The 112,970-nt window shown below is 61.7% G+C and carries 107 protein-coding genes (2 of these 107 cut by a window edge); 55 read left to right on the top strand and 52 right to left on the bottom strand.

Features of this window, described 5'->3' with window-relative positions; all coding sequences use genetic code 11:
• The 4 genes in view from dnaA to gyrB are tightly spaced (at most 49 nt apart) and all read left to right on the top strand, a layout consistent with a single transcriptional unit that may run on beyond the window.
• On the top strand, positions 1–192 hold the end of the coding sequence (gene dnaA, locus BM267_RS07425; protein WP_074779023.1) for a chromosomal replication initiator protein DnaA. Its footprint begins 1,302 nt before the window's first position; only the last 192 of its 1,494 coding nucleotides appear in the window; its start codon lies off the left edge, out of view; its stop codon occupies positions 190–192.
• 49 nt (positions 193–241) lie between these two features.
• Positions 242–1,345 (top strand): DNA polymerase III subunit beta, encoded by a 1,104-nt coding sequence (gene dnaN / locus BM267_RS07420; protein ID WP_036991598.1) that lies wholly within the window; start codon positions 242–244, stop codon positions 1,343–1,345.
• Positions 1,346–1,350: 5 nt separating this feature from the next.
• Positions 1,351–2,445 (top strand): DNA replication/repair protein RecF, encoded by a 1,095-nt coding sequence (recF, locus tag BM267_RS07415; RefSeq protein ID WP_074779025.1) that lies wholly within the window; start codon positions 1,351–1,353, stop codon positions 2,443–2,445.
• A gap of 19 nt (positions 2,446–2,464) precedes the next feature.
• Positions 2,465–4,879: a DNA topoisomerase (ATP-hydrolyzing) subunit B gene (gene gyrB, locus BM267_RS07410; RefSeq protein WP_074779027.1), complete on the top strand. Its 2,415-nt coding sequence runs from the start codon at positions 2,465–2,467 to the stop codon at positions 4,877–4,879.
• A 248-nt stretch (positions 4,880–5,127) separates the two neighbouring features.
• Here the strand turns inward: gyrB and BM267_RS07405 are convergent, their stop codons facing one another.
• From BM267_RS07405 to ppnN, 5 genes are all read right to left on the bottom strand, one after another.
• Positions 5,128–5,862 (bottom strand): lysophospholipid acyltransferase family protein, encoded by a 735-nt coding sequence (locus BM267_RS07405; RefSeq protein ID WP_036991595.1) that lies wholly within the window; start codon positions 5,860–5,862, stop codon positions 5,128–5,130.
• 4 nt (positions 5,863–5,866) lie between these two features.
• Complete coding sequence (gene gmhB, locus BM267_RS07400) at positions 5,867–6,400, bottom strand: D-glycero-beta-D-manno-heptose 1,7-bisphosphate 7-phosphatase (RefSeq protein WP_036991593.1); 534 nt, start codon at positions 6,398–6,400, stop codon at positions 5,867–5,869.
• Positions 6,397–8,451: a glycine--tRNA ligase subunit beta gene (gene glyS, locus BM267_RS07395; protein WP_074779273.1), complete on the bottom strand. Its 2,055-nt coding sequence runs from the start codon at positions 8,449–8,451 to the stop codon at positions 6,397–6,399. The genes gmhB and glyS overlap by 4 nt, the downstream gene beginning before the upstream one ends.
• The gene (gene glyQ / locus BM267_RS07390) at positions 8,451–9,398 is read right to left on the bottom strand and encodes a glycine--tRNA ligase subunit alpha (protein WP_036991591.1); all 948 of its coding nucleotides are present in this window, start codon (positions 9,396–9,398) and stop codon (positions 8,451–8,453) included. The genes glyS and glyQ overlap by 1 nt, the downstream gene beginning before the upstream one ends.
• Positions 9,399–9,643: 245 nt before the next feature.
• A complete protein-coding gene (ppnN, locus tag BM267_RS07385) occupies positions 9,644–11,014 on the bottom strand; it encodes a nucleotide 5'-monophosphate nucleosidase PpnN (RefSeq protein WP_074779029.1) in 1,371 nt (456 codons plus the stop codon).
• Positions 11,015–11,142: 128 nt separating this feature from the next.
• On the opposite strand from ppnN, the gene BM267_RS07380 reads away from it, so the two are divergent.
• From BM267_RS07380 to BM267_RS07355, 6 genes are read left to right on the top strand one after another with little or no spacing between them, the layout of a single operon-like run.
• Positions 11,143–11,727 carry a DNA-3-methyladenine glycosylase I gene (locus tag BM267_RS07380; RefSeq protein WP_074779275.1) on the top strand — a complete coding sequence of 195 codons (585 nt, stop codon included), beginning with the start codon at positions 11,143–11,145 and terminating at the stop codon, positions 11,725–11,727.
• Between the two features lie 15 nt (positions 11,728–11,742).
• Entirely contained in the window at positions 11,743–12,696 is a 954-nt protein-coding gene (locus BM267_RS07375) for a TAXI family TRAP transporter solute-binding subunit (protein WP_074779031.1), read from the top strand.
• A gap of 17 nt (positions 12,697–12,713) precedes the next feature.
• On the top strand, positions 12,714–14,735 hold the full coding sequence (locus tag BM267_RS07370) for a TRAP transporter permease (protein ID WP_074779033.1): 2,022 nt from the start codon (positions 12,714–12,716) through the stop codon (positions 14,733–14,735).
• Entirely contained in the window at positions 14,732–15,130 is a 399-nt protein-coding gene (locus BM267_RS07365; protein WP_074779036.1) for a DUF1850 domain-containing protein, read from the top strand. Before BM267_RS07370 ends, BM267_RS07365 begins: the two co-directional genes overlap by 4 nt.
• A 49-nt stretch (positions 15,131–15,179) precedes the next feature.
• Positions 15,180–16,067, top strand: coding sequence for a lysophospholipid acyltransferase (locus BM267_RS07360; protein ID WP_036991583.1), 888 nt, complete (start codon positions 15,180–15,182; stop codon positions 16,065–16,067).
• A gap of 35 nt (positions 16,068–16,102) precedes the next feature.
• Positions 16,103–16,372: a PilZ domain-containing protein gene (locus tag BM267_RS07355; RefSeq protein WP_036991581.1), complete on the top strand. Its 270-nt coding sequence runs from the start codon at positions 16,103–16,105 to the stop codon at positions 16,370–16,372.
• On the opposite strand, the gene BM267_RS07350 is transcribed toward BM267_RS07355, so the two are convergent.
• The 5 genes from BM267_RS07350 to def all read right to left on the bottom strand — a co-directional run bounded on the left by BM267_RS07350 (position 16,373) and on the right by def (position 22,116).
• Complete coding sequence (locus tag BM267_RS07350) at positions 16,373–17,821, bottom strand: TrkH family potassium uptake protein (RefSeq protein ID WP_074779039.1); 1,449 nt, start codon at positions 17,819–17,821, stop codon at positions 16,373–16,375.
• Positions 17,822–17,843: 22 nt separating this feature from the next.
• Complete coding sequence (trkA, locus tag BM267_RS07345) at positions 17,844–19,217, bottom strand: Trk system potassium transporter TrkA (protein WP_036991578.1); 1,374 nt, start codon at positions 19,215–19,217, stop codon at positions 17,844–17,846.
• A 2-nt stretch (positions 19,218–19,219) separates the two neighbouring features.
• Positions 19,220–20,563 carry a 16S rRNA (cytosine(967)-C(5))-methyltransferase RsmB gene (gene rsmB / locus BM267_RS07340; protein ID WP_074779041.1) on the bottom strand — a complete coding sequence of 448 codons (1,344 nt, stop codon included), beginning with the start codon at positions 20,561–20,563 and terminating at the stop codon, positions 19,220–19,222.
• Positions 20,560–21,513: a methionyl-tRNA formyltransferase gene (fmt, locus tag BM267_RS07335; RefSeq protein WP_074779043.1), complete on the bottom strand. Its 954-nt coding sequence runs from the start codon at positions 21,511–21,513 to the stop codon at positions 20,560–20,562. The genes rsmB and fmt overlap by 4 nt, the downstream gene beginning before the upstream one ends.
• A 90-nt stretch (positions 21,514–21,603) precedes the next feature.
• Positions 21,604–22,116 (bottom strand): peptide deformylase, encoded by a 513-nt coding sequence (def, locus tag BM267_RS07330; protein WP_083392444.1) that lies wholly within the window; start codon positions 22,114–22,116, stop codon positions 21,604–21,606.
• Positions 22,117–22,255: 139 nt separating this feature from the next.
• Between def and BM267_RS07325 the strand changes: the two genes are divergently transcribed.
• From BM267_RS07325 to aroE, 5 genes are all read left to right on the top strand, one after another.
• On the top strand, positions 22,256–23,281 hold the full coding sequence (locus tag BM267_RS07325; protein WP_036992081.1) for a LysM peptidoglycan-binding domain-containing protein: 1,026 nt from the start codon (positions 22,256–22,258) through the stop codon (positions 23,279–23,281).
• 79 nt (positions 23,282–23,360) lie between these two features.
• Complete coding sequence (dprA, locus tag BM267_RS07320) at positions 23,361–24,488, top strand: DNA-processing protein DprA (RefSeq protein WP_074779047.1); 1,128 nt, start codon at positions 23,361–23,363, stop codon at positions 24,486–24,488.
• A gap of 70 nt (positions 24,489–24,558) precedes the next feature.
• A complete protein-coding gene (locus tag BM267_RS07315; RefSeq protein ID WP_074779049.1) occupies positions 24,559–25,116 on the top strand; it encodes an L-threonylcarbamoyladenylate synthase type 1 TsaC in 558 nt (185 codons plus the stop codon).
• Between the two features lie 11 nt (positions 25,117–25,127).
• On the top strand, positions 25,128–26,060 hold the full coding sequence (gene hemF / locus BM267_RS07310; protein WP_074779051.1) for an oxygen-dependent coproporphyrinogen oxidase: 933 nt from the start codon (positions 25,128–25,130) through the stop codon (positions 26,058–26,060).
• Positions 26,060–26,875, top strand: a complete 816-nt coding sequence (gene aroE / locus BM267_RS07305) for a shikimate dehydrogenase (protein ID WP_074779053.1) — start codon at positions 26,060–26,062, stop codon at positions 26,873–26,875. The genes hemF and aroE overlap by 1 nt, the downstream gene beginning before the upstream one ends.
• A 14-nt stretch (positions 26,876–26,889) precedes the next feature.
• On the opposite strand, the gene znuB is transcribed toward aroE, so the two are convergent.
• From znuB to BM267_RS07290, 3 genes are read right to left on the bottom strand one after another with little or no spacing between them, the layout of a single operon-like run.
• Positions 26,890–27,675: a zinc ABC transporter permease subunit ZnuB gene (gene znuB / locus BM267_RS07300; protein ID WP_036991568.1), complete on the bottom strand. Its 786-nt coding sequence runs from the start codon at positions 27,673–27,675 to the stop codon at positions 26,890–26,892.
• A complete protein-coding gene (gene znuC, locus BM267_RS07295) occupies positions 27,668–28,444 on the bottom strand; it encodes a zinc ABC transporter ATP-binding protein ZnuC (protein WP_036991567.1) in 777 nt (258 codons plus the stop codon). Before znuC ends, znuB begins: the two co-directional genes overlap by 8 nt.
• Positions 28,441–28,935: a Fur family transcriptional regulator gene (locus BM267_RS07290; protein ID WP_036991566.1), complete on the bottom strand. Its 495-nt coding sequence runs from the start codon at positions 28,933–28,935 to the stop codon at positions 28,441–28,443. The genes znuC and BM267_RS07290 overlap by 4 nt, the downstream gene beginning before the upstream one ends.
• A 67-nt stretch (positions 28,936–29,002) precedes the next feature.
• Here BM267_RS07290 and BM267_RS07285 point away from each other — a divergent pair, with 67 nt between their 5' ends.
• A complete protein-coding gene (locus tag BM267_RS07285; protein WP_074779055.1) occupies positions 29,003–29,920 on the top strand; it encodes a zinc ABC transporter substrate-binding protein ZnuA in 918 nt (305 codons plus the stop codon).
• 146 nt (positions 29,921–30,066) lie between these two features.
• A complete protein-coding gene (locus BM267_RS07280; RefSeq protein ID WP_235818249.1) occupies positions 30,067–31,695 on the top strand; it encodes a methyl-accepting chemotaxis protein in 1,629 nt (542 codons plus the stop codon).
• 48 nt (positions 31,696–31,743) lie between these two features.
• On the opposite strand, the gene BM267_RS07275 is transcribed toward BM267_RS07280, so the two are convergent.
• Positions 31,744–32,049 carry an ArsR/SmtB family transcription factor gene (locus BM267_RS07275; protein WP_036991565.1) on the bottom strand — a complete coding sequence of 102 codons (306 nt, stop codon included), beginning with the start codon at positions 32,047–32,049 and terminating at the stop codon, positions 31,744–31,746.
• Between the two features lie 83 nt (positions 32,050–32,132).
• On the opposite strand from BM267_RS07275, the gene BM267_RS07270 reads away from it, so the two are divergent.
• Complete coding sequence (locus BM267_RS07270) at positions 32,133–33,224, top strand: NADH:flavin oxidoreductase/NADH oxidase (protein WP_074779057.1); 1,092 nt, start codon at positions 32,133–32,135, stop codon at positions 33,222–33,224.
• A gap of 55 nt (positions 33,225–33,279) precedes the next feature.
• Here the strand turns inward: BM267_RS07270 and BM267_RS07265 are convergent, their stop codons facing one another.
• Positions 33,280–34,233 (bottom strand): homoserine kinase, encoded by a 954-nt coding sequence (locus BM267_RS07265; protein WP_074779059.1) that lies wholly within the window; start codon positions 34,231–34,233, stop codon positions 33,280–33,282.
• A gap of 9 nt (positions 34,234–34,242) precedes the next feature.
• The gene (locus tag BM267_RS07260) at positions 34,243–34,530 is read right to left on the bottom strand and encodes a DUF2782 domain-containing protein (protein ID WP_036991562.1); all 288 of its coding nucleotides are present in this window, start codon (positions 34,528–34,530) and stop codon (positions 34,243–34,245) included.
• A 75-nt stretch (positions 34,531–34,605) separates the two neighbouring features.
• Between BM267_RS07260 and polA the strand changes: the two genes are divergently transcribed.
• The gene (gene polA, locus BM267_RS07255) at positions 34,606–37,350 is read left to right on the top strand and encodes a DNA polymerase I (protein ID WP_074779061.1); all 2,745 of its coding nucleotides are present in this window, start codon (positions 34,606–34,608) and stop codon (positions 37,348–37,350) included.
• A gap of 202 nt (positions 37,351–37,552) precedes the next feature.
• On the opposite strand, the gene yihA is transcribed toward polA, so the two are convergent.
• Positions 37,553–38,212 (bottom strand): ribosome biogenesis GTP-binding protein YihA/YsxC, encoded by a 660-nt coding sequence (gene yihA / locus BM267_RS07250; RefSeq protein WP_036991558.1) that lies wholly within the window; start codon positions 38,210–38,212, stop codon positions 37,553–37,555.
• Positions 38,213–38,497: 285 nt separating this feature from the next.
• Between yihA and BM267_RS07245 the strand changes: the two genes are divergently transcribed.
• The 6 genes from BM267_RS07245 to BM267_RS07220 all read left to right on the top strand — a co-directional run bounded on the left by BM267_RS07245 (position 38,498) and on the right by BM267_RS07220 (position 44,283).
• The gene (locus tag BM267_RS07245) at positions 38,498–39,106 is read left to right on the top strand and encodes a c-type cytochrome (protein ID WP_036991556.1); all 609 of its coding nucleotides are present in this window, start codon (positions 38,498–38,500) and stop codon (positions 39,104–39,106) included.
• Between the two features lie 161 nt (positions 39,107–39,267).
• Positions 39,268–39,894 carry a thiol:disulfide interchange protein DsbA/DsbL gene (locus BM267_RS07240; RefSeq protein WP_036991554.1) on the top strand — a complete coding sequence of 209 codons (627 nt, stop codon included), beginning with the start codon at positions 39,268–39,270 and terminating at the stop codon, positions 39,892–39,894.
• A 14-nt stretch (positions 39,895–39,908) separates the two neighbouring features.
• Positions 39,909–40,790: an endonuclease/exonuclease/phosphatase family protein gene (locus BM267_RS07235; protein WP_074779063.1), complete on the top strand. Its 882-nt coding sequence runs from the start codon at positions 39,909–39,911 to the stop codon at positions 40,788–40,790.
• Positions 40,790–41,656, top strand: coding sequence for an N-acetylmuramoyl-L-alanine amidase (locus BM267_RS07230; protein ID WP_074779064.1), 867 nt, complete (start codon positions 40,790–40,792; stop codon positions 41,654–41,656). Before BM267_RS07235 ends, BM267_RS07230 begins: the two co-directional genes overlap by 1 nt.
• 18 nt (positions 41,657–41,674) lie before the next feature.
• The gene (locus BM267_RS07225; RefSeq protein ID WP_074779066.1) at positions 41,675–42,904 is read left to right on the top strand and encodes a nucleoside recognition domain-containing protein; all 1,230 of its coding nucleotides are present in this window, start codon (positions 41,675–41,677) and stop codon (positions 42,902–42,904) included.
• 44 nt (positions 42,905–42,948) lie between these two features.
• A complete protein-coding gene (locus BM267_RS07220; protein WP_074779068.1) occupies positions 42,949–44,283 on the top strand; it encodes a ribonuclease J in 1,335 nt (444 codons plus the stop codon).
• A 14-nt stretch (positions 44,284–44,297) separates the two neighbouring features.
• Here the strand turns inward: BM267_RS07220 and BM267_RS07215 are convergent, their stop codons facing one another.
• Positions 44,298–45,605, bottom strand: a complete 1,308-nt coding sequence (locus BM267_RS07215) for an NAD(P)/FAD-dependent oxidoreductase (protein WP_074779070.1) — start codon at positions 45,603–45,605, stop codon at positions 44,298–44,300.
• A gap of 195 nt (positions 45,606–45,800) precedes the next feature.
• On the opposite strand from BM267_RS07215, the gene alr reads away from it, so the two are divergent.
• Both alr and BM267_RS07205 read left to right on the top strand, forming a co-directional pair.
• Positions 45,801–46,871 carry an alanine racemase gene (gene alr, locus BM267_RS07210; protein WP_036991545.1) on the top strand — a complete coding sequence of 357 codons (1,071 nt, stop codon included), beginning with the start codon at positions 45,801–45,803 and terminating at the stop codon, positions 46,869–46,871.
• Positions 46,872–46,962: 91 nt separating this feature from the next.
• Complete coding sequence (locus tag BM267_RS07205) at positions 46,963–47,511, top strand: cupin domain-containing protein (protein WP_036991542.1); 549 nt, start codon at positions 46,963–46,965, stop codon at positions 47,509–47,511.
• Between the two features lie 3 nt (positions 47,512–47,514).
• Here BM267_RS07205 and BM267_RS07200 read toward each other — a convergent pair whose 3' ends face one another.
• The 3 genes from BM267_RS07200 to algB all read right to left on the bottom strand — a co-directional run bounded on the left by BM267_RS07200 (position 47,515) and on the right by algB (position 51,258).
• Positions 47,515–48,069: a DUF4136 domain-containing protein gene (locus BM267_RS07200; RefSeq protein WP_074779072.1), complete on the bottom strand. Its 555-nt coding sequence runs from the start codon at positions 48,067–48,069 to the stop codon at positions 47,515–47,517.
• Positions 48,070–48,139: 70 nt separating this feature from the next.
• Positions 48,140–49,918 carry an ATP-binding protein gene (locus BM267_RS07195; RefSeq protein ID WP_074779074.1) on the bottom strand — a complete coding sequence of 593 codons (1,779 nt, stop codon included), beginning with the start codon at positions 49,916–49,918 and terminating at the stop codon, positions 48,140–48,142.
• Entirely contained in the window at positions 49,915–51,258 is a 1,344-nt protein-coding gene (algB, locus tag BM267_RS07190; RefSeq protein ID WP_083392445.1) for a sigma-54-dependent response regulator transcription factor AlgB, read from the bottom strand. The genes BM267_RS07195 and algB overlap by 4 nt, the downstream gene beginning before the upstream one ends.
• 222 nt (positions 51,259–51,480) lie before the next feature.
• Between algB and BM267_RS07185 the strand changes: the two genes are divergently transcribed.
• Both BM267_RS07185 and BM267_RS07180 read left to right on the top strand, forming a co-directional pair.
• Entirely contained in the window at positions 51,481–52,332 is an 852-nt protein-coding gene (locus tag BM267_RS07185) for a BON domain-containing protein (protein ID WP_074779077.1), read from the top strand.
• A gap of 33 nt (positions 52,333–52,365) precedes the next feature.
• Positions 52,366–52,530: a DUF1328 domain-containing protein gene (locus BM267_RS07180; RefSeq protein WP_036991535.1), complete on the top strand. Its 165-nt coding sequence runs from the start codon at positions 52,366–52,368 to the stop codon at positions 52,528–52,530.
• Positions 52,531–52,562: 32 nt separating this feature from the next.
• Here the strand turns inward: BM267_RS07180 and BM267_RS07175 are convergent, their stop codons facing one another.
• Positions 52,563–53,975 carry a sensor histidine kinase gene (locus BM267_RS07175; RefSeq protein ID WP_074779079.1) on the bottom strand — a complete coding sequence of 471 codons (1,413 nt, stop codon included), beginning with the start codon at positions 53,973–53,975 and terminating at the stop codon, positions 52,563–52,565.
• Entirely contained in the window at positions 53,972–54,640 is a 669-nt protein-coding gene (locus BM267_RS07170) for a response regulator (RefSeq protein ID WP_036992074.1), read from the bottom strand. Before BM267_RS07170 ends, BM267_RS07175 begins: the two co-directional genes overlap by 4 nt.
• A gap of 191 nt (positions 54,641–54,831) precedes the next feature.
• On the opposite strand from BM267_RS07170, the gene BM267_RS07165 reads away from it, so the two are divergent.
• The 6 genes from BM267_RS07165 (at position 54,832) to BM267_RS07140 (ending at position 60,934) form a co-directional block, all read left to right on the top strand.
• Positions 54,832–56,088: an OprD family porin gene (locus BM267_RS07165; RefSeq protein ID WP_407920270.1), complete on the top strand. Its 1,257-nt coding sequence runs from the start codon at positions 54,832–54,834 to the stop codon at positions 56,086–56,088.
• Positions 56,089–56,136: 48 nt separating this feature from the next.
• The gene (locus BM267_RS07160; RefSeq protein ID WP_036991531.1) at positions 56,137–57,117 is read left to right on the top strand and encodes a Bug family tripartite tricarboxylate transporter substrate binding protein; all 981 of its coding nucleotides are present in this window, start codon (positions 56,137–56,139) and stop codon (positions 57,115–57,117) included.
• Between the two features lie 68 nt (positions 57,118–57,185).
• Entirely contained in the window at positions 57,186–57,641 is a 456-nt protein-coding gene (locus tag BM267_RS07155; protein ID WP_036991528.1) for a tripartite tricarboxylate transporter TctB family protein, read from the top strand.
• Between the two features lies 1 nt (position 57,642).
• Positions 57,643–59,157, top strand: a complete 1,515-nt coding sequence (locus BM267_RS07150; protein ID WP_074779083.1) for a tripartite tricarboxylate transporter permease — start codon at positions 57,643–57,645, stop codon at positions 59,155–59,157.
• Positions 59,150–60,193, top strand: coding sequence for an AbrB family transcriptional regulator (locus BM267_RS07145; protein WP_036991526.1), 1,044 nt, complete (start codon positions 59,150–59,152; stop codon positions 60,191–60,193). Before BM267_RS07150 ends, BM267_RS07145 begins: the two co-directional genes overlap by 8 nt.
• Before the next feature lie 93 nt (positions 60,194–60,286).
• Positions 60,287–60,934 (top strand): cytochrome b/b6 domain-containing protein, encoded by a 648-nt coding sequence (locus BM267_RS07140; RefSeq protein WP_074779085.1) that lies wholly within the window; start codon positions 60,287–60,289, stop codon positions 60,932–60,934.
• On the opposite strand, the gene BM267_RS07135 is transcribed toward BM267_RS07140, so the two are convergent.
• The gene (locus tag BM267_RS07135; protein WP_074779087.1) at positions 60,925–62,679 is read right to left on the bottom strand and encodes a SulP family inorganic anion transporter; all 1,755 of its coding nucleotides are present in this window, start codon (positions 62,677–62,679) and stop codon (positions 60,925–60,927) included. The two genes, BM267_RS07140 and BM267_RS07135, sit on opposite strands and share 10 nt — an antisense overlap.
• A 225-nt stretch (positions 62,680–62,904) precedes the next feature.
• Between BM267_RS07135 and BM267_RS07130 the strand changes: the two genes are divergently transcribed.
• The gene (locus tag BM267_RS07130; RefSeq protein ID WP_074779089.1) at positions 62,905–63,678 is read left to right on the top strand and encodes an SDR family NAD(P)-dependent oxidoreductase; all 774 of its coding nucleotides are present in this window, start codon (positions 62,905–62,907) and stop codon (positions 63,676–63,678) included.
• A gap of 6 nt (positions 63,679–63,684) precedes the next feature.
• Here BM267_RS07130 and BM267_RS07125 read toward each other — a convergent pair whose 3' ends face one another.
• The 5 genes from BM267_RS07125 to BM267_RS07105 all read right to left on the bottom strand — a co-directional run bounded on the left by BM267_RS07125 (position 63,685) and on the right by BM267_RS07105 (position 67,699).
• Positions 63,685–64,317 (bottom strand): SCO family protein, encoded by a 633-nt coding sequence (locus BM267_RS07125; protein ID WP_235818250.1) that lies wholly within the window; start codon positions 64,315–64,317, stop codon positions 63,685–63,687.
• The gene (gene cyoE / locus BM267_RS07120) at positions 64,308–65,213 is read right to left on the bottom strand and encodes a heme o synthase (RefSeq protein WP_036991522.1); all 906 of its coding nucleotides are present in this window, start codon (positions 65,211–65,213) and stop codon (positions 64,308–64,310) included. The genes BM267_RS07125 and cyoE overlap by 10 nt, the downstream gene beginning before the upstream one ends.
• A 104-nt stretch (positions 65,214–65,317) precedes the next feature.
• Positions 65,318–66,349, bottom strand: coding sequence for a COX15/CtaA family protein (locus BM267_RS07115; RefSeq protein ID WP_051611243.1), 1,032 nt, complete (start codon positions 66,347–66,349; stop codon positions 65,318–65,320).
• A 5-nt stretch (positions 66,350–66,354) separates the two neighbouring features.
• A complete protein-coding gene (locus BM267_RS07110) occupies positions 66,355–66,948 on the bottom strand; it encodes a hypothetical protein (protein ID WP_235818251.1) in 594 nt (197 codons plus the stop codon).
• Positions 66,941–67,699, bottom strand: a complete 759-nt coding sequence (locus tag BM267_RS07105; protein WP_074779094.1) for an SURF1 family protein — start codon at positions 67,697–67,699, stop codon at positions 66,941–66,943. Before BM267_RS07105 ends, BM267_RS07110 begins: the two co-directional genes overlap by 8 nt.
• A 61-nt stretch (positions 67,700–67,760) precedes the next feature.
• Between BM267_RS07105 and BM267_RS07100 the strand changes: the two genes are divergently transcribed.
• Positions 67,761–67,970, top strand: a complete 210-nt coding sequence (locus tag BM267_RS07100; RefSeq protein ID WP_036991520.1) for a DUF2909 domain-containing protein — start codon at positions 67,761–67,763, stop codon at positions 67,968–67,970.
• Positions 67,971–67,986: 16 nt separating this feature from the next.
• On the opposite strand, the gene BM267_RS07095 is transcribed toward BM267_RS07100, so the two are convergent.
• Genes BM267_RS07095 through coxB form a run of 4 tightly spaced genes read right to left on the bottom strand, consistent with a single transcriptional unit; the run spans position 67,987 to position 72,207 of the window.
• Positions 67,987–68,883 (bottom strand): cytochrome c oxidase subunit 3, encoded by an 897-nt coding sequence (locus BM267_RS07095; protein ID WP_036991519.1) that lies wholly within the window; start codon positions 68,881–68,883, stop codon positions 67,987–67,989.
• A 29-nt stretch (positions 68,884–68,912) separates the two neighbouring features.
• Positions 68,913–69,479, bottom strand: coding sequence for a cytochrome c oxidase assembly protein (locus BM267_RS07090; protein WP_036991517.1), 567 nt, complete (start codon positions 69,477–69,479; stop codon positions 68,913–68,915).
• A gap of 9 nt (positions 69,480–69,488) precedes the next feature.
• Positions 69,489–71,072 (bottom strand): cytochrome c oxidase subunit I, encoded by a 1,584-nt coding sequence (gene ctaD, locus BM267_RS07085; protein ID WP_036991515.1) that lies wholly within the window; start codon positions 71,070–71,072, stop codon positions 69,489–69,491.
• 10 nt (positions 71,073–71,082) lie between these two features.
• The gene (coxB, locus tag BM267_RS07080) at positions 71,083–72,207 is read right to left on the bottom strand and encodes a cytochrome c oxidase subunit II (RefSeq protein ID WP_074779096.1); all 1,125 of its coding nucleotides are present in this window, start codon (positions 72,205–72,207) and stop codon (positions 71,083–71,085) included.
• 335 nt (positions 72,208–72,542) lie between these two features.
• Between coxB and BM267_RS07075 the strand changes: the two genes are divergently transcribed.
• Positions 72,543–73,199 (top strand): hypothetical protein, encoded by a 657-nt coding sequence (locus tag BM267_RS07075; protein ID WP_074779098.1) that lies wholly within the window; start codon positions 72,543–72,545, stop codon positions 73,197–73,199.
• 163 nt (positions 73,200–73,362) lie between these two features.
• On the opposite strand, the gene BM267_RS07070 is transcribed toward BM267_RS07075, so the two are convergent.
• Positions 73,363–73,635, bottom strand: coding sequence for a YheV family putative zinc ribbon protein (locus BM267_RS07070; RefSeq protein ID WP_036991511.1), 273 nt, complete (start codon positions 73,633–73,635; stop codon positions 73,363–73,365).
• A complete protein-coding gene (gene prlC / locus BM267_RS07065) occupies positions 73,632–75,692 on the bottom strand; it encodes an oligopeptidase A (protein ID WP_074779100.1) in 2,061 nt (686 codons plus the stop codon). Before prlC ends, BM267_RS07070 begins: the two co-directional genes overlap by 4 nt.
• 137 nt (positions 75,693–75,829) lie before the next feature.
• Between prlC and BM267_RS07060 the strand changes: the two genes are divergently transcribed.
• Positions 75,830–76,366, top strand: a complete 537-nt coding sequence (locus BM267_RS07060) for a gamma carbonic anhydrase family protein (RefSeq protein ID WP_074779102.1) — start codon at positions 75,830–75,832, stop codon at positions 76,364–76,366.
• Between the two features lie 176 nt (positions 76,367–76,542).
• A complete protein-coding gene (locus BM267_RS07055) occupies positions 76,543–77,568 on the top strand; it encodes an NADP-dependent oxidoreductase (RefSeq protein WP_074779281.1) in 1,026 nt (341 codons plus the stop codon).
• Between the two features lie 246 nt (positions 77,569–77,814).
• Here BM267_RS07055 and BM267_RS07050 read toward each other — a convergent pair whose 3' ends face one another.
• From BM267_RS07050 to BM267_RS07040, 3 genes are all read right to left on the bottom strand, one after another.
• Positions 77,815–79,473 carry a long-chain-fatty-acid--CoA ligase gene (locus tag BM267_RS07050; RefSeq protein WP_074779104.1) on the bottom strand — a complete coding sequence of 553 codons (1,659 nt, stop codon included), beginning with the start codon at positions 79,471–79,473 and terminating at the stop codon, positions 77,815–77,817.
• Positions 79,474–79,591: 118 nt separating this feature from the next.
• Complete coding sequence (locus BM267_RS07045) at positions 79,592–80,287, bottom strand: sensor histidine kinase (RefSeq protein WP_074779106.1); 696 nt, start codon at positions 80,285–80,287, stop codon at positions 79,592–79,594.
• Complete coding sequence (locus tag BM267_RS07040) at positions 80,284–81,888, bottom strand: tetratricopeptide repeat-containing response regulator (RefSeq protein WP_074779108.1); 1,605 nt, start codon at positions 81,886–81,888, stop codon at positions 80,284–80,286. Before BM267_RS07040 ends, BM267_RS07045 begins: the two co-directional genes overlap by 4 nt.
• Before the next feature lie 483 nt (positions 81,889–82,371).
• On the opposite strand from BM267_RS07040, the gene BM267_RS07035 reads away from it, so the two are divergent.
• On the top strand, positions 82,372–82,755 hold the full coding sequence (locus BM267_RS07035; RefSeq protein ID WP_235818252.1) for a response regulator: 384 nt from the start codon (positions 82,372–82,374) through the stop codon (positions 82,753–82,755).
• A 47-nt stretch (positions 82,756–82,802) separates the two neighbouring features.
• Here the strand turns inward: BM267_RS07035 and BM267_RS07030 are convergent, their stop codons facing one another.
• The gene (locus BM267_RS07030; protein WP_074779111.1) at positions 82,803–83,351 is read right to left on the bottom strand and encodes a DUF2780 domain-containing protein; all 549 of its coding nucleotides are present in this window, start codon (positions 83,349–83,351) and stop codon (positions 82,803–82,805) included.
• A gap of 163 nt (positions 83,352–83,514) precedes the next feature.
• Between BM267_RS07030 and BM267_RS07025 the strand changes: the two genes are divergently transcribed.
• Complete coding sequence (locus BM267_RS07025) at positions 83,515–84,396, top strand: alpha/beta fold hydrolase (RefSeq protein WP_074779113.1); 882 nt, start codon at positions 83,515–83,517, stop codon at positions 84,394–84,396.
• A 33-nt stretch (positions 84,397–84,429) separates the two neighbouring features.
• Here the strand turns inward: BM267_RS07025 and BM267_RS07020 are convergent, their stop codons facing one another.
• From BM267_RS07020 to BM267_RS06980, 9 genes are read right to left on the bottom strand one after another with little or no spacing between them, the layout of a single operon-like run.
• Complete coding sequence (locus BM267_RS07020) at positions 84,430–85,923, bottom strand: nitrite reductase (RefSeq protein ID WP_074779115.1); 1,494 nt, start codon at positions 85,921–85,923, stop codon at positions 84,430–84,432.
• Entirely contained in the window at positions 85,914–86,753 is an 840-nt protein-coding gene (gene cobA / locus BM267_RS07015) for a uroporphyrinogen-III C-methyltransferase (protein ID WP_036991486.1), read from the bottom strand. Before cobA ends, BM267_RS07020 begins: the two co-directional genes overlap by 10 nt.
• A gap of 25 nt (positions 86,754–86,778) precedes the next feature.
• Positions 86,779–87,972: a heme d1 biosynthesis radical SAM protein NirJ gene (gene nirJ, locus BM267_RS07010; RefSeq protein WP_036991483.1), complete on the bottom strand. Its 1,194-nt coding sequence runs from the start codon at positions 87,970–87,972 to the stop codon at positions 86,779–86,781.
• Positions 87,960–88,511: a siroheme decarboxylase subunit beta gene (gene ahbB, locus BM267_RS07005; protein ID WP_051611177.1), complete on the bottom strand. Its 552-nt coding sequence runs from the start codon at positions 88,509–88,511 to the stop codon at positions 87,960–87,962. Before ahbB (BM267_RS07005) ends, nirJ begins: the two co-directional genes overlap by 13 nt.
• Positions 88,486–88,929 (bottom strand): Lrp/AsnC family transcriptional regulator, encoded by a 444-nt coding sequence (locus tag BM267_RS07000; protein WP_036991479.1) that lies wholly within the window; start codon positions 88,927–88,929, stop codon positions 88,486–88,488. Before BM267_RS07000 ends, ahbB (BM267_RS07005) begins: the two co-directional genes overlap by 26 nt.
• Positions 88,922–89,434, bottom strand: a complete 513-nt coding sequence (gene ahbB / locus BM267_RS06995; protein WP_074779117.1) for a siroheme decarboxylase subunit beta — start codon at positions 89,432–89,434, stop codon at positions 88,922–88,924. The genes BM267_RS07000 and ahbB (BM267_RS06995) overlap by 8 nt, the downstream gene beginning before the upstream one ends.
• Positions 89,431–89,889 (bottom strand): Lrp/AsnC family transcriptional regulator, encoded by a 459-nt coding sequence (locus tag BM267_RS06990; RefSeq protein ID WP_036991475.1) that lies wholly within the window; start codon positions 89,887–89,889, stop codon positions 89,431–89,433. Before BM267_RS06990 ends, ahbB (BM267_RS06995) begins: the two co-directional genes overlap by 4 nt.
• 56 nt (positions 89,890–89,945) lie before the next feature.
• Complete coding sequence (locus BM267_RS06985; RefSeq protein ID WP_036991473.1) at positions 89,946–91,136, bottom strand: cytochrome D1 domain-containing protein; 1,191 nt, start codon at positions 91,134–91,136, stop codon at positions 89,946–89,948.
• Entirely contained in the window at positions 91,133–91,474 is a 342-nt protein-coding gene (locus tag BM267_RS06980; protein WP_036992046.1) for a c-type cytochrome, read from the bottom strand. Before BM267_RS06980 ends, BM267_RS06985 begins: the two co-directional genes overlap by 4 nt.
• Before the next feature lie 197 nt (positions 91,475–91,671).
• Between BM267_RS06980 and BM267_RS06975 the strand changes: the two genes are divergently transcribed.
• Complete coding sequence (locus tag BM267_RS06975) at positions 91,672–92,682, top strand: zinc-binding alcohol dehydrogenase family protein (protein ID WP_074779118.1); 1,011 nt, start codon at positions 91,672–91,674, stop codon at positions 92,680–92,682.
• Between the two features lie 22 nt (positions 92,683–92,704).
• Here the strand turns inward: BM267_RS06975 and BM267_RS06970 are convergent, their stop codons facing one another.
• Both BM267_RS06970 and BM267_RS06965 read right to left on the bottom strand, forming a co-directional pair.
• Positions 92,705–93,613 (bottom strand): alpha/beta hydrolase family protein, encoded by a 909-nt coding sequence (locus tag BM267_RS06970; protein ID WP_074779120.1) that lies wholly within the window; start codon positions 93,611–93,613, stop codon positions 92,705–92,707.
• Between the two features lie 95 nt (positions 93,614–93,708).
• Complete coding sequence (locus BM267_RS06965) at positions 93,709–95,916, bottom strand: TonB-dependent hemoglobin/transferrin/lactoferrin family receptor (RefSeq protein WP_074779122.1); 2,208 nt, start codon at positions 95,914–95,916, stop codon at positions 93,709–93,711.
• 115 nt (positions 95,917–96,031) lie between these two features.
• Here BM267_RS06965 and BM267_RS06960 point away from each other — a divergent pair, with 115 nt between their 5' ends.
• The 12 genes from BM267_RS06960 to BM267_RS06905 all read left to right on the top strand — a co-directional run bounded on the left by BM267_RS06960 (position 96,032) and on the right by BM267_RS06905 (position 110,377).
• Entirely contained in the window at positions 96,032–96,751 is a 720-nt protein-coding gene (locus tag BM267_RS06960) for an energy transducer TonB (protein ID WP_074779124.1), read from the top strand.
• A 20-nt stretch (positions 96,752–96,771) separates the two neighbouring features.
• Positions 96,772–97,842 (top strand): hemin-degrading factor, encoded by a 1,071-nt coding sequence (locus tag BM267_RS06955; RefSeq protein WP_074779126.1) that lies wholly within the window; start codon positions 96,772–96,774, stop codon positions 97,840–97,842.
• 3 nt (positions 97,843–97,845) lie between these two features.
• Positions 97,846–98,493: a MotA/TolQ/ExbB proton channel family protein gene (locus BM267_RS06950; RefSeq protein ID WP_074779128.1), complete on the top strand. Its 648-nt coding sequence runs from the start codon at positions 97,846–97,848 to the stop codon at positions 98,491–98,493.
• Complete coding sequence (locus tag BM267_RS06945; protein ID WP_143063040.1) at positions 98,490–98,906, top strand: ExbD/TolR family protein; 417 nt, start codon at positions 98,490–98,492, stop codon at positions 98,904–98,906. The genes BM267_RS06950 and BM267_RS06945 overlap by 4 nt, the downstream gene beginning before the upstream one ends.
• Complete coding sequence (locus BM267_RS06940) at positions 98,896–99,786, top strand: heme/hemin ABC transporter substrate-binding protein (protein ID WP_074779132.1); 891 nt, start codon at positions 98,896–98,898, stop codon at positions 99,784–99,786. The genes BM267_RS06945 and BM267_RS06940 overlap by 11 nt, the downstream gene beginning before the upstream one ends.
• The gene (locus BM267_RS06935) at positions 99,783–100,817 is read left to right on the top strand and encodes a FecCD family ABC transporter permease (protein WP_074779134.1); all 1,035 of its coding nucleotides are present in this window, start codon (positions 99,783–99,785) and stop codon (positions 100,815–100,817) included. Before BM267_RS06940 ends, BM267_RS06935 begins: the two co-directional genes overlap by 4 nt.
• Complete coding sequence (locus BM267_RS06930) at positions 100,817–101,584, top strand: heme ABC transporter ATP-binding protein (protein WP_036991459.1); 768 nt, start codon at positions 100,817–100,819, stop codon at positions 101,582–101,584. The genes BM267_RS06935 and BM267_RS06930 overlap by 1 nt, the downstream gene beginning before the upstream one ends.
• Positions 101,585–101,655: 71 nt before the next feature.
• Complete coding sequence (locus BM267_RS06925) at positions 101,656–102,429, top strand: class I SAM-dependent methyltransferase (protein ID WP_074779136.1); 774 nt, start codon at positions 101,656–101,658, stop codon at positions 102,427–102,429.
• 169 nt (positions 102,430–102,598) lie between these two features.
• Complete coding sequence (gene hsdR, locus BM267_RS06920; protein ID WP_074779138.1) at positions 102,599–106,114, top strand: type I restriction-modification system endonuclease; 3,516 nt, start codon at positions 102,599–102,601, stop codon at positions 106,112–106,114.
• Between the two features lie 155 nt (positions 106,115–106,269).
• Complete coding sequence (fic, locus tag BM267_RS06915) at positions 106,270–107,397, top strand: protein adenylyltransferase Fic (RefSeq protein WP_074779140.1); 1,128 nt, start codon at positions 106,270–106,272, stop codon at positions 107,395–107,397.
• Positions 107,394–108,959, top strand: a complete 1,566-nt coding sequence (locus BM267_RS06910; RefSeq protein WP_074779142.1) for a class I SAM-dependent DNA methyltransferase — start codon at positions 107,394–107,396, stop codon at positions 108,957–108,959. The genes fic and BM267_RS06910 overlap by 4 nt, the downstream gene beginning before the upstream one ends.
• Complete coding sequence (locus tag BM267_RS06905) at positions 108,956–110,377, top strand: restriction endonuclease subunit S (protein WP_083392448.1); 1,422 nt, start codon at positions 108,956–108,958, stop codon at positions 110,375–110,377. The genes BM267_RS06910 and BM267_RS06905 overlap by 4 nt, the downstream gene beginning before the upstream one ends.
• Positions 110,378–110,475: 98 nt before the next feature.
• Here BM267_RS06905 and BM267_RS06900 read toward each other — a convergent pair whose 3' ends face one another.
• Together BM267_RS06900 and BM267_RS06895 are read right to left on the bottom strand one after the other, a co-directional pair.
• Positions 110,476–112,683, bottom strand: coding sequence for a DEAD/DEAH box helicase (locus BM267_RS06900; protein WP_218144714.1), 2,208 nt, complete (start codon positions 112,681–112,683; stop codon positions 110,476–110,478).
• Positions 112,683–112,970, bottom strand: partial view of an ATP-binding protein gene (locus BM267_RS06895; protein WP_218144716.1) — the 3' portion only. Its footprint extends 1,038 nt past the window's final position; 288 of the gene's 1,326 nt are visible here — the last part of the coding sequence; the start codon falls outside the window, past its right edge; it ends in the stop codon at positions 112,683–112,685. Before BM267_RS06895 ends, BM267_RS06900 begins: the two co-directional genes overlap by 1 nt.

Genomic DNA, 112,970 nt, shown 5'->3' with positions numbered 1-112,970 from the left:
CGGCCCCGTCAGGTCGCCATGGCACTGTCCAAGGAGCTGACCAACCACAGCTTGCCGGAGATCGGCGATGCCTTTGGCGGACGGGATCACACAACTGTGCTGCACGCCACAAGAAAGATCGCGGAATTACGTGAAATTGATGCGGATATCCGCGAAGATTACAAAAACCTGCTACGGACGCTGACCACCTGAGCGTATGTACCAGGCAAACAGCCAACCTGCACGAGGTCGAAGGAAGACAATGCAATTTACCATCCAGCGCGAAGCCCTGTTGAAACCACTGCAACTGGTGGCTGGTGTCGTCGAACGTCGGCAGACATTGCCAGTGCTGTCCAACGTTCTAGTGGTCGTTGATGGGAATACACTGTCGCTGACCGGCACCGATCTTGAAGTCGAGCTGATCGGCCGAATCCCCCTGGAAGAACAGGCTGAGCCCGGCGAGATTACCGTACCTGCGCGCAAGCTGATGGATATCTGCAAATCCCTGCCAGACGATTCGACGATCAATTTTCGTGTTGAAGAAGGCAAGGCTATCCTCAAGGCCGGGCGTAGCCGCTTCACCTTGACTACCCTGCCCGCTGCGGATTTCCCGAATGTGGAAGACGGCGAGAGCGCGATGAATTTCGCGGTCAGCCAGAACAAGCTGCGCCGCCTGATTGAGCGCACCGGTTTCGCCATGGCGCAGCAGGATGTTCGTTATTACCTCAACGGCATGCTGCTGGAAATCAATGCCGGCCAGCTGCGCGCTGTTGCCACCGACGGGCACCGCATGGCGATGTGCACTGTCGATGCCAATATCGACTATCAGGAAAAGTACCAGCTGATCGTTCCGCGCAAAGGGATTCTCGAACTTGCCCGCCTGCTGGGTGAAGCGGATGACCTGATCAATATCACGCTTGGTACCCACCACATCCGCGCGACCACAGGCGACTTCACCTTCACTTCCAAGCTGGTCGATGGCAAGTTTCCTGATTACGAACGGGTATTGCCGCGTGGCGGTGACAAGGTGGTACTGGCTGATCGGCAATCCCTGCGTAACGCCTTCAGCCGCACGGCCATTCTGTCCAACGAGAAGTACCGCGGCATTCGGCTGATGCTCAGCGACGCAATGCTCAAGATCCAGGCTAACAACCCGGAGCAGGAAGAAGCTGAGGAAGATACTGTAGTCGATTATTCCGGCGCGCCGCTGGAGATCGGGTTCAACGTCAGTTACCTGCTCGATGTAATGAACGTGCTGAGCAATGAGCAAATCAAGATGACGCTGTCTGATGCCAACAGCAGTGCCCTGGTTCAAGAGTCCGAATCGGACGACAGCCTCTACGTCGTCATGCCTATGCGTCTCTGAGCTGCATGCCGCTCAAGCGACTCACCGTCACCGCGGTGCGCAATCTGCACCCGGTGACGCTTCACCCTTCCCCCCGCATCAACATCATTTCCGGCGCCAACGGTAGTGGCAAGACCAGCCTATTAGAAGCCATCCATATTCTTGGCCTGGCGCGCTCCTTTCGCAGCACCCGCTTGCAGCCCGTAATTCAACATGGTCAGGATGCCTGCACCGTTTTTGCCGAACTCGTTCTGAGCAATGGTCTGGCTTGTTCCATAGGCATTACCCGCGGCAAACAGGCCGATTACCAGATACGGATTGATGGGCAGACGGTGCGGAGCACGGCACAACTGGCCGAAACGCTACCCTTACAACTGATCAACCCAGACAGTTTCCGCTTGCTTGAAGGCGCGCCGAAACAGCGCCGTCAGTATCTGGATTGGGGAGTGTTCCACGTGGAACATCAGTTCCTCCCGGTATGGCAGCGTTTGCAAAAAAGTCTGAAACAGCGTAATAGCCTGCTGCGACGTGGTAGAATACAACGTTCGATGCTGGTCCCCTGGGAAACGGAGTTGGTTTCTGCCGGGGAGCGGATAGACGATTTCAGACGATCCTACCTGCTGCGGTTGAAGCCGGTGTTTGAGGAAATCCTGGCTCGATTGCTACCGCTCGATGATCTGACCCTTAGCTACTATCGCGGTTGGGATAAGGAGCGGGGTTTGGCTCAAGTGCTCGACGACCAGTTCGAACGCGATAGTCAGCTGGGGTATACCCAGTCGGGGCCTCAGCGAGCAGATTTGCGGCTACGCGTGAAAGGCATGAACGCGGTGGATATTTTATCGCGGGGGCAGCAGAAGTTGGTTGTTTGTGCGTTGAAAATCGCGCAAGGCTATCTTTTACGCCAGTTGGGAGCATCCCAGGAATCAGTGTTTCTGGTGGATGACCTGCCGTCCGAATTGGATGAACGACATCGCCGGGCGCTCTGCAGCCTGCTGGAAGATCTGCAGTGTCAGGTCTTTATCAGTTGTGTTGATGACCAGCAAATGCAGGATTGTTGGAAAAACGATACACCATTGTCGATGTTCCACGTGGAACATGGACGCATTGTGCAGACTGAATAATGTCTGGGAGTGATTATAAATGACCGAAGAAAGAGCTTACGATTCATCAAGTATCAAGGTCCTCAAAGGCCTTGATGCGGTGCGTAAACGCCCCGGCATGTATATCGGTGACACGGACGACGGAACCGGTCTGCATCACATGGTGTTCGAGGTGGTGGACAACTCCATTGACGAGGCGCTGGCCGGCCACTGTTCGGATATCACCATCATCATCCATACCGATGAATCCATTACCGTACAGGATGATGGCCGGGGTATCCCGGTTGATATCCACGAAGAAGGCGTATCGGCTGCCGAGGTCATCATGACCGTACTGCACGCCGGCGGTAAATTCGATGACAATAGCTACAAGGTATCCGGCGGGCTGCACGGCGTAGGGGTTTCGGTGGTCAACGCGCTCTCTGAAGAGCTGATCATGACCATTCGGCGGTCGGGTAAGGTATGGGAGCAAACTTACCGTCACGGCGTCCCTCAGGCCCCTCTGGAGGCCATAGGTGACACTGAGGGCAGCGGCACCCAGATTCACTTCAAACCCTCGGCGGAAACCTTCACCAGCATCAGTTTCAGCTGGGACATTCTGGCCAAGCGCCTGCGGGAACTGTCCTTCCTCAACTCGGGTGTGGGTATCCACCTGATTGACGAGCGTACCGGCAAGCGCGAGCTGTTCCGCTATGAAGGCGGTCTGCGTGCCTTCGTTGAATACCTCAACGTCAACAAGTCCACCATCAACTCCGTATTCCACTTCAATATACAGCGGGACGACGGCATCGGTGTGGAAGTGGCGATGCAGTGGAACGACAGTTTCAACGAAAGCCTGCTGTGCTTCACCAACAATATTCCCCAGCGCGATGGTGGTACTCACCTGGCGGGCTTCCGCAGTGCATTGACCCGCTCGCTGAACAGCTACATCGAACAGGAAGGCCTGCTGAAGAAGCTGAAGGTCAGCACCTCCGGCGATGATGCCCGTGAAGGTCTCACCGCCATCATTTCGGTGAAAGTGCCGGATCCCAAGTTCTCTTCCCAGACCAAGGACAAACTGGTTTCCTCCGAGGTGAAAACCGCGGTTGAACAGGAAATGAACAGGTTCTTCAGTGACTATCTGCTGGAAAAGCCCAACGAAGCCAAGTCCGTGGTTGGCAAGATGATCGATGCCGCCCGGGCCCGCGAAGCTGCGCGCAAGGCGCGGGAAATGACCCGCCGCAAGGGTGCGCTGGATATCGCCGGCCTGCCCGGCAAACTGGCCGACTGCCAGGAAAAGGATCCCGCGCTGTCCGAACTCTACATTGTGGAAGGAGACTCCGCGGGCGGTTCTGCGAAGCAGGGCCGTAACCGCAAGACGCAGGCAATCCTGCCGCTCAAGGGCAAGATCCTCAACGTGGAGAAGGCCCGCTTCGATCGCATGCTGTCATCCCAGGAAGTCGGCACACTGATCACCGCACTGGGCTGTGGTATTGGCCGTGACGAGTTCAATATCGAAAAGCTGCGTTACCACAACATCATCATCATGACCGATGCCGATGTTGACGGCGCGCACATCCGTACTCTGCTGCTGACCTTCTTCTTCCGTCAGATGCCCGAGCTGATCGAGAAAGGCTACATCTACATCGCCCAGCCGCCGCTGTACAAGATCAAGAAAGGTAAGCAGGAACAGTACCTCAAGGATGATGAGGCGCTGGAGGATTATCTGACCCAATCGGCACTCGAGGATTCCTACCTGTACGTTAACGAGCACGCCCCGGGCATTACCGGCGAAGGCCTCGAGCGTCTGGTCAATGAATACCGTGGTGTAATGAAGACCCTCAATCGCCTGGGCCGTCTCTATCCCCAGGTATTGATGGAACAGCTGATCTATGTGCCGCGCCTGACGAAAGAAAATCTGGCAGACAAGGTGTTCATGGATAACTGGTTGATTCCATTTGAAAAATTGGTAAAAGAAGAAGAGAGCTCCGGACAGGAATACCGGGTCAGCTTGCGCGAGGATAAGGAACGTCAGCTCTGGTTGCCCGAGGTTGAAAGTATCAGCCACGGCCATACCAGCTATGTGACCTTCAACCGCGATCTGTTTGCCAGTAACGACTACGGTGCCATCGCGGATCTGGGCGAGAAGCTGCAGAGCCTGCTGGAAGACGGCGCCTATATTCAGCGTGGTGAGAAGAAGAAGCCGATCCGCTACTTCAAGGAAGCCATCGAATGGATGATGAACGAAACCGCTCGCCGTCACACCATTCAGCGCTATAAGGGACTGGGCGAAATGAACGCTGACCAGCTGTGGGAAACCACCATGGACCCGGACAACCGGCGCATGCTGCAGGTCACCATCGAAGACGCCATCGGCGCCGACCAGATCTTCAACACCCTGATGGGTGACCACGTGGAACCGCGCCGCGAGTTTATCGAGCGCAATGCATTGGCGGTATCCAACCTGGATGTGTGATTCCAGGTGAATAAAAAATCCCCGGCTGGAGCGATCCGCTGGGGATTTTTTTGGGGGTGGCGGAAGTCTTACTGCAAGGAAGAGGCTAGTCGGCAGGGCTGTGCCGACACGCCGTAAACACATCCATGTGGGCTCGCGGTTGCCATCCGTGGCAACCGACGGTCGGCCCAACCCTGCCGACCAACCTCTTCCACTCGCTCTCACGTTGCTGTTGGTTGGAAACCGCCTGACAACAAATGTCAGCCAACTCAGCCAGCCTGCATTTCCCGCATAGCCTGATTCACCCACGCCTCGGCCTGCTTGTTGACCTCTACGATGGAGCGCGGGTCCTGGCCTTTGGGATAGATAGCCGGCCCGATTCTCACCTGCACAGTACCCGGGCGCTTGCCCCAGCCGTTGCGCGGCCAGAACTCACCGGCGTTATGGGCTACCGGGATCACCGGAGCGTTGTTGGCGCAGGCCAGGGCGCTACCGCCGCGGGTGAACTTGATCGGGTTGCCGGGCAGCACGCGGGTGCCTTCGGGGAATACCAGCACCCAGACGCCCGCTCGCAGGCGCTGGCCGCCGATGCGGCTGAGCTGCTGCAGGGAGTTGCGCGCCTTGCTGCGGTCGATGGCGATGGGCTTGAGCAGAGCGAAGGCCCAGCCGAAGAAAGGCACGTAGAGCAGTTCCTTCTTGATCAGCTGGGTCTGTGGACGGAAGATCTGCTGCAGGAAGAAGGTTTCCCAGGTGCTTTGGTGATTGGAGAGAATCACGCCGGGCTGATCGGGAATGTTTTCCTGGCCGACCACTTCATAGCGAATACCGACCAGCCATTTGGTCAGCCAGATGGCAAACCGGCACCAGCACTCCAGAATCAACTTGAAGCGGGTGCGGTAAGGCAGCAAGGGACCGATGATCAGCATCGGCACCGCCCACAAGATTGCACTGGCGGACAACAGCAGATAGAACAGGGTGACGCGCAAGGCCATGAGTACGGACATGGAGTCAGGTTTCCAGCAGGTAACTGGCCACTGCGGCCAGATCATCGAACACACGGGTACCGGCAGGCAGTGACTTGCCTTCAGTAGCCCGACCTTTACCGGTACGCACCAGATAGGGCTGACACCCTACTGCCGCACCCGCCTGCAGATCCCGCAGGCTATCGCCGACCGTGGGCACACCATCGAGCGTGACGGCGTAATGCTCGGCGATCTGCCGGAACAGTCCTGACAGCGGCTTGCGGCAGTCGCAGCCATCATCCGGACCATGTGGGCAATGCCGGATCAGGTCCACGTGCCCGCCCTGTGCCGCGACCAGCTCACGCAGGCGCTGATGCATGGCTTCCAGCGTCTGGGCAGTGAAATAGCCGCGGGCCAGACCGGACTGGTTGGTAGCCACGGCTACTGTCCAGCCCGCCTTGCTCAGCCGTGCGATCGCCTCGATGGACCCCGGTAACGGATGCCACTCAGCTACGGATTTGACGAAGGCGTCGGAGTCTTCGTTGATGACTCCGTCGCGGTCGAGAATAATCAGCTTCATCCGAGCAGCGAGATATCGGCAACACCCAGGAACAGGCCGCGCAGGCGAGCCAGCAGCGCGTACCGGTTGGCTTTGATCTGCGGATCCTCGGCGTTGACCAGCACCTGGTCGAAGAAGCTGTCCACCGGCTCGCGCAGCGACGCCAGGCGCTCCAGGCTGGCCTGGTACTGCCGATCGGCTGCCAGCGGCCCGACATCGCTCTCAGCGGCTTGTACCGCTTGTGCCAGTGTCTGCTCGGCAGCTTCGTTCAGCAGTGCCGGGTCGATAACCTCAGGTACCGGGTCTTCGGACTTGGCCAGGATATTGGATACCCGCTTGTTGGCTGCGGCCAACGCTTCGGCTTCAGGCAACCGGCGGAAAGCCTGCACGGCCTGTACCCGCTGATCGAAATCAAGCGGCGAATGGGGGTGCACGGCCCGCACCGACTGGTACACGGCCACGTCGATGCCTTCGTCCTCATAGCGGGCGCGCAGGCGATCGAAGATGAACTCCTGCACCTGATCGACCAAGCCTTCGCCCTTCACGGCGGCGCCGTATTGATTGACGGCGGTCTGCAAGGCGGCATGCAAATCCAGCTCCAGTCGCTTCTCGATCAGGATCCGCAACACACCCAGGGCGGCGCGGCGCAGGGCATAGGGGTCCTTGCTGCCGGTGGGCAGCATGCCGATACCGAAGATGCCGACCAGGGTATCGAGCTTGTCGGCCAGCGCTACCGCGGCGCCGGTCAGGGTACTCGGCAATTCGGCGCCGGCGCCGCGTGGCATGTACTGCTCGTTCAGTGCCAGGGCCACGTCTTCAGCTTCGCCATCATGCTGGGCATAGTAATACCCGGCAATGCCCTGCAGCTCGGGGAACTCGCCAACCATTTCGCTGGCCAGATCGCATTTGCTCAGCAACCCGGCGCGGGTGGCGTTGGCCGGGTCGCCGCCGATGCGCTCGGCGATGAAGGCAGCCAGGTTGGACACCCGTACGGCCTTGTCGTAGACGCTGCCCAGTTGGGCCTGGAATACGACGCTGGCCAGCCGCTGGTTGTTGTGTTCCAGCGGATGTTTCTTGTCCTGCTGGAAGAAGAACTCGGCATCGGTCAGCCGCGGGCGCACGACCTTCTCGTTGCCGGCAATGATCTGCGCCGGATCGGTGCTTTCGATGTTGGCCACGGTGATGAAGCGCGGCAGCAGGCGGCCGTTGGCATCCAGCAGGCAGAAGTACTTCTGGTTGTCCTGCATGGTGGAAATCAGCGCTTCCTGGGGCACGTCGAGGAACCGTTCTTCGAAGCTGCACACCAGCGGCACCGGCCACTCGACCAGGGCGGTAACTTCGTCCAGCAGGTCGTCGGGGATGATCGCGGTGCCCTGCTGTTCGGCGGCCAGTTGTTCCACGCGCTGGCGGATCAGTTCGCGGCGTTCGGCGAAGTCGGCAATGACGTGGGCCTGGCGCAGGGCATCGGCATAGCTGGCCGGTGTGCTGATGCGCACCTCGCCAGGATGGTGGAAGCGGTGACCGAGGGAGGTACGGCCGGCCTGCTGGGACAGGATCTCGCCGGGAATCATGCTGTCGCCCTGCAACATCACCAGCCACTGGGTGGGACGCACGAACTCGGTCTTGCCGGCACCCCAGCGCATGCGCTTGGGAATCGGCAGCGCCGCCAAGGCGTTATCCACAATCTGTGGCAGCAGTTCAGCAGCGGGCTGACCGGCGATGGTCTGCACATGGCGCAGGCGCGGGCCGCTCTGATCCAGTTCGCTCAACTCCACGCCGCATTTGCGGGCGAAGCCCAAAGCGGCCTGGGTCGGCTGGCCCTCGGCATCGAAGGCCGCCTTGACTGGCGGGCCGTCCATCTGACTGGTGCGGTCGGGCTGCTGGGTCGCCAGTTGCTCGACGAACACTGCCAGGCGCCGCGGGGCGGCATAGTAGCGGGTGGACTCATAGGCCAGACCGGCTTCGTTCAAACCTTTTTCCACACCCTCGAGGAAAGCTTCGGCCAGGCGCTTCAGCGCCTTGGGTGGCAGCTCTTCGGTGCCCAGTTCAACCAGAAAATCGAGTGCCAGCATCATTCGGCCTCCTTCAGTTTGGCCAGTACTTCATCACGCAGTTCGGGGTTGGCCATGGGGAAGCCGAGCTTGGCGCGGGCATGCAGATAGCTCTGGGCAATCGACCGGGCCAGGGAGCGCACGCGCAGGATGTAGCGCTGGCGTTCGGTTACCGATATCGCCCGGCGCGCATCCAGCAGGTTGAAGGTATGGGAGGCCTTCATCACCATTTCATAGGCTGGCAGCGGCAGTTCGGCTGCGGTCAGGCGGTTGGCTTCGCCTTCGTAGAAGTCGAACAGATCGAACAGTTTGTCGATATTGGCGTGTTCGAAATTGTAGGTCGACTGCTCTACCTCGTTCTGGTGGAACACGTCGCCATAGGTGACTTTGCCGAACGGGCCATCGGAATAGACCAGGTCGTAGACCGAGTCGACGCCCTGCAGGTACATGGCCAGGCGCTCCAGCCCGTAGGTGATTTCGCCGGTGACCGGATAGCACTCAACGCCACCCACCTGCTGGAAGTAGGTGAACTGGGTGACTTCCATGCCGTTCAGCCAGACCTCCCAGCCCAGCCCCCAGGCGCCCAGGGTTGGCGATTCCCAATTGTCTTCGACGAAGCGGATGTCATGCACCAGCGGGTCGATGCCGATGTGGCGCAGCGAATCCAGGTACAGTTCCTGGATGTTGTCCGGGTTCGGCTTGAGCACTACCTGGAACTGGTAGTAATGCTGCAGACGGTTGGGGTTCTCGCCATAGCGGCCATCCGCCGGGCGGCGGCTGGGCTGGACATAGGCGGCGTTCCAGTTTTCCGGGCCGATGGAGCGCAGGAAGGTCGCGGTGTGGAAGGTACCGGCACCGACTTCCATGTCATAGGGCTGGAGTAATACACAGCCCTGCTGCGCCCAGAAGTTCTGCAGCGCGAGGATCAGGCCCTGGAAGGTCTGGGCGGCGGGATTGGTCTGAGTCACGTTTTTCACCGGTCAACTGTGAAGAAAGGGCGAAGTATACAATCCCCGCGGGACGGCATACAGCATGGCGGGATATTTGTCGCCTGGTTGGCGGCGCAGATGTCGAGCACCCGTTGCAATGCTAAGCCCCTGGGGGGCGTCGAGCACCAGCTCGATGAGCGGAGTCAGCCGGCAACACCATGGCTGCCGGCCAGTCCTGGTACGAGCTGGTGCTCGAACCTCCCAGGGGGGCTCTCCTGATCCACTCAGCTGACGACCCGGTAGGACGGCTGATAGGCGCTACCGTTGGGTAGCTTCATCCGCTGCTGTTCGACGAAGGCGGTCAACAGTGCCTCCAGTGGCTGCATGATCTCCGGATCACCATGGATCTCGTAGGGCCCGTATTGCTCGATCAAGCGGATGCCCTTGTCCTTGACGTTGCCGGCGACGATGCCGGAGAACGCTCGACGCAAGTTGGCCGCCAGTTCATGGGGCGGGGTGCTGCGGCGCAGCTCCAGGTTGGCCATGTTTTCGTGGGTCGGATCGAAGGGCCGCTGGAAGCCCTCTTCAATCTTCAGCAACCAGTTGAAATGGAAGGCATCACTGCGTTCGCGGCGGAAGCGCTCCACCTCTGCCAGGCCCTGCTTCATCTTGCGCGCCACCAGCACCGGATCCTCGATGATGATCTCGTAGCGCGCCTGGGCCTGCGAGCCGAGCGTGGCACCGACAAATTCATGCAATTGCTGCAGGTAGCCAGCCGACTCCTGCGGTCCGGTCAGGATCAGCGGGAATGGCAGTTCGCTGTTGTCCGGGTGCAGCAGAATACCCAGCAGATAGAGGAACTCTTCGGCGGTGCCGACGCCGCCGGGGAAGATGATGATACCGTGGCCGACCCGAACGAAGGCTTCCAGGCGCTTTTCGATATCCGGCAGGATCACCAACTCGTTGACGATGGGGTTGGGCGCCTCGGCGGCAATGATGCCCGGTTCGGTCAGGCCCAGGTAACGGCCATCGATGACGCGCTGCTTGGCATGGGCAATGGTTGCGCCCTTCATCGGTCCCTTCATCACGCCCGGGCCGCAACCGGTGCAGATATCCATATTGCGCAGGCCCAGCTCGTGGCCGACCTTCTTGGTGTATTTGTATTCCTCGGTATTGATCGAGTGCCCGCCCCAGCACACCACCATCCTGGGCTCCACGCCGGGCGTCAGCGTGCGGGCGTTGCGCAGCAGGTGAAAGACGTAATCGGTGATGCCATTGGAGGTACTCAGGTCCACCCGCTGGTTGCGCAATTCACTCTCGGTGTAGACGATATCGCGCAGGGCGCTGAACAGCATTTCCCGGGTACTGGAAATCATCTGGCCATCGACAAAGGCATCGGCTGGCGCGTTGCGTAATTCCAGGCTGACGCCGCGATCGAGCTGGTGGATATGCACCTCGAAATCGGCATAGGCTTCGAGGATGGTCTTGGCGTTATCGACCCGGGCACCGGTATTGAGGATGGCCAACGCACACTGGCGGAACAACTGATAGGTGCTGCCGGAACCGGCTTCACTCAACTGCTGGACTTCACGCTGGGACAGGATTTCCATACTGCCCCGGGGAGTAACTGAAACATTGACGACGTGTCTAGGCATTATCGCTTCCGCGTTGAAAATGGATACCCCATCTTACGCTACAGCTACCCGGCCGATACAACGGGAGCTGGTATAAACTGTTTCGACCGGTAATCAGGAGCACCGCCTTGAAATCATCCCGCAACGACCTGTCCCGCTGCCATTGGTGTTCCGCGGACCCGATCTACCAGGCTTATCACGACCAGGAATGGGGCGTGCCCGAATACGATGCCCAGCGGCTGTTCGAGAAGCTCCTGCTTGATGGCTTTCAGGCGGGCCTGTCCTGGATCACCATTCTGAAGAAGCGCGAGCGTTACCGGCAGGTCTATCAGGGGTTCGATGCGCAGTTCATGGCGGCGCAGACCGATGCCGATCTGCAGGAGTTGATGTTGGACCCCGGTATCATCCGCAATCGCCTCAAGGTGCATGCGGCGCGACAGAATGCCCGGGCCTGGCTGGCCCTGGCCGAGCAGACGGACCCCGCTGCCTGGCTCTGGCAGTTCGTCGGCGGCCAGCCGCTGATCAACCATTTTGCTGTCCATGCCGAGGTGCCAGCCATCACCACCGAGGCCCAGGCCATGAGCAAGGCATTGAAGCAGGCCGGCTTCAGTTTTGTCGGACCGACCATCTGTTATGCGTTCATGCAGGCGACCGGCATGGTTATGGACCATACTCTGGATTGTTTCCGCCATGCCGAACTGGCTGGCGGAGCTGCTACTGTCAAACAACAATAATGATGGAGAACATCCATGCAATTGACCAAACGACTGAGTCTGCTGGCCGCTGCCGCGGCGCTGACCGCCACCACCGCGGTATTCGCCGCACCCACCTATATCAATGTGCTCACGGGCGGCACCAGCGGGGTGTATTACCCGATCGGTGTGGCCATCTCCCAGCTGTACGGGCAGATCGACGGCGCCCGGCCCTCGGTGCAGGCCACCAAGGCCTCGGTGGAGAACCTCAACCTGCTGCAGTCCGGCCGCGGTGAACTCGCCTTCGCCCTCGGCGACTCGGTCGCCGATGCCTGGAATGGTGTCGAGGACGCGGGCTTCAAGGCGCCACTCAAGCGGCTGCGGGCGATTGCCGGAACCTACAATAACTATATTCAGGTGGTCGCCAGTGCAGAGTCCGGCATCAAGACCCTGGAAGACCTCAAGGGCAAGCGTATTTCGGTCGGTGCGCCCAAGTCCGGTACCGAACTCAATGCCCGGGCGATCTTCGCTGCCGCCGGGCTGAGCTACGAGGATATGCGTCGGGTCGAATTCCTGCCCTATGCCGAATCCGTCGAGTTGATCAAGAATCGCCAGCTGGACGCCACCCTTCAGTCCTCCGGTCTGGGCATGGCGGCCATTCGTGACCTGGCCAGCACCATGCCGGTGAATTTCGTCGCCATTCCCGGCGATGTAGTGGAGAAGATCAACAATCCGGCCTATCAACCGGGCGTGATTCCGGCCGGTACCTATGATGGTCAGGACGAGGACGTACCCACTGTGGGCATCACCAATATCCTGGTCAGCCACGAAAAGGTCGACGAAGAAGTCGCCTATCAGATGACCAAGCTGATCTTCGACAACCTGGATGCCCTGGGCAACGCCCATGCTGCCGCCAAGGCAATCAAGCTGGAGAGTGCGGCGCAGAACCTGCCGATTCCCCTGCATCCTGGCGCCGAGCGGTTCTACCGGGAAGCGGGTGTTCTGGAATAGGTAGCAGGGAGTAGTCTATGAGTGAATACCAGGGGCTCCACGCGAGCCCCGCCGAGTGGCCCAAGGCGCTGTTCTATGTGGCGTTGTTGTTTTCCTGCTACCAGATCATCACCGCCGCTTTTCACCCCGTGTCCACCCAGGTGTTGCGGGCGGGGCACGTCGGCTTTCTGCTGATGTTGGTGTATCTGAGCTATCCGCTGCGCGGCAAGGCGCGCCCCTGGCAGCCGCTCGCCTGGGTGCTGGCGCTGGCGGGCATGGCGACCTTTTTCTATCAGTGGTATTTCGAAGCGGATCTGATCCAGCGATCGGGTGACCTGACCAGCCTGGACATGGTGGTTGGCCTGGTGCTGATCGTGCTGGTCTTCGAGGCGGCGCGGCGCGTGATGGGGATTGCCCTGCCGATCATCTGTGGGCTGTTCCTGGCCTATGGACTGTTCGGCAACCATCTGCCCGGCGATCTGGCGCACCGGGGATACGGGCTGGATCAGGTGGTCAACCAGCTGTCCTTCGGCACCGAAGGGCTGTACGGCACGCCCACCTACGTCTCGGCCACCTATATCTTCCTGTTCATCCTGTTCGGTTCGTTCCTGGAGCAGGCCGGGATGATCCGCCTGTTTACCGATTTCGCCATGGGCCTGTTCGGCCACCGGGCCGGTGGACCGGCCAAGGTATCGGTGGTCTCGTCGGCGCTGATGGGCACTATCACTGGCTCCGGGGTAGCCAACGTGGTGACCACCGGCCAGTTCACCATTCCACTGATGAAGCGTTTCGGTTATCGGGCGGCCTTTGCCGGCGGTGTCGAGTCCACGTCCAGCATGGGCAGCCAGATCATGCCGCCGGTCATGGGGGCGGTGGCTTTCATCATGGCCGAGACCATCAACGTGCCCTATGTCGAGGTAGCCAAGGCGGCGTTGATACCGGCCCTGCTGTATTTCGGCTCGGTATTCTGGATGGTCCATCTGGAAGCCAGACGCTCGAAACTCAATGGCTTGCCGAAGGATGAATGCCCCAGTGCCTGGGATGCGGTCCGTCAGCGCTGGTTTCTGCTGATTCCGCTGATCATATTGATCTGGCTGCTGTTCTCCGGGCGCACGCCCATGTTTGCCGGAACCGTGGGGCTGGCGCTGACCGCTATCGTGATTCTTGGCTCGGCATTGATTCTGCGATTGTCATCCACCGCACTGCGGGTGGTGTTCTGGATTGTGCTGGGGATTCTCTGCGCCGGTTTCTTCCAGTTGGGGATCGGTGTCATCTTCGGGGTCATTGGTGCGCTGGTAGTGGCTTGCTGGTTCATCAAGGGGGGGCGCGACACCCTGCTGATCTGTTTGCACGCGCTGGTTGAAGGGGCGCGCCATGCGGTGCCGGTGGGCATTGCCTGTGTGCTGGTGGGGGTGATCATCGGCATCGTCTCGCTGACCGGGGTGGCCTCGACCTTTGCCGGTTACATTCTCGCCGTGGGTCAGGACAGTCTGTTCCTGTCGCTGCTGCTGACCATGCTCACCTGTCTGGTGTTGGGCATGGGCATTCCGACGATCCCCAATTACATCATCACCAGTTCCATTGCCGCGCCGGCGTTGCTGGATCTGGGCGTGCCGCTGATCGTCTCGCACATGTTCGTGTTCTATTTCGGCATCATGGCTGACCTGACCCCACCGGTGGCGCTGGCCTGCTTTGCCGCAGCGCCGATCGCCCGGGAGAACGGTTTGAAAATCAGCCTGTGGGCGGTGCGCATCGCCGTCGCCGGCTTCGTCGTGCCGTTCATGGCAGTCTACAGCCCGGCGCTGATGATGCAGGGCGGGGACTGGTCGGCGGTGCTGTACATGCTGGTCAAGGCGGGCTTCGCCATCGGCCTGTGGGGTATCGTCTTCACCGGCTATTGCCTGCGCCCGCTGGTCTGGTGGGAAAAACTGCTGGGCTTCGCTGCTGGCGCGTTGATGGTCCTGGCTTTGCCGATTACCGATGAACTGGGTTTCGCCCTGGGTCTGCTCTTTCTTGCGCAGCACTGGTGGCGGTCACGGCGCGTGCGCAGTCCGGCATGAATGCGCTGTGTCTCGGCTTGGCCGGGGTGATCTGGGCGCAGCTGCCGCTGGCCGAGTTCACCCTGGCCTGGCAGCACAGTGTGGAGAAGATCCGGTGGGAGGAGGACTATCAGCTCGACCCGGCTGGCCTGCTGCTGCGCGAGGCGCGAATCCGCGGCAGTGGCGCCGGGATGGATATTCCGCAGGACGCCATATTGCGTGATGGCAGCTGGCATTATCGGCCGCAGCTACCGGCATTGCAGCCGCTGCGGCTGGGGCGCAGCGATGCCCCGGCGGTGGGCGATTACCAGTTATGCAGCGAAGCTGGCTGTCGGCCCCTGGCCGATTGGCTGGGGCCACCGAGCCCGCAGCGACCGGTGGTGGAATTGTGGAGTTGTCAGCCGTCGGTGGGCTGATGCCAGTGCGCAGGCTACAATGGCGTTTTTTCAGGTTGGAGAGTGGTGAGTGAAAAGGCTCAAGGGCGCTATCACGGTGGGGTTTCTCAAACTGTTCGCGTTACTGCCCTTCGGCGTGGCGCAGCGCCTCGGAGCGGCGGTGGGCTGGCTGATGTGGAAGCTGCCGAACCGGTCGCGTGACGTGGTACGCATCAACTTCGCCCATTGCCTGCCGGAACTGCCACCCGCCGAGCGGGAACGGCTGGTCGGCGAGACGCTGGTCAATATCGGTCGCAGCTTCGCCGAAAGTGCCTGTGCCTGGATGTGGAGTCCGCAGAAAACCGTGGCCCTGATCAAGGAAGTGGAAGGCGAGCAGCTGCTCGATGAAGCGCTGGCCGAGGGCAAGGGGCTGGTCGGCATCACCAGTCATCTGGGCAACTGGGAAGTGCTCAACCACTGGTATTGCCTGAAATGCTCACCGATCATCTTCTATCGCCCACCCAAGCAGAAGGCGGTGGATGAGTTGTTGCAGAAACAGCGCACCCAGTTGGGTAACAAGGTGGCGGCGTCCACCCGCGAAGGCATCATCAGCGTCATGCGCGAGGTGCGTCGGGGTGGCGCGGTTGGTATTCCCGCCGACCCGGAGCCGGCGCTGAAGAGCGGCCTGTTCGTGCCCTTCTTCGGTATCCAGGCGTTGACCAGCAAATTCGTGCCTGGCCTGCTCAAGGGCGGTGCGGCCAACGGCGTGTTCCTGCATTGCGTACGCCTGCCTGATCACAGCGGCTTCAAGGTGATCGTCGAGCGTGCCCCCGCGGCGCTCTACAGCGAGGATGAAACCGAGGCGGTGGCGGCGATGAGCGCCTGCATCGAGAGCTACGTGCGGCGCTGGCCCAGCCAGTACATGTGGAGCATGAAACGCTTCAAGAAACGCCCCGCCGGCGAAAAGAAATGGTATTGAACTGAACCGGTAGCAAATGACAAGGACAGCACTCCATGAGCAACCAACGGCAATATCCACGGACGATGATGAAGTGCCGGATCAAGATCACCCATCCGGCGATCGGCTCGCTGACCGCCCAGACCCGGGACCTGTCCGATGGCGGCGTCTTCGTCGAACATCCTGACCTGGCCGCGCTGGCCGTCGGCGATGAGGTTACCGGGCAGGTGCAGGACATGCCGATCGAGGCGCCGGTCCTGCGTATGGTGATCCAGCGGGTGGTGCCAGGCCAAGGTGTAGGCCTGGCCTTTCTCGACGAGGCCTGATCAGCGCCGCCAGAACATCGGCGTCAGCAACACCAGCAGGGTGAAGACTTCCAGACGGCCCAGCAGCATGGCGAAGCTGAGAATCCATTTGACCGTCGCCGTCATGTCGCCGTAGTGCGCGGCCACGTCGCCCAGCCCCGGACCCAGGTTGTTCATGCAGGCGGTCAGCGCCGAGAAAGCGGTAACAAAGTCCAGGCCGGTGCCGAGCAGCAGCAGGAACAGCAGGGCGAAGGTGAACACATACACCGAGCAGAATCCCCATACCGCTTCCACTACCCGATCGCCCACCGGCTTGCTGCCCAGCTTGACCGGAAATACCCCGTTGGTATGCAGCAGCCGCTTGATCTCCCGCACGCCCTGCTTGAATACCAGCACCACGCGGATCACCTTCATGCCGCCACCGGTGGAACCGGCACAGGCGCCGACGAAGCTGGCATACAGCAGCATGAACGGCAGCACCGAGGGCCAGGAGGCGAAGTCGGTGACGGTGAAACCGGTGGTAGTGGCAATGGACACCGTCTGGAAAGCGGCAAAGCGCAGTGACGAAGCGACATCGTAGTATTGGGAGTAGCTCAGCAGCGCGGCGCTGATGACGAACAGTCCCAGCAGGATCAGCAGATAGGTCCGGCACTCGGGATCCTGCCAGTAGCTGCGGATCGAGCGAAAACGCCAGGCGGTGAAGTGCAGGGCGAAATTGATCCCCGAGATGACCATAAACAGCACGCAGATCAGCTCGATGAGCGGACTATCGTAATAACCGATACTGGCATCGTGGGTAGAGAAGCCGCCGATGGCCACTGTCGAAAAGCTGTGGCCAATAGCATCGAACAACGACATTCCGGCCAACCAGTAGGCGCCGGCACAGGCCAGCGTCAGACCGGTGTAGATGAACCAGAGCACCTTGGCGGTTTCGGCTATGCGCGGGGTCAGCTTGTTTTCCTTCAGCGGGCCAGGCATTTCGGCGCGATACAGCTGCATGCCGCCGACGCCCAGCAGCGGCAGGATGGCGACCGCCAGCACGATGATGCCCATGCCGCCGAACCATTGCAGCTGCTGTCGATAGAACAGCAAGGAGCGTGGCAGGGTATCCAGCCCGGTAATCACCGTGGCGCCGGTGGTGGTCAGCCCGGAAAAGGATTCGAACACCGCATCGGCTACCGTCAGATCGGGCAACTCCAGCAGGTACAGCGGCACCGCCCCGAACAACCCCAGTACCAGCCAGAACAGCACGGTGATCAGGTAGCCATCGCGGGTACGCAATTCGTTGCGCCGGTGGCGCACTGGCAACCACACCAGCAGGCCGATGACCAGAGTGATGGCAAAGCCAACCAGGAACGCCTCCCGCGCATGCTCGCCATAATGGAAGCCGACCGCGGCGGCCGGCAGCATGCTGGTGGAAAACAGCATCAGCAGGATGCCGAGGATGCGCTGGATCTGGGAATACTGCATGCGCTCGCTTACCTGTGCCGAGTCAGAGGAAGGTCAGCCCGACCTGGAACAACCGCTCGACATCGCGGATGTGCTTCTTGTCGATAACGAACAGGATCACATGATCCTCGGATTCGATCACCGTGGCGTCGTGGGCAATCAGTACCTCCTCCTTGCGCACCACCGCGCCGATGGTGGTGCCCGGCGGCAATCTGATCTCGCTGATTGCCTTGCCCACCACCTTGGAGGAGCGGGCGTCACCATGGGCGACCACTTCGATGGCTTCCGCTGCGCCGCGGCGCAGCGAGTAGACATTGACGATATCGCCGCGACGAACGTGCGTCAGCAATGTGCCGATGGTGGTCTGCGAAGGTGAGATGGCGATATCGATCTGGCCGCCCTGCACCAGATCCACATAAGCCGGATTGTTGATCAGCGCCATCACCTTGCGTGCCCCGAGCCGCTTGGCCAGCATCGAAGACATGATGTTGGCCTCATCGTCGTTGGTCACCGCACAGAAGATATCGACTTCCTCGATATTCTCCTCCACCAGCAGCTCCTGGTCTGAGGCGCTGCCATACAGCACGATAGCCTTTTCCAGGTTTTGCGACAGGTAATCGGCGCGGGCCCGGTTGTTCTCGATGATTTTCACCCGGTAACGGGTTTCGATGGCCTCGGCCAGGCGTTCGCCGATGTTGCCGCCACCTGCGATCATGATGGTCTTGTGGCTCTTTTCAACTCGGCGCAGTTCACTCATCACCGCGCGGATATCCTGCGAGGCGGCAAGGAAGAACACCTCGTCATCGGCTTCGATGACGGTATCCCCCTGGGGGGTGATTGGCCGGTCGCGGCGAAAGATGGCCGCCACCCGGGTATCCACATTGGGCATGTGCTGGCGCAGATAGCGCAGCTCCTGGCCCACCAAAGGGCCGCCGTAATAGGCCCGCACTGCCACCAGCTGCACCTTGCCGCCGGCAAAATCCAGTACCTGCAGCGCGCCGGGATTCTGAATCAGCCGCTTGATATAAGTGGTGACGGCCTGCTCGGGACTGATCAGCACGTCGATGGGAATGGCTTCGTTCTGGAACAGCTCACCGCGGATGAGGTACGCCGACTCGCGGATGCGGGCAATCTTGGTCGGGGTACGAAACAGGGTGTAGGCCACCTGGCAGGCAATCATGTTGGTTTCGTCACTGCTGGTGACGGCGATCAGCATGTCCGCATCATCAGCCCCCGCCTGGCGCATGACGGTCGGCAGCGAGCCGCGTCCCTGCACCGTGCGGATATCCAGGCGATCGCCCAGAGCGCGCAGACGTACCGTGTCGGTATCCACCACCGTGATGTCGTTGGCTTCGCTGGCCAGTTCAGCGGCCAGGCTGCTGCCGACCTGACCCGCACCGAGAATGATGATCTTCATGGCTAGTCCCTGCTGTCGGGCCCAGTGTAGCTGCTGGCCGGTGCGTTATTGGCGATTTTCAACAATTTGGCCAGATAGAAACCATCGTGGCCATCCGGCTGGGGCAGCAACTGCCGTCCGCAGGGCTGCTCGAGACCGTAAGGGCCCGCAATGGGAAGTTGGCGGGCGCCTGATTGGCGGGCCAGAAAGGCGTCGATCACCTGGGTATTCTCCTGTGGCAATACCGAGCAGGTGGCATAGACCAGAATGCCGCCGACCGCCAGGGTGCGCCATACCTGATCGAGCAGTTCGCCCTGCAGCGCGGCCAGTGCGGCGATGTCGTCCGGCTGGCGGGTCAGCTTGATATCGGGATGGCGACGGATCACGCCGGTGGCCGAGCAGGGCGCATCCAGCAGAATGCGATCGAAGGGCTGCCCGTCCCACCAGGCGTTCAGATCGCGCCCATCGGCCGCCTTGAGAGTTGCACTCAGGCCCAGGCGCTGCAGATTGTCTCGCACCCGTTCGAGCCGGGCCGGCTCCAGATCCAGCGCTACGACTTCCTGCAGCCCGGGCTGCAATTCGAGAATATGGCAGGTCTTGCCACCGGGGGCGCAGCAGGCGTCCAGTACCCGCTGGCCGGGCAGCAGCTCCAGCAGCGGCGCCGCCAGTTGGGCCGCCTCGTCCTGCACGCTGGCCGCGCCGGTGGCAAAACCGGGCAGCTGCTGCACATCACAGGCCTGAGCCAGAGTTACCCCGTCGGCGCTGAATGGGCAGGGCGTGGCCGCGATGGCGGCCTGCTGCAACTCTTGCAAATAGGCATCGCGGCTGGTCTGCCGCCGATTGACCCGTAGGGTCATCGGTGGGTGCAGATTATTGGCCGCACAGAGCGCTTCCCAGTGCTGTGGCCAGACCTGCTTGAAGGTCTTCTGCAGCCACCGCGGATGGGAGACGCGAATCACCGGGTCGTGCTCCAGTTCTGTCAGCAGGGCGACACCCTCGCGCTGGGTACGACGCAGTACGGCATTGAGCATGCCCTTGGCCCAGGTTTTCTTCAGGGTGACGGCCAGCTGCACGGTCTCGGCAATGGCTGCATGGGGTGGCACCCGGGTGTACAGCAACTGGTACATGCCGATCAGCAGCAGGGCATGCAGGTCGCGGTCGGCGGCTTTCAGCGGTTTCTGCAACAGATGACCGGCCAGGCCGTCGAGGCGCTGAAACCAGCGCGCGGTACCCAGCGCCAGTTCCCGGGCCAGGGCATGGTCACGCGGCACTACCTGCTTGAGCTGTGCCGGCAGGCTGCTGCCCAGTGATGCCTTGCCGGCCATCACGGTAGCCAGCGCATTGGCCGCGGCCAGGCGCGGACTCATTGACCGTTGGCCAGCAACTGGCCTGGGGCGAACTGCTCGCGCCGGGCGTTGTACAGATCGGCAAAGGCCAGCGGCTTGCCACCGGGCAGTTGCAGCCGGGTCAGGCGCAGGGCACCGTCACCGCAGGCGACCAACAGGCCCTGCTTGCTGCAATCGAGAATTTCGCCGGGCTGGCCGGTACCGGCTTCCGGCTGGGCCGCCCAGACTTTCAGCGGCTGATCCTGCCAGCGGGCATGGGCCAGCGGCCAGGGATTGAAGGCGCGGATCAGGCGATCCAGTTCGGTCGCCGGGCGGGCCCAGTCGATGCGCGCATCGGTCTTGCCGAGCTTGTGTGCGTAGGTAGCGAGGTCATCATCCTGCACCTCGCCGTCCAGCGTCCCGGCGGCCAGGCCATCGATGGCCTGCAATACCGCCTGTGGCCCCAGCTCGGCGAGGCGGTCGTGCAGACTGCCGCCGGTATCCGCGGCGCTGATTGGTGTGTTCACCTTAAGCAGCATCGGCCCGGTATCCAGCCCCGCCTCCATGCGCATCACGGTTACGCCGCTGGTGTTGTCACCGGCTTCGATGGCCCGCTGAATGGGCGCGGCACCGCGCCAGCGTGGCAGCAGCGAAGCATGGCTGTTGATGCAGCCCAGCCGCGGGATGTCCAGTACCGCCTGGGGCAGGATCAAGCCGTAGGCGACGACGATCAGCAGATCCGGCTGCAGCGCGGCCAGTTCGGCCTGGGCCTCGGGCGCACGCAGGGAAACCGGCTGGTACACCGGCAGCTCATGTTTGAGCGCCAGCGTTTTGACTGCGCTCATGGCCAGCTTCTGACCGCGCCCGGCCGGCCGATCCGGCTGGCTGTAGACGGCGATGATATTCAGGCCGGCTTGCAGCAGTGCCTGCAGATGGGCGGCGGCAAATTCCGGGGTGCCGGCGAAAACGATGCGAAGATCAGAGCTGTTCATGAAATGGCCTTGTTGGCTCGGCAAGCGCTACCGAGGGATCATCCGGGTAAAGAAAAGGCTTGCCGGAGCAAGCCTTCTGACCTGAAGGGCTCAGGCGTTGGCCTGCGCCTTGTGCAGCTTCTCCAGTTTCTTGCGGATGCGGTCACGCTTGAGGTTGGACAGATAATCCACGAACAGCTTGCCATTCAGGTGATCGCATTCATGCTGGATGCAGACCGCCAGCAGGCCTTCACAAACGATGTCGAAGGCTTGGCCGTCACGGTCCAGCGCCTTGACCCGGACGCGCTCGGGGCGGGTGACCGTCTCGTAGAAACCGGGTACCGAGAGGCAACCTTCCTGCATCTCTTCGAGATCCTCGGTCAGTGGCTCCAGCTCCGGATTGATGAAAACCCGCGGTTCGCTGCGGTCTTCCGAGAGATCGATGACGATGACGCGTTCATGCACGTTGACCTGTGTCGCAGCCAGTCCAATCCCTGGGGCTTCATACATGGTTTCAAACATGTCATCGACCAGTTGCCGGATGCGCTCATCAACAACGTCGACCGGCTTGGCGATGGTACGCAGCCGGGGATCGGGAAATTCTAAAATATTCAATATGGCCATGTCGGTTTGTGATGCACGTTGTAGAACTGTTTCGTAAGGTGCTGCTAATATGCACGCAGCTTGGAAGTATAGCTGGTTCACGTGCCGGAGAAGGCGCGGGACCTTGGGTGCTGGCCTCTATAATAAAGGGATTCATGTCATGAGGAAAACATTACTCGGCCTGTTGCTGCTCTCGATGAGCATTCTGGTGCAGGCCCAGGAGTCGGTGTTCAGGGAAAACCACCCCGAGCGTTACCAGGTAGTCAGAGGCGATACCCTATGGGATATTGCTGGTCGGTTTCTCAATCTGCCCTGGAAGTGGCCGGAAATCTGGCACGCCAACCCGCAGATCAACAACCCCCACCTCATCTACCCCGGCGACATCATATCGCTGGTGTACATTGATGGCCAGCCACGGCTGATGGTTGACCGCGGCCAGGGTGGTACCATCAAGCTGTCGCCTACCGTGCGGTCCTCGGCTGTGGCCGAAGCCATTCCGACCATTCCGCTGGAAGCCATCAACGCGTTCCTGAATGCCGGACGCATCATGGATGACGCCGAGCAGCTGGAAGCCGCGCCCTATGTCATCGGCGGTGAAGCGGAAAGCGTGGTAGCCGGTGCCGGCAATCGCGTCTATGCCCGTGGTGATATAGATGAAACCATCCCCGCCTTCGGCCTTTATCGCCGTGGCAAGGCCTATACCGATCCGCAGAGTGGCGACTTCCTCGGCATCCACGCCCAGGAAATCGGTAACGCCGACGTGCTCGCCACCGAGCGCGACATCACCACGCTGATGGTTACCCGCAGCCGCCAGGAAGTGCGCATCGGTGACCGCCTGCTGGAGACCGAAGAGCGGGCTGTGGCCTCCACCTTCTTCCCCAGCGACCCGGAAGATGAAATCGATGGCCTGATTCTCGACGTGCCCAACGGTGTGACCCAGATTGGCCAGTATGACGTGGTCATTCTCAACAAGGGTGCCCGCGACAATCTGCAGGAAGGCAACGTATTGGCGATCTACAAGACCGGCGAAGTGGTTCGCGACCGGGTGCAGAACGAGCGGGTGCAACTGCCCGACGAGCGCGCCGGCCTGTTGATGGTATTCCGCGTCTATGACCGCATGAGCTACGGCATCGTGCTCAACGCCCAGCGCCAGCTGGCAATCATGGACAAGATCCGCAATCCCTGATGATCACCCCCCCGCCCGTTTTCGGGCGGGGGGGTGTGCCGTTCTCAGCCCTTCATTCGTTCCGCAGAAGGCTGATTCCATGCCCCTCGATCTGACCGACCGCCGGCAAGCCTGGCTGGCCCTGAGCATGCTCGGGCTGGGCCCTGCCGCGCGGCGCGAGTTGCTCGACCAGAATCCCGACCCCATCCGGATATTCGGCGCTGATGTGCTGACCCTCGGTAGCCTGGGGCTGAATCGGCGCACCCAGAACGCCATCCTGCAATGCCAGCAGGGCGATAGTCCGATACTGGAGCGTGTTGAGCAGAGCCTGCAGTGGCTAGAGCAACCGGGCTGCCATCTGCTGACCTTCGACGACCCGGCTTACCCGCCGCTACTGCGGGAAATCACCGATCCGCCGCTGGTGCTGTTCGTGCAGGGCGAGCCGGCGCTGCTGGCGGACCCGCAACTGGCCATGGTCGGCACCCGCCATCCCGGCCCGCAGGGTGCCGCCACCGCCCGGGCTTTTGCCCACAGCCTCGCCGACAGCGGCCTGGTCATCACCAGCGGCATGGCGCTGGGCATCGACGGCGCAGCTCACCAGGGCGCGCTGGATGCCGGTGGGCAGACTATCGCGGTATGGGGCACGGGGCTGGATAATTGCTATCCACGGCGACATCGCCGGCTGGCCGATGCGATTGTCGCCGCCGGCGGCGCGCTGGTTTCCGAACAGCCCCCGCGCACCGCCCCGCATGCCGGTCTGTTTCCTCTGCGCAACCGCATTATCAGTGGCCTGAGTATGGGCACTCTGGTGGTCGAGGCCAGCCTCAACAGCGGCTCACTGATCACTGCCCGGCTGGCCATGGAGCAGAATCGCGAGGTGTTCGCCATGCCGGGCTCGATCCACAATCCGCAGGCCCGCGGTTGCCATCGCCTGCTGCGCGATGGTGCCACCCTGGTGGAAACCACCGCTGATATCCTCAGCGTGTTGCACCTGCCGCTGCGCGACGCCATTGCCGCAGCGGACGAACCGCCCGTCACCGAGCACATCCGGCATCCCTTGTGGCGCTGGATCGGCCATGATCCGGTAACGGCTGATTGGCTGGCCGGACAAAGCAACCTGCCGGTTCACCAGGTGCTGCAGGGGCTGATGGAGCTTGAATTGAGCGGCCATGTGCAACACACGCCCCACGGTTATTCCCGCAGTGGCCAGCTGACCGGCACTCGCTGAGTGCAATACTTCCTTGAGCCCGGCCGCTGGCTCGGCTAATGTCGCCTCTCGCAAATCAAAGAGGTGGACTATGCTGGCGGGTTGGCGGTTGGGGCAGATACGAAGGGTGCTGCAGGCTGGAGGGGTGATCGCCTATCCAACCGAGGCGGTCTGGGGGTTGGGCTGCAATCCGTGGAAAGCCGAGGCGGTGGAGCGGTTGCTGTGGCTCAAGCAGCGGCCGGTGGAAAAGGGCCTGATTCTGGTCGCCGGCAGTGCCGAGCAGTTCGAATTCCTGCTGTGGGATCTGCCGCACAGTCAGTTGGCCAAACTGCAATTGTCCTGGCCCGGACCGAATACCTGGCTGGTTCCGCACCAGGGCCGTCTGCCGCCATGGATTACCGGTAACCATGCCACCGTCGCCCTGCGCGTCAGCGACCATCCGCTGATTCGTCAGCTGACGGCCGCGGCCGGCCCGCTGGTCTCCACCTCAGCCAATCCCGCCGGCCGGCCGGCGGCCCGCACACGCCTGCGCGTAGAGCAGTATTTCCATGATCGCCTGGACGATATCGTGCCTGGTGCTTTGGGTGCGCAGCGCAATCCCAGTATCATCAGGGATCTGCAAACCGATACCGTCATCCGCTCAGCCTGAGAGAGTCACTGATGAATACGATTCCCGATGCTACCGATGTGGCTGCCGTCAAAGATTATCTGATGAACCTGCAGGATCGCATCTGCGCGGCACTGGAGCAGGCTGACAGCCGTGGCCGGTTCGTCGAGGACAGCTGGGAGCGCCCCGGTGGCGGCGGTGGCCGTTCGCGGATTATGGAAAACGGCGCGCTGCTGGAAAAGGGCGGCGTCGGTTTCTCCCATGTTTTTGGCGACGGCATGCCGCCATCGGCCACGGCCCATCGGCCGGAGCTGGCTGGGCGCAGCTTCCAGGCCATGGGCGTATCCCTGGTGATGCACCCAGACAACCCCCATGTGCCCACGTCCCACGCCAACGTGCGCTTTTTCATTGCCGAGAAGGAAGGCGCCGAGCCGGTCTGGTGGTTCGGCGGCGGTTTCGATCTGACGCCCTATTACGCCAGCGAGGAAGACTGCATCCATTGGCATCGCATCGCCCGCGATGCCTGCGCGCCCTTCGGTGATGAGGTCTATCCGCGTTACAAGAAGTGGTGCGATGACTACTTTTATCTGCGCCACCGCAACGAAGCCCGGGGCATCGGCGGGTTATTCTTCGATGACCTCAACGAATGGGGGTTCGAGCGCTGCTTTGAGTTCATGCGCGCCATCGGCGATGCCTATCTCGAAGCCTACCTGCCGATCATCGAGCGCCGTCGTCATACCGCCTGGACCGAACAGCAGAAGGCCTTCCAGGAATATCGTCGCGGCCGTTACGTCGAATTCAACCTGGTCTGGGACCGGGGCACGCTGTTCGGCCTGCAGTCGGGTGGGCGCACCGAGTCGATTCTCATGTCGCTGCCGCCAACCGTGCGCTGGGGCTATAACTGGGAGCCCGAGCCGGGCAGTGCCGAAGCGCGCCTGCTGACCGAGTTTCTGCCGCCGCGCGACTGGCTGAAGGGGGCGAACTGATGGACCGCTATGCCGTGATCGGCAACCCGATCGCCCACAGTAAGTCGCCGCCGATCCACGGCCTGTTCGCCCGGCAGACCGGCGAGCAGCTGCAGTACGAGGCGCTGTTGGCGCCGCTGGATGATTTCGCCGGCACTCTGCGGGATTTTCTGCAAGAGGGTCGTGGCGTCAATGTGACCGTCCCCTTCAAGGAACAGGCCTGGGCGCTGGTCGATAGCCGCACGCCGGCAGCCGAACGGGCCGGTGCGGTGAATACCATTCAGCGTCTGGACGACGGCAGCCTGCTGGGCGACAACACCGATGGCAAGGGTCTGGTGCGGGATATTCAGCATAACGCCGGGTTGCCGCTGGCCGGCAAGCGGATCTTGCTGATTGGCGCCGGTGGTGCCGCGCGGGGCGTTATCCAGCCGCTGCTCGAAGCCGGGCCGGCGCAGCTGTGCGTGGTCAACCGTACGGTGGAGAAGGCCGAACAGCTGGCCATGCTATTCAAGGACCAGGGTCCGATCAGCGCGGCCGGCTTCGACTGGCTGGAGGAATCGGTGGACCTGATCATAAATGCCACCTCCGCCAGCCTGGATGGCCAGCTACCGCCGCTGCCCCCCAGCCTGATCCGTCCGGGGCACACCTGGTGCTACGACATGATGTATGCCAGTGAGGCGACGGTCTTCAATCGCTGGGCCGACGAGCAGGGTGCAGCGCGCTGCATCGACGGCCTGGGCATGCTGGTGGAACAGGCCGCAGAAGCCTTTTTCCTGTGGCGCGGTGTGCGCCCTGACACCGCCCCGGTGCTGGCCTCGCTGCGGCAGCGCGGCTGAGCATCAACTGTTGCTTACGCCCGGCGCGGTATCAGCAGTGACAGCATGAACAGCCCTGCTGCGCTTACCACGATCGACGGCCCGGCCGGCGTATCCAGGTTCCACGACAACGCCAGCCCGCCGAGCACTGCAACACAACCCAGACAACTGGCACCAACCGCCATCTGTTCCGGCGTGCGTGCGTGGCGCTGAGCGGCGGCCGGCGGGATGATCAACAACGAAGTGATCAACAGCACGCCCACCACCTTCATCGCCACCGCGATGACGATGGCGATCAACAGCATCAATGCCAGGCGAATGCCGCTGACCGGCAGGCCTTCGACCCGCGCCAGCTCCTCGTGTACGGTTACCGACAGCAATGGCCGCCACAACCAGGCCAGCAACACCATGACGACCACCAGCCCGCCGAGCATCCAGTTCAGATCCGCCGAGGTGATCGCCAACAAGTCGCCAAACAGGTAGGCCAGCAGGTCTACTCGCACATTGTCGGTCAGCGCCAGCACCACGATACCCAGTGACAGGGTGCTGTGGGCCAGGATCCCCAGCAGGGTGTCACTGGCCAGCCATTTGCGGTTCTGCATGGCCACCAGCAATACTGCCAGCAATACGCATCCGGCCGTTACCGCCAGGGTCAGGTTGAGCTGCAGCAGTATGCCCAGCGCCACACCAAGCAAGGCGGAATGGGCCAGGGTGTCGCCGAAATAGGCCATGCGCCGCCACACCACGAAGGAGCCCAGCGGGCCCGCCACCAGCGCCAACCCGAGCCCCGCCAATAATGCATAGAAAAGAAAGTCAGGCATGTTTGCAGGTAGATCCGTCCGGATGATGATGGGGAGCGTCGATGACTTCGCCATGCATGTCATGGCTGTGGTCGTGGTGATGGTTGTAGACGGCCAGAGCGCTGGCCTGTTCGCCGAACAGGGCGACGAAGGCCGGGTCGGTACTGACCTGTTCCGGCCGGCCGGAACAGCAGACATGGCGGTTCAGGCACACCACCGTATTGGTTGTCGCCATCACCAGATGTAGATCATGGGAGACCATCAGCACCCCGCAGCCGTAACGATCGCGCAGTCGGGTGATCAACTGATACAGCTCGATCTGGCCATTTACATCCACTCCCTGCACCGGCTCATCCAGTACCAGCAGGTCAGGTTGGCGCAGCAGCGCACGGGCCAGCAGAATGCGTTGCTGCTCACCGCCAGATACCTGCTGCAGCGGGCGTTGCGCCAGGTGAGCTGCACCGACTTCTTCCAGCGCGGTCAGCGCAGCGGCGCGCTTGACGCCGGGCGCCAGCAACAGAAAGCGCAGCACCGTCAGCGGCAGGGTGGCATCGATCTGCAATTTCTGCGGCATATAGCCGATACGCAGACGCGGCTGACGCTGGAGCTTGCCACTGTCGGCCTTGAGCAGGCCGAGCACGATACGCACCAGGCTGGTCTTGCCGGCCCCATTGGGGCCAATCAGCGTGACGATCTCGCCACGACGTACCTGCAGGGAAATGTCTTCGAGAATGGCATTGCCATGCCGTTGCAGACCGATTCGGCTGAGACTGAGCAGCGTCTCGCTCATGCCGCCTCCCGGCACTGGCTGCACAGGCCGGCGATTTCCACGGTTTCCGCTTCCACAGAAAAATCCATCTGGTCTGCGACCTTGGCAATGGCCGGATGGATCAGCGACTGGTCCAGCTCGATGGCGACCCGACAATTGCGGCAAATGAGGAAGTGGCCCTGGTGGGTGTGTTCCGGGCTGGCGCAGCCGATAAAGGCGTTCAGTGACGCGATGCGGTGCACCAGTCCCTGCTCCTGCAGGAAGTCCAGGGCGCGGTAAACCGTTGGCGGTGCCGGGCGGCGGTCGTCCTCGCGCGCCAGGGTTTCCAGCAGATCATAGGCGCCCAGCGGTCGATGGCTTTGCCAGACCAGTTCCAGTACGCGCTTGCGCAGCGCGGTCAGTCTTGCCCCGGCCCGCTCGCAGACCTGCTCGGCGGCGCTCAGCGCATCGCTGACGCACTGGCTGTGGTCATGGGGACAGTGGGGGTGTTCCGGCAAAACGAATTTGTTCATGCGGGCCCTATAGCGAATTTGACGATGACTGTTATTATATAACAATTCTACGTCCGAGGTATGTCCGATGATCCTGCGTTTCCTGCTTGCCCTGGCCTGCGGGCTGAGCCTGTCTTTTCCCGTGACGGCTGCTACACCCAGCGTGCTTACCAGCGTCAAGCCGTTACAACTGATAGCCGCCGCTGTGCTGGACGGTATCGCCGAGCCTGAAGTGCTGCTGCCGCCAACGGCCTCGCCGCACAATTATGCTCTGCGTCCATCCGACCGACGGCAGATCGCCGCGGCCGACCGCCTTTACTGGGTGGGCCCGGAACTGGAGCGCTTTCTGCAGAATCTGCTCGACACTCAGTCCGCCGCCCGCCGGCTGGACCAGGTTCCCGGTCTGACCCTGCGCAGCTTTGATGGAGCGCAGCACGCCGACAACAATCATGACCATGACCATGGGGATCACCAACACGCGCCGGGGAGCCTGGACCCGCATATCTGGCTGTCCGCCGCTAACGCCAGCCAGATTGCCCGCTGGATGGCTGTCGATCTGGCGCAATTGTATCCTGAGCATGCCGATCGAATGCAGCGTAACGCAGCTGAGTTCAGCCAGCGGCTCGATCAGTTGCAGGCGCAGCTGCAACAACGCCTGCAGCCTCTGGCTGGCAAGCCCTATTTCGTTTTTCATGATGCCTATGGTTATCTGGAAGACAGCGTCGGTCTGCGGCCGCTCGGCGTATTCACCCTGTCGATGGAGCTGCAGCCCGGTGCTCGGCATCTGCATGAGCTGCGCCAACAGCTGGCCGCTGCCGGTCCGAGCTGTGTCTTCCGGGAACCGCAGTTCCCCGCCGAGCGTCTCGCCACCCTGAGCGCCGGCATGCCGGTACATGAGGCTGAACTGGACCCGATGGGGACCACTATTTCTGCGAGCTCCGGCAGCTACGAGCAACTGCTTGAATCCCTGGGCAATGCCCTGGCCGACTGTCTCGAAGCACTCTGATCCTGTTCCGGTCCTCCTGTCGCTCCGTTCTGCGCCCGGCTCAAGCTTCAGGCTAGCCGGGCCGATATAGAGGTATCCAAAGCACCCATGCTGAAAGCGAAGCATGGGGTGTTTTTCCGTATACACCTGCTGACAGGAAAAGGTGCATGATCAATTTGCGCAATATCTCGATTGCCGCCCGGTTGACTGGCGGCTTCGTTGCCATGGCTGTCGTCGTTCTGTTGTTGGGTTTCATGGCACTTCGCGAGACCAGCAGTATTCACGACCAGACGATAGAAATAGAGCAGGTATGGCTGCCCAACCTGCAGGAGCTGAACAGTCTCAACCAGAACTTCATGCGGTATCGGATATATGCCCTGCGCTCGCTGTTGTCCACCGACCCGCAGGACATCCGCCAACAACGCCAGCGTATGAGCACGCTGGAGCAGAACCTGATGGAGGCGGAGGCTGCTCTCGATCAGGCCATCACCTCACCTCATCCGCAGCGCATTTTCGATGATTATCATCAACAGCGGCTGAACTACATGACCGTGGCGGGTGAGATGGCCGTTGAGTTGGATGCCGGCAATCGCGAGCGGGCATTGCAGATACTCGACCAGCAACTCAACCCCATTGCCGATGCCGCCACCGCCCAACTGATTCAGCTGGAGACGTTGATTATTGCCGGCGCCAATACCGCCGCGGCGCAGTCTGAGCACAGTTATCAGTCCGCGATCCGTCAGGTCATCCTGGCCATTGTGATAGCCACGGCGTTGACGCTGCTGCTGGCCTGGCTGCTGACCCGCAGCATCATTGCGCCGATCCGGCAGGCGCTGCAAGTCAGTGAGGTGATAGCCACCGGCAACCTGACCCAGCAGATTCACGTGACCGGCCGTGACGAAGCGGCTCGACTGCTAAGGGCGCTGGCAGATATGCAGGGCAAGTTGCGCAACACCATCCAGGGTATCGCCAACTCTTCCTCGCAACTGGCCTCGGCCGCCGAGGAACTGAATGCGGTCACCGAAGATGCGACCCGCAGCCTGCAGCGACAAAATGATGAAATTCAGCAGGCAGCCACCGCAGTCAATGAAATGAGCGCAGCGGTGGAAGAAGTCGCCGGCAACGCCGTGCAGACCTCCGAGCAATCCCAGAGCACTGCGGCGAGCGCCAATCAGGGTGGTGAACAGATCGCCCAGACCCAGATCAGCATGCAGCAGCTGTCGGACAATATTCACTCCACGGCCAAGGAGGTCGAGGCGCTGGCCAGCCATGCGCAGCATATCAGCGGCGTGCTGGATGTGATTCGCGCCGTGGCCGAGCAGACCAATCTGCTGGCGCTGAATGCCGCCATCGAGGCGGCTCGCGCAGGTGAACATGGGCGGGGATTTGCGGTGGTGGCCGACGAGGTGCGTGCGCTGGCCCATCGTACTCAGCAGTCGACCGCAGAAATCGAGACGATGATCGGCAATATCCAGCAGGGCAGCGAGCGCACCGTGGCGGCCATGCAGATCAGCGATACCATGGCCGCCAGTACCCGGCAACAGTCGCAGCAGGCCGGTGATGCCTTCGCGCTGGTATCTGCTGCCGTCAGCCAGATCAATGAGCGCAACCTGGTTATTGCCAGCGCTGCCGAAGAGCAGGCCCAGGTGGCCAATGAGGTCGATCGCAATCTGGTGAATATCCGGGATCTGTCGACCCAGACAGCCGCTGGCGCTGAGCAGACCAGCGCTGCCAGTCGCGAGCTGTCACGCCTGGCAGTGGAACTCAACGAGCTGGTGACCCGCTTTCAGACCTGAGCGGCGGCTGGCGAAAGGCAAGCCGGGCGGCGCAAGCCCGCCCCGGCTTCAGGTCCCCTTGTTACCCAGAATGGCGGTGAGCAACCCGGGGAAGCGGCTGTCCATCTCTTCCCGGCGCAGGGAATTCATATGGCTGGTGCCTACGCCATAGGTGCAGACCAGGCCCGCGTCGCGAAGCACCCGGAAGTGGTGGGACATGCTCGATTTGGGCCGGCCACCGTCCAGTTCGCCGCAACTGGCCTCGGCTACCTGGGCCAGACGTTGCACGACTTCCAGACGCACCGGATCACTCAGCGCATAGAGCACACGCTCGAGTACGAACTGATCGGGAGCAGGATGTTTGAAAGGTCTCATGACAATAATTCTACCTTGGGGTTTGTCTTTGATCCATTGTTCGAATAAAATCGAACAACTCATCCCCATCACAGGAATTCTTCATGTCCGCGTTATTCCAGCCCTTCACCCTGAAGGACATCACCCTGCGCAATCGGATTGCCGTACCTCCCATGTGTCAGTACCGCGCCGTCGACGGACTGGTGAACGACTGGCATCTGCAGAACTATGCCGGCATGGCCCGCGGTGGCGCCGGCCTGGTCATTGTCGAAGCCACTGCCGTGGCGCCGGAAGGGCGCATCACTCCCGACTGCGCCGGCATCTGGAACGATGAATTGGCCCAGGCGTTCATTCCGACCGTCCGGGCAATCAAGCAGCACGGAGGCGTGCCGGGCATCCAGATCGCCCACGCCGGTCGCAAGGCCAGTGCCAACAATCCCTGGGAAGGGGACGACCACATCGCCAACGACGACCCGCGCGGCTGGCAGACCATCGCGCCCTCCCCCATTGCCTTTGGCGCAAACCTGAGCAAGCAGCCGCAGGAAATGACCCTGGACGATATCGCCCGGGTACGTGATGACTTCGTCGCTGCTGCCCGGCGCGCGCTGGAAGTCGGTTTCGAGTGGCTTGAGCTGCACTTTGCCCATGGCTATCTGGCGCAGAGCTTCTTCTCCGAGCATTCCAATCAGCGCACCGATGCCTATGGCGGCAACTACGAGAACCGCAGTCGTTTCCTGCGTGAAACCTTCGCTGCGGTGCGCGAGGTATGGCCAGCGCATCTGCCACTGACCATGCGCTTTGGCGTGCTGGAATTCGATGGCAACGACGAGCAGACCCTGACCGAGTCCATCGACCTGACCCGCCGCTTCAAGGAAGGTGGACTGGATCTGCTGAGCGTCAGCATCGGCTTCAACATTCCCGAGGCACGGATTCCCTGGGCGCCAGCCTTTATGGGCCCCATCGCCGAGCGGGTACGCCGCGAAGCGGGGATCCCGGTTGCCTCGGCCTGGGGCTTCGGTGAGCCGCATATTGCGGAAAAGGCGGTACAGGATGGCCAACTGGACCTGGTCATGGTCGGCAAGGCACATCTGGCCAACCCGCACTGGGCCTACTACGCCGCCCGGGAATTGAAGATCGAAAAGGCCTCCTGGGCAACCTTGCCCGCGCCCTATGCCCATTGGCTGGCGCGATACTGAGCCGCTGACCGGTGTCGAGATGGAACTCGACACCCTATGGTTTCAGAAGGCGTGGTTACAGCGCCAATGGCAACCCCACCGCAATAGTCCCATGCGCCTCCAGCAGCCGCTGGAAATGCGCCGGCTCCTTGATCAGCACACCGCTGTGTTCGGCATGGTGGTCGGCGGCCAGCTGCCGTGATAGCCAGAAGCGCAGCGCCGCCAGGCGTAGCAGGTCAGGCCAGTGTTCCGCTTCCAAGGGGGTAAAGCGTCGGTGGCTGGCATAACCGGCCAGTAGCGCTTCGGTGCGCCGTTCGTCCAGGCCGCCCTCGTCTGCCAGGCACCAGTCATTCACGCAGATGGCGACGTCATACAGCGTCCAGCCGCTGAAGGCATTGTAGAAATCGATGATGCCGGTCAGGTGATGGCCATCGAACAGCACGTTATCGCGGAACAGGTCCCCATGCAGTACCGCCTCGGGCAGTATCGGTCGTTGCTGACGCAGCCGGTCCAATACCGGCAGCATGGCATGCAGCGTGGCGCGGGCCCGCGGCTCGCAGCGCTCAAGCAGCGCCCGGGTCTCGGTGGTCATCCACGCCAGTCCCCGATCGCTTGGGCGCAGCAGACCGCTGGTCGCCGTGGCATCATGCAGTCGCGCCAGCGTCTGGCCGACCGCCTGGCAATGGCTGGCATCCGGGGTATCGATATGCCGCCCCGGCAACCTTGGCTGCAACAATGCCGGTCGATCATTGAGACGATGCAGGGCGATAGCGCTGCGGTCGCGCAGGGCATAGGGCACCGGCAAGCCAGCCTGCTGCAGGCGGTCGAGCAACTGGATGAAAAACGGCAGTTCGGCGATCGGGCCACGTTCGACCAGGGTCAACACGTATTCGCCCCGCTCGGTGGCGACGAAGAAGTTGCTGTTCTCGGTGCCGCCGGCGATGCCGCTGTAATCGATCAGCCGGCCGAGCTCGAAGCGCTGCAGAAAGTCTTCCAGCTCAGGTCGCTCGACCGGAGTGAATACCGACATGTCAGCGCCTTACCACTCGAAGATCTTCCATGAGGGAATGCGCAGGCCGTTGGGGTTGTCGGCCCGGGTGAAGTTGCCATCATCGTCCACGGCGACCAGAAAATAGGGCGCACCGTTCTTCGGCGTGATCTTGATCGCATAGAGGAAGCCGTTCATGCGGTACTCCTCGATGGTCTTGTCGCCCTCCTGACGAATGGTCACATCCGGCTCGCCGGTGAGCGGCGGTTCTTGTGCCATTACGGCGAAACTGGCGATCAATGTCAGTGCAGCCAACCCGCGGCCAATCATGCGTGTCATGTTAACCTTGTCCTTTAGTGGAATGACGTTAAGGTCATTCTAGCCCCTTTTTCTTCTGGAACGCTGACCTGACGCATGACTGACTCCATTGCCCCGCTGATTCTCGTTGACGGCTCCTCCTATCTGTATCGGGCCTTCCACGCGTTGCCGCCGTTGACCACCTCCACCGGCAAGCCCACTGGCGCGGTCAAGGGCGTGCTCAATATGCTCAAGAGCCTGCGCAAACAGTACCCGGACAGCCCTTTTGCGGTGGTTTTCGATGCCAAGGGGCCGACCTTCCGTGATGCCTTGTTCGAGAATTACAAATCCCATCGCCCACCCATGCCCGACGATCTGCGCCTGCAGGTCGAGCCGCTGCATGCCAGCGTCAAGGCGCTCGGCCTGCCGCTGCTGTGTATCGATGGCGTCGAGGCCGACGATGTGATCGGTACCCTGGCCCGGCAGAGCGCCGCGCTGGGCTGTCCGGTAGTGATTTCCACGGGTGACAAGGACATGGCGCAGCTGGTCGACGACCACATCACCCTGGTCAATACCATGACCGGCACGGTGATGGATGCGGATGGCGTGCGTGAGAAGTTTGGTATCGGCCCCGAGCTGATCATCGATTACCTGGCGCTGATGGGCGACAAGGTAGACAACATCCCCGGCGTACCGGGGGTGGGCGAGAAAACCGCGTTGGGTCTGCTGACCGGCCTGGGCGGCGGCATGGATGTGATCTACGCCAACCTGGACAAAATTGCCGAGCTGCCGATCCGCGGTGCCAAGAAGCTGGCGGAGAAGATGCTCGAACATAAGGACATGGCCTATCTGTCCCACCAGTTGGCGACCATCAAGGTGGATGTGGAGCTGGACGTGCGGGTCGACGCCCTGCATCCGACCGAGCCCAACCGCGAAGCGCTGATCGAGCTGTATCGCAAGCTGGAATTCAAGAACTGGCTCGACGATCTGCTGCGCGAGGCGAAAGCTGCCGGCGAGGCGGTGGAGGCGCCGAACCAGGCGGAGGCGGTCGAGCCGGAATACGAGACCATTCTCGACCAGGCGCGCTTCGATATCTGGCTCAACCGGCTGCAGAACGCCACGCTGATCGCCTTCGATACCGAAACCACCAGCATCCATGCCCAGCAGGCGGACCTGGTCGGCATCTCCTTTGCGGTCAGCCCCCACGAAGCGGCTTATGTGCCACTGGCCCACAATTACATGGGTGTGCCTGACCAACTCGACCGCGACCAGGTGCTGGCGGCGCTCAAGCCCGTGCTGGAAGATCCGGGCAAGCGCAAGGTCGCGCAACATGCCAAGTACGACATGAACGTGCTGGCGCATTACGGTATCCAGGTGCAGGGCGTGGCGTTCGATACCATGCTCGAATCCTACGTGCTGGACTCCACGGCCACCCGCCACGATCTGGACAGCCTGGCGCTGAAATACCTGGGCACCGGCACCGTGCGGTTTGAGGATATTGCCGGCAAGGGCGCAAAACAGCTGACCTTCGACCAGATCGCGCTGGAACAGGCCGGCCCCTACGCCGCCGAAGACGCCGACCTGACCCTGCGCCTGCACCAGACCCTGTGGCAGAAGCTGCAGGGCATCACCTCCCTGGCCAAGGTACTGGAACAGATCGAGATGCCGTTGGTGCCGGTGCTGGCCCGCATCGAGCGCAGCGGCGCATTGGTCGATGCCAAGCTGCTGGGTATCCAGAGCCGCGAGCTGGGCGACAAGATGGTCGCGCTGGAGCGCCAGGCCTTCGAACTGGCCGGCGAGGAATTCAACCTCGGCTCGCCGAAGCAGCTATGTGCCATTCTTTACGAGAAGCAAGGCCTGCCGGTGATCTCCAAGACCGCCAAAGGCCAGCCATCCACTGCTGAATCGGTACTCGCCGAGCTGGCCGACCAGGGCTACGAGCTGCCCCAGGTGATCATGCAATACCGCACGGTGAGCAAGCTCAAGAGCACCTACACCGACCGCCTGCCGGAACAGATCAACCCGCGCACCGGGCGCATCCATACCAGTTATCACCAGGCGGTCACCGCGACCGGCCGGTTGTCCTCCTCCGACCCGAACCTGCAGAACATTCCGATCCGCAGCGCCGAGGGCCGGCGCATCCGCCAGGCCTTCATCGCACCGCCCGGCTACAAGATCATGGCCGCGGACTATTCGCAGATCGAGTTGCGCATCATGGCGCATCTGGCCCAGGACGAAGGCCTGCTGGATGCCTTTCGCAAGGGCCTGGACGTGCACCGGGCCACCGCGGCCGAAGTCTTCGGCGTGGCTCTGGATGAGGTCAGCAACGACCAGCGGCGCAGCGCCAAGGCGATCAACTTCGGACTGATCTACGGCATGAGCGCCTTCGGCCTGGCCAAGCAGATCGGTGTCGACCGCAAGCAGTCCCAGGATTATATCGACCGCTACTTCACCCGCTATCCCGGGGTGTTGCGCTACATGGAAGACACCCGCGCCCAGGCGGCGGAGAAGGGCTTCGTCGAAACCCTGTTCGGTCGGCGCCTGTACCTGCCGGAGATCCACTCGAAGAACCAGGCCATGCGCAAGGGTGCCGAGCGTACCGCGATCAACGCACCGATGCAGGGCACCGCCGCCGATATCATCAAACGCGCGATGATCGAGGTTGACCGCTGGTTGCAGAGCTCGGGGCTGGACGCCCGGGTGGTCATGCAGGTGCACGATGAACTGGTGCTGGAGGTCCGCGAGGATCTGCTCGACCAGGTCAGCGCCGGCCTGTGTGAACGGATGAGCGCCGCGGCTGAGCTGGACGTGCCGCTGCTGGTTGAAACCGGCATCGGCGACAACTGGGACGAGGCCCATTGACCGGCACGAAATAATTTTCAGCGGCCGGGGAACTTCCCCGGAAACCGCCCGGTCAGAGACTATGAATGGCCAGTCAAGCCCTTCATGCTCCTTAGATGTGATTTAGTGTTGGCAGAATACCGGGCATCCCTTTCCTAGCACAGCCCGGTTGTTGAACCCCGAACCTTCCCTCCCCATAGAAGTTCGGGGTTTTTTTTGCCTGTTATTCGGTGGCTGCCGGCTGGTCTTCGTCCTGCTCGGTATCTTCGGCGGGGTACAGCCAGCTCTCCAGCACCGCATGGGCCTCGTCGATACCCTGGCGTTTGGGCGAGGAGAACAGCTGCACGCTGGCGCGGTTGCCGAATTCCTTGCGTACCGTGCTCTGCACCTTGAGCAACACGCCCTTGGCCGCGCCGAAGGACAGTTTGTCGGTCTTGCTCAGCAGGATATGCGCCGGCAGGCCGGCAACATTCGCCCAATCCAGCATCATGCGGTCGAAGGCCGACAGTGGATGGCGGATATCCATCACCAGCACCACGCCGGCCAACGAATCCCGTTGGGTAAGATAGGCGTCCAGGTGTTTTTTCCAGTGCTCCTTCAACTCCAGCGGCACCTTGGCGTAGCCGTAGCCGGGCAAGTCGACCAGGCGATGGGTATCATCGAGGGCGAAGAAGTTGATCAACTGGGTGCGCCCCGGGGTTTTCGAGGTCCGTGCCAAGCGTGCGTGGGTCAGGGTATTCAGTGCACTGGACTTGCCGGCGTTGGAGCGCCCGGCAAAGGCGACTTCGTAACCCTGGTCCGGCGGGCATTGATCGACCTGGCTGGCGCTTTTGATGAAGCTGGCTTGTTGGCAGAGAATGGGGAGCGGTGTGGCTGGGGGCATGGAATATCCGGTTTGTGTGGTAGGGTCGAACGGGAACAGACCCTAGATGCATTCACGTCAGCGGCTAGCTTAGTATATAATGCCGCGGTTTAATATCGTGGCAGGCACTGCGACAGTATGGCCATTGCGCTGCTTCCGAGGGGCGGCTAGCATGGGCGCTTATTCGAGCCGGCCTGTATTTGTATTACTGTTGCCAGGCGTCGAGGCTGTCTGCACATAACGCGGTCATCGAGACCGGACGCGGACCAGGCCTGATTTTTCTTTTAGCCGTAATTGGATTAGCCGATGAATAAATTACTTGTAAGTCTGGTGTTATCCCTCGGTGTGGCCGGTTCGGCCCATGCGCTGCAGGGTGATGCCGAAGCCGGCCAGGGCAAGGTGGCCGTCTGTGCAGCCTGTCACGGTAACGATGGTAACAGCATCATGCCGAACTGGCCGAACCTGGCCGGTCAGGGCGAGCGCTATCTGCTCAAGCAGCTGGTCGAGATCAAGGAAGGCGTACGAGTGGTGCCGGAAATGACCGCCATCGTGGCTAACATGAGTGATCAGGACCTGGCTGACGCCGCAGCTTTTTATGCAGCGCAAACGCCGGCTCGCGGCGTTGCCGATCCCGAGCTGGCGGCACGTGGTGAAGCCATCTACCGTGGCGGCGACCTTGCCACAGGTCTGCCGGCCTGCACTGGTTGCCATTCACCGACTGGCCAGGGCAACGACCCGGCGGCCTACCCGCAGCTGGCTGGGCAGCATGCCACCTACACTGCCAAGCAGCTGACCGACTTCCGTGAAGGCGACCGGGTCAACGATGGCGATGCCATGATCATGCAGACCATCGCTTCGCGTTTGAGCAACAAGGATATCGAGGCTGTCTCGAACTATATCCAGGGTCTGCGTTGATCCCAGTTGCGCTGCAATAGCTGGTGTTAAAAAAAGGGTGGCTGCGGCTGCCCTTTTTTGCGACTGTAGAAAACCCAACCGGCTTGCGGAATAGCGCACCGGGGAACCTTTTTGCCATCATGATGGCCTGAATGTCACAGAAAGATTGTCTGGAGAGATACATGCGCAAGTTGTTGACTGTTGGATTGGTATGGCTGCTGGGCAGCCTGGCAATGGTTCAGGCTCAGGAAACCCAGTACAAGGCCGGTGTGCATTACGTCGAGCTGCCCGCCGTGGCGCCGACCCAGGAGCCGGGCAAGATCGAAGTGGCCGAACTGTTCTGGTACGGCTGTGGTCATTGCTTTACCTTCGAGCCGATCATCGGCGAGTGGAAGAAAACCCTGCCCGAGGACGTACACTTCCGTCCCGTCCCCGCTTTCTTCGGCGGCGCCTGGGACACCCATGGCCAGCTGTTCTACACTCTGGAAAGCATGAACCAGCTGGGTGACGCCCACGCAGCGGTATTCCAGGCTATCCACAACCAGGGCAACCGCCTGGCTGACACCGATGCCATGGTCAAGTTGCTGGCACAATACGGCGTCGATGAAGATGAGTTCCGCAAGACCTGGGCGTCCGCCGGCGTGAACCTCAAGATGAGCCAGGCCAAGCGACTGGCCAAGGCCTATCGCGCCACTGGCGTACCCACGCTGATCGTCAACGGCAAATATCGAATCGAAGGCGGCATGGCCGGCAGCTTCGAGGAAATGCTGAAAATCGCAGAATACCTGGTGGATCAGGAACGTTCCTGACCAAGGATGCTTTGATGATTGCAACGGGCAATATTCCATGGCGACGCGCTACTCAGGGTTCCATGGCGCCCGCCTGCCTGCAGACCAATCCGAACTGGGCCTGCGGTGATACTGAACAGCCGCTGCCCGATGTATTGCGGCTGCTCAGCTTCAACATCCAGGTGGGTATCAACACCCAGCGCTACCATCATTATCTGACCCGTGGCTGGCAGCATGTGCTGCCCCACGCGCGGCGCCAACACACCCTCGGGCAGATCGCCCAGCTGCTCAACGACTTCGACGTCGTTGCGCTGCAGGAGGTCGATGGTGGCAGCCTGCGTTCGGGCTTCGTCAATCAGGTGGAGCACCTGGCGAAGGAAAGCCAGTTCCCCTTCTGGTATCAGCAGCTCAATCGCAATCTCGGGCGCTTCGCCCAGCACTCCAACGGGTTTCTCAGCCGCTACCAGCCGAAACTGCTGGAAGACCACAAGCTGCCCGGCATGTTGCCCGGTCGTGGTGCGATTCTCACCAGCTTCGGCCAGGGCCCGGACAGCCTGTTGGTAGTGATGATGCACTTGGCGCTGAGCACCCGTACCCGCGCCAATCAGTTGGCTTACATCCGCGAGCGCATCGCCGATCATGCCCATGTGGTATTGATGGGGGACATGAATACCCATGCCGAAGACCTGTTGGAGCGCTCACCGCTGAGCGGCAGCAATCTGCACACTGCCAGCCTGCCCGGCACCTACCCGAGCTGGAAACCGGCCCGCGTGCTGGATCACATCCTGCTCAGCCCCAGCCTCAACATCGAGCAGGTGGACGTGTTGCCGCAGCCGATCTCCGATCACCTGCCGGTGTCCATGCACATCCGCCTGCCGCCCAGCCTCTGCCATCTCCCTGCGCCAGCGGTAGATTGATGCGCTGGCGTTGGTCGCGCCCGGTTCATACGCTCTCCGGGCTGTTGCTGATCTGTCTGGCACTGGCCGGCTGCAGTCGTGGCCTGGTGATCGACACCAGCCATACCGCCCGTGGTCAGGATAGCCGCGTGCAGTATGTGATCCTGCACTACACCTCCTCGAACTCGGCCCGGGCGCTGAATACCCTGACCCTGGGTGAGGTCAGCAGCCATTACCTGATCGATGCCAATCCGCCGACCATCTACCGCCTGGTGGACGAGAACCGCCGTGCCTGGCACGCCGGTGAAAGTAGCTGGCAGGGCCGCACCTGGCTCAATGCCAGTTCCATCGGCATCGAGATCGTGCACCCCGGCTACCATGACACCTCCGAAGGGCGTCAGTGGCAGCCCTGGGATCAGGCGCAGATCGACCGGCTGATTCCGCTGTTGCAGGACATTCTGCAGCGGCACGGCCTGCCGCCGGAGCGGGTAATTGGCCATAGCGATATAGCACCGCAGCGCAAGCTTGATCCCGGGCCGCTGTTCCCCTGGCAGCAACTGGCCGAGGCGGGCGTAGCCATCTGGCCTGATGCGGCGCGGGTAACGCAGTATCAGCATCTGCTGGGCGGCCAGACGCCGCCCCTGGCCTGGTTCGAGATGGCCCTGGAGCGCTTTGGTTACAGCCTGGCGGCGCGTCCCGGACAGACCAATGCGACCCGCAATGTGATCGCCGCCTTCCAGATGCGTTTTCGTCCGGCCCGCCATGATGGTCTGCCGGACGCAGAGACCGCTGCCATACTGGCGGCACTGGTTCCCGACAGTTTTGCCGAGATCAGCCGCTTTAGCGAATTCACTGTACCGCCCGCCCCCACGATCACCCTACCCTGACCAAGGAACACCCCACCCATGCTCAATGGAATCTGGCTGAGCTTCTTCCTTGCTGCCTTCGCTGCCGCGCTCTGGCAATGGCTTGGGATGGGCGACAGCGAGGTATTCAGCCGGTTGGTGGCGGCGCTGTTCGATATGGCCCGGCTCAGTGTCGAGATCGTGCTGGTATTGGTCGGCACCATGACCTTGTGGCTGGGCTTTCTGGCGGTCGCTGAGAAGGCTGGACTGATCCGTCTGCTGGCGCGCGTGCTGGACCCGCTGTTCCGCCGGCTGATGCCGGAGGTACCCAGTGGGCATCCGGCGTTGGGGCATATCAGTATGAACTTCGCCGCCAATATCCTCGGTCTGGACAACGCCGCCACGCCCATCGGCATCAAGGCTATGCACTCGCTGCAGGAACTCAATCCGCAGAAGGATACCGCCACCAACGCGCAGATCCTGTTCCTGGTGCTCAACAGTTCATCGCTGACCCTGTTGCCGGTGACCATTTTCATGTATCGCGCGCAGCAGGGAGCGACCGACCCGACCCTGGTGTTCTTGCCGATTCTGCTGGCGACCACCGTTTCCAGCCTGGTCGGCCTGCTGACCGTGGCCTTCATGCAGCGCCTGCGCCTGCATGATCCGGTGGTGCTGGCCTATCTGCTCGGCGGGGCAGCCGCGCTGGGCCTGTTACTCACCACCCTCGCCGGTATGTCCGCCCAGGCGCTGGCTGCCACCTCGTCGCTGGTCGGTAACCTGACCCTGTTCGGCATCATCATCCTGTTTCTGGGCGTGGCGGCCCTGCGCAAGGTCAAGGTCTATGACACCTTCATCGAGGGCGCCAAGGAGGGCTTCAGCTTCACCATCTCGCTGCTGCCGTTTCTCATCGCCATGCTGGTGGCCATCGGCGCACTTCGTGCCAGTGGCGTGCTGGACGCCGGGCTGGAAGGCATCCGCTGGCTGGCGGAAGGGTTCGGCTGGGATACCCGCTTCATCGATGCCCTGCCCACCGCCTTCATGAAACCGCTGTCGGGCAGTGGCGCGAGGGCAATGATGATCGAGACCATGGACACCTTCGGCGTCGACAGCTTCCCGGCGCTATTGTCGGCGACCTTCCAGGGCAGCACGGAAACCACTTTCTACGTAATCGCGGTGTATTTCGGCGCGGTCGGTATCACCCGCATCCGCCACGGCCTGGGCTGCGCACTGACTGCCGATCTGGCCGGTATGCTTACCGCCATCGGGGTGTGTTACTGGTTCTTCGGCTGAGGCGCCCTGCTAAGCTGTAGAGCAGAACCCTGATTGGAGGCCCCATGCCCGCACCGCGTTTTGACCAGTTGCACCGCCAGCCCGGCCCGTATTTCGTGGCCTTGGGCGGTGCGGGGATGTTTGGGGCGAACCTGTATCTGTACGGCTCCGGTGGCGAGTGGATCGCCATCGACTGTGGCTTCGCTCTGGAGTCCACGCCCAGCGGGGACAGCCGTGTGGCCGTTCCGCTCATCGAGGCGCTGGAAAAGCACGATATCAAGCTCAGTGCGCTGTTGATCACCCATGGCCATGAGGACCATATCGGTGCCATTCCCTACCTGTGGCGCGAGCTCGGCTGTCCGCTGTATGCCAGTCCCTTTACTGCCCGGCTGATCCGCAACAAGCTGGCGCAGAATCTGGAATGGCCGCCATTGCATGAGATCCGGCCGCTGGAGCCTATCGGGCTCGGTGCCTTCCAGGCTGAATGGATACCCGTCACCCACTCGATTCCCGAATCCCACGGCATTCTCCTGCAGGTAGCCGGCAAGCGCATCTACCACAGCGGCGACTGGAAGCTCGATGCTCAGCCGCTGGTGGGTGAATTGACCGCCGAGGGACGACTGCGTGCCATCGGCCGTGAAGGCGTGGACGTGGTGATCGGCGATTCGACCAATGCTCCGGGCAGTGGCGCCAGCCGATCCGAAGCGGCGGTGCAGGACGGCCTGTCGGATGCGATTCGCCCCTGCACCCAGCGGGTGGTGGTTACCTGTTTTGCCAGCAACCTGGCACGGCTGCACAGCCTGGCGGAAATCGCCTTCGATACCGGCCGCTACGCCGGCCTGCTCGGCCGCAGCCTGGTCAGCATGCACAGTTTTGGCAGGGCACATGGTTATCTGCGGGCCCGTCCGGGGTTTATCGCCCCCTGGGAGTTGGGTTTTCTGCCGCGCGATCAGCAGTTATGGATCTGTACCGGCAGCCAGGGCGAGCCGGCTGCCGCGCTGGGCCGGTTGGCGGCGGGCAGTCATCCGCACCTCACCCTGGCGCCCGGCGATACCGTGGTGTTCTCCTCACGGCTGATTCCCGGTAACGAGGAAGCGCTGGAGCGCATCAAGCACAACCTGCTCAGGCAGGACGTGCACATCATCGATGACGACATGGCCCCCATCCACGCGTCCGGCCACCCACCCCAGGAAGATCTGCGCCAGCTATATGGTTGGCTGCGGCCGCGCTATCTGCTGCCGGTGCATGGCGAGCCTTACCATCAGCAGGCCCACATGGAGTTTGCCCGCGGTCTGGGTATCGGTGGGCTGGTACCGGGTAACGGCGATCTGATCGACCTGAGTGGTCAGCCTTGTCGGGTGGCTGAGGTGCCGTGGGGGTTGATCGAGGTGCAGCGGTAGATCCCCCGCCCCCCTCAGAAACTCTGTTCCTTGATCTTCTGCCACAACATCCCCAACGCCAGCAATGGCGAGCGGAACAGTTCGCCCCCGGGAAAGGCCATATGCGGCACCTGGCTGAACAGGTCGAACCCGCGACTGGCCTGGCCGGTCATGGCCTCGCCGAGGATGCGGGCGGCCAGGTGGGTCGCGTTGACGCCGTGGCCGGAGTAGGCCTGGGCGTAGAACACGTTGGGCTGATCGGGCAGGCGGCCGATCTGTGGCAGGCGATTGGCGCCGATGCCGATCATGCCGCCCCACTGGTAATCGATACGGGTGGCCTCCAGCTGCGGGAAGACCTTGAGCATCTTCGGTCGCATGTAGGCGGCAATGTCCGCCGGGTCACGCCCCGAGTAATGGCAGGCACCGCCGAACAGCAGACGCCGATCGGCAGACAGCCGGTAGTAATCCAGCGCCACGCGCTGATCACAGAGCGCCATGTTCTGGGGAATCAGCTCGGCGGCCAGTTCGGGTGACAGCGGTTCGGTGGCGATCAGGTAGCTGCCGGCGGCAATGACCTGGCTATCGAGGCGACGCTGCAGGCCGCTGTGGTAAGCGTTGCAGGCGAGCACCAACTGGGCGGCGCGTACCCGTCCTCGGTCGGTGTGCACGGTGATGGTCGAGCCATGATCAATGGCGGTCACCGCCGAGCGCTCGAACAACCGCACGCCCAGCGACTGGGCCGCTGCTGCTTCGCCCAGGGCCAGGTTCAGCGGATGCAGGTGCCCCGAGCCCATGTCGATCAGCCCACCGACATACCGATCAGAGCCGACCACGCTGCGCATCTGGTCGGGCTCGACGATTTTCAGTTCATGCTGATAGCCCAGCGACAACAACTCGTCCCGATCAGCGCGAAAGGCGTCGAGATGGCGCGGCTTGTTTGCCAGGTCGCAATAGCCCCAGGTGAGATCGCAATCGATGGCGAACTCGGCCACGCGCTCGCGGACGATGTCGACCGCTTCGATACCCATCAGCTTGAGATCGCGCACGCCCTCCGCGCCGATGACACCGGCAAACTGATCGACGTCATGGCCGACGCCGCGGATCAACTGGCCACCGTTGCGGCCGCTGGCACCCCAGCCAATCCGCCGCGCTTCCAGCAGCACCACCGAGAGCCCGCGTTGGGCCAGTTCGATGGCGGTATTCAGCCCGGTAAAGCCGCCGCCGATGATGCACACATCGGCCTGTTCCTCGCCTTCCAGTATCGGCAAGAGCGTCTCGCGGTTGCGTGAGGCAAGGTACCAGGAGTTGGGGTAATCGGCGGAATGGATGGTGTGGCGTGACATGGAAGCTCCGTCGCACAGCGGAAATACAGACCGGCAGGATAACGGCAATTGTCCTGCCACAGAAGCCCTGGCATGCCGTGGCGCCGGAGCAGCGGACATTGCTCGCGGCTTTTGTCGGGATAATTTGCTATTCTTGCCGCCAGCGACCTCCCGCCGCACCCATCGTTTCAGTACTTACTTGCCTGTGGACCTGCCATGCGCCCAGCCTATGCCCTGATCGACTTATCGGCCCTGCGCCATAATTACCGTCTGGCCAAACGCCTGACCGGCTGTAACGCCCTGGCGGTGGTCAAGGCCAACGCCTATGGCCACGGGGCGCTGGAGTGCGCCGCCGCCCTGAACGAGGATGCTGATGGGTTCGCGGTCGCGGCGATCGAGGAGGCACTGGCCCTGCGCGAAGCGGGTCACCGGCAACCCATAGTGCTGCTCGAAGGCTGGTTCGAGGCCGCCGAGCTGGAGCTGATCTGCCGCCATGATCTATGGCCAGTGGTGCATCACCACGGACAGTTGGCTGACCTGCGCGAAGCGAACCTGAGTCGGCCGCTGCAGGTCTGGTTGAAGCTCGACAGCGGTATGCATCGTACCGGCTTCTCTCCAGTTGAGTATCCGCAGATCTGGCGTGAATTGCAGGCCAGCAACAAGGTCGCCAGCCTGACCAAGATCACCCACTTTGCCCGGGCCGATGAACCGGAAACCGGCCGTACCGAGGAGCAGCTGGAGACCTTCGCGCAAGCGACCGCAGGGCTCGACGGCCCTGCCAGCCTGAGCAATTCCGCCGGCGTGCTGGCCTGGCCCAGCGCCTATGGCGATTGGGTCCGGCCCGGCATCATGCTGTACGGTTCCAGCCCCTTCGACTTTGCCCAGGAGCAGGCCGCGCAGCTGCGGCCGGTGATGCAGCTGGATTCGAGGGTGATCGCGGTACACAACATTGCGGCGGGTGAACCCATCGGCTACGGCTCGCGGTTCGTCACCCGCCGGGCGAGCCGCATCGGGGTGGTCGCCATGGGGTATGCCGATGGTTATCCGCGTCATGCGCCGGACGGCACACCGGTACTGGTGGACGGCCAGCGCACCTGCATCAGCGGGCGGGTCTCCATGGACATGCTGACGGTGGATCTGACCGGGCTGCCGGGCAGCGGGCTGGGCAGCCACGTACGGCTTTGGGGCGATGGGCTGGATGCCGGCGAGGTGGCCAGCCATGCCGGGACCATTTCCTACCAGTTGTTTTGCAATCTGAACCGGGTACCGCGGCGCTATCAGGTCTGATTTCGGCAGGGTGCTGCGTTGAAAATAATGCACAGCCGTGCAATCATGCGGCCCACCTGATCCCATCTGTATTGCCCAGAGGATTCCGACCTTGGATGTTGGCGCCCGACTGAAAACCATCCGCAAACTCAAGGGCCTGTCCCAGCGCGAGCTGGCCAAGCGCGCCGGAGTCACCAACAGCACCATTTCGATGATCGAGAAGAACAGCGTCAGCCCCTCGGTCAGTTCCTTGAAAAAGGTACTGGCGGGGATCCCCATGTCGCTGGTTGAATTCTTTGCCGTCGAAGCGCCCGCCGATCAGCCGCGCAAGGTGGTCTATCGCACCGGTGAGCTGTTGGACATCGGCAGTAATGAGGTGATCATGCAGCTGGTCGGCAAGGATCACCCCGACCGCAGCCTGTCTTTCCTGCGCGAAACCTACCCGCCCGCCGCCGACACCGGGCCGGATATGCTCAGTCATCAGGGCGAGGAAGCAGGCATTGTGGTGCAGGGCCGGTTGGAGCTGACCGTGGGCGCGGAGATTCATGTTCTCGACACCGGGGATAGCTACTACTTCGAGAGCAGCCAGCCGCACCGCTTCAACAACCCCTTCGACGAACCCTGCGTATTGATCAGCGCCACTACCCCGGCGAATTTCTGAGACTCAATTCGGCGGGAAGGTGCTCAATAGCTTGGCGGCCCGCTCGTGCATTTCCTGATTGCGTTCCAGGGGTGTCTGGCGCTCGCGCACCGTCTGGCTGTCGCTGCCACGCCAGACCAGCCGCCCATCGTTGGCGTCAAGCATGTCAATCTGCAGCGTCATGACCTGATAGTCCACGGTGCGGGTCTGGCTGTATCCGGGGCCGCCCCAGTAAGGCCCCCAGTAGCCCCAGCCGCCACCATAGTGCGTGGTGACGTTATCCCGACGGGTTTCCAGCACCACCGAGGCGCGGACCTTCAGGTCAGCGGTATCCGCTGGCTGGGCTGGTCGCAGGCCGCGTACATCCAGCTGGGCGGCGACCGCTTCGAGGACGCGCTGGCTGGTGAGATCACTGGTCAGGCGCGGATCATTGGCTGGTGCGTAGCTCACCGGCGGATCGGCCCAGCTCCAGGTCTGGTACTGGCTGAAATCCCGGCTCAGATCATAATCTGCACGGGGTCCGGTGGCCTGGCAGGCCCCCAGCATCAGCAGCGACAGCAGGATCATAAAGCGCAACATGGGAAACCTCGGCTGCGTCAGTAGTATATGGAATCAGACTGCCAGAGCAGGTGATGGTTCTGTACCCAAGCTACACCAGCGGCAGCAGCAATTGGAAGCGTGCGCCCTCTCCCGGATGCGATTGCAGAGTAATCTGACCGCCATGCAGTTGCACTATCTCCCGGCACAACGCCAGGCCCAGACCGGCGCCGCCCCGGCTGGCGCCGATCTGTACGAAAGGCTCGAAGATGCGTGCTTGCTGGCCATAGGGGATACCCTCGCCATCGTCTTCGACCGCCAGTAGCAAGCGCTCATCCTGCACCGCGGCGTGCAACCGCACTGCGCCGCCCGGGTGGCTGTGGCGGATGGCGTTGGCCAGCAGATTGTCCAGCACCCGCTCGATCTGCAAGTGATCCAGTTGTACCTCCGGTAGATCGGTCGCGCCCTGCACCTCCAGCGTCAGCCCTTTCGCCTCGGCCTGCCCCAGGAACCGCTCGCGGGCACTGGTCAGCAGCGCATCGATTGCGCACGGGCTGCGTTCGAGTTTCTGCAGACCGTTCTGGTAGCGAGAGAAGTCCAGCAACTCGTTGATCAACCGCACCAGGCGGTGCATTTCCTCATCCACGGTCCGTAACAGTTCACCCTCCCGTGACCCGGCCGGAAACTGCAGGCGTTCCAGCAGCAGGGCAAAGGCCATGTGCATGCCGGCCACCGGGGTGCGCAGCTCATGAGAAGCGCGCAACACAAATTCGCTGCGGATACGCTCGAAAGCGCGCTGTTCGGTGACGTCATGCAGCACCATCACCATACCCAGCAGCCGCCCGCCGGTATGGCTGACCGGCGTGATGCTGTAGGTCAACAACCGCGATTCGGCATGCACCTGCACCTGCAGATCACCCAACACCCCGCTTTGGGTGGAGCCGCGGGCTACCTGCCACAGTTGCTCGTCCAGTTCCGGGCGCTGCAGGGCCTGGCTGGCGCTGAGGCCGAGCTGGCGGGTATCGCAACCCAGCTGGCGCCCGGCCACTGGGTTGAAATGCTCCAGGCGGCCGCTGCGATCGAAAATCAGCAAGCCATCGTCGATGCTGTCGAGTACTGCCTGTAACCGCCGCTGCTCGGCCAGCAGCGCTTCCACATCACTGTGACGAAACTGCTGTAGCGCCGCCGCCATCAGACCGAAGCGCCGGCTCAGAGTGGCCAGCTCAGCGACCGGGGTGACGGGTAGGGTGACGCTGAAGTCGCCCTTGCCAATCAGGTTGGCCGCGTCGGCCAGCGCCTCGATTGGCCGGCCGAAGCGTTGCGCGATGCTGTGGGCGGTTACCAGGCCCAGCACCAGTACCGCCACGCCAACCAGACCGAGCAACCCGGCGATCAACCAGGCGCGTTCACGGGCGTTCTGCTCCCCGGCGCGCAGTTCCACCAGATAGTGCATGAGCATCCGGTCGATGTGGTTGTGAATGGTACTGAAGTGGCGGCTGAACTCGTCGCTGCCGAGAATCTGCTGGCGCACTGTCAGCGGCTCGGCGAGCAGGTTCTCGAATACCGCGTAAGCCTCGGTCAGCTCTGTCAGCGTCTGGTGTTCGGTCTCATGCCGGGCTTCCTTCCGGGCCTCCGCCAGCCACTCTTCGAAGCGGGCGTCGGCGGTGCGGATGGCGGTCAGATCCGGTTCGTCGACCAACAGCAAGGCCAATTGCCGGTTCAGCTCCTGGCTCAGGCCGGTGGCGGCCTCGATACTGCCCAGGGTGCTGGTCATGGCCTGACTCTGGGCGCGGGTGAGATGCAGCACACTGAAGATACCCAGCAGCAGCCCGATCAGCGCCACCGTAAGCAGTGCGCCATTGCTGAGAAACAGCCGGCTGCGCAGTTTCACAGGCCGAGTTGCTTGCGTTTGCGATAGAGCGTGGACGCGTCGATGCCCAGTGTGCGTGCCGCCTGATCCAGCGTCTCGCTATTGCCAAGCACGGCAGTGATGTGAGCGCGTTCCAGCTCTTCCAGGCTGAGTTCCGCGCCGGCCCGGGGCACGCTGTCGAGTGGCGGAGCATCGAAACCCAGGTGCGTGAGATCGACCAGCTCTTCGGTGCAGATGATGCTGGCGCGCTCGATCATGTTGCGCAGCTCGCGGATATTGCCTGGCCAGGAATGCTGTTGCAGTGCCGTCAGGGCCGCGTCGCTGAAACCGCGGGCGGGGCGGCCATAATCACTGACGAAGCGTGCGAGAAAGCGCTCGGCCAGCTCGGGAATATCCTCGACGCGTTCGCGCAGCGGCGGCAGTGTCAGGGTGATGACATTGAGACGGTACATCAGGTCCTCGCGGAACGCGCCGGCAGCAGCCATCTCCGCGAGGTTGCGATTGGTCGCCGATAGAATGCGCACGTCTGCATGGCGGGTCTGGGGATCGCCGACGCGCTCATACTCACGGTCCTGAATAAAGCGCAGCAATTTTGGCTGCAGGGCCAGGGGAAAGTCGCCGATCTCGTCCAGGAACAGGGTGCCACCGTCGGCCTGACTGACTCGGCCCAGGGTATTTTCCGTGGCGCCGGTGAAGGCGCCACGGGCATGGCCGAACAGTTCGCTTTCCATCAACTCGGCGTTCAGTGAGGGGCAGTTGACCGTGACGCAGTCATGCTTGCTGCGCTTGCTCCAGCCATGAATGGCCCGCGCCAGTTCGCCCTTGCCCGTGCCGGATTCGCCGAGAATCAGGATATTGGCATCGGTATCAGCCACCTGGCGCGCGGTATCCAGTACCGAGCGCATGCCTGGGCAGTGGGAGTCGAGATCGGCCCCGGCAGCGGCGGTTTCCTGCTCCAGCGTCTGTAAACGGGCCGCCATGCGGCTGGTTTCCAGTTGCCGTGCGGCGGCCAGGCGCAACTGCTCGGGACTGCAGGGTTTGACCAGATAATCCGCCGCACCCGCCTGCATGGCATTGACCGCGGTATCGATTGCCGAGTGGGCGGTTACGATCACCACCCGCATCCAGGGAGCCAGCACTCGCAGCCGGGACAGCACCGTCAGGCCGTCATCGGCACCCAGCCGCAGATCGAGAAAACAGAGATCGAATACCTGCCCCTGGACCAGCGCCTGCGCCTGATCGCCAGAGCTGGCTGTGGCAATGGCGTACCCCTCGTCCTCAAGACAATAGCGAAAGGTGCGCAAGATCGCCGGTTCGTCATCGACCAGCAGAATGCGGCCTTCTTTATCGGGTGTTTGCATGATCCGCTCCATAGGCTGCCCCTGTGTGGTTAGTCACCGCTGCGTCATGCAAGTTGCACGATATTCTCTGGCCCTTCCTGCAATTTGCACGGCTTCGAAATCGTGGTGAATTCGATAACTTATTGATTTTCAATTAATTAGCGTAAAGCCAAAAGCTGGCATGACTGCTGCAACGGTATAAGGGAAAGGCCTTTACGGCCGCTGAAAGAGGAAGTCACTATCATGCATGCCTTGAAAAAACTCGCCATTGCCACCGCCACCGTCGGTGTCATCGCCCTGAGCCCGATGGCAGCGTATGCAGAGGATGGCGATATGAGCCGTCAGCTGACCGAAGCGCGTCAGGAAGGCTCGGTCTGGACCGCCTTCGCTCTGAACCGCCACCTCAGCCCCTTCAGCATTGATGTTGAGATCGAGAACGGCGTTGCCGTGCTTACCGGTGAGGTCGAGTCGGAGGTTGACCGCGATCTGGCCGAGCAGGTAGCCCTGGGTGTGGAAGGCATCCGCGAAGTGGACAACCAGCTCAAGGTCGAAGGCGAGACCGCCGATCGCAGCACTGCCGATGATAGCGGGGCCGCCTTTTCCACGCGTTTCAACGATGCCACCACCACGGCAACCGTGAAGTCGAAACTCTTGTGGAATCGCAACACCGAAGGGCTGGACATCAATGTTGGCACTCGTAACGGGGTGGTGACCCTGCAGGGCAACACCGACTCAGCGGAATCGAAGGAACTGGCCGAGCGGCTGGCGCGCAATACCGAAGGTGTTCGCCAGGTCGACAATCAGCTGGAGGTCAATGCCGAAGCGGGCACGGCCGACAAGGCGCGGGACAAGGCGGATCAGGCTGGTGCAGCCATCAGCGATGCCTGGATCAGCAGCAAGGTGAAATCCAGTTTCCTGTTCAACAACAGTCTGGATGGGCTGGATATCTCCGTGGATACCAAAGGCGGCCAGGTGACCCTGGGCGGTCAGGTGGCCACATCGGCAGAGAAGGATCTGGCCATTGAAATCGCGGAAGACATCCGCGGCGTGCAAGGCGTCAATGCCGATTCACTGCAAGTCGGGAATGAAGGCTGAATCCGGCATATCAACTAATTGAGGAGAACTGCCATGTTAAGTTGGGCTATTACTTTTCTGATCATCGCCATCATCGCTGCGGTTTTGGGTTTTGGTGGTATCGCAGGCACTGCTACCGGGATTGCCAAGATTCTATTCGTGGTCTTTCTGGTGCTCTTCGTCGTGTCCTTCATCATGGGTCGTCGACCCAAGCTATAGGGCACAACAACTGAAGCGCAAACTCGAACCGGTCACTTTGTGGCCGGTTTTGCGTTGGCGTCATCTGGAAAACGTACGCGCACCAACAGACCGCCCAGTGCCCCCTGCTCCAGGCTGATCTGCGCCCGATGTGCACGGCAGATTTCGCCGACGATGGACAGCCCCAGGCCGCTGCCAGTACCGCCTTGTCGATAGAAGCGCTCGAAAACCCGGTTGCGCTCGGTTTCCGGAATACCCGGCCCGGTATCTTCGACCTCCAGGCAGGCGCCAGCGGTGAGTCGCAGAATGATCTGCCCACCCGCCGGGGTATGCACCAGCGCATTATCGATCAGGTTACCCAGCAGTTCCTGCAGCAGCGTCGGCTCGCCCCATACGGTAAAGGGCTGCTCGACTTCCAGCGCCAGTTCGACCTGGCGCCCGTAGGCAAGCGGAACCATGGCCATGGCCACATCCTGCACCAGCGGCGGCATATCCACATGTTCGGCGCTGCCATCGGCTACCGCCCGGGCGCCGCGTTCAATGCGGGCCATGGATAACAGGCGGTTGGCCAGGGCGATGGTGCGATCGGTACTGACCTCCGCATCCTGCAAGGCCTGGCGCCAACTCTCGGGTTCGGTCGCGCGCAGGCCAAATTCGATGCGTGCCTTGAGCGCCGCCAGCGGCGTGCGCAATTCATGGGCGGCCTCGGCGATAAAGTCGCGCTGGCGTTCGAAGTTTTCCCTGAGCCGGCCGGTAAAATGGTTGATCGCATCCACCAGCGGGGTGATCTCCCGTTGCAGCCCCTCGGTACTGATCGGACTGAGATCATCACTGCGGCGCTGGGCCACTTCTTCTTTCACGCGCCGCAACGGACCCAGGGCCGCATTGACCGTCAGGTAGGCCAGCAGCAATGCGCTCACGCTCAGTACGCTCAGATTGATCAGCGAGCGCTGCAGCAGATGACGTGCCATGCCCTCGCGGGCGTTCAGCGTTTCGGCGACCCGGATTTCCGCCATGCCTTGCAGCTCGCCGCCGCTGACCGGCTGCAGCAGGCTGACCACCCGCACGCCGGCGCCGTGATATTCCGCATCGTAGAAGCGGGCCAGGGCGGGATAGTTCTGGGTCATGGCAACGCCGGCGGGCGGCGCGGGCAGGTCGTCATAGCCGGAAATGGGCTGGCCATTCAGATCCAGCACCTCGTAATACAGGCGGCCGGTGATGTCGTAGGCAAAATTGTCCAGGGCAATGTAGGGCACATCCACCTGCAGCTTCCCGTCAATATCGAACAGGCGCTCGGCAATGGCCCGGGCGGACGACAACAGGGAGCGGTCATAGGCGGTATCAGCGGCCTTGCGCGCGTTCCAGTAAGAGGCGGAGGCGGCCAGGATCAGCAGCACACTGAGCATCAGCACCAGCCGCACCATCAGCCGGCGGCGGAGGCTGCCGGTACCGCGGCTGCGCTTCATTCCGTGGCTTCCAGCAGATAGCCCAGCCCGCGGAAGGTAACGATGCGTACATGGCTGCCGTCGAGCTTGCGGCGCAGCCGCGAGATATAGATTTCAATGGCTTCGGGGCTGGCGTCCTGATCCAGACCGAAGACCTTGCTGGCCAGTTGTTCCTTGTTCAGCATCCGGCCTGGCCGGGTGATCAGATTTTCCAGGACCGCATGTTCGCGCGAGGGTAGCTGCAGCGGGGCACCGTCAAGAGTGAAGCGCCGATCGGTCAGGTCATAGACCAGCGGTCCGCAGCATTGCTGGCGCTCGCCACCCATCAGGCTGCGCCGCAGCAGGGCATTGACGCGGGCTTCCAGTTCGCTGAGCTCGAAGGGTTTGGCCAGGTAGTCATCCGCGCCCAGGTTCAATCCGCGAACCCGGTCGCCCACCTCGCCCCGCGCAGTCAGGATCAATACCGCCAGGGTCTGGCGCCGCTCGCGCAACTGGCGCAAGACCTCGAAGCCGTCCAGGCGCGGCAGGCCGACATCGAGAATGGCCAGGGCATAATCCTCACTGCGCAGCGCCAGATCGGCGGCCACGCCATCGTGCAGGGTGTCCACCGTCAATCCGCCAGCCTTGAGCGCGCGGGTCAGACTGTCAGCCAGTTCCGGATCATCTTCCACCAGCAGAATGCGCACCCACTTCCCTCCTTCGATCATTTTGACGAGTGTACACCTCCCGTCGGCGGCGACGAAGGTTGCACCCTTGATCAGGTGGGGATGACAGGTTGATGAAAGGTTGCGGCATTAGGCTTCTGGGCGTTAGTCGAATATCACCCTGATTAAAACGAGCGCACAGCGCTTCTACAAAAAAAATAATGGAGAAGCTGATGACCGTCAGTATCAATACCTGTTTGCTGCGTGCCGCCCCGCTGGCCCTGCTGGTCAGCCTGCCCATGGCGCAGGCGGCAGATGAGGGCTTCCTGGACGGCAGCAAAGCCAGCCTGGAAATGCGCAATATCTACTACAACCGCGATTACCGCGAAGGTACCGGCCAATCCAAGCGCGAGGAATGGGCGCAGGGCTTTCTGCTGAACCTGCAGTCGGGCTATACCCGGGGCCGGATCGGCTTCGGTCTGGATGCCCAGGGGCTGCTCGGCGTCAAGCTGGACTCCAGCCCGGACCGCACCCGCACCGGCCTGCTGCCACGCCATGATGATGGCCGCGCCGCCGATGAGTACAGCAAGCTCGGGCTGACGGCCAAGGCGCGGGTATCCCAATCGGAGTTGCGTCTGGGCACGCTGATGCCGACGCTGCCTACCTTGAAGCCGAACAACAGTCGCATCCTGCCGCAGACCTTCGAGGGCGGCATACTGGAGATCGGTGAATTCGACGACCTGTCCATGTCCCTGGGTCGACTGACCAAGACCAAACTGCGCGACTCCTCGGATGCCGAAGATATCGTACTCAACAGCAAGAACGGCCGTTTTGTCGGCGTTACTGCTGATCACTTTGATTGGGCCGGGGTGGATTATCAGTTCACGCCTGGTCTGGCGGGCAGTTATCACCTGGCACAACTGGATGATATCTACCGCCAACAGGTCATGAGCCTGAGCCACCGCGGCGCTCTGGGTGCGGGCAATCTGCGCGCCGAGCTGCGCGTGGCGCTGTCCGATGACCAGGGCGCCGCGCGCGCCGGGTCGATTGACAACCAGGCCTGGCAGGGCGTGCTGGGTTACCGCCAGGCCGGTCACGGATTGGCGCTGTCGTTGCAGAAAATGCGTGGCGACAATGCTTTCCCGTATATCAACGGCAGCAACCCGAATCTGGTCAACTTCGTGCAGGTCAACGATTTTGCCGAAGCGGGGCAACGCTCCTGGCAGGTACGTTACGACTACGACTTCGCCAGTTTGGATATTCCGGGACTGACCTTCATGACCCGCTATACCAGCGGCGACAAGGCTGAACTGGCCGCCGGTGGTCATGGCAAGGACTGGGAGCGCAATATCGAGCTGCAGTACATCGTCCAGCGCGGTGCGCTGAAGAACGTCGGCCTGCGCTGGCGCAATGCGACCTACCGCTCGAGTTATGCGCGTGATCTGGATGAAAACCGTTTGATCGTCAGCTACACCCTGCCGATCCGCTAGAAAACTGCCTGATTACAACACTTATAACCTCTGAAGAGGAATTGCGACATGAAAGCTTCTCTGCGCACAGTACTGCTCGCCATGGCCTGCCTGGGTCTGGCGGCGCCGACTCTGGCCGATGAACCAAGACGCCCCGAATGCATCGCCCCGGCCTCCCCGGGTGGCGGTTTCGACCTGACCTGCAAGTTGGCCCAGAGCGGCCTGCTGGAAGGTAAATACATCAGCAAGCCCATGCGCGTGACCTACATGCCCGGCGGTATCGGTGCGGTGGCCTACAACGCTGTGGTCGCTCAACGGGCGGACGAGGGCGGTACCATTACCGCCTTCTCCAGCGGCTCGCTGCTGAACCTGGCCCAGGGCAAGTTCGGCCGTTATGACGAAACCGCGGTGAAATGGCTGGCTGCCTTCGGCACCAGCTATGGCGCCATTGCGGTGCGCGCCGACTCGGAATTCCAGACCCTGGATGATCTGGTCAAGGCGCTCAATACCGACCCGAGCAAAGTGGTGATCGGCTCCGGTGGCACGGTTGGCAGCCAGGACTGGATGCAGACCGCCTTGATTGCCCGCGCTGCGGGTGTTGATCCGCGCAAACTGCGCTACGTGGCGATGGAAGGCGGTGGTGAACTGGCCACCTCGCTGCTGGGTGGTCATATCCACGTTGCCAGCACCGATATCTCCGACTCCATGCCGCATATCGAAAGTGGTGATCTGCGCATTCTGGCGATCATGGCCGATGAGCGTCTGCCCGGTGCGATCACCGAGCAGATCCCTACGGCCAAGGAGCAGGGTTATGACGTCAGCTGGCCGGTGGTACGCGGTTTCTACATGGGACCGGAAGTGAGCGATGAAGAGTTCGCCTGGTGGAAGAATACCTTCGACCAGATGATGGCTTCGGAGGACTTCGCCAAGCTGCGCGAGAGTCGCGAGCTGTTCCCCTTCGCCTTGAGTGGCGATGAGCTGGACGCCTATGTGAAAAAAGAGGTGGCCAGTTACAAGGAGCTGGCTGCTGAATTCGGACTGATCCGCTGATCCGCTGATCCGCTGATTGGCTAGTACGGGCGGACGTCCTGTCCGCCCGCTTCTTGAGGACTCCTGTCATGTATCAACGCCTGTTTGCCGGCTTTCTGCTGGCGGTCTGTGCTGTCCTCGGCTGGATGGCCTGGGGGCTGGAAGCCCCCTTCTCCTACGAGCCGGTTGGTCCCCGCGCCTACCCGCTGTTGCTGCTGGGCCTGCTGGCCGCCGGCGCACTGGTGCTGGTCATCAAGCCGGCCCTGGAAAGTGGCAGCAACGAAGAGGCGCCGCTGTCGCCGGTCATGGTGCCGAAGCTGCTGCTGTGCCTGGCGTTGCTGCTGGCGCTGGCCGCCCTGTTCGAGCGTCTGGGTTTTGTCCTGACCAGCGTCGCCTTCGCCTATGGCATGAGCCGGCTGTTCGGTGGGCGCAACCTGCCGAGCATCGCCGTCGCACTGGTATTGGGGCTGGGCCTGTACTTCCTTTTCGATCGCATTCTGGATGTGCCGCTGCCGCTGGGTGTGCTGGCTGCCCTGGAGAACTGATATGGATACGTTGCAATATCTCGGCCAGGGCTTTGGTGTTGCCCTCAGCCCGAATAACCTGATCACCGCCCTGGCCGGTACCACCATTGGCACCATCGTCGGGCTGCTGCCGGGCCTGGGGCCGATCAATGGCGTGGCGCTGTTGATTCCGGTCGCTTTCGCCCTCGGCCTGCCGCCGGATACGGCGCTGATTCTGCTCGCAGCGGTCTACCTGGGTTGTGAGTATGGCGGACGGATTTCCTCGATTCTGCTGAACATCCCCGGCGAAGCCTCGGCGGTCATGACCACCTTGGATGGTTATCCGCTGGCGCGGCAGGGCAAGGCGGGTATCGCCCTGTCGATTTCCGCCTGGAGTTCGTTTATCGGTGGCTTCATCGCCACCATCGGCGTGGTGATCTTTGCCCCCTTGCTGGCGAGCTGGGCGGTTTCCTTCGGGCCAGCCGAATACTTCATGCTGATGATCTTCGCAGTGGTCTGTCTGGCTGGCATGGCCGGTGACAAACCGGTGAAGACCGGGGTCGCGGTACTGATTGGCCTGCTGTTGTCCTGCGTGGGCATCGACGCCAACAGTGGCGTCTACCGTTTCACCTTCGGTGCGCTGGGATTGTCTGACGGCATCCAGTTCGTGGTGCTGGTGCTGGGCCTGTTCAGCATCAGTGAGATCCTCACCCTGCTGGAACGCACCGAGCATGGCCAGACGGCACTCAAGGCCAGCGGCCGCATGCTGTTCAATGTGAAGGAAGGCGCCTCGGTATTCGCCACCAACATCCGCAGCGGCGTCATGGGCTTCGTTTTCGGCATTCTGCCCGGGGCGGGGGCGACCCTGGCCAGCGCGATGTCCTATATGACCGAGAAACGTCTGGCCGGCAAGGAAGGTCGCTTCGGCAACGGTGATCTGCGCGGCCTGGCGGCGCCGGAAACTGCCAACAGTGCCTCGGCGTGCGGCTCCATGGTACCGATGCTGACATTGGGTATTCCCGGCTCCGGTACCACCGCGGTGATGATGGGTGCGCTGACGCTGTACAACATCACCCCCGGCCCGCTGCTGTTCCAGAACCAGCCGGATCTGGTCTGGGGTCTGATTGCGTCGCTGTTCATCGCCAACATCATCCTGATCGTGATGAACGTACCGATGATCAAGATATTTACCCGCATTCTGTCCGTACCGAACTGGACCCTGGTCCCGGCCATTGCCATCATCACCTCGATCGGCGTTTACGCGGTGCATGCCACCACCTTCGATCTGTTCCTGATGATCGGCATCGGTGTGTTCGGTTATATCCTGCGCAAGCTGGACTTCCCGCTCTCCGGGGTACTGCTGGGCTTCATTCTCGGCGGGCTGATGGAAAGCAATCTGCGCCGGGCGCTGTCGATTTCCAACGGTGATCTGAGCGTGCTGTGGAGCAGCCCGATCAGCCAGGCGCTCTGGGCGCTGGTCGTGCTTATCGCCCTGCTGCCGTTCTGGCGTGCCTGGCGCGCAAAAAGACGGGCCCCAGCGCTGCAGCCGGATGTCTGACCGCTACCCACTGAAACACCTGGCAGCCCCGTTCGCGGGGCTGCTTGGCGGCTGGCTCGCCAGTTTGATCCACCTGCCACTGCCGTGGATGACCGGTTCCCTGCTGGCGGTGATTCTGGTGCGCTGCAGCGGCTGGCTGATCACCGAGCTGCCCGGCGGTCGGCGGGTGGGGCAGTGGCTGGTCGCCAGCGCCATCGGTCTGCATTTCACGGCGCCGGTGCTTGAGCAGGTGCTGGGTCATCTGTGGCTGATCCTGCTCGGCTCGCTGGGTACTTGCCTGCTCAGCGTGCTGGGTATTGCGATACTGCGCCGCAACGGCGTGGACCGGGCCACAGCCTTCTTCTCCAGCATGCCCGGCGGCGCCAGCGAGATGGTGGTCTTTGCCCTGCGTCACGGCGCCGATCCGGCGCGGGTGGCCGCCGCGCACAGCCTGCGCCTGCTGCTGGTGGTGCTGACCATTCCGGCGATCTTCATCTGGACGCTGCCGGCCAATGCGCCGCCGACCCTGGTTCAGCCCGACTGGGGTTGGCTGTTGATCCTGATGCCCCTGGGGCTGCTGGCCGCCCTGATCTGGCGGCGGCTGGGTCAACCCAATCCGTGGATGCTCGGCCCGCTGCTGTGTTGCGCCGCCGCCAGCGCGATATTCGATCTCAACATCGCCCTGCCGGCAGCAGGCAGTGCCATCGGCCAATGGCTGATCGGCAGTGCGCTGGGTTGCCATTTCGATCGAAAGTTCTTCCGCAGCGCGCCGGCGTTCCTGCTGCGTGTGCTGCTGTTTGCCGTGACAGCCATGCTGGCTGCGGCCGCTGGCGCCTGGCTGCTCGGGCGTTTTACCGAGATGGAGGTTGCCGGGTTGACCCTGGGGCTGATGCCGGGTGGGATTACCGAGCTCAGCCTCACTGCCGAGGCGCTGCATCTGTCGGTGGCGCTGGTAACTGCGCTGCAGGTGGCGCGGCTGTTGCTGGTGATGTTCTTTGCCGAGCCGGTGTTTCGCCTATGGCAGCGCCGAGCGCCGGAGCTTGATGCCTCGCAATGATGGGCCACACCTTTGTAACTGCGACCTTCGAGCCCCTTGCCCGGCCTTGCGCCCAGCGTTTAGCCTTACCGCCTTGTTTCCATCAGGAGCGTCATGTCCGTGCGGATTACTGTCTGGGATTTGCCCCTGCGGCTGTTTCATTGGTTGTTGGTACTGGCGGTGACCGGTGCGCTGGTTACCATCAATCTCGGCGATAGCTGGATGGAATGGCATGGCCGCTTCGGTCTGGCGGTGGTCGGGTTGATCGTCTTCCGGCTGGCCTGGGGCGTGCTGGGCTCGACCCATTCGCGGTTCGCCAGCTTCTTCCCGTCACCGGCAGCGATCGCTCGCTACTGCCGAGGTCAGTGGCGGGGCGTGGGCCACAATCCGTTGGGGGCGCTGTCGGTCTATGCCCTGCTCGGGCTGTTTACCTTTCAGGCGTTCAGCGGCCTGTTTGCCAGCGATGAGATCGCCTTCAGTGGCCCGCTCAGTCAGGCCGTCTCCTACAACGCGGTCAATACCCTGAGCCGTTGGCACCGGCAGACCGAGCTGTGGCTGTATCTACTGATCGGGCTGCATCTGCTGGCGATCATCGCCTACCGCCTGCGCGGCCGGCAGCTGCTGGGGCCGATGCTGCATGGCAAGGTGGAGACCACCGAGGCGACCGAGCCGCGCGGTGGCGGAGCGGGTGCCTTCACTGTGGCGCTGATAGTCGCCCTGGCCGCGGTCTGGCTGGCCAATGGCGGCTGGCTTCAGCCCTGAGCTGAAGCGGCCGCCTCATCGGTGGGCCGCTTTAGCCCGCTCAGGGTATTGAAGGCGATGTGGGTGCTGGGGAATATCTCGCTGACCTGCTCCTGAATCCAGTCGGTCTGCTCCAACTGGTCCATTACCGGCCCCTTCACCTCCGCCAGATGAACCTGGATATCCCGCTCGCGTAACCCCAGGCTCAGCTCGCACAGCATGTCCAGGCCGGTGCTGTCGATATGGTTGACCGCCGAGAGGATCAGCAGCAGCTCGCGGGTGTCGGGATAGTCGCGCAACGCCCGCAGGATGGCCCGCTCGATGGCCTTGGTGTTGGCGAAGAAGATATTTTCATCGATGCGCATGGCCAGCAGCTGCGGCTCGGTTTCCACCAGGTGGCGCTGGGTGTTGCGGAAATAGTGGGTGCCGGGCACTCGGCCCACGACCGCCACATGGGGGCGGCTGCCGCGCCACAGCTGAGTGACGACGGAGAGCCCGACGCCCAACACGATGCCGCCTTCGATTCCAAGCAGTACAACCCCGGCGGCGGTGCAGATCAGCGTCAGGCCCTCGCGCCGGTCATAACGCCAGGCGCGTTGCAGGCTGGCCAGATCGATCAGCGGTGCTACCGCGACCAGAATCACTACCGCCAGCATGACCAGCGGCAGCCAGGCGAACAGCGGAGCGATGGTCAGTAGAATCAGACCGATCACCACCGCCGATATCACGCCGGCCAGCGGGGTATTGGCGCCGGCCTCGACGTTCACGCCCGAGCGGGAGAAACCGCCACACACGGCGAAGCCGCCGGTCAGTGCCGAGCCTGCGTTGGCCGCGCCCAGTGCGAGTAGCTCGCGGTCGGGATTGATGCTCTGGCGTTTGCGCCGCGCCAGGGATTGGGCAATGGAGACACTCTCGACGAAGCTGACCAGACTGATCAGCGCGGCGGGCAACAGCAGCGCCTGCAGGGTGACAACATCCGGTGTGGACCAGACCAGTGCTGGCAGTCCGGCCGGCAGACTGCCCACCACCGGCACGCCACGGGCACCCAGATCCCAGGCGATGGTGACCAGTAGTCCGATCAGCACCACCAGAATCGGCGCCAGCCGCGCCAGCAACCGGGCAGCTCCTGCGCTGATGCCCAGCCGCTGGAGATGGCCAGCCAGTCGGCTACGGGCATAGAGCAGCCAGGCCAGGGCCAGCAGCCCCATAGTCAGCACCAGCGTATTGACCGGCTGCCAGGCGGTCAGCAGCTGCGCCGGCGAGCTTGGCCACTCACTCAAGCCGAGCAGGTGGGGCAACTGACTGAGCACGATGAGAATGGAGGCGCCGCTGATGAAACCGCTGATCACCGGATGACTGAGAAAGTTGGCAAGAAACCCCATGCGCAACAAACCCAGCACGAACAGCAGCACACCGGACATCAGCGCCAGCCAGATAGCCAACTGGTAATACTGCTCGCTGCCGACCGTGGCCAGCGGTGCCAGCAGGGCGGCGGTCATCAGCGCGGTCACCGCGACTGGCCCGACCGACATGCTCATGCTGGTGCCGAACAGGGCGTAGCCAAGCAGCGGCAGCAGGCTGGCATACAGCCCGATCTGCACCGGCAGGCCGGCGAGCATGGCATAGGCCATGCTCTGGGGAATGATCATGATCGCCGTGACCAGGCCGGCAACCAGATCGCCGCTGAGCCAGGGCAAGCGATAATGGCGCAGCCACGCCAACAGCTCCTCGCCGCCAGGCGGCTGCAATCGCGGATTGTCACGCATCAATCAATCACCTGCCCACTTCTCCCGCTCGTCTGGATCAGCGCCGTTACGCCAACTGTGACGTACAGTGTAGCGCCAGCGGTCGGGCGCTGCACCGGTAGGGATCAGCCCGCCGCAGTGGCAACAGGTATATTGATCATCCGTTATTCAGTCATGGCCGAGGGCTGGAGGCGCGCCGGCGGATACTCGATACTCCAGTGATAAAAACCAACAGGGGAGAATGGCATGAACCAGCAACGCTTTGATCTGACGGGCAAGACGGCCCTGATAACCGGCGCCTCGGGTGGCCTGGGCGCGCATTTTGCGCGGGTGCTGGCCGGTGCAGGTGCCCGGGTGGTGGTCACTGCACGACGCATCGAGCGTTTGCAGGCGCTGGTGGCCGAGCTGCAGGCGCAGGGGCACGAGGCGCTGGCGGTGCCCATGGATGTGACCGATGCGGATAGCGTCAATCGCGGTTTCGAGCAGGCCGAGCAACATTGGCAACTGGTGGACGTGGTCGTCAATAACGCCGGCATCGCCGATCCGGTGATGTTCCTCAACATGACCGAGGGTAACTGGCGCAGCATGATGGACACCAATCTGGATGGCGCCTGGCGCGTCGCCCACCGCGCCAGCCTGGCCATGGCCAAGGCGCAGCGCGGCGGATGCGTGATCAATATCGCCTCCATTCTCGGCCTGCGGGTCGGCACCGCGCTGAGCCATTACGCGGTGGCCAAGGCGGGCATCGTGCAGTTGACCAAGGCCATGGCGCTGGAGCTGGCGCGCAACGACATCCGGGTCAACGCTATCGCGCCGGGTTATTTCCGTACCGAGATGAACAGTGATTATTTCGCGACGGATCAGGGGCAGGACTATATTCGCAGCAAGGTACCGATGCGGCGTCTGGGCCAGCTCGATGAGCTGGATGGCCCGCTGTTGCTGCTGGCCAGCGATGCCGGCTCCTTCATCACCGGGACCACCATCAACGTCGATGGCGGCCATCTGAGCAATAGCCTCTGACCGGAGCTATTGATTCATGATCCGTGGCAGCGATTGGCTCAGTTGCTGCGGATTCAGCGGGGGACGTAGAAACCCGACGTAGCGGCCCTCGGGATCGACCATGACCACCTGGCCGCTGTGGTCGACCAGATAATCGGGCTTGCTGGTATCAGGCTCGATGTAGGCGATGGACAACGCCTGGGCCAGCCTGGCCAACTGCTCCGGCTCACCAGTGGCGCCATGGAAGCCGGCCTTGAAGAAATCCAGATACTGGCGCATCTGTTCCGGCGTATCGCGCTGCGGATCGACGCTGACCATGGTGACGCGCAGGTTGTCCGCCTGCTCCGGTGGCAGGCTGGCAGTCAATTGCCGCAGCTCCGCCATGATGGTGGGGCAGATGTCGGGGCAGAAGGTGTAGCCGAAGAACAACAGATCCCATTGCCCTTGCAGCGCCGCCGGGGTCCACTCGCCGCCATCGGCCGATTGCAGGTTCACCTCGGGCAGCGGGCGTGGACTGTCGAACAGGAAGACGCCACTTTGCGATAGCTGCTCGCGGTCCAGCGGTGCCGGGCGTACTACCTTGTTGACCACCGCGCCGATGACCAGGGCGATTGCCGCCACCGTGATCAGTACGGTCTTCTGCACTCCACTCAGAGCCATCCGGCTACTCCTGCGTAATGGTCCACCAGCAGGGCAACGAATAGCCACAGCAGGTACCACAATGAAAATTTGAAGGTCTTGATCGCGGCATGGGCGCGACTGTCACGGTACAGCGCCCAGGCCCAGTCGATGAAGCGCAGGCCCAGCCCTACGGCGACAAGCAGGTACAGCGGGCCGCTCATGTGAATCACATAGGGCAGCAGGCTGACGGCAAACAGCATGAAGGTATACAGCAGGATATGCAGCTTGGTGTATTGCTCGCCGTGGGTGACCGGCAGCATGGGAATATCCACTTTGGCGTATTCGGCCTTGCGGTGAATCGCCAGCGCCCAGAAATGCGGCGGCGTCCAGGCGAAGATGATCAGTACCAGCAGCAGTGCCTCGGCGCTGATCTGGCCGGTCACAGCGGTCCAGCCCAGCAGCGGCGGAGCCGCTCCGGCCAACCCGCCGATGACGATATTCTGCGGTGTCGCCCGCTTCAGGAAGGAGGTGTAGATCACTGCGTAGCCGAGCAGCGAGCCGAGGGTCAGCCAGGCGGTCAAGGCATTAATCCAGAGCAGCAGAATGGCCATGCCGGCCACACCCAGCGCCAGCGCGAACAGCAGGGCGTGGAGCGGGCTCACGCGCCCCTGGGCCAGTGGCCGCCGTTGGGTGCGGGCCATATGCAGATCGATGCGCCGATCCACGACATGATTGATGGCCGCCGCCGAGCCGGCGCACAGGGCAATGCCCAGATTACCCAGCAGCAGTACCTGCCAGGCCACCGCCCCCGGTGTGGATAGCAGCATGCCAATGGCCGAGGTGATGATCATCAGCGCGACTACCTTGGGCTTGGTCAGCTCCAGGTAGTCGCGCCAGCCGGCAACGGCTCGTGCGGTTCTGGTCATGGTCGTCATGGTATTCCCCCGCGCCTTGGGCGCTTATTGTTATTGCTTTGACCCAGTATGTGTCATGACCTGCCGGCTGGCCAGCCGGCAGGTCGATTACCTCGCTACCGATCTCAGGCCGGTGTCCAATGTCCGACAGCGCCGGTGCCCTTTCTGTTCACCCGTATCACTACCGGGCGTAGCTGATAGTTCACCAGCACCAGGCTCAATAGCAGTACCGCACCGACTGCGTTATGCGCCACAGCCACCGCCAGTGGCAGGTGTGCGAGGATATTGGTGATGCCGAGGCTGATCTGGGTCAGCAGCACCAGGGTCAACCAGGCTGCGGTGCCGGTCAGGCCGGCGCGGTACAGCCGCCAGGCCAGCAGCAGGGTAACCAGCAAGGTGATCACGGCGCCTACTCGATGGGTGAAATGGATGGCGGTGCGACCTTCGCCGTAGAGCATGCCGCCCAGATAATTGGGGCCGATTTCCTGGAAGATATTGAAGCCGGCGGCAAAATCCATCTCCGGCCACCATTCCCCATGGCAGGTTGGCAGATCGATGCAGGCGACCGCCGCATAGTTGCTGCTGGTCCAGCCACCGAGGGTGATCTGCAGGATCACCACCACCAGCACGGCACGGGCCAGCGGGCGCAGAGCGGTCAGGCCGACATCGGCGGGGAAGCGCCCGGACAGCCGCAGGGCAAGCAGGAACAGCAGGCTGAGGGTGGCGAAACCACCCAGCAGATGGGCCGTCACCACTTGCGGCCATAGCTTCAGGGTGACCGTCCACATACCGAACAGAGCCTGGCAGATCACCAGCGCCAGTAGCCCCAGCGGCAGTTTCAGCGGGTAGCCGTCGCGACCACGTTGTTTCAGGGCAAACAGCGCCAGCCCGAGAATAGCCAGCCCCAACAGGCCGGCGGCATAGCGATGGATCATTTCAGCCCAGGCCTTGAAGGCCTCCACCGGATCATCCGGAAAACGCAGCTGCGCCAATTCCAGCGCCGCATCGCTGCGCGGCACACTGAGAAAACCATAGCAGCCGGGCCAGTCAGGGCAACCCAGGCCGGCATGCACCAGCCGGGTATAAGCACCGAGAATGACCACCACAAAGCCCAGCAGCAGGGCCGCGATAGTGAAGATAAAGCCGGGTTTACGCATGCTCATCAGCCCACCTTCGACACTTTCAACAGATGCCGCAGATCCTCCAGCAGGGCCTTGCCGGGATTGGCCGGATCGCGGTGCAGCACCACGCGGCCCAGGGGGTCGACAACCCACAGCTGCGGACCCTGCTGCCAGGCCTCCGGGTGGGCGCTGAGACTATCCCGGTAGGCTGCCGGCGAGAGCGGGATCTGCTGCAGCTGGGGATAGTCCCTCGCCAACTGAGCATTCAACTCGGCAGAGGCCGCTTGGCCGAGCGCCAGTACATGCTCCACCCGATCGGCTTCCCGGCCAGTAGCGACGTTGATCTGCCGTGCTTCATGAACGAGCGCCAGACAAGCCTCGGTGCATTCGCCCGGTGCGGTGACCAACAGGCGCCAGGGCGCACCATAGCCCACCTGCTCCAGCTCCAGTTGCCAGTCCTGCACGGTCAGCTGCGGTTCGACCAGCGCGGAGTGGTTGGTCTGGGTATGCGGAATGCCTACCCCGGTAGTTGCCATCAGCCAGGCGGCCAGGATTGGGCCCAGCACCACTGCGATAATGGCCAGCAGCTTCAGCTGGCCGCGTGGTCGGCGGGTATCGGGTGTCTGTTCAGTCATGCTCATCATTGTCGTTCCCCCGGGAGTCGGGCCGCAGGCCGGCCCAGATAAACAGTATCAGCAGAGCGGCGGCCAGGGCGAACCACTGGACCGCATATCCGGTATGTTTGCTGGCAGTCATCGGCAGCCCCGGCCAGTTCAACTGGAAGCCGCCCTGGCTGCCGGCCCGCAGCCGGGCCATCCACGGTAGCAGCGGCGCGCCGGTATGCGCGGCGAAGGCGGGCAGGTCAATGCGCCCGACCACTTTCGGCCAGCCGGCCGTGGGTGCACTGTGCAGCGTGAAGCCCTGCTCTGGCGCGGGCAGCGCTTCGACCTGCAATTGCAGATTGCCTTGTGGTGTGGGTACGGCGGGCAACTGTCGGCGGTCTGGCCAGGGCAGCCAGCCACGGTTGACCAGCAGCCGTCGATCGCTGGCGTGGTCATGGAATACTTGCAGTACCTCGACGCCCGGCCGGCCATCACGGGTGCGGTTGTCGAGCAACCAGATGTAGCGGGTGTCCAGGGCGCCGGTCAGCAGCAAGGGGCGCCAGGCGGCGATGGTTGTCGCGTCGAGTTCGGCAAGGGGCGTGGCGGGCAGGCTGCGTTGTTGATCAATCTGCGCTTGCAGTTCGCGTTTCTCTTCGGCCCGCTCCAATTGCCAGAAGCCAAGTCCGATGAGTACCGGCAGCAGCGCCAGGGTGAACACCCATAGCGGCCAGCCGGGCGCAAAACGATGCTGGCGCGGCATCGCGTCAATCTGGCTGTGGGACATGGGCCGGCGTCCTTGCGCGGTCTATACTGCGGAACACTTTCTTGAACATGGACCATCGCTTATGTGGTTGAAGATCATTATCGTGCTGTTGCTGGCCGCCATTGTCATCAGTCTGTTCAGTGGGGCGCTGTTTCTCCGCGACGCCGACTCCGGTGATCGTCTGCTCAGTGCCCTGACCGTGCGTATCAGCCTGACGGTGGTGGTGATGTTGCTGATTGCCTGGGGGCTCTGGTCAGGGCAGTTGCAGTGGGGCGCGCCGTGGCTGCACTGACCACGGCACGCTCTGGTCACAACACGTAGACGAAGATGAACAGCGCGACCCAGACCACATCGACGAAGTGCCAGTACCAGCTGGCGGCCTCGAAGCCGAAGTGATTATCCGGTGTGAAATGCCCCTTGTGCACGCGCACCAGCATCACCGTCAGGATGATCGCCCCCATGGTCACGTGGAAGCCGTGGAAGCCGGTGAGCATGAAAAAGGTCGAACCATAGATGCCCGAACTCAGGGTCAACCCCAGGTCCTGATAGGCGTGGACGTATTCGGCCAGTTGCAGGCCAAGGAAGATCACCCCCAGCACCACAGTCAACAGCAGCCAGTTCTTCAGTGCCTTGCGTTTGTCGGCGCGCAGGGCGTGGTGGGCAAAGGTCAGAGTGACGCTGGAAGCGATCAGCAGCAGGGTGTTGATGAGCGGCAGCTGCCAGGGGCTGATGGTCTCCTGTGGCCCCGGAAAGGCGGTGGGGTCGGGATTATTGATCAGCGGCCAGGAAAAGTTGAATTCCGGCCACAGCATGCTGCTTGAGCCCTTTTCGCCGACGCCGTCCAGCCAGGGGCCGGTAAGCACGCGCACATAGAACAGCGCACCGAAGAAGGCGGCGAAGAACATCACCTCGGAAAAGATGAACCAGGTCATGCCCATGCGGAACGAGCGGTCCATCTGCTTGCTGTACAGACCCTGACGGCTTTCCTCGATGACATTGCCGAACCAGCCGAAGAACATCCACACCAGAATCAGCAGTCCGGCATAGAGGATGTATTGGCCCGGCGAGGCGCCTGAGCCGCTGCTCAGGCCATTCATCAGCATACCGGCGCCGAAGACAGAGACCAGCAGGCCGATGGACCCGACTATCGGCCATTTGCTCTGATCCGGGACGTAATAGACTTCATGTTCTTCGTGACTTGCCATCTGTTGTTCTCCTTATCGGCAGCCGGAATTCAGTTGGTATGTACTGCAGCCAGATCGAGGCTGGCCGCCATGCGTTCGGTCACATCAAACAGGGTATAGGCCAGCGTCAGTCGTCGCACATCGTTGGGCAGAGCCGGGTCGACCACGAAACGCACCGGCATTTCGATGCTTTCACCCGGTTGCAGCACCTGCTGGGTGAAGCAGAAGCATTCGGTCTTGTGAAAGAACGCCGCCGCCCGCGAGGGGGCGACGCTGGGAATGGCCTGGGCCACCATCACCCGGTCGGTGGGGTTGTGAGCGAGGAAGTTGACGGTGCGGGCCTCGCCCGGATGCAGCATGATTTCATTATCCTCGGGGCCGAACGACCAGCGCATGCCCTCGGCATTGCTGGAGACGAACTGCACCCGCACCTCACGCTGCATATCCACCTGCTCCTGGCCCTGCCAGACGGACCCCGCGGTCTTGCCATTGATACCGAAGGCCTGACACATCACGTCATAGATCGGCACCAGCAGAAAACCGAAGGCGAACATGCCGACCACCAGCAGCAGCAGGCGTTTGACCAGACTTGCGGTACTTAGACCTTCGGTTTTCATGACAGTCTCCTATTTCACTTCTGGCGGGGTGCTGAAGGTGTGGTACGGCGCGGGTGATGGCACCGTCCATTCCAGCCCTTCGGCACCGTCCCATGGCTTGGCCGGGGCGGGTTTGCCGCCGCGGACGCACTTGATGACGATGAACAGGAACAGTAACTGGGTGGCGCCGAACATGAAGGCACCGACCGAGGACACCATGTTGAAATTGGCGAACATCATGTTGTAGTCGGGGATACGCCGCGGCATGCCCGCCAGTCCGACAAAGTGCATCGGGAAGAACGCCAGATTCATGCCGACGAAGGACATCCAGAAATGGGTCTTGGCCAGCACCTCGTCATACATGTAACCGGTCCATTTCGGCAGCCAGTAGTAGGCCGAGGCGAAGATGCCGAAGATCGCTCCAGGCACCAGCACATAGTGGAAGTGCGCGACCACGAAGTAGGTGTCGTGGTACTGGAAGTCTGCCGGCGCGATGGCCAGCATCAGCCCGGAGAAGCCGCCGATGGTAAACAGGATGACGAAGGCGATGGCGAACAGCATCGGTGCCTCGAAGGTCAGCGAGCCGCGGAACATGGTGGTCGCCCAGTTGAATACCTTCACCCCGGTGGGTACCGCAATCAGCATGGTGGCGTACATGAAGAACAGCTCGCCGGTCAGCGGGATGCCGACGGTGAACATGTGATGCGCCCATACCGAGAAGGACAGGAAGGCAATCGCGCCGGTGGCGTAGACCATGGAGGTGTAGCCGAACAGCGGCTTGCGGCTGAACGCCGGGATGATCATGCTCACCGCGCCGAAGGCCGGCAGGATCATGATGTACACCTCGGGATGACCGAAAAACCAGAATATGTGCTGGAACAGCACCGGATCGCCACCGCCGGCAGCGTTGAAGAAGCTGGTGCCGAAATGGATATCCATCAGCATCATGGTCACCACCCCGGCCAGCACCGGCATCACCGCGATCAGCAGGAAAGCGGTGATCAGCCAGGTCCAGACAAACAGCGGCATCTTCATCAGGGTCATGCCGGGTGCGCGCAGGTTGAGAATGGTGGCGATGATGTTGATCGCGCCCATGATCGAGCTGATGCCCGCCAGGTGGATGGCGAAGATGAAGAAAGTGGTGCTGTCTGGCCCGTAGGTGGTGGACAGCGGCGCGTAGAAGGTCCAACCGAAGTTGGGCGCGCCGCCTTCCATGAACAGCGTCGAGATCAGTAACCCGAAGGCCGCCGGCAGTAGCCAGAAGCTGAAGTTGTTCATCCGCGGCAGAGCCATGTCCGGCGCGCCGATCATCAGCGGCACCATCCAGTTGGCCAGGCCGACGAAGGCCGGCATCACCGCGCCGAACACCATGATCAGGCCATGCATGGTGGTCATCTGGTTGAAGAATTCCGGCTGCACCAGTTGCAGGCCGGGCTGGAACAGTTCGGCGCGGATGACCATGGCCAGGGTTCCACCGAGCAGGAACATGGCGAAGCTGAACCACAGGTACATCGAGCCGATATCCTTGTGGTTGGTGGTCAGTATCCAGCGCATCGGACCTTTGGCCGGACCGTGGGCATGGTCGGCGTGATGATTGTCGATCACTGCACTCATGACAGGTCTCCTATTGGCCATTCTTGAAGTTGAGGATATCGATGGGCGCGACTACTTCACCGGTGTCGTTGCCCCAGGCGTTGCGCTCGTACGTGACGACCGCAGCGATATCCACTTCAGACAGCTGCTTGCCGAAGGCGGCCATGGCAGTCCCCGGCACGCCGTTGACCACCACATCGATATGCGCGGCAACATCGTTGAGCACCATGTCGCTGTCCTTGAGTCCCGGGAACATCGGCGGCAGGCCTTCACCGTTGGCCTGGTGACAAGCCACACAGGTACTGGTGTAGACGCGCTCGCCGCGCTCCATCAGCTCCTCCAGGGTCCATTCCTTGCTGGTCAGTTCGGCCTCGGCGGCAGCGGCGGCCTTCTTCTCGGCCAGCCAGGCGGCATAGTCTTCCGGCGTGCGGGCATCCACCACGATGGGCATGAAGGCATGGTCACGGCCGCACAGCTCGGTGCACTGGCCACGGTAAATTCCGGGTTCGTCGATGCGAGTCCAGGCCTCGTTGATGAAGCCGGGGATGGCGTCCTTCTTCACCGCCAGCGCCGGTACCCACCAGGAGTGGATGACATCGGCGGCGGTGATCAGCAGGCGGACCTTCTGCCCGGTGGGCACCACCATGGGCTCATCCACCTCCAGCAGATAATGCTCGCCCTTGGCGGCCTGGTTGGCGATCTGGTCGCGCGGCGTCGCCAGATTGCTCATGAAACTGACATCTTCGCCCAGATAGTTGTACTGCCAGCGCCACTGGTAGCCAGTGATCACGATGTCGATATCGGCGTCGTCGGTGTCGTAGATCTCGATCAGGGTCTTGGTCGCGGGAATGGCCATGCCGACCAGGATCAGCAGCGGAATGACTGTCCAGAGAATCTCGACGGTGAGGTTCTCATGGAACTTGGCCGGCACCGCACCCCGGGAGCGGCGGTGCATGAACATGGACCAGAACATGACGCCGAAGACGATGGCGCCGATCACCACCGAAATCCAGAAGATGGTCATGTGCAGATTGAAAACCGAGCGGCTGACTTCCGTCACCCCCGGTGTCATGTTGACTTCCCAGCTGGCGCTGGTATTGGCGCTGAGTGCCATCAGGAACAGCACACCCAGCCAGGTACGTGCATGTCGCAACATCCCGGTTTCCCCTTATCTTATTGTTCTTATCACTCCCCTGGTGACGCCTGAAGGTGTAACCAGATAAAACCGAGTATAGACCCGATCGCGATCAAGGCAATGGCTTTGATTGTGGTTTTTCATTGAATTGTCAAGCCACAAATCGGTCAATTCCCGAGCGCATGGGCTCTGTTTCAAGGCACGGCCGTGCGGGCAATCGAGCTGCGCCGATATAGCCTGTCAGCTTACCGATGAGTCACTTTGACGATATGAAGGCACTCTGCTAGCTTGAATCCAACCCAAAACCCTGAGCATTTGCTGGCGTGCCACCCGGCCCGTCACCAGCGGGAGTACCAATGAAAATTTCCGAATTACGAGAGCGGGTGCGAGTTGCTCGCGAAGACGCAGGCAGTAGTGAGGCCTTGCGGCAGTGGCTTGATCGAAAACTGCCGCAACTGCACCGAACCATCAGCATGCGGGATGATGCTGGCACCACCCTGTTCAATTTCATCCAGGCCTATATAGAGCGCGTACCGGACATACTGGAGGCCGCACAGTCGGTAGCCAATCATGCAAAGATGCGGCCCCAGCTGATTCCGGTGTTGAAGGTGGCGGAGGAATTTTTCCTGCGGCCATCGGCTACGCCCGGATCTGATCGGGGCTTACTCGTACTGTTGGACGAAGCTTATCTGGCCCACCGGATGGTGGAGGAAGTCAACGACCGCTACGTCAGCCATGGTGGCGAATCATTGATTCCCATGAGCAACACCAAGGCCAACGTGATCGTCTATGAGCTGCTGGGTGAGGAATATGCCAATCAGCTGGATGCGGCGGTAGATGAAGCGGTAGCGGGGCTATTGCCGGAGGACGTGTTCGAGAGCCCGGCATTTCTGGCTTATAAGGCCGGCATCGACGAAGACGTGCGTCAGGACATGTGGCGCCGCTGGCCGAACATGGCGGAGGAGTTGGGGGTAGGGCTTACCTGGCGCGAGGATACCCCTGATTGCCCGTGATTGATGTGGCGGTGATGAGGCGGTATTGCCATGGGAGCGACCAGATCCGCGACGCTTTTCTGTCAGGCCCCTGCGCGGGCAAGCCCGCTGCCACAAGGCAGTGTCCGTGACCAACGAGGCCCCCGGACACGCCGCTGGCCGGAATGGAACCCGGCCGTTCCTTTCAGTCCTTCTTCTTCAGTTTCGGATTCGGATAGAACTGCGCCACGTGCGAAGTGGGTGATGGCTTGCTCGATGGCTGGATGGTCACGCGGGTAGGAAGTTCGCTGGGAACCGAGTTGCCCCGTTCATCCAGAGTATCGGCGTAGCCGCAGGCCACGCATTCGCGATGGGGTACCTCGTCCACCTGAAACATGCGGATGGTATCCATCTGGCTGCATGCCGGGCAAACCGCCCCGGCAATGAAGCGTTTTACCGGTTCCGATTGATTGTTCATGCTGCTTGTTCTCCAGTCAGGCCACTGTGGCGCAGCAGGGCGTCTACGGATGGCTCGCGGCCGCGGAAGGCGACGAACAACTCCATGGGTTCGCGGCTGCCACCCCGGGCCAGGATATTGTCGCGGAAGGCCTTGCCGGTCTCGGCATTGAAGATGCCTTCTTCCTCGAAGCGGGAGAAAGCATCGGCTGACAGCACTTCGGCCCACTTGTAGCTATAGTAACCGGCGGCATAGCCCCCGGCGAAGATATGCGCGAAGCCATTCTCGAAACGGTTGAACGCCGGCGGTCGCATGACCGAGATCTCCTTGCGCACCGCTTCCAGTACTTCCCGCGCACCGCGGCCATTATCGCCCTGGGCGTGGAGTTCGAAGTCGAACAGCGAGAACTCGATCTGGCGCAACATGCCCAGCCCGGACTGGAAGTTGCGGGCAGCCAGCATCTTGTCCAGCAGGTCCTGCGGCAGCGGCTCGCCGGTTTCGTGGTGCCCGGAGATCAATGCCAGGCCTTCCGGCTCCCAGCACCAATTTTCCATGAACTGGCTGGGCAACTCGACGGCGTCCCAGGCCACGCCGTTGATCCCCGAGGCGGCAGGGTAGTCGACGCGGGTCAGCAGGTGATGCAGGCCGTGACCAAACTCGTGGAACAAAGTGGTGACTTCATCATGGGTCAGCAATGCTGGCTGGTCGCCCGCGGCCGCAGTAGCGACTGGCGGAGTGAAGTTGCACACCAGATAGGCGATCGGCCGCTGCAATTCGCCGCCCGGCAGGCGCCGGCGGTCACGGGCGCCGTCCATCCAGGCGCCGCCGCGCTTGTGGCTGCGGGCATACAGGTCGAGGAAGAAGCGGCCGATGACTTCGCCGTTTTCCAGCACCTCGAACAACCGCGCATCGGCGTGCCAGCGCTCGAAGTCGGCGACTTCACGCAACTCGATGCCGTACAGTCGTCCCACCACGCCGAACATGCCTTGCAGGACCCGATCTACCGGGAACCAGGGACGTAACTCTTCCTGGGAGATAGCGTAGCGATGCTGGCGTAATTGCTCGGCGTAGTAGCCAGTATCCCAGCTCTGCAGTTCGGCGCAGCCCTTGCTCACGGCAAAGTCCTTCAACGCCTGCAGGTCGGCCTCGGCAAAGGCGCGGCTGCGCTGGCCGAGGTCGCGCAGAAAACCCAGCACCTGATCGGTGCTGTCGGCCATCTTGGTCGCCAGGGACAGCTCGGCGTAATTGGCATAGCCGAGCAGGCTGGCCAGCTCCTGACGCAGCTGCAGAATCTCGGTAATCAGCGGGCCGTTGTCATGCTCGCCGGCGTTCGGGCCCTGGTCCGAGGCGCGGGTGCAGTAAGCGGTATAGACCTCTTCGCGCAGGGCGCGGTCATTGGCGTAGGTCATCACCGCGTAGTAGCTGGGGAATTCCAGGGTGATCAGCCAGCCGTCCAGTTCGCGGGCGGCGGCCGCCTGCCGTGCCTGGGCCAGAGCCGATTCGGGCAGGCCGTCCAGCTGCGCGGCGTCGGTGATGTGCTTGGTCCACGCCTGGGTAGCATCCATCAGCTGGTTGGAGAAGCGGCTCTGCAGCTCCGACAGGCGCATCTGCAGTGCGCCGTAGCGCTGCTGTTGCTCGGGCGGCAGGGCGATACCGGACAGCCGGAAGTCGCGCAGGGCATGCTCGATAATGGTCTGCTGTGCCGGCTCCAGTTCAGCAAAACCGGTGCTGTCGGCCAGCTGGCGGTAGGCGGCGTACAGCGCCTGGTTCTGACCCATTTCGGTAGAAAACTGACTGAGCAGTGGCAGGCAGCTGTTGTAGGCATCGCGCAGCTCGGGGCTGTTCATCACCGCGTTCAGGTGGCTGACCGGTGACCAGGCGCGGGACAGACGCTCGCCCATTTCATCCAGCGGCTCGACCAGGGTGCTCCAGCTCCATTGTGCCGGCGGGTTGTCCAGCAGCTCCGCCAACTGGGCGCGACTATCCGCAATGACCTGCTCAATGGCTGGTTTGACATGGCTCGGCTGGATCGAACTGAATGGGGGCAGGTCATAGGACTGCAGCAGCGGATTGGACATGGCGGGGTTTCCTGAATAGCGTGGGTTCGTACAATGGCGCCATGGTAATCAAACCAGCAGGCCATTGGCAGCCAATGAAATCGGCTGTAATGCCTAATTAGATGATGGCGACAGCCAGTCAATTCAAGGGGTAAGTGATGAATATACGCCAATTTGCCGGCAAGACGCCGCTTCTGGGTGAGTGCGTATTCGTGGACAGCAGCGCGGTGGTGCTGGGTGATGTGGAGCTGGGTGATGATTGTTCGGTATGGCCGGCCACGGTGATTCGCGGCGACATGCATCGCATCCGCATCGGAGCGCGCACCAGCGTGCAGGACGGCAGCGTATTGCACATCACCCACGCCGGGCCATTCAACCCGGAAGGCTATCCGCTGATCATCGGTGACGATGTAACGATCGGCCACAAGGTGCTGCTGCATGGTTGCCGGATCGGCAGCCGCATTCTGATCGGCATGGGCAGTATCGTCATGGATGGCGCCGTGATCGAGGATGAAGTGATCCTCGGCGCCGGTAGTCTGGTACCCGCCAACAAGACCCTGCGCAGCGGCTATCTGTACATGGGCAGCCCGGCGAAGGAAGTGCGTCCGCTGAGCGACAAGGAGCGCGAGTTCTTTCCCTACACCGCGGCCAACTATGTGCGGTTGAAGGATCAGTACCTGCAAGAGGGGCTGTGATAGTCGCCGGCGCACTGAACGGTTTTAGAGAGAATGATGACCTGCTGGCGCATGATGGCGGATACTGGCGTGCAATCATTCCCATGAATAACGACCCGTTCAGCGTGCCCGGTGGTTTATGCTCGGGCAGAACCGGGGCTGGTGCCCCATCCCATCACAGCTCGGAGGCCTTGAGCATGTCTGCCCTTATCAATCGAAAAATAATTCTTGAGCGGCGCCCCCAGGGGGAAATCCAGGATGGCGATCTGGTCCTGGCCGAAGCGCCGGTACGCGAACTGCGCGACGGCGAAATCCTGATCAAGACCCTGTGGCTGTCCCTGGATCCCTACATGCGCCCGCGCATGAACGATTCCAAGGGTTATATGGACCCGGTCGGTATCGGTGAAGTCATGGTTGGCGAAAGTGTGGGTCGGGTAATCGAGTCCAAGTCGCCCAACTACAATGAAGGCGATCTGGTTACCTGTTATTCCGGATGGCAGGAATACTGCATCGTGCCCGGTGACGCGCCGATGATCTACAAGATCGAGCCACGCGGTGTGCCACTGCAGACTTATCTGGGCGTGGCCGGCATGCCGGGCCGGACCGGCTATTGCGGGCTGACCTATGTCGGTAAACCCCAGGCCGGGGAAACCGTGGTGGTTTCGGCTGCCTCCGGGCCGGTCGGCACCGTGGTTGGCCAGACCGCCAAGCAGCTCGGGTGCCGGGTGGTCGGTATCGCCGGTGGTGAGGAGAAGTGCCGCTTCGTGGTCGAGGAGTTGGGCTTCGATGCCTGCGTCGACTACAAGGCCGGCAATCTGGAAGGCGATCTGGCGGCGGCCTGCCCGAATGGTATTGATGTGTACTTCGAGAATGTCGGCGGTGAAGTCACCCGAGCGGTTGCCAAGCTGCTGAACAAGGGCTCGCGCGTGCCGATTTGCGGTTACGTATCGGCGTATAACGCCGAAGACGCGAGCAAGGTCGAGACGCCGTTCCACGTATTCGGCGCCATGGGCGAGAACAAGCCGGAGCATCGTTTCTTCTTGGTTACCGAGTGGCAGGACCGCCACCAGGAAATCACTACCCTGTTGGCCGAGCAGGTGGCCAGCGGCAACCTCAAGTATCGCGAGACGGTAGCCGAAGGGCTGGAGAACGCCGTGGAGGCGTTCAAGGGCATGCTCAAGGGCAAGAACTTCGGCAAGCAGCTGGTGCATATCGCCGACTGAAGCCGTGGAGAGGCGGCCCCACCGGGTTCACCCCCGGCATCTGGGGCAGCGGTGGCTGCGGTGTGTCGAGATGGAACTCGACACGCCAGCGAATCGCTCCCTGGGAGGGACGAGCACTAGCTCGTCCACGGGGCTGTCAACGAGGCCTTTCATCGAGCTGGTGCTCGACGTTCCCAGGAAACTCGACGTTCCCAGGAAACCCGACGTTCCCAGGGAGCTAGAGGTTGCCAGGCGCTCGGTACGCCATCAGCTCTTCGCCCACTCCTGCTCCTGCAATGCCCGCCACATGATCTTGCCGGTAGGTGATTTGGGCAGGGCGTCGGTGAATTGGATCAGCTTGGGACATTTGTAGGCAGACATGTTGGCCTGACACCAGGTGAGAATGTCATCGCCCGATGTATCGGCATGCCCTGCCGCCAGCGCGATCACCGCCTTGACCGTTTCCCCGCGGCGCTCATCCGGCACTGAGATCACGCAGACTTCCCGCACCGCCGGATGGCTGTACAACAGCGATTCCACTTCCGCCGGCCAGACCTTGTAGCCCGAGGCGTTGATCATCCGCTTGACCCTATCGACCAGAAAGAAATAACCTTCTTCGTCGTAGTAGCCCAGATCACCGGTGCGGAAGAAGCGCTTGCCATCCAGCTCGATGAAGGCCTCGGCAGTGGCCTCCGGGCGACGCCAGTAGCCCTGGAACAGCTGTTCGCCCTGCAATACGATCTCACCGACCTCGCCCACGCCGACTTCCTGCAGGCTATCCACGTCGACCACCCGGGAATCGACCCCGATGATCGGAATGCCCAGGCACTGCGGCTTGGGTGCCTGTGGCGGGTTCATGTGGGTGGCGCTGAGGGTTTCCGACAGCCCGTAGCCCTCGGAATACCGCAGCCCCAGCTTGTCCTCCAGCTTGGCGGCAATAGCCGCCGGCATGGCAGCGCCACCACCGCCGATGGCCCGCAGGCTGCTGATGTCGTACTGATCGATATCCGGGTCGGACAGCAGATCCACCACCATGGTCGGAATGTTGCGCCAGGCGGTGATGCTATGACGCTCGATCAACTTCGCCGCGGTCCGGCGATCCCAGCGGGTCATGATCACTTGGGTGGCACCCAGATAGATGGCGGCATTCATGCACACCTGCATGCCGGTGACATGGAACATGGGTACCGACACCAGTTGCACGCCATTATGCTGACTATTGCCCCAGACCGACGGATAGACCGTGGTTGCCATGGCGCTGTGATGGGTATGGGCGCAGCCCTTGGGGTTGCCGGTGGTGCCGGAGCTGTAGGGAATCACGCACAGGTCATCAGGCCCGGCGGTCAGTGGCCCCGGCTCGTAGGCGGCATCCAGGGCCTGCTGCCAGGCGGTAAGCCCATCGCGATGGGGCATGTCGGCGGACAGGGTCACTGCCTCGGGCAGCTCCAGATCGGTGGGTTCGCACACATAATCGCCGTAGGTGCCGACCACCACTTCGCGCAGCCCGCTGCTATCCAGCAGCTCACCGATGTTATCCAGCAGTTCGCGGCCGCACAGGGCAACCTGCGCCTCGGTGTCGGCGATCAGGTACTCCAGCTCGGCCTTGCGGTTCATCGGGTTGACCGGTACCACCACCGCATTGGCCCGCAGGATGGCATAGAAGCCGATCACGAATTGCGGGCTGTTCTGCATGTACAGCAACACCCGGTCGCCGGCCTTGACCCCGGTGTGCTGCAGGTAACCGGCCAATGCCTCGGCCTGGCGTTCGAGTTCGGCGTAGGTCAGCGTGGACCCGTAATAAATAATGGCGGGGTGTTGCGGGTAGCGCAGTGCGGAGATGCTCAGATTGGAATACAGGCTGGTCGCTGGCAGATCGAGAAAGTGCGGTACCAGATCAGGCCAGACGGCGTAATGACGATCGAACATACGCGAGGGCTCCGTGGGCGGTTGTTATCATTGTCGAGCCCATCAGCTAAGCATGTCCTGCACCGCTGGCAAACCGTCAGAACCCATGGTGTTGATGGGTCATAAGTGCGACGGCTGCTCAGGGCAGATATAGCCGGAACTCGCCGCCACCGAGCTGCCCGCCGTTGCTCAGCTCGATGTAACCATGGCGGCCATTGCGCTGGTGCAGCCGGGCAATGCATTGCCCGAAGTACAGCCCCAGCCCGGTGCTGCTCTGGGTGACATCCGCATCGCGGGCGCCGGTGTTGTAGCGGCCCAGCATATCGGCGGGATAACCCTGGCCGTCGTCACTGACCAGGATCATCAACTGTCCATCCTCCTGTGCGGCGTGCAGATGGATGGCCGTGCGGGTATAGCGGATGGAGTTATTGATTACGTTGGCAATCACTGAACTGATCAGTTCTTCATCCATGAAATGCAGCAACTCGTCATGTTCGATGCTGTAGCTGCTGCTGATCTGGCGCGCCTGCAGAATCTCGCTGTGCCGGGCCAGCTGGGCCTGCAGCAGATCGTCCACCTCCACCCAGTCGGGGCGCAGCGGCAGGGCATTGAGCTGCAGTTTATACAGACCGAGCATCTGCATGAGCATGCCGTTGAGCCGCAGGGATTCGTATTCGATCACTCCACGCTCACCTGATTGTGCCAGTTCGGGCGGCAGCCGCTCGATCCACTGGGCCCAACTCTGCATCATCAGCGTCAGCGAATTCTTCATGTCATGGACGGTAGAGGCCAATACCGTGGAAAAATCCAGCCCTTCCTGGTCGTTGTCGTTCATAACTGCTCCAGCCGTTCACGAAGCTTGCGGTAACGCTCGCGGCGATGATCATTGGATGGCATCCCGTCCGCCTGCTGCAGGCAGCGCTCACACTCGGCGAGCAGTTCCGGTTTCGGGTCGGCGGCAATCAGACGCAGCAGCGACTGTGCTGTGTTCAAGGCAAAGCTGATGTTGCGCGGCTGGCTCGCCAGCGCCTGGCGGAACCGTTGTAGCGCCTCGGCATAGTTCTTCTGCTGGTACAGTCGGATGGCCTGGCGGTTCCATTCCAGGGCCTGGGAGCCGGCCGCAAGAATGTCCGGGTTGTCGGTATGCCGGGCGATGTCAGCCAGCACCTCCGGGTCGTCGCCGTACATTTCGGCACAGGTCGCCAACACCGCATCGGCCGATCCGGCCTGATCCAGATCACGCAGCTGCCCGGCCACTTGCAGGGCAACCTCGGCATCGAAGAAGCTCTCCAACTGCGCGACATCAGCCGCCACCTGCTCTGCCAGCCGGCGCGCTTCGGTCGCATGGCCACTCTTGTCCAGGGTGCGGGCCTGCATCAGGCGAGAACGCACCGACAGCGCCGGGTCGTCGCGCCAGGTTTTGTCCAGCTCGCCCAGGGTTTGACGAATTTCCGCCACCGCCCGTTGGCCGAGCGCTCCGTCGCCCGCTTGAGCGGTAAGGCTGGAGGCGAGATTCAGATGATTGTCGGGATTACGAAACAGCGAATTGCGGCCTAGATCAACGGCCTGGCGAAAGGCCCGTGCGGCTTGCTCATGATCATTGTTGCGCTGCGCGATCTGGCCCATGCGTTCCTGACGCTGCAGCGAATTGGGCGAAATACGCAGCCCTTGCTGCAGGTGCTGTTGGGCTTCCTCATGATTGCCGCGGGCCAGCTCCGTGGCCGCGAGCCCGTCATACAATGCCGGGATCAGCGGGAACTGACGGATACCGTCCTGATACAGCGTCAGCGCGTGGTCCAGTTGTCCGCTCTCGCGCAAAAGATCGGCCAGTGCCACCAGCGCCCAGGGCAATGGTCGCTCGCTGATCAGTGACCGCAGCAGGCGCTCCTGATCCTGACGTCGGCCCAAGGCGGCCAGCGCCGTCACCTGATGCCGGCGGCATTGCGGAGCGTACCGTGGATGCGCTGCTATTACCGCTGCGCAGGCTTCCAGCACCGCCATATGATCGGCGCGCATCTGCGCATCCAGTACGGGATGCAGCACGGTCTTCATGGCGATCAACTTGTCCAGCCGCTGCTGCAGGCTGGCCAGGTTGAAGGGTTTGGTCAGATAGCTGTCCGGTTCGCACTCCAACGCCGCCATGACCATGGCCTGGCTGCTTTCGGCGGAGATAATGATGAAGATGCAATGTGGGCTGAGCAGCTTGTCATGGTGCAGCTCTTCCAGCACCTGCTGGCCGTTCTTGCCCTTGCCGAGGTTGTAGTCATGGAGGATGACGTCATAGGTGTGCTTGCGGCACAGCGCCAGCGCCTCCTCACCATTGACCGCCGCATCGATATGCGCCACGCCCATCTGCCGCAGCATGCCGGTGAGCGCCGAGCGGAAATCGGTGAAATCGTCCACGATGAGAAAGCGCTTGTTGTTGTATTCGATCATCTAGTCATCCGCTTCGATGCTTACCTCATATTGCAGTTGTTCCATTGTAGCTGGACCGGGACAAGGGAAGTAGGGCTATTGGCCATTATGGTGGCCGATGAAACGTTGTGGTAATACATCTGCCGGGAATAAGGGGGGCATCCGATCCTTGGGTTTCCCGGCAAGATTGTCAGCAATATGACAAGATTTCCGCATTTCGATGGATCGAAAATCAAAGGAAGGCAACGGTAAAAAAGCGCCGGGACTCTCTGTCAGCTACGGCATCATTACCCAGATGGGAGGCGAGCTGAGTGTCGAAAATCATCATCAGGGCGCGCGGTTCTTGATAACCCTGCCAATAGGACAGACCTGATGCGCTGCAGCTTGAAACCTGAGGCTGTTCGCAGGGTGGTCACTTTACAAAGCGATACTGTGGGATCTGCTTGAGAACCACTGTGCCTGCAAGTCACTTTTACTCATTCATTTTCAAGTAGCGAGCGCCTGGTGAACAAGATTCTATTGATAGATGACGATGAAGATATTCTGGTGGAATTGCAGGAATCGATGATGCTCCTCGGCTTCGTCTGTCGCTGTGCCTCTAACGCCAAGCTGGCCTTGATTGAGCTGGACAGGAACCCGGATATCGCGTTGATCATCTCCGACTTGCGTATGCCGGACCAGAGCGGCTTGCGCCTGTTGCAGATACTCAATGAGCGGTACACCGAAGGGCACCGCATTCCGATCATCATTACGTCGGGCCATGCGGATATGGATGATGTCATCACCCTGTTCCGCAACGGTGCGGCTGACTTCCTACCCAAGCCCATTCATTACGAACATCTTGTCGAACAATTGAAACGGTTCTTTCCCGAACATCAGATGGGCTGATCCCGGGATTATCCGGCGCGCAGCAGCTGCGCGTCGGATGGGCCATCTCAGAGGCCGGCTGGCTGACCTGTCCACAGGTTGGTCAGGGTACCCAGTAGCGGCTGGCCGACACCCTGGTTGCCAATGAACTGCAGCAGTACCGGGGCGAATTGGCCGACCATGCCGCTATCCATGCCCAATGCCGAAAAGGCGTTACCCACATCACCCAGATTTTGCAGGTTATTCTGAGCGCTGCTGTCCAGCGGATTGGACTTGCCCAGCAGACCGCTGACCTTGCCAACCTGACCTCCCAGACCACCACCGGTCAGGTTGGCCAGGGCCGGAACGTTGCCTATCAGCTGGCTGTAGTCTTCACCGGCCAGCTGGTTCTTGGCCAGACCCAGCAGCGCGCTGGTGCCACCTACTGCCTGTTCGGAGCTGACGTTCAGCTCGGTCAGTTTGCCCACCAGCTCGGCGGATTGGGCAGCGGTGGAGTTGGGTGCGGCGACCGCCCCGGTCAGTTTGGCTGCGTCGTTGAGGCTGAAGGCCTGGGCAGTGCCGATTGCGCTGGTCAGACCCAGGGCCAGGGATAAGGTGATGTAGCTGATCTTCTGCATAATGGTTTTCTCATCGGGAAACGGCCATGTCTGGCCAGACCCGGTAGGTGGGCTACCGGCTGTTGTGCAGTTTACTTCATCACTGGCGCCGATAGCGCATCATCTGCGGTGGTTGCCGGCCCGGTGTTTATACTGCAGCCAACATCATTGAGAGGTCATGTGAATGCACAAGGTGGCACAGACCGGCCCGCAGAGCCGTTTTTATCATTCCCGCGGGCTGCGCCTGCATTACCTGGACTGGGGCAACAGTGATGCGCCGTTACTCATTCTGGTGCATGGCGGCCTGGAGCATGCGCGGGTATGGGATCAACTGGCGAGCCAGTTGCGTGCCGACTGGCATGTGGTGGTGCCGGATCTGCGCGGCCACGGTGACAGCGGTTGGAGCAGCGGCGGAGCCTATGGGATTGTCGACATGGTGCCGGACCTCGCCGCGCTGGTGGACGAACTGGGTGAGCGCCCGGTAACGCTGGTGGCCCATTCGCTGGGCGGCAATATCGCCACCCATTACACCGCGCTGTTCCCGGAGCGGGTCAGCCGGTTGTGCGTGATCGAAGGCCTGGGCTTTTCGCCGCAGGCGCGCGCCAGGCGCGACGCCAAACCACGTCGCGAACAGTTGCGTGAATGGGTGGACAAGGTGCGGGAACTGGATCAGCGGGGGCCGAGCCGTTATCCCAGCGTTACCGCAGCGGTACAGCGTCTGCTGGAGCATGATCCGCTGCTCAGTCGGCAGCTGGCCGAGTATGTCTGCGAACACGGCATGCGCCCGACCGAGGATGGACAATGGCGCTGGAAGTACGACCATCTTATTCGCGGCACGGGCGCCGCCGAGGTGGCCTCGGTGGAACCCAGCGATTTATGGCAAGCGATCACCTGCCCGGTGTTGCTGATGTACGGCGCCGAGAGCTGGGCGTCCAATCCTGAGCAGGATGGCCGCGTCAAACACTTTGCCCAGGCTCAGGTGATAATCGTGGAGCAGGCCGGGCATAACCTGCACCACCATCAGCCGGAGGTATTCATGGGTCATCTTCGAGCGTTTCTGAGTTGAGACTGCTTGGGGACGGAGCGCGCACCCTCTCACTCAATGCGACGTTCCCTCCACAAAACCAATCTTGTTACCCACGTTGTACTTGCCCGACGGTTTGTTCATCGGGATGCGCTTCACTTCCTCCAAGGTCTCGCTGTCGAGTACCAGCAGCGCACCGTCCTCGTCCCAGATGCTCAACAGCAGGTGTCGGCCGTCGCGGGTGAATTCCACGTGGGCGGCGTTCTTGCCCGGAACCGGGCGCAGGGTGTGGGCGACTTCCAGGGTCTGTTTGTCGATCAGGTGGATGGCGTCGTTGTTTGGCCCGAAGAACACGTCGGTCCAGGCGTAGGGTGAGTTCTCATGGCTGCGCATGAAGAAGCCCGGGCCTTCGGTGGGGATCTCCTTGATCAACTCCCAGGTGTCCAGGTCCAGTACCGAGATCAGTCCCTGGCTGATGTTGGGCGTGGCGAAGACCCATTTGCCGTCGCGCTGCCAGTAGATGCCTGAGCCCAGGTGCGGCATGCCCGGCAGCGGAATATCCGTCAGCGCCTTGCCGGTATCCAGGTCGATCACCTGACCGCCTTTGGCCTTGCGCGAGGTGGCCAGCAGGTAGCGGTAATCCGGGGTGAAGGAGAAGTCGTCGAGATAATCCGCGGCAATGATCCGTCGTGGGGCGAAGTCCGGCTGCCCCGCATAGGACAGTTCCCAGACTTCCTGCACATCCTTCAGCGCAACCACGAAGCTGTCGCGCTGGGGCGCGGTGTAGACGGCGCTGACCCGCGAGGGCGTACCGTCGCTGCCGACCGTGGGAATGGGTTTGACCAGGGACAGGTCGCGGGCATCCAGCACCACCAGGTTGCCCGGCAGGTAATTGCCGACCAGCACCCAGCGACCATCATTGCTGACCGCCAGGTTGCGGGTATTCAGCCCGGCGCGCACCTCGGCGATCATGGTCAGGTTGTGCAGGTCGTACTTGCTGATCCAGCCATCCCGCGAGGCGAAGTAGACGAAGCGCCCATCCGGCGAGAACTTCGGCCCGCCATGCAGGGCAAAGTGCGACTGAAACCGTGTCAGTTCCTCGAAACTATCGCCGTCTAGGATGCGCACATGATGATTGCCAGCCTCGACCACGACGAACAGATTGAGCGGATCAGCGGTATGTTGCGGGCTGTCCGGCAGTTGCCCGGGATCAGCGAACAAGCGGTGACTGGCACGGATATCGGCGTCCTGCCAAGTGGGCGGCACCTCGGCCGGGGTGTACAGGTAACTGACCAGGGCGTCGATGTCTTCGCCGTTGAGCAGCGTGCCGAAGGCTGCCATCTGACTGGCCGGTCGGCCGTCCTGGATGACCTTGCGCACCTCCTCGGGCTTGATGCGGCCGAGACTCTCGGGCAGCAGTGCGGGGCCGGTGCCGCCGAGCCGATTGACGCCATGGCAGCTCTGGCACTGGGTCTGATACAGCATGGCGACATCGGGGACGCTGGAAGCATCGGCCAGGGCTGCTACCGGCAGGGTCATGCTGAATAGCAGGGTGGAGATCAGCCGCATGCCACAGCCCCCCGTTCGGCCAGTACCGGTTGGGCGCGAAGCCGTGCTGGGTGGGTCAACTGCTGGTCGGCGAACAGCCCGACCACCTGGCCGATGACGGTCAGCGTCGGTGCGCTGAGGTGATGCTCCTGGGCCAATTGCTCCAGTTGCTGCAGGCTACCGCGTACCACCTGCTGGTCATCCCGGGTGCCGTTCCCGATCAGCGCCGCAGGGGTATCGGCGGGCAGGCCGGCATTGATCAGCTCCCGGGAAATGGCGCCCAGACTGGCCAAACCCATATAGAACACCAGCGTCTGACCGCCGTTGGCCAGGCTTTGCCAGGGCAGGTTGAGGGCGCCGTCCTGCTGCAGATGGCCGGTGATGAACTGGCAGGATTGGGCCAGGTCGCGGTGGGTCAGCGGGATGCCGGCGTAGGTGCTGCAGCCGGAGGCGGCGGTGATGCCGGGTACCACCTGGCAGTCGATACCCCGCGCCAGCAGGAATTCCAGCTCCTCGGCGCCGCGGCCGAAGATGAAGGGGTCGCCACCCTTGAGCCGCACCACGCGTTGGTCCTGCAGGGCCAGATCGACCAGCAGCTGGTTGATCTGCTCCTGCGGCAAGCTGTGGTAACCGCTGGTCTTGCCGACGAAGCGGCGAGCACACCCGGCTGGCAGCAGCGCCAGCAGTGCCGGGCTTACCAGCCGGTCATAGACCACCACATCGGCCTGCTGCAGCAGGCTCCAGGCGCGCAGGGTCAGCAGCCCGGGATCGCCCGGACCGGCGCCGACCAGGGCCACTTCGCCGGGAGCAAAGGTGGCGCGCAACGCAGCAGGAAAGCAATCCGGGTGCATGCCGGTTGTCGAGCCGTCAGCTAGGTCATGCATGTTCATACACCACTTGGCAGGGAATGAATTGGCTATCCGACAGGCCGATTTCGCTGTCGGTCAGGTAGCAACCCGGGTCCTCGCCCCAGAGGTCGCCGGTAGCCCAGGCGCGGGTCCGGGTGTTGCCGTTGCAGATCGGCAGCCATTGGCACTGACCGCAACGTCCGCCCACGGCACGCGGGTGCTGGCGCAGTTGCAACAGCAGCGGGTCGGGGTTGTCCAGCCAGATATCCTTGAAGCTGCGCTGGCGGATATTGCCGACGGTGTGCTGCCACCAGTAGGTGTCCGGATGCACATTGCCGATGTTGTCGATATTGGCGATGCCGCTGCCGGAGGCATTGCCGCCCCAGGCGCGCAACATCTGCTCCAGCCGCGGGGCATGTTCGGGGATGCGCCGCTGCGCCCACTGCAACAGCAAGATGGCATCAGCGTCGTTGTTACCCGTGACGAAGTCGGTATCGCGGCCCTGCTGCACATCCGCCCAGGCCTGCTCGAATAGTTGGTCGAGCACGTCGCGGGTCATCGCGTGATGGGCATCGGCCTTGCGGCTGCGTTTGCCGCGACCGCTGTAGTTCAGGTGTGACAGATAGAACTTCTGTACGTCATGCTCGCGCATCAGTTCCAGCAGCGCCGGCAGCTGCGGGTAGTTGTGCTGGGTCAGCGTGGTGCGCAGGCCCACGCGGAGGTCATGCTGGCGGCACAGGTCGATGGCGTGCATGGAGGCGGCAAAGCTGCCCTTGAGCTGGCGCCACTCGTCGTGCACCGCCTGCAGACCATCAATGCTAATGCCGACGTAATCGTAGCGAGCCGCGACGATCTGCCCGATATTGGCTTCGGTAATCAGTGTGCCATTGGTCGACAGGGCGACGAAAAAGCCCTTGTCCCGGGCGTAATCCGACAGCTGGAAAATGTCGTCGCGCAGCAGCGGCTCGCCACCGGACAGGATCAGCACGCGCACGCCAGCGGCATGCAGATCATCGATTACGCGCAGGGCCTCGGCGGTATCCAGCTCGTCGCGGAATTCGCTGTCGGCGGAGGTGGCGTAGCAATGCTTGCAGGTCAGGTTGCAGCGCCGCAGCAGATTCCAGATGACTACCGGAGGGCGGGTGCCGGGCGTGCCGCGGGCGCCGAGGACGCGCAGGCTCGGATTGGCCAGGGCGCGCAGGTAATGGCTTATTCTGAGCATGAAGAACTCTCCTGTGACGGCGCCTGAGCGCGGTCGGTGGGGGCGGGGCGGTTCAGTCGCAGTCCGGTCTTTTTCAGGATGCGGCTGCTGACCAGCATGTCGTCGGCGCGGCAGGCATCACCCAGCAACTGACGGATGCGCTGGCGGTCACGGTCGATGTCCTCGGCGCTGCGCCCGTGCACCATGGCAAACAGGTTGTAGCGCCAGCCGTCCCGGCGGGGGCGTCGGTAGCAGTGGCTGACAAAGGGCTGGGCGCCGACCAGCGGACCAAGCTGATCCATGCGCGCATCCTCCACGTCCCAGACGGTCATGCCGTTGTGGCGGTAGCCGAGGCGGTAATGGTTGGGTACAGCGGCGATACGGCGGATGGCGCCGTCGCGCTGCAGCTGCTGTAGCAGTTGCAGCGCCTGCTCGCGGCTGATGCCCAGGCGTTCGGCAATCCAGGCCCAGGGATCATCCACCAGCGGCAGGCCGGCCTGGGTCAGGTCAATCAGGCGGTGGGTCAGGTCGGGGTCAGACGGGCAGGTGCAGGCCGACATGGTAGGTCTCCTCCTTGGGCAGGTTGAGCACCGGCAGGCCGGTCAGTTGTTCGATATGCGCAATGCTGGCGCTGATGCCATCCGGGGTAGCGCAGGCCAGCACGAACCACATGTTCCAGGCATGCCCACGCCGGTAGTTGTGGGCCACTTCCGGCATGGCGTGCAGTTGCTCTGCCACCGTATCGAAGCGTTCCTCGGGTACGGCGAGGGCCGCCAGGGTGAAGGCGCCGCCGACGCGCTCGATATCGAACATCGGCCCGAAGCGGGTCAGGGTGCCGTCATCCAGCAGCGCCTGGACCCGCTGGCGCAGCAGCTGCGGTTGGCTATTCAGCTCATTGGCCAGAGCTTGCCAGGGCTGTGGTACCAGCGGCAGGCCGTGTTGCAGACGATTGATCAGGCGCCGGTCCAGATCATCCATGGGCGGTCTCCTGCGGCAGGCTCGGGGTAAATCGCCCGCCCCGCTGCTTGAAGGCGCGGGTGCTGAACAGCAACCGGTGCGGCATTTGATCCAGCCCGTGCCGGGCCAGCAGTTCGGCGATATGCGCCTGCACCGCGGCCCGCTCACGGCCATGCACCATGCAGAACAGGTTGAACGGCCAGTGTGGCAGCCGGCGGGGGCGCTGATAGCAGAGGTTGACGCCATCGGCGCGGCCCAGCCGTTCGCCGATGGCATCGACCTGATGGTCGGGAATGTCCAGCACCAGCATGGCATTGGCGCGAAAGCCCAGGTTGCGGTGATGCACCACCAGGCCGAAGCGGCGGAACAATCCTTCGTCGTTCCATTGCCGGGCCTGTTCGAGTACGGCGGCTTCGCTGCTGCCGAGCTGTTCGGCCAGGGTCTGCCAGGGTCGGGCGGTCAGCGGCAGGCCATTTTCCAGCTGCTGTCGCAGCGCGGTACGTTGTCGGGGGTCGAGCCCGTTCATGGGGTGGCCTCCAGAGAAAAGCCCAGGTCGATGCGATAGGCGCGGCGCATGGGCAGGTCGAGCGGAGCGAGTCCGGTGGTCTGCTGGATATCCTCCAGGCAGCGCTCCAGGGATTGGCGATCCGGGCCGGTGAGGACGAACCACAGGTTGTAATCGTGCTCGCGCAGGTAGTTGTGATTGACCTCGGGGTAGCGGTTGACCAGCTCGGCGACCTGCTCCAGCCGGGATTGCGGCACCGCCAGCGCCACCAGGGTGCTGGCGCCGGCGCGGCTGTGCTCGAACACCGGGCCCACGCGCGACAGCGCGCCCTGCTCATCCAGCCGGCGCAGACAGTCCAGTACCTCGGCTGCGCTGCAGCCCAGCTCATCTGCCATGGCTTGCCAGGGATCGGTACAGATTGGCAGTTGGTGTTGGTAGCGCTCGATCAGGCGGCGACTGAGATCGTCCAGTTGCATATGGGCATTCCCTTGTGGTGGGAGCGGGCTCGCCCCGCGAATGGCTACAGGGCTGCTCATAAGCCGGTGTCATGGGCACGACTGCTGAAGAAGATGCCGCTGGGGCTGTCTGCCGGCAGGCTGGCGATCTGCTTCAGGGTGTAGGGGTCCCACACCTGGATCTCGCCGCCGTCACGCACGGACAGCCACAGCTGGTCGCCACGGGCGGTGAACTCCATGTGCAGTACTGCGGGCCCGGGTTCGAGGGTGGCGATGATCTGGTGGGTTTCGCTGTCGATCACCTGGACCTGGTGATTGTCCGGATGGGCGAAGTTGACCCAGATCTGCCGGGCATCCGGCCGCGCCATGACGAAGATCGGCTGCCCGGCCACATCGATGGCATCGGTCTGCTGCCAGGTCGTGCTATCCAGCACCAGCACCTGATGGTGGCCGACCGCCGGAACGAAGGCCTGATCACCGGCCAGGGTCCAGCCCTCCAGATGGGGCATCTTGTAGACCGGCAGCTTCTGCTCGCCACGGCCATAGTCCTCAAGGATGCGCTCGACACCCCGTTCCGGGTGCCAGAGATCGATCTTGGCCATGCCGTTCTCACCGAACAGGCCGGCGATGTAATAGCGGCCTTCCGGGGTGAGCAGCGCGTCATAGGGCTGGTTGCCGATGTTCTCGAAACGGGTGATCTGCGGATCATTCCCCTGACTGAAATCCAGCAGCCAGGTCTCGCCGGTATCGAACAGACTGTAGATGAAACGCTGGCCGGGCACGTCGGTGACGCCGACCACGCGGGAGTTACGGCTGCCGTCGGCCAGCGGCGTGGCCGGTATATCGGCAATCAGCGCCAGGCTAACGGCATCGAACACCTTGACCCCGCCGGGTTCGTAGTTGCCCACGGCGATCAGCGAGCCGTCCTGGCTGATGGCACCGCCGATGCTGTTGCCGGCCTGGATCACGCGCTTGTCGACCTGCTGCAGCAACAAATCGACTTTAGTCAGGCCGCCGTCACGGCCGAATACATAGGCGTAACGCTGGTCACGGGAGAACACTACCGAGGCATGGGACAGATCGCCCAGCCCATCGATGCGCGCCAGGCTGGTGCGGGTGCTGCTTTCGATCAATTGCAGGGTGCCGGTGGCCCGTTCCACCACCACGCCCAGGTCGCCGGTACCGCGCAGCGGCAGGGTGGATGATGGGTGGGCGCAACCGCCGAGCAATAATGCGGCGGCTATGAGACCGAGCAGGGGATTTTTCATGGCTGGGGAGCTCCTTCAAGCAGGCGGTCGACCAACCAGGCGATGTCCTGCTCATCAAGCAGGGCCTTCCAGCCGGGCATGGCGGTACCGGGGCGGCCATGGGTGACGGTGGCGAGCAGGCTGTCACGCGGTTTGTCAGTCAGCGCTTCACGGGTCAGGGCCGGGCCCAGGCCACCGGTCATGCGCAGGCCGTGGCAGGAGCCGCAGTCCTGCAGCAGCAGGTTGGCGAGTTGCTGCTGGCGTTCCGTGGTCGGCAGCGGCGCTGCTGCGGTGGTGGCGGCCAGCAACAGTGCAGCGACCAGCAGCAGCGGACGAGAACAGTGCACCGATACAGCCATCAATTTCCCCATCAGCCCAGGAATTTTCCTTCATGAGCTGATTATGTGGCTGTGCTGCAAGGGATAATTTGATCTGGGTCAGGTTACGCTGCGACATAGTGTCCTGACAGCCAACAAGGCGTTCGCTGACCCGGCGGGGTGGCCCGGAAGCCTGCGGCTGGCTATCCTGTGCTGACATTCCGAGGAGGGAGACTGATATGAAAGCGGTGGGTTATACCGAACAATTGCCAATCGATAATGACCAGGCGCTGATCGACCTGGAATTGCCCAAGCCTGCGCCGACCGGGCGGGATCTGTTGGTGAAGGTGCAGGCGATATCAGTCAACCCGCGGGACATCAAGAGCCGACAGGTTTTCAGCGCCTCGCCTGACGAGCCGCGGGTACTTGGCTACGATGCCGCCGGCGTGGTCGAGGCGGTCGGCCCGGAAGTCACGCTGTTCCAGCCTGGCGATGAGGTGTTCTATGCCGGCGAGCTGCAGCGCCAGGGTTCCAATGCCGAGTGGCAGTTGGTCGACGAGCGTATCGTCGGGCGCCAGCCGCGCAATCTCGATCCCGCCGCTGCGGCCTCGGTGCCGCTGGTTATGCTGACGGCCTACGAGATGCTGTTCGACCGCCTCGGCATGCCGCAGCAGGCGACCGACCACGCGCCCACACTGTTGGTGCTGGGCGGTGCCGGCGGCGTACCTTCAGCTGCTATCCAGCTGGCGCGCCAGGCCGGCGCCACGGTTATCGGTACCGCTTCGCGTCCGGAAAGCGCCCAATGGGTGCGTGATATGGGCGCCCATCACGTGATCGATCACAGCAAACCCCTGGTCGCGCAGATTCTCGATTTGAACATCGGCCTGATCGACTTTGCCTTTTCCACCCACACCAGCGTCGAAGCGTGGGCGGCGCTGGCCGAGCTCATGGCTCCCCAGGGGCGGCTGGGCATCATCGATGATCCGGACCCTGTGGACCTGCGCCTGTTCAAGGCCAAGAGCGTTTCCATCCACTGGGAGTCCATGTTCACCCGCTCGATGTTCCAGACCGCCGATATGCAGCGCCAGCACGATATCCTCAACCGCATCGCCGAGCTGCTCGACCAGGGCGAATTGCGGGCGCTGGACAAGGTTCACCTGGGGCAGATCAACGCTGCCAACCTGCGTCAGGCGCACCAACTGATCGAAGGTGGCCATGCCATCGGCAAGATAGTGCTGGAAGGCTTCTGAGGCACAATGCCGGACAGTCGTATTAACCGGTCTGTGGCGTGACAGCTGCGACTGGCTGCTGCAGCAGCCAGTCCAGCGCCTGATCCCAGAACGCGTGCGACTCACGGCGGAAATAGCCCATATGCCCGATGGGCTGATGCCCGGGCGCCGGACTGATATCCGCGATCATTTTCGCGGCATTGCTGTAGGCCTTGGCGAAGGCATCGCGCGAGCGCGGCGGTGCCCAGGGATCATCTGTTGCGGTGACGAAGGCGCAGGGTACTTGCACCGATGCATACAGCGGCTTTACCCAGGCCATGGACGGATCGTCGAAATAATAGTGCGGAAAACCGCACCAGCGCTTCCAGTCCCGATACACCCCCAGTGGCAGGTCATCGCCCATGCCCAGCAGGCTCCAGGCCATATAACCTTTCCAGGACACGATTGCCGGCATGATGACATGCCAGAACAACCGAATCTTCAGCGCCTCGCCCGTGGGCATCCAGCCAGCCCAGCCGGCACCGGTGCCAAAGGTGTAGCACGCCGTCAGTTGGTGATGATTGGGCAGCAGGCCAATGGCATGCCCGCCGAAGGAGTGCCCGACCCAGTACAGCGGTAGCTGCTCTTGGGCCAGCAACGCCACCGCCGCCGCCAGATCCTTCTGCGACCAGTCCAGGTAGGACATCTCGAAGCCTTTCAGCGACGCGGGACGCGACTCGCTGGCGCCGCGGTAATCCAGCGTCAGCACATTCAACCCGCGCTGCGCGGCATACTCAGCGAAACGCCGGTAGAAACGCTGCGGCACACCGGTACCGCCAGCCACCAGCAGATTGCCCTTGGCTTCACCCCGGGCGGGATAACGATAGGCGGTCAGCGGATAGCCATCGCTGGCGGTCAGGGTGATTTTCTCGGCGGGGATGGCCGGGCTGGAAGTGTCGATAGCCGCATTCATGGTTGGAGTCCGTCAGCTGGATCGCGGTCGGCGTTCTAAAATCAAACGCTCGTTTTATTCAGCGTAAGCTAAACCAACCCTGAATGGGCGTCAAATCAGATCTCCCACACCAGATTCACCGCTGCGTTGCGTCCCGGTTGGCTGTAGCGGCCGATGCCGGGGTTGCTGGCGGTCTGGCCGCGAACATCCGTCCAGTGCCAGTGCTGCTTGTCGGTCAGGTTGAACAGGCCGGCGTTGACCGTCAGATTGTCTGCTACGCGCAGATAGCCATGCAGATCCAGCAGACCATAGCCGGCTGGCTCGAACTGATCGGCGGTGCTGTCGTCGGTGCGGCTCTTGCCATCCACCAGCGTCCAGACCAGCTCGCTGCCGTAACGTCCGCTGGGTGCGTCATAACCCAGACCCAGGACGCCCTTGAGTGGGTCGATGCTGTTCAGCGGCTGGCCGGTCTGTTCGTCCTTGCCCCGGGCATAGGCCAGGCTGCCGCGCAGGCTGCTGCCGGTGGGCAGGCCAATGCGATCGAGGAACAGTTCGCCGCGCAGCTCCGCACCGCGAATGGTGACCCGATCGAGGTTCTGATACTGGAAGGTCAGCCGGTTATTGCCGGTGGGGTCATTCGGCAAGGTGACCTGCTCGATGAAGTCGTCATAGCGGTTGTAGAACAGCGCCAGGCCTATGCTGCCGCTGTCATACCGACCGCGCAGACCGACTTCCAGGCTGTCACTGGTTTCCGGTTTGAGATTGGTGTTGGCCAGGGTCTGGTAATTGCTGGCGACGTTGACGAACTCACCGAAGATATCCACCGCATTGGGTGCGCGGAAGCCGGCGGCGTACTGGCCGTACAGGCTGTGGGCGTCGTCCAGCTTGTAGGTCACGCCGAACTTGGGCGATAGCTGGCCATCGCTGAAATTGCCCGGGTTGCGCTCCACCGGATTACCGTTGAGGTATTCCTGGGTGACGTCGGGCTTGAGCCGGTAATGGTCATAGCGCAGGCCGGCGAGTAGGGTCCAGCGACCGATCTCCAGACGATCCTGCACAAACAGGGCATATTCCTCGGTGACCGGATCGGGGAAGTCGCTGATCGGGAAGCTTTCGCCGAAGGGGCTGGGCGGTACCGGCAGGCCGGTATCGGCGAAGATTTCCCAGCCGGTACGCAGGTCGCTGCTTTCCAGCCGGCGCAAATCGACGCCATAGGTCAGGTCATGGGCGACGGAGCCCATGTTGAAACGGGTGTTCAGTTGCGTATTGAACGCCCAGGCTTGTTCCTCGTAGCGCGAGTCCCGTTCGCGCTGGCGCAGACTGCCAGCGGTAAAGCGATCCTGGTTGGTGATCTGGCGCATCTGGCTGTCCTGATAGCTCAACTGCCAGCGCAGGCGCTGGGCCAGAGCGCTATCCAGGCGCATATCGTGGCTCAGGGTGATGCGTTCCCGTTCCGAGGTATCCACCGCGGCGTGCCGGCGGGTGGTGGCGGTCAGGCTCTCATCGCTGCGAACCCGGGTACGGATGTCGTCTTCGAAGCGTTCGTAGGCCAGTTGCAGCCGGTCGCCATCGCGGTAATCCCAGCCCAGTTTGAACAGCAGATTCTCCCGCTGCTTGTCCTGTGGGTTGGCCTCTTCCCGGTCGGCGCCGATGCCGCCGCGTCCGCCGTAGGTGTCCTGGGCCTGGCCATCCCGGCGGCTGAGGTGCAGCAGGGCATCCAGACTGCCGCGTCGCCCGGCAAAGGTGGCGCTGCGTTGCCAGCTGTCATCGCTGCCGTCGTAACCGGTTTTCAGGCGCAGGGCCTGATCATCGCCGGCGTCCAGATAATCACCTGCATCCCGGGTGACGAAGCTGACCGCACCACCCAGTGCATCACTGCCATACAGCGAGCTGGCCGGGCCGCGGATGATCTCCACGCTTTTCAGGGTATCCGGATCGACATAGTCCCGCTGCGCGCTGAGGAAGGGGCCGAAGGTGAAGGCGTCCGGTATGGCCACCCCATCCACCTGGGTCAGTACCCGGTTGCCACCGATGCCGCGAATGCTGAATCCGGACAGGCCGAAGCGACTGCCAGTACCGCCCACCGAGACGCCGGGCTCGTAACGCACCAGGTCGCGGATGTCATTGATGTTCTGCTGATCCACCTGCTGTTCGTCATGCACGGTCACGGTGCTGGGCACCTCGTCCAGTCTTTGCTCTGAACGGGTGGCAGTGATCGTGATGGTATCGAACTGGGTCGCTGATCGTTCCTGGGCCAGCAGCATGGTGGGGGTGATTAGCAGAACCAGATATCCGTGGCGTGCGCGTGACAGTCGCTTCTTCATTTTTGCCTCCTGCGAAGGGGTCGCTTTCTTGGTCGGCTGGATGCTAAACGAGGTTGACAATCAAATGCAAATGCTTCTCAATAACCGAGATAAATTATTTGCATTGGACGTGGGAATGCGTGTCGGACTCTTTCTGCTGGTGTCAGTGGCGGTGCATCTGGCCGCCGGGCAATGGCTGGATTGGCGCACGCCGCCAGGCGCATCCAGGCCGACGGCGGTTGCGCAGGCGGAGGCTGTGGCGTTGCCCAGGCTGGTGACTGTGGTGCCGCCCGCGCCGATTGAGCCGGAGGTCGAGTCTGTGGCTGAGGCTCCGCCAGCGCCCGTGGCACCGGCAGTAGTGCCGCGGCCGGACCCGCCAACCCCGATGCCGGAGCCCCGGAAACAACCGCTGGCGCAGGTGCCGCAACTGAGCAGGACGCCGCCAGTTGAATCGCCGCCTCCGGCAGCGCCGCAAGAAACGCAAGCAACGCAAGAGCAGCAAGCCAGCGCCGCCACGGCCCCGCAGCTCAATGCATCGCCGCCGCTGCCTGTCGCCGAGCCGGTGGAGGTGGTCAGCCAGGCCCCGCGTTTTCGTGAACCGCCTGCGGCGCCGGTATATCCGGCCCAAGCCCGGCGGCGCAACCAGCAGGGCCAGGTGCTGGTGGAAGTGCGGCTGGATGCCGAAGGCGAGCAGCGTGAGGTACGGGTGGTGCAATCGTCAGGCTTTACCAGTCTGGATCGGGCCGCACTGGAGGCGGTAGCCGACTGGAAGTTTCAACCCGAACTGCTGGCTGGACAGCCAACCCCAAGCCGGGTGCAGATTCCCATTGATTTCGCGCTGCATGCGCGTCGCTGAGTAAACGAGAGGAACACATCATGACCTTGCAAGCCCAAAGCGCTACACCGACATCGCCGCTGTTCGAAGCCTGGCAGCAACTGCTCCAGCAGCAACCCCGCCTGCGCACCCGGGATGTGGCCGAACAGCTGGCGGTCAGCGAGGCGGAACTGATTGCCAGTCGCCTGGGCATCGATACCCTGCGCCTGCGCCCGGAATGGGCACAGCTGTTGCCAGCGCTGGAGGGCCTGGGCCGGGTCATGGTGCTGACCCGCAATGCGCATTGCGTGCACGAGCGCAAGGGCGTCTACCGCGAGACCACCGTGGCTGGCAGCGGCAAGATGGGACTGGTGGTATCGCCGGATATCGACCTGCGGCTGTTCCTCTCCGGCTGGCACAGCCTGTTCGCGGTGGAGCAGACGACGACTCGGGGCCTGCAGCGCAGTTTGCAGGTGTTCGATCAGCAGGGTATGGCGATACACAAGGTATTTCTCACCGAGCAGAGTGACCTGGATACCTGGGGCCAGCTGCTGTCCCGTTTTGCCGAGGCCGATCAATCCGCGCAACTGGATCTGCAACCGGCTCCGATAAAGCAGGCTGAGCGTGTCGATAGCGAGGTAGATACCGGCGCCCTGGCTGAGGACTGGCGCCAGCTCAAGGACGTGCATCACTTCCATGCCATGCTCAACCGCAACAAGGTCGGACGCTTGCAGGCGCTGCGGCTGATCGGTCGGGAATGGGCCGAACCGCTGGCTACCCAGGCCCTGCCCACCGTGATGACCGAGGCCGCCGCCCAGCAGTTGCCGATCATGGTGTTTGTCGGTAATCGCCACTGCATCCAGATCCATACCGGCCCCGTGCATGAGCTGCGCTGGGTCGGTGACTGGTTCAATGTGCTTGATGCAGATTTCAACCTGCACCTGAAGATGCCCGCGGTGGCGCACCTGTGGCGGGTGCGCAAGCCCAGCAGCGACGGTGTGATCACCAGTTGGGAAGCTTACGACGCTGACGGTGAGCTGATCCTGCAACTGTTCGGTGCGCGCAAACCGGGTCAGCCGGAGCTGGAGAGTTGGCGTACCCTGGCCGAGCTCACGCCGGCGCTGGAGGCCTGAGCCATGCCGCTCTGGTTTGAACATATGGGTGCAGTGGGCTGGCCGCTGGGGCTGTGCTCGCTGTTGGCGGGGGCGCTGATACTGGAGCGCCTGCATGTGTTTCTGGTGTTGGCGCCGCTGCGCCATGCCGCCCGCCAGGCGGCGCTCACGGCCTGTAGCGATTGCAACTCGCAGGCGTGCGAACGCCTGTGGCGCTCTGACCGGCAGGGCTGGGGGCAGGCCCTCGGCCTGCTGCTGGAACACCGGCGGCTGGCCTCTGCACAACGTGAGGATCTGCTCGGCTGCTGGCTCCTGGAGGAACGCCAGCGCCTCGGTCGGCATTTGCGCCTGCTGCAACTGATCGGGGTGCTGGCTCCCATGCTCGGTCTGTTGGGCACCGTGCTGGGGATGGTCGCCATGTTCGCCGATATTGCTGCAGTGGCTCAGCCGGTCACCCCCGCACTGCTGGCCGATGGACTCTGGCAGGCGCTGTACACCACGGTCTGGGGCCTGTGCATTGCGATTCCGGCACTGGCCGCCGGCCAGGGCTTTGCCCTGTGGGCCGAGCGCTATCTGGAAGGGGTGCAGGCACTGCTCAATCGCTGCCATCTGGCACTGGATGGCCTGGAGCTGACGCCGGGTACGGCAGTCGCAGGATGGGCCAGCGCATGATTCGCCTGCCGCCGGCCAGTACGGCCAACGCCAGTCTGCTGCCGGATCTCACGCCGCTGCTGGATGTGATCTTTATTGTGCTGGTGTTCTTTCTACTCACCGCTCAGGTGCCGCTGCTCCAGCGTCCGCTGGATCTGCCGCAGGATCAGCGCGATAGCGCCAGCATGGTTACCTCGGATGCCGAGCGGCAGTTGCTGGAGCTGGATGCGGCAGGGCGCTGGCGACTGGATGACCGCCCGTTGAGCCTCAGTGGACTGCCCGAGGCACTGAGCAGCGTTACCCACCCGGCGTTGGATCTGGCGATTGACCGTCAGGCCCCGCTGACCGCCTTTCTGGATCTGATCGTGCTGCTCGAGGAGCAGCAGATCGATGATATCCGCCTGTTGATGGAGCCCACCCCCGATGCGCCTTGAACCTATCCTGGCCGGTCTGTGTACCGGCCTGCTGCTCAGTACCGCCAGCCTGGCGGATGAACTGCCGCAACGCTGGATCAGTGCTGGCGGCGCCGCGACCGAATGGATAGTCGAGTTGGGCGGGCAGGATCGGCTGGTGGGCGTGGACACCACCAGCCAACACCCAGAGACCGTTACCGCACTGCCCAGTGTCGGCTACCAGCGCCAGCTGTCCGCCGAAGGCGTGCTGACGCTGGCACCGGATCTGCTGTTGGGCACCGAAGAAATGGGCCCGCCACCGGTGCTGATCCAATTGGAGAAGGCCGGGGTGCGCATCGAGCGCTTGTCCGCCAGCAGTGAGCTGAACGCGCTGGAGGACAATCTGCTGCGTCTGGGTGCCTTGCTGGGTGAGCCTGAGCGGGCGCAGCTGGCGCTGGAAGATTTCCATCGGCAATTGAATGACCTGCAACGGCAGATCAAGCTGGCCAGCAAGACTGATCAGCCACCGGGTGTGTTGTTGTTGCTCGGGGTTGGCGGTAACAGCCCGCTGGTGGCTGGGCGCAATACCATGGCCGACTGGCTGCTGCGCCAAGCCGGCGCACGCAATCTGGCCGAACACGAGGGTTACAAGAACCTGGCCGCCGAAGCCATGCTGGCGCTGGATGCCGATTGGCTGGTGCTGACCGACCGGCAGTTGCGTGGGGTCGAAGGGCAGCAGGCGTTGATGGCGCAGAACCCCAGCCTGGCCGCCAGCCGCGCGGTGCGCGAAGGCCATCTGTTGAGTATTGACCCGACCTTGCTGGTCGGTGGTCTGGGACCGGGCCTGCCCGACGCGCTGCGGCAATTGAGCCATGCGTTCTATCCCCGGTTGCAGGAACACAGGGCAGAGGCCAGCCAATGAATCCGGTGCTGAATTGGCGGGTACTCTATCCGCTGTTGGCGGCGCTGCTGTTGCTGGCTGTGTGGTTGTCCCTGGCGCTGGGTCCGGTCAGTTTGCCACTGGCAGACACGCTGCGGGCTTTGCTCAATATTACCGGCCTCAACCTGACCGAGGTGCAGGCGCAGACCGAGCTGATCGTCAGCCAGATTCGCCTGCCGCGTACCCTGCTAGGGCTGATGGTCGGTGCGGTGCTGGCGCTGACCGGCGTGGCGATGCAGGGCTTGTTCCGCAACCCGCTGGCCGATCCGGGGCTGATCGGCGTATCCAGTGGCGCGGCCCTGGGGGCGTCGCTGGTGATCGTAGGCCTGTCGCGCTGGATAACGCTGCCGGTGGTACTCGAACCCTATGTGCTGTCCGCGGCCGCTTTTGCCGGAGGGTTGCTGGTCACCGCACTGGTCTATCGGCTGGGGCGACGTGACGGTCAGACCCAGGTGGCGACCATGTTGCTGGCCGGGATTGCGCTGACCGCCTTGTCCGGCGCCATCATCGGGCTGTTCACCTACCTGGCGGATGACAGCACCCTGCGTGCGCTGACCTTCTGGAATCTTGGCAGTCTGAATGGCGCCAGTTACTCGCGGCTATGGCCCTTGCTCGTGGTGGCGCTGGGTGTGGTTTACTGGCTGCCGCGGCGGGCCGATGCGTTGAATGCCATGCTGCTGGGCGAATCCGAAGCGCGGCATCTGGGTTTTGACGTCGAGCGGGTCAAGCGCGAGCTGATCCTCTGTACTGCCCTGGGTGTGGGCGCGGCGGTGGCCGCCGCTGGCATGATCGGCTTTGTCGGGCTGGTGGTGCCGCATCTGATGCGCCTGCTGGTTGGGCCGGATCACCGCCTGCTGTTGCCCGCCTCGGCGCTGGCCGGTGGCGCGCTGTTATTGCTTGCCGATCTGGCAGCGCGGCTGATCGTGGCGCCGGCGGAAATGCCGATCGGCATCGTCACCGCCTTGATCGGCGCACCCTTCTTCATTTACCTGTTGATACGGAGTCGCGGCTGATGTTGCAGGCCCAGCAAGTGAGCGTGGCCCGTGGCGGGCGTTGCGTACTCGGTGATGTGAATCTGGCCTTGCAGCCGGGCCAGGTGCTTGGCGTACTCGGGCCCAATGGGGCCGGCAAGAGCAGCCTGCTCGGGGTGCTCAATGGTGAGCTGGCTGCCAGCAGCGGACAGGTGCTGCTGGATACCCAGCCGCTGGCCAGTTGGCAGGGGCGCCGGCGGGCGCAGCGGCTTGCGGTGCTGCCGCAAAGCTCCAGCCTGAGCTTCGCCTTCAGCGTCGAGCAGGTGGTACGCATGGGCCGCATGCCCCATGACACGGGCATGGCGATGGACGAAGACATCGTCAATGAGGTCTTGCGGGCGGTGGATGCGGGGCATCTGGCCGGGCGCAGTTATCTGCAGCTATCCGGAGGTGAACGCCAACGAGTGCATCTGGCGCGGGTACTGGCGCAGTTATGGCCGGGTGCCGATGGTCAGGTACTGCTGCTGGACGAACCCACCTCGATGCTCGATCCATTGCATCAGCTCAGCGTACTGGATGCTGTACGCCGCTTCGCCGACCATGGTGCCAGCGTGCTGATCATCCTGCATGATCTGAACCTGGCAGCGCGTTATTGTGACCAGTTACTGCTACTCGGTGATGGCAGCGTCCAGGCTTGCGGCACTCCCGAGCAGGTGCTGCAACCCGCGCATTTGCACCGCGTATTCGGTATAGAAGTGTTGGTACAGCGGCACCCTGAACGAGGTCACCCGCTGATCATTGCCCGGTAAATCAGCCGGATGGAATCGCTTTGCTGCAGCCGATCAGGCATGCTGACAGGCATCTTTAACCGGAGCGGACCGTGTTTAGCGATTTATCCATTGACGATCAGTTTGACGAACTGGGCATGAACCTCGATGTACCCTTTGTACCGACCCATGAAAGTGTGGTGAAAGCCATGCTGGAGCTGGGCGCGGTAGGTGCCGATGATGTGCTCTATGACCTCGGCTCGGGCGATGGCCGTATCCCGGTGGCTGCCGCCCAGGAACGCGGTGCCCAGGCAGTGGGCGTGGAAATCGACTCTGGACGCGTGGCATTGGCGCAGGCCTACGCCGCGCAGATGGGCGTCGAGAATAGCGTCTGCTTCATTCAGGATGATCTATTCGAGGTCGACTTCACCCCGGCCACCGTCGTGGCCATGTACCTGCTGCACACGGTCAACCTGCAACTGCGCCCACGCCTGCTCAACGAGCTGCGTCCCGGCACCCGCGTCGTCTCCCACACCTTCGACATGGGCGACTGGAAACCGGACGGACGGGTCTCGTTCAAGGGCGATGGCATCTTTCTCTGGGTGATACCGGCCCAGATCGCCGGCGAATGGCACTGGCAGAGCAGCGACGGTACCCGCTATAGGGTCGAATTGCAGCAGCGCTACCAGAAACTGATTGGCGAACTCTGGATCAACGACGAGCTGGCCGAGCTGGAAACTGCCCTGCTCTGGGGCGACTTGCTGGAGTTGATTATTCAGGACGATCAGAACTACGAAGCGCAGTCGATCGTGATGCATTGTCAGGATGATCAGTTGGTCGTGGTAAGTGAGAACCAGAAGGGCGCGGTGGCGCGAAGGGTGGCATAGCTATTGACCTGCCATCAGGCACCTGAACTGGAATCAGGCATTACCAGGTAGGAGTGTCGACTCTGGCACGACGACGTCCGCAGGACGCCTTGTTCAGTAAGCGAGCCAGTCTCTGGTATAAGTATCCATGCCCCGCAAGCAGGGCGCGTCTACAGTATAGGGAGGCACTGTGCCGGGCAGTACACAGACCGTTAGCACCAACTTTGGTTTTCTCGTCGAACATGATGAGCTATTGATGCAACTCGCATCAGCGGCCGAGCGAGCCTTTGCCAGTGACCCCAACACCACGCTGATCAAATTGCGCCAGTTGGGCGAGGCAATTGCGCAGCATATGGCGACACTGGCTGGCGTCGAGTTTGACGAGCAGACCACCCAGGCAGATTTACTGTACCGTCTCAACCGTGAACTACGACTGGAACCGGTTGTGCGTGAGCTGTTCCATACCCTGCGTATTGAAGGCAACAAGGCCACTCATCAGTTCAAAACTCAACACAAGGAAGCTCTCGACGGCCTCAAGTTGGCCCGCTCGCTGGCGGTGTGGTTTCACCAGTCCTTCGGCAAGGTCGGCACCGGCTTCAAGCCCGGGGCCTTTGTCGCGCCGCCGGACCCCAGCAGCCAGTTGCGTCAGCTGCAAGCGGAAATTGAAACACTCAAGCATGATCTGCAACAGGCCAGCGTCGAACTCGACTCCAGCCAGCAGCTCCATCAACTGGTTGCTCAGGAAAAAGCCGAGTACGAAGCCCTCGCTCTGGCGATGGATGAGGAGTCCCGTGCCAAGGCCCAGGAAGCCCATACTCATGAGCAGGCATTGGTTCGGCAGCAGAAGGACTACGAACAGAAGATAAGAGCGTTACAGCAACAGCTCGCTGAGCGAGATGAACACAGCGTCAGCCGGCAACGAGCGCAGGCCGCGCAGAAAACCCAGGCCGCCAGTCAGCAACTGGTGCTCAGCGAAGAACTGACACGCATCCTGATCGACCAGCAGCTGCAAGAGGCTGGCTGGGAAGTGGACAGTCAGGAGTTGACCTACCAGAAAGGCTTTCGCCCGGAAAAAAACACCAATCGCGCCATTGCCGAATGGCCCACCCAGGGTGGGCGTGCCGACTACGTGCTGTTTGCCGGGCTGGCGCCGATAGCAGTGGTCGAGGCGAAAAAGGAAAATACCAACGTCGCCGGTAAGATCGACCAGGCCGAGCGTTACAGTCGGGGCATTCAGGTTGCCCCGCCGCTGGTGGGTGCCTGGGAGCTGGCCGGGCTGACCGTCGCCTGGCCGGATGAAAACGATGGCCACTACAAGGTGCCCTTCGTCTACTCCTGCAATGGCCGCCCTTATGTACCGCAACTGGCGGAACACTCCGGCACCTGGTTCCGCGATGTGCGCTCGCCGAGCAATACCCGCCGTGCGCTGGCCAGCTTCCATACCCCGGCCGGGCTGCTCGACCAGCTCAGCCGCAGCAAGGTATTGGCTGAGCAGCAGTTGCAGCAAGAGCCCTTCGGCTACCTCAAGCTGCGCGACTACCAACAGCAGGCTATTATCGCAACGGAAACCGCACTGGCCCATGGCGTGCGCACCGCATTGCTGGCCATGGCCACCGGCACCGGCAAGACCCGCACCATCATCGGTCTGATGTACCGCTTCCTCAAAGCCGAGCGCTTCAAGCGCATCCTGTTCCTGGTGGATCGCACCGCCCTCGGTCAGCAGGCACTGGATGCTTTCAACGAAGCCCCGCTGGAGCAGAACCACAGCCTGTCGAAGATCTATAATGTCGCCGAGCTGGGCGACATGGCCGCCGAAGCTGAAACCCGCATCCAGGTGGCCACCGTGCAGGCGATGGTCAAGCGTATCTTCATGAGCGACAACCCGCCGCCGGTAGACCGCTTCGACTGCATCATCATCGACGAGGCACACCGTGGCTACACCTTGGATCAGGAAATGACCGAGGGTGAGCTAGCTACCCGCGATGCCAGCCAGTATCTCTCCAGCTACCGCCGGGTGCTGGACTACTTCGATGCGGTTAAGATCGGCCTCACTGCCACCCCGGCCAAGCATACCAGCGACATCTTCGGCAAACCGGTGTACACCTACTCCTACCGCGAGGCAGTGGCCGACGACTGGCTGATCGACCACGAACCACCGATCCGCTATGAAACCCTGCTCACCCAGAACGGCATCCAGTTTGAAAAGGGTAGCGCGGTAGAGGTGGTCAACACCCGAACCGGCGCAATTGAGACCGCCGAGCTGGAAGATGAGCTGAATTTTGATGTGGAGGCATTCAACCGTCGCGTCATCAATGAGAATTTCAATCGGGTCGTCTGCGAACAGCTGGCGCAGGAGCTCGATCCCTTCGGTGATGAAAAGACCCTGATCTTCTGCGCTACCGATCTGCACGCCGATATGGTCAAGCGCCTGTTGGATACGGCCTTCAAAGGCGTCTACAACGGTGAATACAACCAGGCCGCAGTAGCCAAGATCACCGGCAAGAGTGACAAGGTCGAGCAACGGATACGCCAGTACAAGAACGAGCGCTACCCCAATATCGCCATTACCGTAGATCTGCTGACCACCGGCATCGACGTACCGCGCATCGGCAACCTGGTGTTCATGCGCCGGGTGCGTTCACGGATTCTCTATGAACAGATGATTGGCCGCGCCACCCGCCGCTGTAATGAGATCGGCAAGACGGTGTTCCGTATCTACGACCCAGTGGATATCTACGCAGCCCTGCAGGATGTAAACACCATGCAGCCGCTGGTGAAAGATCCCAACATCACTCTGGAGCAGCTGGTAGATGAGCTGACCGACCCCGCGCGACTAGAGCAGGCTCTGAACAATCCAGGTGAACAGCAGGGCGAAAGCCATGCGGACGTGGTGCTTAGTCAGCTCAGCCAGAAACTCATGCGGGTATTGCGTAAAGCCGGCAATAAGGCCGAGCGTCAACCGCAACTCAAGGAGAAACTGACCGAGCTGGAGCAGAGCTGGGGCGTACCGCCCAGCGGACTGCATACCCACCTGCGGGAGCTGGGCCCACAGCAGGCCGCGGCCTTCATCACCCAGCATGTCGGGCTGCTGCAGCAGCTCACCGAGGTCAAAGATCTGCTTGGCAGCGAATACCTGCCGGTGATATCGGAACACGAAGATGAAATCCGCGAGCGCAGCCAGAGCTATGGTGTACACAAGCGCCCGGAAGACTACCTGGACAGCTTCAACCACTTCATCCGCGAACGGCTGAACCAGTCCGTCGCCCTCAGCGTCGTGGTCAATCGGCCTCGCGACCTGACTCGCGAACAGCTGCGGGAAGTAAAACTGTTGCTCGACGGCCATGGCTACTCCGAGGCCCGACTTCAGGCGGCTACCCGCGACCAGACCAATAAGGATATTGCCGCCAGCATCATCGGCCACATCCGCCGCGCCGCCCTGGGCGAAGCGCTGATGCCCTTCGAGCAACGCGTCGCCCAGGCCATGGATCGTATTTACAGCCAGCATTCCTGGACTCCCGTCCAGCGCCGGTGGCTGGATCGTTTGGCCAGACAGCTGACCCACGAAGTCATCATCGACCGCGAGACCATCAATCAGATGCCTGCCTTCGAAGGAGGCGCCAAACGGCTGGATAAGATGCTTGGTGACCAACTGGACAAGGTCTTGGAGGAGGTGGGTGAGAGTTTATGGCCGCAGCAGAGCGCTTGATCTGACTGAATCTTGATATGTATAGATAACTCGAAAATCTAGACATACATTGCCCTTCATGTCGAAATTACTGCAAATAATCGACGCAAAGCCTTGTCATGTCGATGCCATGAACATAAGCTCATCATCTGTCGATTAAAGAGGAAAGTTTCAACATGACATGGAATCCTCGTGAGCCATGGAATGCCATGCCGCTGCTCCCACCGGCCCGGGAACAGATCGAAAGCATTGCCATTCTCAAGGCCTGCATTCCCGCTCGTGCTGCTTTGGCAGAGTTGAAACGGGCGGGCGAGTTGCTGCCAGATCAGGGACTTCTGGTTAACTTGTTGCCTCTACTCGAAGCCCGTGCCAGCACCGAGATCGAGAATATCGTCACCACGACAGACAAACTGTTCCAGTTTGCTGATGACGCAGAGCACGCTGATCCGGCCACCAAGGAGGCTCTGCGTTATCGCACGGCGCTTCGAAAAGGCGTTGAGCAATTACAACATCGGCCGTTATGCAGCAACAGTGCTGTCGAGATTTGCTCACTCATTAAAGAGGCGCGCATGGATGTCCGCAAAGTGCCGGGCACCGTCCTCGGTAATCAGGCCACTGGTGAGGTGATCTATACCCCGCCAGTGGGAGAAAAGACGATTCGTGACCTGCTGGCGAACTGGGAAACCTTCATGCACCAGCAGGACGATCTCGACCCTCTGATCAAGATGGCTATCACCCATTATCAGTTTGAGGCTATTCACCCATTCAGCGACGGCAACGGGCGTACTGGGCGAGTGCTCAATCTGCTGTATCTGATCGACCAGCAACTGCTCCGTCAACCAATCCTCTATCTCAGCCGCTACATTCTGCAACACCGGCCTGATTATTACCGCTTGCTGACCAGCGTGACCCGTGAGGCGGCATGGCAGGAGTGGATTCTGTTCATGCTCAATGCGGTGGCTGACACCGCTCAGTGGACTACCAGAAAAATTGAAGCCATCTGTGCTTTGCTTGAAAGCACCCGCGCGCATGTGCAGCAGCAATTACCGAAAATCTACAGTTATGAATTGATTCAAGTGATCTTTCGTCAGCCTTACTGCCGCATCGGCAATCTGGTTGAAGCACAGGTTGCTCAACGTCAGACCGCCTCAATCTATCTCAAGCAACTCTGCGAGATCGGTGTGCTGGAAGAGCGGCAAGCCGGTAAGGAAAAACTCTTCATCCATCCGCGATTGCTGACGCTGATCAACAGCGAGCAACACCAGTTCGAACCCTATACCCGTCAGGATAGCCGCACCCAATGACCCAAAACGATATCGTCCAGAAACTCTGGAACCTCTGCGACGTCCTGCGCGACGACGGCATCAATTACAGCGACTACGTCACCGAGCTGGTGCTGCTGCTGTTCATCAAGATGGTGCATGAAAACACCGAAGCAGGGACGCTGAAAAAGCACCCGCTACCAGAGGGCTGCCGCTGGACCGATCTCAACAACAAATCCGGCATCAATTTGCTCAACGACTACAAACGCATCCTGCTCAGCCTGTCCACCGGCAGGGATGCGGACGGCAATCTGGTGCATGACGACCTGCTGATCAGCGCTATCTACGCTGACGCCCAGACCCGCCTGCGCGAGCCGCGCCACCTGGAACAGATGATCAAGACGCTGGACCAGATCGACTGGTTCAGTGCACTGAAGGACGGCCTTGGCGACCTGTACGAAGGTCTCTTGGAAAAGAACGCCAGCGAAACCAAATCCGGCGCTGGCCAGTACTTCACCCCGCGTGCGCTGATCAACAGCATGGTGCGCTGCATCCAGCCCCAGGCCGGTGAGGTCATTCAGGACCCAGCAGCCGGCACCGCCGGTTTTCTGATCGCCGCCGACCAGTACATCAAGAGCCAGACTGATGATCTGTTCGATCTCAAAGCCCACGAGCAGGTATTCCAGAAAACCCGGGCCTTTGTCGGTATTGAGCTGGTGCCCAACACCCGCCGCCTGGCGCTGATGAACTGCCTGTTGCATGGGATGGAAGGCGATGAAGAAGGGGTCGTGCATCTGGGCAACGCTCTCGGCCAGGCCGGTGCCAGCCTGCCAAGCGCCAAGGTGATTCTCGCCAACCCGCCATTTGGCACTGCCAAGGGCGGCGAAGCCAGCATCACCCGCGATGACCTCACCTACCGTACCAGCAACAAGCAACTGGCCTTCCTCCAGCATATCTACCGCAACCTCAAACCCGGCGGCCGCGCCGCCGTGGTACTACCGGACAACGTACTGTTTGAAGCTGGCGTCGGCACTGACGTACGTCGCGACCTGATGAACAAGTGCAACCTGCACACCATCCTGCGCCTGCCCACGGGGATCTTCTACGCCCAGGGCGTGAAAACTAACGTACTGTTTTTTACCAAGGGTAGTGCCAACGATATATTCCAGCAGGAAAACTGCACGGAAAATGTTTGGGTCTATGACCTGCGCACCAACATGCCCAACTTCGGCAAACGCACCCCCTTCGGTGATCACCACCTCAAGCCCTTCGAGCAGGTTTACGGCGAAGATCCCAACGGCCAGAGCTCAAGGCAGGAAGGCGAATACAGCTTTAACGCCGAGCAGATCGACACGGCTGATAGTGAAGAAAACCAGAACGTCGACCAGCGCCTAGCGCACAGCCGCTGGCGCTGCTTTTCTCGCCAATGGATTGCCGAACACAAGGGTGACTCGCTGGATATTAGCTGGCTGAAAGATGCGGACTCGGTGGATGCGGCGAATTTGCCGGAGCCGAGTGTGCTGGCGGCGGAGGCGAAGGAAGAGTTGGCAGCGGCGTTGGAGGGATTGGAAGCGTTGTTGATGGAATTGGGGAAAGCGGAATGACTCGTGCTCAAAGGGAAGAAAACAATGAATCTGCTGCTCTTATACAGTTGCCATTGAGCTGGATAATGCTGGAGATCGGCGATGTTGCGGATGTAATTTCAGGTGGAACGCCGAAAGCAAATGATCCAACCAACTTTGCTGGGCCAGGGCAAGAGATTGCTTGGTTGACGCCTGCAGACTTAAGTAAATATTCGGAGAAATATATCAGTCATGGTGCCCGTGATCTAAGCCAGTCGGGCTACGCAACATGCTCTGCAAAACTTGTCTCTGAAGGATCAATACTTTTTAGTAGTCGAGCACCTATCGGCTACGTTGCTATCGCGGCAAATAAAATATCTACAAATCAGGGTTTTAAAAACTTCGTCTTTCCTGGGTCGGTTGACCCTAGTTACGCTTATTACTTCCTGCGTAGCATTAGGCATATTGCAGAAAGCAGGGGCACAGGTACCACATTCAAGGAGCTTTCTGGCGCAGCTGCGAAGAAGCTTCCGTTCTGTATGGCTCCAGTCACCGAACAAAAAGTCATCGCCGAAAAGCTCGACACCCTGCTGGCCCAAGTGGAAACCACCAAAGCCCGCCTCGAACGCATCCCCCATATCCTCAAACGCTTCCGCCAGTCCGTACTGGTTGCGGCGGTGAGTGGGCGGTTGACAGAGGAATGGCGAGAGATAAACCATGAGGTTGACACTACTTGGGAAAAGGTTTCTTTTTCTAAAATTATACTTAAGTTACGTAGCGGAGCTGCTGACAGGCCAAATGAAGATTCCAAAGGAATACCTATTTTGCGATCAAGCGCGATCCGACCACTGGAAATTGATTTCTCCGATATTCGCTACCTCGAAAACGTGAGCACGCTAAAAGAAGATAACTACCTGAAACAAGGTGATCTTCTATTCACTCGTCTAAGTGGCTCGGCAGAATATGTTGGGAACTGCGCAATGGTGAAAAGCGTGGATCGTCAATATCAATACCCAGACCGGCTTTTCTGTGCAAGATTGAAAGAACCGCGATACGGTCGATATTTGGAATACTTTTTCGCATCTCAGAATTTTAGAGACCACATACAAAATTCGTTAAAATCTTCAGCAGGACACCAGCGGATCACGCTGGATGTCATCAAAACTGCTGTTGTCGTTTTGCCCCCATTAGAAGAGCAAACCGAAATAGTCCGTCGAGCAGACCAACTCTTCACCCACGCCGACCGCATTGAGCAACAAGTCCAGGGTGCACTGGAGCGGGTCAACAACCTCACCCCATCCATCCTCGCCAAAGCCTTCCGAGGTGAACTGACCGAGCAATGGCGACGGGACAACCCCGAGCTGATCAGCGGCGACAACTCTGCCGCAGCACTGCTGGCCAGAATCCAGGCCGAACGTGCAGCTACTGCCAAGCCCATGCGACGCAAGGCAAAGACCTGAGCTACGGAGATTCATGCTGGCATTGGCGTAGCCGGCAGTGACCATTTTCGTGGCGTCACGAAAATAGAGCAAACAACCCCTCGGCTGCCAAAGGACGACTAGAGCGGCTCGTGGGGGAAGTTTTGCGCAATCCATGCTTTCGTGCCACCCACATCAAACATCCGCCGCCCATACCCTTCGCACAGCAGGTTGGGCGGGAGAAGTTCGTCGAATTTCTCAATATTCTTTTCTTGCACTATCTGCGCAAGCTCGGCTTCAGAGGCAATTGACTCAAGATCAAGTTGTTTGAAAAAAGCTGTTACGTTGTCGGCAGAGGTTTCTACGATCTCGACAATTCCTGCCTGATTACTGGTTGTGAAACCATGGGTCTGTAAAACGGCACAAAGGGTATTGACGATTTTATCGCCCATCCAGCTGAACAGGTGGGTAGTGCCTTGGTCGTCGATGACACTGTGCTGCGCCAAGCCTGCGTTGGTGAAGAAGCTGAATCCTTCCTGTACAAGGTGCCTGGCTTCTTCATCAATGTAATCAACCATCGAATCACCGGCTGGAATCCGATATTCCGCTTCGCTGTAGATCTTGAACATTTCCTGGCGCACTCGGGTATGCAGCGCGATACCGGAACCGGAGAACTGCGGAGGTAGCCCACCCTTGCTGGGGTTGACTAGAATTGTCTTGGATACCTCGTCTATTTCGCTGATTTTCCAGCGCCGACCGCCAAACACAATGTGTTGGTCAGGTAGTAGCGGTGAGTCAACGGGAAGTGTACCGATGGTTTTGTTGCCATTCACCACCCGATATTCTTCGGGGGTTTGGAATACGGCATAGAATTTATATTGGTTGACGAGCTGTTCGCCCTTGATTCCAAGAACCAACTCTCCGCTTGATAGTTGGGTGAGGCACTCAAGTTTTCCGAGGTGGGTGAGCATGTCCTTGAACTGCTGAATCGAGGTTTTCTGAAAAGGCCCCTGTTGGCATAACAGTGCATAGACCTGGTCAGCTCTGATGCCGCCCCACTGTGCCACCAGAGCCAGCGTCTGGTGAATTAATGTGGAAAAGTGATACTGGGTTGAATCCGCAGGTTCAAACCACTTATCTGAAACCATGAGACGAATCATGGCCAGTGACTGGATGAGTTCCAGGCGCAGCTTGTCACTGACGCCTGATTGAGTGGTTATTTCACGCTCACGAAGAAACATGCGCAACACAGAAACACCATCGCGCCGCCCGGAGCGGCCTGTCCGTTGCCGCATGCTTGAGACGCTCGGTGGTGCATTGACCTGAGCAACAGAGTTGATCTTGCCAACATCAATCCCAAGTTCAATGGTTGTGGTGCATATGGCCGTGGTGGGGTCTCTCTGGCTTTGCAAGCGTCTTTCGACGTCCTCGCGCATGTCTTTGGACAATGAGCCGTGGTGAGGGAAGAACTCATTGGGTACGTGATTGGTCGCACACAGGTCTGTCAGGCTGGCAGCGATCAGCTCAGTTCTTTGCCTGCTATTGGCAAAAACCAAATGAGAGCCACCTCGGCAGATGCGATATAGCTCACGGATGATCCGTGCTTCTGCTGGTATCCGAGACTCCTTTGGTTTGATCTCTGCCGGATCGAGATAACCTTTAACCTGCATCCTCAGGTCAAAACGTCCTTGGGTACTGGTGATGGTCTGGCAGGGAAGCGAGCCGTTGGGCCGTAACAGCGCAGGAACCGATTCAAGGTCGCCGAGTGTTGCGCTGAGGGCAATACGCGGTATGGGGTTTTTCAGTCGTCCGACCAGGTGATCCAGCCTATTCATTACAGAGAGCAGTTGTTGCCCACGCTCAGTTCCTATAAAGGCATGAAACTCGTCAATGATGATGTATTGGAGGTTCTCGAACGTCTGCTTTGCCCAGCCTGAGCGTCTGATGAGCATTGCTTCCAGCGACTCGGGGGTGATCAGCAATATACCCGAAGGGGCTTTCCTTGCTTTGTTTTTCAGCCCTGCTGCTGAATCACCATGCCAAGGCGTAAGCTGCATGTCGAGCGCGTCGCACAGGCTTTCCAGGCGACGATACTGGTCGTTAATCAGCGCCTTGAGGGGGCTGATATAGAGAATCCCAAAACCTTGTTCCTGGTCAGCAATAGCGGTGCATGCCGGCAGGAAGGCAGACTCGGTCTTGCCGGCAGCCGTTGAGGCGCTGATAAGCACATCCCTGTCGCCTTTCAGAACAGGATCTATGGCCATCTTCTGAATTTCTCGAAGGTCTGGCCAGCCTTGTTGGAAAACCCATTTCTGCACTCGAATATCGAGCTTCTGGTAGGCTTCCATCAGATCCTGAAGCCTACCAGGCCATCACTCTCTTCTGCTGCCATGGTGTCTGCGTCAGCATCAATTTCTGTATCCATGTCGCTGGGCAGATCAGCCTCGAGTTCCACTGCCTCGACCAGGTCAGACCACTCCAGATTTGGGTTCTGCTCCATGATGGAAAGCATGTCGAGAAAGGCCTTGATAATGCTTCTGGGCGTACGGAAGTAGGCTTCGCCGACATTGGTATGGCAATGGTTCAGGAAGGCGACCAGCGCCTCGTCAGGAACCAGGTAGCGCTCTGGATCTCC

The organism is Halopseudomonas bauzanensis, from assembly GCF_900114735.1.
Lineage (GTDB): Bacteria > Pseudomonadota > Gammaproteobacteria > Pseudomonadales > Pseudomonadaceae > Halopseudomonas > Halopseudomonas bauzanensis.
This window is presented reverse-complemented; position numbering and strand designations above follow the sequence as displayed.

What these genes read in the sequence shown, in the direction of transcription:
- BM267_RS06970 (WP_074779120.1), bottom strand. Translation starts at nt 93,613, where the DNA reads ATGAATGCGGCTATCGACACTTCCAGCCCGGCCATCCCCGCCGAGAAA.
- BM267_RS06960 (WP_074779124.1), top strand. Translation starts at nt 96,032, where the DNA reads ATGCGTGTCGGACTCTTTCTGCTGGTGTCAGTGGCGGTGCATCTGGCC.
- BM267_RS07260 (WP_036991562.1), bottom strand. Translation starts at nt 34,530, where the DNA reads ATGACACGCATGATTGGCCGCGGGTTGGCTGCACTGACATTGATCGCC.
- BM267_RS07185 (WP_074779077.1), top strand. Translation starts at nt 51,481, where the DNA reads ATGCATGCCTTGAAAAAACTCGCCATTGCCACCGCCACCGTCGGTGTC.
- znuB (WP_036991568.1), bottom strand. Translation starts at nt 27,675, where the DNA reads ATGCCTGACTTTCTTTTCTATGCATTATTGGCGGGGCTCGGGTTGGCG.
- BM267_RS07115 (WP_051611243.1), bottom strand. Translation starts at nt 66,349, where the DNA reads ATGCGTAAACCCGGCTTTATCTTCACTATCGCGGCCCTGCTGCTGGGC.
- BM267_RS07230 (WP_074779064.1), top strand. Translation starts at nt 40,790, where the DNA reads ATGCGCTGGCGTTGGTCGCGCCCGGTTCATACGCTCTCCGGGCTGTTG.
- BM267_RS07180 (WP_036991535.1), top strand. Translation starts at nt 52,366, where the DNA reads ATGTTAAGTTGGGCTATTACTTTTCTGATCATCGCCATCATCGCTGCG.
- BM267_RS06945 (WP_143063040.1), top strand. Translation starts at nt 98,490, where the DNA reads ATGATTCGCCTGCCGCCGGCCAGTACGGCCAACGCCAGTCTGCTGCCG.
- BM267_RS07405 (WP_036991595.1), bottom strand. Translation starts at nt 5,862, where the DNA reads ATGTCCGTACTCATGGCCTTGCGCGTCACCCTGTTCTATCTGCTGTTG.
- BM267_RS07285 (WP_074779055.1), top strand. Translation starts at nt 29,003, where the DNA reads ATGATCCTGCGTTTCCTGCTTGCCCTGGCCTGCGGGCTGAGCCTGTCT.
- hemF (WP_074779051.1), top strand. Translation starts at nt 25,128, where the DNA reads ATGAATACGATTCCCGATGCTACCGATGTGGCTGCCGTCAAAGATTAT.
- BM267_RS07020 (WP_074779115.1), bottom strand. Translation starts at nt 85,923, where the DNA reads ATGCGGCTGATCTCCACCCTGCTATTCAGCATGACCCTGCCGGTAGCA.
- BM267_RS06905 (WP_083392448.1), top strand. Translation starts at nt 108,956, where the DNA reads ATGACTCGTGCTCAAAGGGAAGAAAACAATGAATCTGCTGCTCTTATA.
- cyoE (WP_036991522.1), bottom strand. Translation starts at nt 65,213, where the DNA reads ATGACGACCATGACCAGAACCGCACGAGCCGTTGCCGGCTGGCGCGAC.
- BM267_RS06935 (WP_074779134.1), top strand. Translation starts at nt 99,783, where the DNA reads ATGAATCCGGTGCTGAATTGGCGGGTACTCTATCCGCTGTTGGCGGCG.
- ppnN (WP_074779029.1), bottom strand. Translation starts at nt 11,014, where the DNA reads ATGCCTAGACACGTCGTCAATGTTTCAGTTACTCCCCGGGGCAGTATG.
- aroE (WP_074779053.1), top strand. Translation starts at nt 26,060, where the DNA reads ATGGACCGCTATGCCGTGATCGGCAACCCGATCGCCCACAGTAAGTCG.
- BM267_RS07025 (WP_074779113.1), top strand. Translation starts at nt 83,515, where the DNA reads ATGCACAAGGTGGCACAGACCGGCCCGCAGAGCCGTTTTTATCATTCC.
- BM267_RS06910 (WP_074779142.1), top strand. Translation starts at nt 107,394, where the DNA reads ATGACCCAAAACGATATCGTCCAGAAACTCTGGAACCTCTGCGACGTC.
- algB (WP_083392445.1), bottom strand. Translation starts at nt 51,258, where the DNA reads ATGCAAACACCCGATAAAGAAGGCCGCATTCTGCTGGTCGATGACGAA.
- BM267_RS07105 (WP_074779094.1), bottom strand. Translation starts at nt 67,699, where the DNA reads ATGTCCCACAGCCAGATTGACGCGATGCCGCGCCAGCATCGTTTTGCG.
- BM267_RS07150 (WP_074779083.1), top strand. Translation starts at nt 57,643, where the DNA reads ATGGATACGTTGCAATATCTCGGCCAGGGCTTTGGTGTTGCCCTCAGC.
- nirJ (WP_036991483.1), bottom strand. Translation starts at nt 87,972, where the DNA reads ATGCTCAGAATAAGCCATTACCTGCGCGCCCTGGCCAATCCGAGCCTG.
- ctaD (WP_036991515.1), bottom strand. Translation starts at nt 71,072, where the DNA reads ATGAGTGCAGTGATCGACAATCATCACGCCGACCATGCCCACGGTCCG.
- BM267_RS07325 (WP_036992081.1), top strand. Translation starts at nt 22,256, where the DNA reads ATGAGGAAAACATTACTCGGCCTGTTGCTGCTCTCGATGAGCATTCTG.
- BM267_RS07275 (WP_036991565.1), bottom strand. Translation starts at nt 32,049, where the DNA reads ATGAGACCTTTCAAACATCCTGCTCCCGATCAGTTCGTACTCGAGCGT.
- BM267_RS07240 (WP_036991554.1), top strand. Translation starts at nt 39,268, where the DNA reads ATGCGCAAGTTGTTGACTGTTGGATTGGTATGGCTGCTGGGCAGCCTG.
- BM267_RS07265 (WP_074779059.1), bottom strand. Translation starts at nt 34,233, where the DNA reads ATGTCGGTATTCACTCCGGTCGAGCGACCTGAGCTGGAAGACTTTCTG.
- fic (WP_074779140.1), top strand. Translation starts at nt 106,270, where the DNA reads ATGACATGGAATCCTCGTGAGCCATGGAATGCCATGCCGCTGCTCCCA.
- ahbB (WP_051611177.1), bottom strand. Translation starts at nt 88,511, where the DNA reads ATGTCGGCCTGCACCTGCCCGTCTGACCCCGACCTGACCCACCGCCTG.
- BM267_RS06950 (WP_074779128.1), top strand. Translation starts at nt 97,846, where the DNA reads ATGCCGCTCTGGTTTGAACATATGGGTGCAGTGGGCTGGCCGCTGGGG.
- BM267_RS07135 (WP_074779087.1), bottom strand. Translation starts at nt 62,679, where the DNA reads ATGCGTGACAATCCGCGATTGCAGCCGCCTGGCGGCGAGGAGCTGTTG.
- BM267_RS06985 (WP_036991473.1), bottom strand. Translation starts at nt 91,136, where the DNA reads ATGAAAAATCCCCTGCTCGGTCTCATAGCCGCCGCATTATTGCTCGGC.
- BM267_RS06940 (WP_074779132.1), top strand. Translation starts at nt 98,896, where the DNA reads ATGCGCCTTGAACCTATCCTGGCCGGTCTGTGTACCGGCCTGCTGCTC.
- BM267_RS07070 (WP_036991511.1), bottom strand. Translation starts at nt 73,635, where the DNA reads ATGAACAATCAATCGGAACCGGTAAAACGCTTCATTGCCGGGGCGGTT.
- BM267_RS07290 (WP_036991566.1), bottom strand. Translation starts at nt 28,935, where the DNA reads ATGAACAAATTCGTTTTGCCGGAACACCCCCACTGTCCCCATGACCAC.
- BM267_RS07270 (WP_074779057.1), top strand. Translation starts at nt 32,133, where the DNA reads ATGTCCGCGTTATTCCAGCCCTTCACCCTGAAGGACATCACCCTGCGC.
- BM267_RS07235 (WP_074779063.1), top strand. Translation starts at nt 39,909, where the DNA reads ATGATTGCAACGGGCAATATTCCATGGCGACGCGCTACTCAGGGTTCC.
- polA (WP_074779061.1), top strand. Translation starts at nt 34,606, where the DNA reads ATGACTGACTCCATTGCCCCGCTGATTCTCGTTGACGGCTCCTCCTAT.
- znuC (WP_036991567.1), bottom strand. Translation starts at nt 28,444, where the DNA reads ATGAGCGAGACGCTGCTCAGTCTCAGCCGAATCGGTCTGCAACGGCAT.
- BM267_RS06930 (WP_036991459.1), top strand. Translation starts at nt 100,817, where the DNA reads ATGTTGCAGGCCCAGCAAGTGAGCGTGGCCCGTGGCGGGCGTTGCGTA.
- BM267_RS06975 (WP_074779118.1), top strand. Translation starts at nt 91,672, where the DNA reads ATGAAAGCGGTGGGTTATACCGAACAATTGCCAATCGATAATGACCAG.
- BM267_RS06990 (WP_036991475.1), bottom strand. Translation starts at nt 89,889, where the DNA reads ATGCAACTGGACGATCTCAGTCGCCGCCTGATCGAGCGCTACCAACAC.
- gyrB (WP_074779027.1), top strand. Translation starts at nt 2,465, where the DNA reads ATGACCGAAGAAAGAGCTTACGATTCATCAAGTATCAAGGTCCTCAAA.
- BM267_RS07060 (WP_074779102.1), top strand. Translation starts at nt 75,830, where the DNA reads ATGAATATACGCCAATTTGCCGGCAAGACGCCGCTTCTGGGTGAGTGC.
- BM267_RS07215 (WP_074779070.1), bottom strand. Translation starts at nt 45,605, where the DNA reads ATGTCACGCCACACCATCCATTCCGCCGATTACCCCAACTCCTGGTAC.
- rsmB (WP_074779041.1), bottom strand. Translation starts at nt 20,563, where the DNA reads ATGAGTCCGCGCCTGGCCGCGGCCAATGCGCTGGCTACCGTGATGGCC.
- BM267_RS07040 (WP_074779108.1), bottom strand. Translation starts at nt 81,888, where the DNA reads ATGATCGAATACAACAACAAGCGCTTTCTCATCGTGGACGATTTCACC.
- BM267_RS07200 (WP_074779072.1), bottom strand. Translation starts at nt 48,069, where the DNA reads ATGTTGCGCTTTATGATCCTGCTGTCGCTGCTGATGCTGGGGGCCTGC.
- BM267_RS07140 (WP_074779085.1), top strand. Translation starts at nt 60,287, where the DNA reads ATGTCCGTGCGGATTACTGTCTGGGATTTGCCCCTGCGGCTGTTTCAT.
- BM267_RS07225 (WP_074779066.1), top strand. Translation starts at nt 41,675, where the DNA reads ATGCTCAATGGAATCTGGCTGAGCTTCTTCCTTGCTGCCTTCGCTGCC.
- coxB (WP_074779096.1), bottom strand. Translation starts at nt 72,207, where the DNA reads ATGTTGCGACATGCACGTACCTGGCTGGGTGTGCTGTTCCTGATGGCA.
- BM267_RS07030 (WP_074779111.1), bottom strand. Translation starts at nt 83,351, where the DNA reads ATGCAGAAGATCAGCTACATCACCTTATCCCTGGCCCTGGGTCTGACC.
- fmt (WP_074779043.1), bottom strand. Translation starts at nt 21,513, where the DNA reads ATGAACAGCTCTGATCTTCGCATCGTTTTCGCCGGCACCCCGGAATTT.
- BM267_RS07160 (WP_036991531.1), top strand. Translation starts at nt 56,137, where the DNA reads ATGAAAGCTTCTCTGCGCACAGTACTGCTCGCCATGGCCTGCCTGGGT.
- dprA (WP_074779047.1), top strand. Translation starts at nt 23,361, where the DNA reads ATGCCCCTCGATCTGACCGACCGCCGGCAAGCCTGGCTGGCCCTGAGC.
- BM267_RS07315 (WP_074779049.1), top strand. Translation starts at nt 24,559, where the DNA reads ATGCTGGCGGGTTGGCGGTTGGGGCAGATACGAAGGGTGCTGCAGGCT.
- BM267_RS07125 (WP_235818250.1), bottom strand. Translation starts at nt 64,317, where the DNA reads ATGGCTCTGAGTGGAGTGCAGAAGACCGTACTGATCACGGTGGCGGCA.
- BM267_RS07375 (WP_074779031.1), top strand. Translation starts at nt 11,743, where the DNA reads ATGCAATTGACCAAACGACTGAGTCTGCTGGCCGCTGCCGCGGCGCTG.
- BM267_RS07045 (WP_074779106.1), bottom strand. Translation starts at nt 80,287, where the DNA reads ATGAACGACAACGACCAGGAAGGGCTGGATTTTTCCACGGTATTGGCC.
- BM267_RS07055 (WP_074779281.1), top strand. Translation starts at nt 76,543, where the DNA reads ATGTCTGCCCTTATCAATCGAAAAATAATTCTTGAGCGGCGCCCCCAG.
- BM267_RS07245 (WP_036991556.1), top strand. Translation starts at nt 38,498, where the DNA reads ATGAATAAATTACTTGTAAGTCTGGTGTTATCCCTCGGTGTGGCCGGT.
- ahbB (WP_074779117.1), bottom strand. Translation starts at nt 89,434, where the DNA reads ATGAACGGGCTCGACCCCCGACAACGTACCGCGCTGCGACAGCAGCTG.
- BM267_RS07355 (WP_036991581.1), top strand. Translation starts at nt 16,103, where the DNA reads ATGAGCAACCAACGGCAATATCCACGGACGATGATGAAGTGCCGGATC.
- BM267_RS07075 (WP_074779098.1), top strand. Translation starts at nt 72,543, where the DNA reads ATGAAAATTTCCGAATTACGAGAGCGGGTGCGAGTTGCTCGCGAAGAC.
- BM267_RS07155 (WP_036991528.1), top strand. Translation starts at nt 57,186, where the DNA reads ATGTATCAACGCCTGTTTGCCGGCTTTCTGCTGGCGGTCTGTGCTGTC.
- BM267_RS07365 (WP_074779036.1), top strand. Translation starts at nt 14,732, where the DNA reads ATGAATGCGCTGTGTCTCGGCTTGGCCGGGGTGATCTGGGCGCAGCTG.
- glyS (WP_074779273.1), bottom strand. Translation starts at nt 8,451, where the DNA reads ATGCTGGCACTCGATTTTCTGGTTGAACTGGGCACCGAAGAGCTGCCA.
- BM267_RS07175 (WP_074779079.1), bottom strand. Translation starts at nt 53,975, where the DNA reads ATGAAGCGCAGCCGCGGTACCGGCAGCCTCCGCCGCCGGCTGATGGTG.
- BM267_RS07165 (WP_407920270.1), top strand. Translation starts at nt 54,832, where the DNA reads ATGACCGTCAGTATCAATACCTGTTTGCTGCGTGCCGCCCCGCTGGCC.
- prlC (WP_074779100.1), bottom strand. Translation starts at nt 75,692, where the DNA reads ATGTCCAATCCGCTGCTGCAGTCCTATGACCTGCCCCCATTCAGTTCG.
- BM267_RS07050 (WP_074779104.1), bottom strand. Translation starts at nt 79,473, where the DNA reads ATGTTCGATCGTCATTACGCCGTCTGGCCTGATCTGGTACCGCACTTT.
- BM267_RS07350 (WP_074779039.1), bottom strand. Translation starts at nt 17,821, where the DNA reads ATGCAGTATTCCCAGATCCAGCGCATCCTCGGCATCCTGCTGATGCTG.
- BM267_RS07145 (WP_036991526.1), top strand. Translation starts at nt 59,150, where the DNA reads ATGTCTGACCGCTACCCACTGAAACACCTGGCAGCCCCGTTCGCGGGG.
- cobA (WP_036991486.1), bottom strand. Translation starts at nt 86,753, where the DNA reads ATGCACCCGGATTGCTTTCCTGCTGCGTTGCGCGCCACCTTTGCTCCC.
- BM267_RS07095 (WP_036991519.1), bottom strand. Translation starts at nt 68,883, where the DNA reads ATGGCAAGTCACGAAGAACATGAAGTCTATTACGTCCCGGATCAGAGC.
- BM267_RS07220 (WP_074779068.1), top strand. Translation starts at nt 42,949, where the DNA reads ATGCCCGCACCGCGTTTTGACCAGTTGCACCGCCAGCCCGGCCCGTAT.
- def (WP_083392444.1), bottom strand. Translation starts at nt 22,116, where the DNA reads ATGGCCATATTGAATATTTTAGAATTTCCCGATCCCCGGCTGCGTACC.
- BM267_RS07100 (WP_036991520.1), top strand. Translation starts at nt 67,761, where the DNA reads ATGTGGTTGAAGATCATTATCGTGCTGTTGCTGGCCGCCATTGTCATC.
- yihA (WP_036991558.1), bottom strand. Translation starts at nt 38,212, where the DNA reads ATGCCCCCAGCCACACCGCTCCCCATTCTCTGCCAACAAGCCAGCTTC.
- trkA (WP_036991578.1), bottom strand. Translation starts at nt 19,217, where the DNA reads ATGAAGATCATCATTCTCGGTGCGGGTCAGGTCGGCAGCAGCCTGGCC.
- gmhB (WP_036991593.1), bottom strand. Translation starts at nt 6,400, where the DNA reads ATGAAGCTGATTATTCTCGACCGCGACGGAGTCATCAACGAAGACTCC.
- BM267_RS06965 (WP_074779122.1), bottom strand. Translation starts at nt 95,916, where the DNA reads ATGAAGAAGCGACTGTCACGCGCACGCCACGGATATCTGGTTCTGCTA.
- BM267_RS06955 (WP_074779126.1), top strand. Translation starts at nt 96,772, where the DNA reads ATGACCTTGCAAGCCCAAAGCGCTACACCGACATCGCCGCTGTTCGAA.
- BM267_RS07280 (WP_235818249.1), top strand. Translation starts at nt 30,067, where the DNA reads ATGATCAATTTGCGCAATATCTCGATTGCCGCCCGGTTGACTGGCGGC.
- BM267_RS07110 (WP_235818251.1), bottom strand. Translation starts at nt 66,948, where the DNA reads ATGACTGAACAGACACCCGATACCCGCCGACCACGCGGCCAGCTGAAG.
- dnaN (WP_036991598.1), top strand. Translation starts at nt 242, where the DNA reads ATGCAATTTACCATCCAGCGCGAAGCCCTGTTGAAACCACTGCAACTG.
- alr (WP_036991545.1), top strand. Translation starts at nt 45,801, where the DNA reads ATGCGCCCAGCCTATGCCCTGATCGACTTATCGGCCCTGCGCCATAAT.
- recF (WP_074779025.1), top strand. Translation starts at nt 1,351, where the DNA reads ATGCCGCTCAAGCGACTCACCGTCACCGCGGTGCGCAATCTGCACCCG.
- BM267_RS06980 (WP_036992046.1), bottom strand. Translation starts at nt 91,474, where the DNA reads ATGGCTGTATCGGTGCACTGTTCTCGTCCGCTGCTGCTGGTCGCTGCA.
- BM267_RS07090 (WP_036991517.1), bottom strand. Translation starts at nt 69,479, where the DNA reads ATGAAAACCGAAGGTCTAAGTACCGCAAGTCTGGTCAAACGCCTGCTG.
- BM267_RS07370 (WP_074779033.1), top strand. Translation starts at nt 12,714, where the DNA reads ATGAGTGAATACCAGGGGCTCCACGCGAGCCCCGCCGAGTGGCCCAAG.
- BM267_RS06900 (WP_218144714.1), bottom strand. Translation starts at nt 112,683, where the DNA reads ATGGAAGCCTACCAGAAGCTCGATATTCGAGTGCAGAAATGGGTTTTC.
- BM267_RS07000 (WP_036991479.1), bottom strand. Translation starts at nt 88,929, where the DNA reads ATGGATGATCTGGACCGGCGCCTGATCAATCGTCTGCAACACGGCCTG.
- BM267_RS07130 (WP_074779089.1), top strand. Translation starts at nt 62,905, where the DNA reads ATGAACCAGCAACGCTTTGATCTGACGGGCAAGACGGCCCTGATAACC.